The sequence below is a fragment of the Bradyrhizobium sp. SZCCHNS30572 genome (assembly GCF_032484415.1).
Taxonomy (GTDB): domain Bacteria; phylum Pseudomonadota; class Alphaproteobacteria; order Rhizobiales; family Xanthobacteraceae; genus Bradyrhizobium.
On record NZ_JAUESY010000009.1, the window covers coordinates 224,857 to 335,323 of the forward strand.

Sequence of the window (110,467 nt, forward strand, 5' to 3'; positions counted from 1 at the left end):
GCGAATCGAGGCGGCGGAGCATGCGGCGACCGCCCTCAGGACCAACCCGGCGTAGCGCAGGCTTGGCAGGCTCCCGAAAGTAAAGAGGCCGCCCGGAGCTCGGGGCGGCCTTTTCCGATCGGGTCATCTCGAGCGAAATCGAATCAGCCGCCAGGAGTCCAGGGCTGATAATCACCGGTGGCCTTTGGCCTGCGACCGCTGCCCAAGGTCGAGCCGGCCGGGCGATACGCCAGCGCAGTCCCCGTCAGGTTCGGCTCATGCGGCTTTTCCCACTCGCGCGGCTTGTAGCCCTCCTGAGTCGGCGGCACGTCGACCATATGATGCATCCAGCCATGCCATTCGGGCGGAATACGGCTGGCTTCGGCCAGGCCGTTATAGATCACCCAGCGCCGCTCGAAATGCAGCACCGGGTCGATCTTGCCGCCGGCAGTCCGATAATAGCGGTTGCCCTGTGCGTCCTGCCCCACGAGCTCGCCGAAGCGCCAGGTCCACAATTGCGTGCCGAAAGTCTGGCCGTTCCACCACGTGAAGAGCTTGAGAAAGAACTGTTTCATGGGCTTGGGGCCGGTTCTGTGAAGGTCCCGGTTCTGATGCCACCCCGCCCGCATCTTGTCCAGTGTTGCACCGCCTCCGCCCGCGACGATGTATCGGTTCGCGGCGGGGAACGACATCCGCGGCCTGCGGTTAGGTCACTTTCCCCCCTGATGGAGCGATAGCGATGACCAGACTGAAGAGATGGAGCACTGCGGCGGCAGTGGCGCTGATTCTGCCGCTGGCGGCAGCGACGACGAGCTTTGCCCAGGGTCCCGGCGGCGGCGGTCGTGGTCCGGGCGGCGGTGGTGGTGCCGCCGTCGGCGGGGGCGGTGGCGCGGCCATCGGTGGTGGCGGCGGCGGAGCGATCGGCGGCGGCGGACGCGGCGGCTTTGCGGCGGGCCCGGGTGGCGCCGGGATGAGCGGCGGCAGCTTCGCCGGACGCGCAGCCGTTGGCGGCGCAGCGCTGGCGGGTCGCGGTCCGGCGGCCGGCGCCAACGTCGCCGTCAACACGGGTGGCGGACGCGGCAACTGGAGCGGCGGCAATTGGAGTGGCGGCGGCTGGCAGGGCGGTCACCGTGGCGGCTGGCATCACCGCGGCGGCGGCTTCTGGCCGGGTGTCGGCGTTGGCGTCGGGATCGGATTGGGCAGCAGCTATGCCTACTACAACGATCCGTATTATTACGGGCCCGACTATTACTCCGACTACTCGTACTATGACGACTCCGCGCCTGTCGCCATCGTTGGAACCGAAGGCGTCGACCCGAGCTACTGCGCACGCAGGTACCGCTCGTATGATCCGGCTTCGGGAACCTATCTCGGTTATGATGGCTTTCGCCATCCATGTCCGTAAGAGTCTGACATAGTAGCTGCGACAACAGAGGGCGGCGAGCCTATGCTCGCCGCCTTTTTCGTGCCGTATTGTTGTTTGTTCTGTGTCTAATGCGCCACGTTGCAGGCCGATTTTCGCCCATATTCCAAAATGTGCCCCGCGACGTGCAGATGATCGTCCCGTTTCGGTCCAATATTGTTTGAGCTCGTGATTCTGCCCGTTTGGCCGCTTCGCAGGCTTGGTTGATATCAGTTGATGGACACATGGATTTTCGCGGAACTCGCGCAATGCAAACGCCGCGGGTGAGTGGCTTGGGCCTGCCGCCCGCGAACGCGCCAAGAACTTCGAACAAGGAGGCGCGCCTTGCCGACATATCTTCACTGCTTGGACGCAGCTGCATCGAAACTCGGATGCATGGGGCTGGCCGCGATGATCCCCGGCCCAGCTGGCGGACATGTCGATGATTGAGAAACGCAGATGACCTATCAGCGCCTCGCATTGGGGCTCGGTCTTGGAACGCTGCTGGCGATCGGCGCCGCGTCCACGGCGCTCGACATCAAGTCGCGCCACGACGCGGCCTGGGTGAATTCATCGCTCGACATCCTGCAGAAGACCTCCGATCTGCGTCTGCTGCTACGCGAAGCGGAAGCGACCTCTCGCGGCTACGCACTCGTCGGTGACGATCAGTTCAGGACGGAGTTTGCCGATGTCAGCACGAGAATTCCGGTCGCCATGGCCGAGCTGCGGCGCGCCGTGGCCGACAATCCCGAACCGCTGAAGCTTCTGACCGAGACCGAAGCCCTGATTGTCCGCAGGGTCGAGCTCGCTGCGGAGCTGATCCGGTTGCACGCCGCCTCGGATCGTGCGGGGCTCGAAGCCCTCAGAAGCCGCGCCGAAGGGCCGGCGACCATGAGCGAGATCACGGCCCATCTCGACCGTTTCGTTGCCGATCAGCGCAAGCTGCTGACGCAGCGTTCGATGACGTCGAAATCCACCGGATCGCTGCTGCTCACGATCGACCTGTGCGGTCTCGCGCTGCTGCTGATCATCGCCTTCTACCTCATCCGGCGGACCTATCTCCACGATCGTGCGCTGCGCGCGTCGCTGGTCCGCTCCGAAGCCGAGGCCAACTCGCTGGCGGAAAAGGCCGAGCAACAGCATCTCGACCTGATCGCCGCCCATGAGAAGCTGCGCCATTCCGCCGAGATCCTGCAGAACACGTTCAACAGCATGGCAGAGGGCGTGCTCGTCATCGATGCCACCGACACCGTGGTATTCTCGAACCCCGCGGTCGAACATCTGCTCGGCTACAGCCCGGAAAAGAATCTGGCCGACGTCCGCGCGCGCCTCCGCGTCTACGAAAGCGACGGCGTGACGCCTGTCGCAGCACACGACCTGCCGACGCCGCGAGCGTTGCGGGGCGAGAGCTTCGACCGCCGCGAGCTGATCGTCTACCGGCCCGACCGGGACGAGACGCTGCGGCTGATGATCTCCGGCCGCCCGCTGCGCGACGCCGCGGGCGGCATTACCGGCGCGGCGATGGTCTATCACGACATCACCACGGCGCACGAGACCGAGCGGCTGCTGCAGCAGGCGCAGAAGCTGGATGCGATCGGCAAGCTCACCGGCGGCGTCGCACACGACTTCAACAACATGCTGACGATCATTACCGGCACCATCGAAACGCTGGCCGACGAGGTGAAGGACCGCCCCGCCGCCGCGGCGACCGCGGCGCTGATCGGACAGGCGGCAGACCGCTGCACCGAGCTGATCCGGCATCTGCTCGCCTTCGCCCGCAAGCAGCCGCTGCATCCGCGCGACAGCGACGTCAACAGCACGATTCTCGACATCGCAAAGCTGCTGCGTCCGACCCTCGGCGAGCAGATCGAGATCAACTCGATCCTCGAAGAGGAGACGCTGATCACGCACATCGATTCGGCGCAGCTCGCCAACTCGCTGGTCAACATGGCGATCAACGCCCGCGACGCGATGCCCAATGGCGGCAAGCTGCTGCTGGAATCGCGCAGGGTGGAGCTCGATGAGGCCTATGCCTCAGCCAACGCCGGCGTGACGCCCGGCCCCTATGTCATGGTCGCCGTCAGCGACACGGGTACTGGCATGTTGCCGGAGGTCCGCGACCGCGCCTTCGAACCCTTCTTCACGACGAAGGAAGCCGGCAAGGGCTCCGGCCTCGGCCTCAGCATGGTCTACGGCTTCGTCAAGCAATCCGGCGGCCACATCAAGATCTACAGCGAGGAAGGACGGGGCACCACGATCCGGCTCTACATCCCTGTGCCCAAGGGACAGGCTGCGAGCCCTGCTCGGCCCGAGCCCCCGCCGCCGCGCGGCGAGGAGACGATCTTCATCGTCGAGGACGATCCACTGGTGCAGGACTTCGTCGTCTCACAGTTGCAGAGCCTCGGCTACAAGACCATCACCGCATCGACCGGGGTCGAGGCGCTGGCCAAGATCGACTCCGGCCAGAGCTTCGATCTCCTGTTCACCGACGTCATCATGCCCGGCGGCGTCAACGGCAAGGAGCTCGCCGAGGAGGCGCTGCGGCAGCGGCCCGGCACCAAGGTGCTGTACACGTCCGGCTATACCGACAATGCGATGGTCGAGCACGGTCGCCTCGACCAGGCTGCGCTGCTGCTCACCAAGCCCTATCGCAAGTCGGAGCTCGCCAAGATGGTGCGGCTGGCGCTGGCAGGCCCCGTGGATGACGCCTTGGCCGATGATGCCTTGGCCGAGAACGCCTTTTCCGAGGACGCGCAGACGCGCGCTCACTTCTCCTGACTTGACCATCGCGCAGATCGGAACTGCGATCGTCACGGAGCTGGGCGCCACAAATTCCAATGGAAACCTACCCCATGCAATTGGCAGGACGCGACGGCATCCCGCGCCATTGGAGGCCACCGATGATCCGCCGGCGGGTGGTGATCGGGCTCGGCCTTGGAACCCTGCTCGCGATCGGCGCCGCGTCGACGGGACTGGACATCAAGGCGCGCAACGATACCGCCCTGGTCGAGCACACGATGGAGGTGCTGGAGAAATCCTCCGAGCTCCGCGCCCTGCTGCGACAGTCAGAAGCCGCCTCGCGCGGCTTCGCATTGTCCGGAGCCGACCGGTTCATCGCAGAGTTTCAGGCGACGAGTGGACTTATTCCTGCAGCCTGGGCGGACCTGCGAGAGCTCGTCCGGGACAATTCCTCGCAGAGCGAGCGGCTGCGATCGATCTATGGCATCGTGCAGCGGCGCATTCAGCTTGCCGGCGAGCTGATCCGTCGCCACGCGGCGAACGATCGCGACGGCCCGGAGGCGCTGGCGGCGAGCGCGGCCGGTCCGGCGGCGATGACGACGATCAACCAGGCGCTCGACGCCTTTACCGATGAGGAGCGCCGGCTGCTGGCGGACCGCGCCACGATCTCGCGACGAACCGGATCCTGGCTGCTGGCGATCGACCTCGCCGGCGTCGGCCTGCTGCTCCTGATGTCGGCCTATCTCGTCCGGCGCGCTCATCTTTCCGACCGGGCGCTGCGCTCGTCCCTCACCCGGTCACGGGAGACCGCGACCTCGCTGGAAGCCCAGGCCGTGCAGCAGCGCAGCGATCTCGCCGCCGCCTATGACGAGCTGCGCCGCTTCTCCGCCATTCTCACGAACACCTTCAACAGCATGGCCGAGGGCGTCCTCGTCGTCGATCCCGAAGGCACGATCATGCTGTCGAACCAGGCGATGGGACGTTTCCTGGGAACGAATGTGGGCAAGACCTTCGCCGAGATGCAGGCTGCCAACCAGTTCTACGAGAGCGACGCCGTCACCCGCATCGTCGACGAGGAGCTCCCGATCGCGCGCGCCTTGTGCGGGCTGTCGTTCGACCGCCGCGAGGTCGTGGTCAAGCCGACCGACGGCCGGCCGCAGTTTCGCCTGATGGTCAGCGGGCGGCCGCTGCGCAATTCCGCAGGCGCGATCAGTGGCGCCGCGCTGGTGTATCACGACGTCACCGACGTGCACGAGACCGAGCGCCTGCTGCAGCAGGCGCAGAAGCTCGATGCCATCGGCAAGCTCACCGGCGGCGTCGCGCACGACTTCAACAACATGCTGACGATCATCACCGGGTCGATCGAGGTCCTGATCGACGCGGTGCAGGACCGGCCGGCGGCGGCCGAGTTCGCAGCCCTGATCGGCAGGGCCACCGATCGCTGCACCGAGCTGATCCGGCATCTGCTCGCCTTCGCCCGCAAGCAGCCGCTGCGTCCGCGCGACATCGACGTCAACGCCACGGTGGAGGACATCGCCAAGCTGCTGCGGCCGACCCTCGGCGAGCAGGTCGAGATCAGGACCGTTCTCGCCGACGAGGATCTCATCGCCCATGTCGATTCCGCGCAGCTCGCGAACGCGCTGGTCAACATGGCGATCAACGCGCGCGATGCGATGCCCGATGGCGGCAGGCTGCTGCTGGAGACGGCGAAGACCACGCTCGACGCGGCCCATGCAGCGGCCAATCTCGGCATCGTGCCCGGCTCCTACGTCATGGTCGCGGTCAGCGACACCGGCAGCGGCATGCCGCGGGAGGTGAAGGACCGCGCCTTCGAGCCGTTCTTCACCACCAAGGATGCCGGCAAGGGCTCCGGTCTCGGCCTCAGCATGGTCTATGGCTTCGTCAGGCAGTCCGGCGGCCACGTCAAGCTTCAGAGCGAGCAGAACCGCGGCACGACGATCCGGCTCTATCTGCCGGCGGCGCAGGCGACGCAGCAGATCGAGACGGAGCACGAGCAGGCGCTGCCGCATGGCCGCGAGACGATCCTGGTGGTCGAGGACGATCCGCTGGTGCGCGACTTCGTGCTCGCCCAGTTGCAGGGCCTCGGCTACACCACCCTCGTCGCCTCGCAGGCCTCGGAGGCGCTGGCCATCGCCGCGCGGAACCAGCCCTTCGACCTGCTGTTCACCGACGTCATCATGCCCGGCGGCATCAGCGGCCGGCAGCTCGCCGAAACCATCATGACCACGCGCCCCGCGCTCCCAGTGCTCTACACCTCCGGCTATACCGGCGATGAGATGGTCGAGAATCGGCAGCTCGTGCCGGACGCGCTGCTGCTGACCAAGCCCTATCGCCGCGCCGAGCTCGCGCAGATGGTGCGGCGGGCGCTGGACGGCAAGCCGGCGGCCGGCTGGCGCTAGCCGCGGGTCGCCATCGCCACCGCGGCCAGCGTGAAGGCCAGCGCGGCCACCTGCCCTGCCCCGAGCGGCTCGCGCAGCGCGATCGCGGAGGCCAGGACGCCGATCACCGGCACCGCCATGGTGCCGATCGCCGCCACCGACGCCGGCAGCCGCGACAGCGCCGCGAACCAGGCGACATAGGCGACGCAGAACTGGATCACGGTGGAATAGAACATCAGCGCCCAGTCGAGCTGATCCAGCTTCGTCCAGTCGGAATGCTCGACCGCGAAGCCCACGAGCACGATCGGCACGCAGCCGATGCCGATCTGCCAGGCCGCCGCCGACAGCGGCGGCAGCCTGATCGGGAGCTTCTTGGCCATGACCGTGCCGAGCGCGAAGCCGAACGCGCCACCGAGCACCATCAGGATGCCCGGCAGCTTGTCGCGGCTGGCGTTGAGCCCGTTGCTGCCCATGATCGAAGCCAGCCCGGCGAACGCCAGCACCAGCGCGAGCACGCGCAACAGCGTCGGCCGCTCGCCGAGGATCGGCCAGGCCAAGAGCGAGGCCCACACCGGCATGGTGTAGGCGATCAGCGCAGCCTCGCTCGCCGGCAGCCACAGCAGCGCCAGCCCCATCAGCACCATCCAGGCGGTGACGTTGAGCATCCCGGCCAGGATCAGCCGCGGCCAGACCTCCCGTGGCACGGCGAGGCTCTGGCTGCGGATGACGGCCAGCAGCGCCAACAACAGCGCGCCCACCACCCCGGTGGTGCCGCGCAGAGTGAGCGGCGGCAGCACGCCGACCAGATGCTTGGTGACCGGCCAGTTGAAGCCCCAGCCGAGCGAGGTGATGGCGAGGAACATCAGCCCGGCGGGCGTGATCCGCCCGCTGGCCACTGGCTTGTCTGTCATGGAATCACCGGCGCCGTCCGTGGGAGGATGAGCTTGCCGGCGTTTTCCCGGCCACACCAGGGATTGTGGGGCATGCCTGCCCCGCGAACGCTCCGTAGGCGCCCGTGAGTCCCGCCGATGCAAGCGAAACACGTCATTCGCACGCGAATAAATCTGCCCCTGTGAACAGCGGGACGAAGCCCTGTGGACAGCCTGCGGCACAAATTTTTTCGGTTTCGAATCCGCGAGGAGTCGCCGATAGTTACGGCCATCACGATACCGGCACACGCCCTGGTTATCCCGTACTTTCCCCCATATTTAGTGTTTGGTTTAGGAACCCGTACTAGTCCTTGACGGGCGGAGCGGAGTCGTCCTAGCTTCCGGCCCGGTTCGGCGCACAGTCATGTTTCGGGTCTGGCCGGCCGCTTCCCTCGAGAGGGTTCGAAGACGACCACGCCGCCGTCGCCACGGCAGCGGGCGTGGGTCGCCGTCTGCCCTGTAGACCATCGCTGCGCCGCCGCGCCCGAGCGGGGAACCCACTAGATGTGGGGCCTCCCCTGCAGGGACGACGGAGCAGAACGGCGGGAGTGACGCGTTGAGAACGGACGGTGCGGGCAGCGGACGGGCTGCACGCCCCGCGCAGGAAGACGGGGCGAGACGCCGGACAACGGCGCAAGGCCTTCGCCTTCGAGGCTGAACAGATGCGGACCGGGCAACCGGTTGAACTGCGGCGGCAGACGAATTTTCCGGCAGCGTCCGGGGACTTCCAGCCGTCGCCCTTGGATGCAATGATCCCGGCCGCCAAGCGCGGTCCGGCAAGAACTATTGGGGCTCGCGATGCGGATTGAACGGCGCAACACCACCGAAGGACAGTCGCCCTATGCAGGGATCGACTTCCGCCTGACCACGTCCGAGATCAAGAATCCGGATGGCTCCGTGGTGTTCCGGCTCGAGAATGTCGAGGTCCCCGAGTTCTGGTCGCAGGTCGCCTCCGACGTGCTGGCGCAGAAGTATTTCCGGAAAGCCGGCGTCGCCGCGCGCCTGAAGAAGGTCGAGGAAGAGAGCGTGCCGTCGTGGCTGTGGCGCTCGGTGCCGGACACCGAGGCGCTGGCCGCTCTCCCTGAGAACGAGCGCTACGGCAGCGAGCGCTCGGCCAAGCAGGTGTTCGACCGTCTCGCCGGCTGCTGGACCTATTGGGGCTGGAAGGGCAACTACTTCTCCTCGGAAGCGGACGCGCAGGCGTTCTATGACGAGCTCCGCGTCATGCTGGCCAAGCAGATGGTCGCGCCGAACTCGCCGCAATGGTTCAACACCGGTCTGCACTGGGCCTACGGCATCGACGGCCCCGGCCAGGGCCACTATTACGTCGACTACAAGACCGGCAAGCTGACCAAGTCGAAATCGTCCTACGAGCATCCGCAGCCGCACGCCTGCTTCATCCAGGGCGTCGAGGACGACCTCGTCAATGACGGCGGCATCATGGATTTGTGGGTGCGCGAGGCGCGCCTGTTCAAATACGGCTCCGGCACCGGCTCCAACTTCTCGCGGCTGCGCGGCGAAGGCGAGCGGCTGTCGGGCGGCGGCCGCTCGTCCGGCCTGATGAGCTTCCTCAAGATCGGCGACCGCGCCGCCGGCGCGATCAAGTCGGGCGGCACCACCCGCCGCGCCGCCAAGATGGTGGTGGTCGACGCCGACCATCCGGACATCGAGGCCTATATCGACTGGAAGGTGAAGGAGGAGCAGAAGGTTGCCGCGCTCGTCACCGGCTCCAAGATCAACCAGAAGCACCTCAAGGCCGTGATGAAGGCCTGCGTCAATTGCGAGGGCTCCGGCGACGACTGCTTCGATCCCGAGAAGAACCCGGCACTGCGCCGCGAGATCAAGCTCGCGCGCCGCGCGCTGGTGCCCGACAACTACATCAAGCGGGTCATCCAGTTCGCCAAGCAGGGCTACAAGGACATCGACTTCCCGATCTACGACACGGACTGGGACTCCGAGGCGTATCTGACCGTGTCCGGCCAGAACTCCAACAACTCGGTGTCGCTGAAGGACGACTTCCTCCGCGCGGTCGAGACCGACGGCGACTGGAGCCTGATCGGCCGCACCAACAAGAAGATCGTCAAGACGCTGAAGGCCAGGGACCTCTGGGAGAAGATCGGCCACGCCGCCTGGGCCTCGGCCGATCCCGGCCTGCACTTCAACACCACGATGAACGACTGGCACACCTGCAAGGCGTCCGGCGACATCCGCGCGTCCAATCCGTGCTCGGAATACATGTTCCTGGACGACACGGCGTGCAACCTGGCCTCGGCCAACCTGCTGACGTTCTACAACACCGAAACGAAGCACTTCGACGTCGGCGCCTACGAGCATCTCTGCCGGCTCTGGACGGTCGTGCTCGAGATCTCCGTGCTGATGGCGCAGTTCCCGTCGAAGGCGATCGCCGAGCTGTCCTACGAGTTCCGCACACTGGGCCTGGGCTATGCCAATATCGGCGGCCTCTTGATGACCATGGGCCTGTCCTACGACTCCAAGGAAGGCCGCGCGCTGTGCGGCGCGCTCTCGGCGATCATGACCGGCATCGCCTACAAGACCTCGGCCGAGATGGCCGGCGAGCTCGGGTCCTTCCCCGGCTACAAGAAGAACGCCGCGCACATGCTGCGCGTCATCCGCAACCATCGTCGCGCCGCGCGCGGCGAGGCGACCGGCTATGAGGCGCTCTCGGTCGCCCCGGTGCCGCTCGACCACGCCCACTGCCCGCAGGTCTCGCTGGTCAGCCACGCCATCCAGGCCTGGGACGACGCGCTCGCGCTCGGCGAGACCAACGGCTATCGCAACGCCCAGGTCACCGTGGTCGCCCCCACCGGCACCATCGGCCTGGTGATGGATTGCGACACCACCGGCATCGAGCCTGACTTCGCGCTGGTGAAGTTCAAGAAGCTGGCCGGCGGCGGCTACTTCAAGATCATCAACCGCGCCGTGCCCGCAGCCCTGCGCGTGCTCGGCTATCGCGAGAGCGAGATCGCCGAGATCGAGGCCTATGCGGTCGGTCACGGCTCGCTGTCGAACGCGCCCGGCGTCAACGCCACCACGTTGAAGGCCAAGGGCTTCACCGACGAGGCCATCGCCAAGGTCGAGAAGGCGCTGCCGACCGCGTTCGACATCAAGTTCGTGTTCAACAAGTGGACGCTCGGCGAGGACTTCATCGTCAAGCAGCTCGGCGTCACCACTGAGGCGATCGCCGCCCCCACCTTCGACCTGCTCACCGCGATCGGCTTCACCAAGCGCGAGATCGAGGCCGCCAACGTGCACATCTGCGGCGCGATGACGGTCGAGGGCGCCCCGCATCTGAAGGCGGAGCACTATTCGGTGTTCGACTGCGCCAACCCCTGCGGCAAGATCGGCAAGCGCTATCTCTCGGTCGAGAGCCACATCCGCATGATGGCGGCGGCGCAGCCGTTCATCTCGGGTGCGATCTCCAAGACCATCAACATGCCGAACGACGCCACGGTCGAGGACTGCAAGGCGGCGTATCTCTTGTCGTGGAAGCTCGCGCTGAAGGCCAACGCGCTGTACCGCGACGGCTCGAAGCTGTCGCAGCCGCTCAACTCGCAGCTCATCGCCGACGATGAGGACGAGGACGATGCGGTCGAGTCCTTCTACGACAAGCCGATGGCCGCGCGCGCCACGCAGGTCTCGGAGAAGATCGTCGAGAAGCTGGTCGAGCGCATCGTGGTGATGCGCGAGCGCGAGAAGATGCCGGATCGCCGCAAGGGCTACACCCAGAAGGCGGTCGTCGGCGGCCACAAGGTCTACCTGCGCACCGGCGAGTATGACGACGGCCGCCTCGGCGAGATCTTCATCGACATGCACAAGGAGGGCGCGGCACTTCGCTCCTTCATCAACAACTTCGCCATCGCGGTGTCGCTGGGCCTGCAATACGGCGTGCCGCTGGAGGAGTATGTCGACGCCTTCACCTTCACCCGCTTCGAGCCGGCAGGCCCCGTGCAGGGCAACGACTCGATCAAATATGCGACGTCGATCCTCGACTACGTGTTCCGCGAGCTCGCCGTCAGCTACATGTCGCGCTTCGACCTCGCCCATGTCGATCCGTCCGAGAGCAATTTCGACGCGCTCGGCCGCGGCGTCGACGAAGGCAAGCCGTCGGAGGACGGCCCGAGCCAGCAGGCCGCGAAATACGTCTCGCGCGGCCTGACCCGCTCGCGCACCGACAACCTCGTGGTGATGCGCGGCGGTACTCCGTCTCACGGAGTGTCGGCGCAAAAGTCGGACGGCCCCAAGATGGCATACTCTGCGCCACGCGACCTCATAGATGGCGCCATCGAAGGAGCTATTGCTCTTAAGCAAAGCGACCCCGAGCTGTCTCCAACAGAAAGACTCGAAGCGCTCCAGTGGAGCAAGTCGGGCACAGCTAACACCCATACCTCCTCCAAGGCGGAACGCCGTGCGGAAGCCAAAGCCAAAGGCTACGAGGGCGAAATGTGTTCGGAGTGCGGGAACTTCACTTTGGTCCGCAACGGCACGTGTATGAAGTGCGACACATGTGGCGGCACGACAGGATGCTCCTAATCGAGGCTTAAATGGCGCGCGACCACCGAGTTCGCATCAGAACGAGAGAAGACATCGCAAAAATTGCGATGGCTTGGTGGTTGCTCGCTACTCGACGGGGACACTTTTTCGACATCTGCTCATTTGTGCTCGGCCCGCTTACGAAGCTGCACACGTCGAAAGGGCGCCTTGATATCGAATTTTATGAAGCGGACTACGGGGATGATCCGGCCTATGTAAGCTTCAAGCCGCTCACTTTGCACGTCGATAAAAAGATTTGGGAGCAAGCATCGAAGGGTGACCCTTTTGCCCGGTATGTCATTGCCCACGAAGTCGGTCACATTCTTCTTCACGACGAATTTGCTGTCGCATTCTCTGACGAGGAAGCTGCGCGACTGAAATATGTTCAAAAGGAAGAGTCCGGTGAATGGCAAGCTCACACATTCGCCGAGCTTTTCTTGGTTCCAGATCATGTCGCACTGAAGCTTGCCGATGCCGATTTGATTGCAGGTCTGTGCGTAGTCAGCGACGATCTAGGTAAGCGCCGTCTGACGCAGGCTAAGAGCGAGAAGACGACGATTGCCCCTCAATATGAGGGGGATCCCTGCGGCGAATGCGGCAGCTTTTCACTTCTGCGGAATGGCCCCGCACGAATTTGCGATACATGCGGTAAGGCAAATCCACGATAGCTACTATTGATATCGCCACAGTAATTAGGACGCGAGAAGATGGAATCGAATTCAACACCATCCTCAGGCGTCATGCCCGAGCCCCTATGCTGGATTTGCAAGCAGAACAAGGCGGACTCAAGCGAACACAAGACAAAGCGAAGCGACCTCCTGTCCGTACTTGGAAAGCCATCGCAGAAACAACCTCTCTATTACCACGATCTTGAGAAGCAAAACCGGCCCGTCGGTAGCCTTGACGCAAAGATCCTGAAATCTCCGATACGCATCTGCGCCTACTGCAACAACACTCGTACCCAGCCACACGACTTCGCGTGGGAGGCAATGTCGGAAGTGCTGAGAACGCGACGGCTAATGGTAGGACGGTGGGTCCGTTGTAATCGGATCTTCGCGTATTTGACCAAACGAGAGATGATCAACGTTCATTTCTTTTTTCTAAAGCTCACTGGCTGCATGATAGCTGAGGCGATTGCGAATGGCCACGACGTTCCCATTCCCCTAGACCCATTCTCTACCGCGATCATGTCAGGACGGCCACATCCTGAGATCTATTTGCAATTCGGCAAGCATGATGACGGCATCGGTAGGTCAAATCTACATGTATGGACGGTTGATCCAGGCAAGAGCGTATTTGGTGGCTGGCTATATAAATTGGACAACGTCGCGGTAAGCGTCCTCTACGCTCAGACCGGCAGGTTTGAGCACCGACGCGACATTTGGCATCCGTATTCACGGACGAGTAGAAAGCGCTTTCTGATTGCTGATTTTATGTATAGCAAACAGGCAAGATCCAAGATGTCTTCGCTTGGTAAAGGCGAGCAGCAAAAATAGAACGAGTTAGCGAGCAAGCGTAGGGCGGAGTAGCGGAGCGTAATCCGCCGCTTGACCGGAGCGGTGCGTTACGCTTCGCTAACGCGCCCTACGCACCGAGCCCCTGGGCTCCACCTCCCTGCCCCTATGCACCTCCACATCTTCTCCGATCTCCACGCCGACATGGCCGACATCAAGCCGATCGAAGCGCTGCCCGGGGTCGATGTGGTCGTCGTCGCCGGCGATGTCAGTGAGGGGGCGGTGAACGGGTTTGCGCGGCTGCGCGAGATCGTGGCGGAGGACGTGCCGATCGTCATGGTGATGGGCAACCATGAGTTCTATCACCGCACCTACCCGGAGGAGCTGACGCTGGCGCGCGCCGAGGCGGCGCGGTTCGGGGTGCATCTGCTGGAAAACGAGGCGGTCGTGCTCGCGGGCGTCCGCTTTGCAGGCTGCACGCTGTGGACCGACTATGCGATCTTTGGCCCCGGCAGCGAGGCGGAGGCGATGGCCGTCTGCGGCGACTGGATGCACGACCATCGCTGCATCATCTGGCAGGACGAGCCGTGGCTGCGGTTCATGCCGCAGGAGGCGCTCGGGCTGCACCAGACATCGCGCACCTGGCTCACGGGCCTCTTGGAGACGCCGTTCGACGGCCCGACCGTCGTCGTCACCCACCACGCCCCCGGCTGGGGCTCGGTCGCCGAACGCTATCGCGACGACCTGACCACCGCTGCCTTCGCCTCCGACCTCTCCGGGCTGATCCAGGCGACGCAACCCGCGCTCTGGATCCACGGCCACATCCACACGCCCTCGGACTATCGCGTCGGCGCCACCCGCGTGATCTGCAACCCGCACGGCTATGGCCGCGAGAACCCGGCCTTCGATCCGGCGCTGGTGGTGGAGGTGTAGTCGCCTGCTCGGCGTGGCTGGGCAGGCTCTCTCCTCCGTCATTCCGGGGCGCGCGCAGCGCGAGCCCGGAATCCATAACCACGAAGGGGTGTGAGTTGCGAGATGCAGGCCGCGGCGATGTGTGCTCAGCCCCGCGGCCTGTGAGTATGGATTCCGGGCTCGCGCTGCGCGCGCCCCGGAATGACGTGGGGAGAGAACACGCACCCTTCTGCCGGCTCGGCCTCCGGCGCTACTTGAAGCACACCGACGTGTCGTTCGCGTCGAACGAATTGCCCGGCATCGGCCGCAGCGGGAGTTACAGTGACGCTGCACTTTACTCGATCTGTTTGCGCTCGAACGTCCTCACCCACTCCCGCTGATCTTCCGTATCCGGCACGCGCACGCCGCGTGCGGCGGCGATCCGGTCGAAGGCCTCAGCTCCATCAATGCCCAGCCGAATCATCACGCAGGCCGCGATGACGGCGGAGCGGCCGATGCCGGCGCGACAATGGATCAGGACCGTCTGGCCGTCCGTCAGCCGCGCGGCGAGGTCGTGTGCGAGCCGCAACGCTACGCTGCGGCTCTCAGGAAGACCACGGTCGGGGATCGGAAATGACACGAAGGCCATGCCGTGTGACTGGCACAGCGCGGCCTCGCGCTGAAGGCCGAGGTCATGAACCTCGGTCGGCTCCAACAGGCTGACGACGACAGCGACGCCCTCGCCCTTCCAGGCGCCGATGTCGTCCGCCAGCCAGTCTTCCGCCCGCGGCCGCGCCGCGATGGCGAGCCGGCCGGCGATGGGCAAGTCGATCCAGTGCAGGCGGGACATGGTGATGGTCCTGTCATGAATGAGCGTTCGTAACCCGGATGAGCGAGAGCGACATCCGGGATCGCGGCTGCCGAGACGGATGCACTCTCAGGCCGCCCGAACATCATACCGCGTCTGCTACTCGATCCCCAGGATTTCCCGGTGCAGCGGAACGATCGCCGACACGCCGCTGTTTACTACGAACCCAACAACGAAGGAGGTTCGTTCATGAAGATGGCAATCGTTTTGACGGCGGCTCTGTTCGCCGCTTCGCCCGTGTTCGCCGCAGAGACCGGCGCAAGTTCGCACGGCGCGTCGAAGAAGGCGCCCGGTCAGCAGATGCAGCGTAGCAAGACGTCGACGGCGCCCGGCGCTTCGGAGTACGCGCCCGGTCATCAGAGCAACACCGCCGCCGGCCCGGGGCATTCCGAGAGCGCTCCCGGCCAACGCATGACGACCACCGGCTCCAGCACGCATAGGAAGTAGTGGGCGCGCGAACGGGATACGATCCCGCTTCTCGGCCCCCCTTTCGCTTGAAGACACAGAAAAGCCGTAAGCCTCTCAGTTCATCTTCCAGACATCCGAGGGAGTCACATGCGCAAAGCGATCCTCATCTTGGCAACATCGATTTCAACCGCGCTGATCGTGCCCGCCAGCGCGTTGCCTCGCGCTCCCCTTCAGGTCGATCGCGGCGCATCTGATCTCATCGAGGTGAGAGGCGGTCATGGCCATGGTCATGGTCATGGCTGGGGCCGCGGAGGCGGTCACCGGGCCTTCGGCTGGAGTCGCGGCCGAAAGGTGGGTTGGCGCGGTCATCACTGTCCGCCGGGCCACTGGAAGAAGGGATGGTGCTGATCAGCCGGACCAGGAGCGTTAGCAAGCGTAGGGCGGATGAGCGGAGCGTAATCCGCCGCTCGACCAGATCGGCGCGTTACGCTTCGCTAACGCGCCCTACGCAGCGAGCCCTGGGCTCCACCTCCCTGCCCGCCATGAACCTCCACATCGTGGCGTGCCGATCGTCATGGTGATGGGCAACCATGAATTTGATCACCGCACCTTTCCCGAAGAGCTGAAGCTGGCGCGCGCCGAGGCGGCGCGGTTCGGCGTGCATCTCCTAGAAGACGAGGCGGTCGTGCTCGCGGGTGTGCGCTTTGCCGGCGCCACGCTGTGGACACAGCCACGCGCTTCCCGCGCGCTTTGGTTGACCTGCATCAACAGGGTCGAAGTGAATCCGCATCAAGCTGTCATCGTCAGAGAAGCGGAGGCAGTATCATGGCCGACTCGCAAGCATCTCTCGTCCCATCCCACGACGCGCCCGATCCGCACCGTCAAATCGATTCAGCCGCTTGGGCCGTATTCTTCATCTGGCTCGGCGTGGTCATGCTCGCAGGGCTTCCCTGGGGCTGGTTCCTGGTGGGCGTCGGCATCCTCATCCTGGGCGCACAGATGGTGCGGACGCAACGGAGCCTAAAGGTCGACAGGTTCGGCGTGGTCATCGGGGTCATCATTCTTGCGGCCGGCCTGTGGGATCTTCTTGCCTTGCCGTTGCCGCTCATGCCGATGATCCTGATCGTGCTGGGCGGATATCTGCTCTGGAAGACGCTCTCGACGACGGAATCCCCCTAAACGGCGCACGAAACATCAGCAGGCTCGGATGAGCGGGATAGCCCTTAGGGTACGGGCGGTTCGCAATGGTGGGCACGCGCCGCCTTGCGGCGGCGCTTTGCCCGCCCTGCGGCGCTACTTGAAACACACCGACTTGTCGTTCGGGTCGAACGAATTGCCCGGCATCGGCCGCAGCGGGGTCAGCTTGGGGTTGGCGGCCAGCAGCCGCTTCGCATAGGCGCCCAGCGCGGCGTTCATCGTGTTCAGGCGGTCCTGGGCGTCGGTGCGTTGCAGCGGCAGGGTGACCACGCCAGAGTTGTAGACCTCCGCCCGCGACCATTGCTGGCCCTGCACGATGCGGCCGACGAGGCGCGACTTCAAATCGGCGGCGCTGTCACCGGCCGCGCTCTTGGCCCCGACGACATCAGGCGGCAGCAGACTGGGGTTGACGATCCAGCCGCGCGGCTTGGCGACGGTGTTGCCGAACAGGATCAGCTCGTCGACGGTGTTGTTCAGCGCTACGTAGTCGCGCAGCGGCAGGCTGGCGTCGCCGGTGCCGGTCTCCTGGACGTGGCTCGCCAGATGCGGGCCGGTGGCGCAATAGGTGCCGAAGCTGAGCTTGATGCTGCCGGAGCTCATGGCCATGTAGCTGCCGACATCCGAGCCGCCCGGCGGCGACGGCGCGTCGTCGCCGCAGAAGGTGCCGTGCGACGAGGCATCCTGCAGGGAGTGCAGATAGAGCCCGATCCGGGCGATCTGCACCGGCACCGGCGGCTTCCTGGGGTCGTCGAACAGCACGCCGGTCGTCTTGCTCTTGTCGTCCAGCCAGGATTTGAGCTGGGTGTAGTCGACGACGCCGTTGCTGTTGTCGAGCACCTTCGGTCCCGAGGTGATGTTGAGGGCCGGCCCGATGGCGTAGTTCTCCAGCAGCGGCACGTTGCCGCTGATCGGCACGTTCGCCAGGCATTGCGGGCCGCTGAAGTTCGAGGAGCCGTTCGGCACCGTGTATCCGGCGGTGCACAGCAGGCCCGGGCCGTCGTCGGGCTTCATCGCCCATTGCCGGAGATCGTACAGCGTGCCCTGATAGACGCTGTCGATGGTGATGGGATAGCCGGGGGGCGGATAGTGGAACGGATACACCGCCTGCACGCCGCTGGCGCCGTGCACGTCGGTGCCCTGCCCATTCGGCGAGAAGTTCAGGAGATAATGATAGAGCGGCCCGTCGGTGGTGTTGTTGGTGCGCTGGAAGCCGTTGAACTTGGCGGTGATGTAGCTGGCGCCGGAATTGGTCGATGTCGCCTGCCCGCCGCACTGATCGATCGGCGCATATTGCGCGTAGTCGGAATTCTCGTTGTAGGCGGCGATCCAATACGCCACGTCGGCGCGATAGCCGAGCGCCTGGGCGATGAAATAGGTGGAGTCGGCGTGGACCATGCTGCGGCCGGGCGGGATGACGGCGAACTGCACCGCCTCGAGCAGGCAGCCCCGGTTGAGCGCCTCCGCCGGATTGCGGCACGCGCTGGCCGGCGCGAGACAATTCCTCAAGCCGTCCTTCACGCGCGGGATGCAGATGTCCTCCAGGAACGCCTGCGCGGGGTGCGGCGCGGTCAGGCCCCAGCCGAGAACGGACGATCCCACGACGACGGAGAGGGTCGACAATGCAAAGCCAATGCGCATGAAAAACTCCTTGGTGATTGAAATCCAGCCGGTCGGGACTGAACGATGGCCAAACGCCACGCCTCTCAAGCCACGCGAAACGCTGCGTGAGGCTTGCCTCGCGGATTCGGCGAGGATGATTTGTCCCCATCTCGATCAAAATATCAACCTATAGTTGTTATAACAAATGTATCGCTTTCGCAAAGATGGCGCGCTGCTTGGCCCGCCGGCGGCTCGCCGTTGACGCAGGTCTTTCAGACTCGCATCATCACGCCCTGATGTATCGCGATGTCACCGAGCCGCCGTCGGAGGTGCGCTATCGCTGCCCGTGCTGCCGCTTCCTCACTCTGGGTGAGCGCGGCGGGTTCGAGATCTGCCCGGTCTGCTATTGGGAGCACGACGGCCAGGACGACCACGATGCCGACCTCGTCCGTGGTGGTCCCAATGGAGCGCTGTCGCTGACCGAGGCACGCGCCAATTTCAAGACCCACGGCGCCTCGGAGGCGGCGCATCGTGCGTGCGTCCGTCTCCCCCGGCGGACGACGAGCGCTAGCTCGTCGCACGATGCGGGACCGTCATCGGCCCGACGGGAGACGCCGGATGTTGTCATCGCTGGATGCCACCACGCCAGCATAGCGATCGCAGGCGAGCACCAAGCGCCAGCGTCATGTCGCAGGGAACGAGCCGTTCAGCTCGCTCCGTCTCGTTTGCCATGAGCGTCGTTCTTCTCGCGCTGAGGAGAGATCTTCCAGTCGCGACCTGCCTTACGGTGGTCCCAATCGATGCCGGGTCCCATCCGATGCAGCGTGTGCTGCTTCTGACGTTCGCTGGTCGACTGCCCCTTCTCTCTTGCCGGCACGCCTGAACTCGCTTTGGTCTCCGCGGGATTGGGGGAAGGTTTTCCTTGCCCCTGAGCGAACAAGGGATTGAGGCTGACTGACGCCAGCAAGACGATCATGAAGGCAAAAGTACGCATGGAACGGCTCTCCCTTTGCATGTCACATCGACCATCCGGCCGCGACCTCGACAGGAGCACTCTGAAGGTCGCGGGCAGCTGCGGATTGATCTGGATCAGATATCCCGCGGGACCAGGCAATCGCGGCTCGCCGGAGCGGATTGACCAGCGATGGATGGAACATGCCTTTGCCTGAGCCGTTCCTGGCTGAAGTGCGGATCGCGGCTGTTTACAGAGCAGACAGATGACCAAGTTTGCGAAGGGCGACCACGTCTCCTGGAACTCGGAGGCCGGCCGCGTGACCGGACGCATCGTCGCGGTGCATGTGCGCGACTTCGACTACAAGGGCTATCGTCACCGCGCCAGCAAGGACTCTCCGCAATACGAGATCAAGAGCGACAAGAGCGAGCACATCGCCGCTCACAAGGAGAGCGCCTTGACCAGGGTGAGCGGCAATGAGGCTCGCGGTTCGCAGGGATGACCGAGCACTCACCCGCCAAGACCGCAATGACACGGGCGCGCGACGCGCTTCCCGTCTTCACCATCGGGCACTCCACGCGGACGATCGCCGAGTTCGTCACGCTGTTGCGGGCCGGCGAGGTTCAGCTCGTCGTCGATATCAGGCGCATCCCGCGCTCGCGGACCAACCCGCAGTACAATTCGGAGGTGCTGCCGGCCGAGCTCGCGCGCCATCAGATCGGCCATCTGCGCATTGCCGAGCTCGGCGGCCTGCGCAAGACGAGCGGCATTTCACCGGACACGAACGGCTTCTGGACCAACAAGAGCTTCCATCATTACGCTGACTACGCCCTGTCCGATGACTTCCGGCGCGGCTTCGATCGCCTGCTGACCGTGTCGGCCGCGCAACGCACGGCCATCATGTGCGCGGAGGCGGTGTGGTGGCGCTGTCATCGTCGCATCGTCGCCGACTACCTGATCGATGCCGGCCGCGCCGTGTATCATCTCATGGGCCACGACGAGGTTCGTGCGGCGACGTTATCTGAGGGTGCGGTGCGAGCCGGCGACAAATTGACCTATCCCGGCTCGAACAACGAATGACACGCAACTCGCGGCGCAGCCGACGCGCTCCGCAGGCTAGGTCTCCTCCTCCATCGTCACCGCGACGGCGCCGATGGCCGACAGCCGCACCTTGTCGCCTTCGACCTCGGCGACGAGACCCTTGTCGATGAAGTGATGATGCCCCTTGTGGCTGCCCTCGCCGCTGTCCTTCCTGGTCAGCTTGATGCGGTTGCCGTCGACGCGGTCGACGGTGCCGACATGCACGCCGTCGGCGCCGATGACTTCCATGTGTTCCCTGATGTCCTGCATGACGCGTCTCCTTCGTGGCTGATGATGGGTCTGAAACTGCCTCAACCGGCGGGGTGCCCGAACTGTTCCGTCCGCGTACCTAGCCGTCGGGCGGATCAGCGCAGCGTGATCCGCCCTTCCTCCGCAGGCGGCGGTTACGGCTGCGCCAAACCCCGCCCTACGGACTCTCGTCATTGCGAGGAGCCGAAGGCGACGAAGCAATCCAGGGCGGCATGAGAATTCTGGAGTGCTGCGGATCCTGCCACGGGCTGCGCCTCGGCGCGGACCCGTCGGCTCGCAATGACGCAAAAACCCGCCTGCGCCGACAAAGCTATTTCATCAGCGGCCTCAAGCTGATTTGGCCTGTCCAGTCCTTCGGTGAAAAATAAATCACTTTCGCTTTTTCAAAAATCATGATTGTCTACGCCCATCCCGGCCCGCCGAGAGGGGCGCATCGCGATCGTCACGAGACGTGGGCCGGAGATGCGGTGGCTGTGAGTGTGCCGCAGCGGGCTTGAGGCCCGCCGACGAACGGCACGCTTGCGGACGTGAAGACGCGTGGTCCTGGCGCCCCGAAGCTGGCGCCAAGTGCGGTGGTGATGATGATCGCGCCGTGCGACGGTGGCTAACAAGCCGGACACCGGGGAGATCGCGACATAAGCGTGAAAACCATCGCGCGGGGAATGCCGGGATGCCTCGGCTGAACCTGTGGTGACTGCCGCCTGCTTATCTTCTGCAGGCGGGCCATGGGTGCGGCCAGCGCCCGGCATTCCCCGCGCCCTCTCCCTTCAGAGGGCCAACGACCGGCAAGGCTCGGGCGCCATCTGCGTCGCGGGATCGCGCCCGCTTGGCGATGCTACGCCTTGCGCACGGTGCCGAGGAAGCCCTCCACCGCCACGCGGAAACGATCGGCATCCGTCGACATGCGGCGGACGGAGTCGACCATCGCCGCGCCCGCATTGCCGGTCTGGCGGTTGAGGGCTGCGACCGAGCCGATCGTGTCGGTCACGGCGCGGGTGCCCTGGGCGGCATGCTGGAAGTTGCGCGAGATCTCGGTGGTGGCGGCGCGCTGCTCTTCGACCGCCGCGGCGATCGCCGTCATCTTCTCGTCGATGCTGGAGATGTTGTGGCTGATGGCGCGGATCGCCTCGACCGACTCGCCGGTGGCGGCCTGGATCTCGGCGATCTGGCGGGTGATGTCGTCGGTGGCGGTCGCCGTCTGCGCCGCGAGGTTCTTGACCTCGCCGGCGACCACGGCGAAGCCGCGGCCGGCTTCGCCGGCGCGCGCCGCCTCGATGGTCGCGTTGAGCGCCAGCAGGTTGGTCTGCGCGGCGATCGCGGTGATCATCTTGACCACCTCGCCGATGCGGTTGGCGGCGCGGTCGAGCATCTCGACGGTGGCGTTGGTCTGCGCCGCCTTCTCCACCGCCTGGCGCGCATCGGCCGCGGAGGCCTGCACCTGGGCCGCGATCTCGGAGACCGACGCGGTCAGCTCCTCGGTGGCGGCGGCGATGGTCTCGAGATTGGTTGTCGCGGTCTCCGCGGCGCTGGCGACCGCGGCCGTCTGCTCGGTGGACTCATCGACCAGCTTGCGGACCTCGCCGGCGCTGGAATCGAGCTGGCCGGTCGAGTTGCCCATGCTGACGATGACCGCCTGCACGGTGTCGTCGAAGCTCTTGCAGGCGCTGTCGATCGCCTGCGAGCGCTCCAGCCGGCGGCCCTGGTCGAGCTCGCGCTCGCGCGACAGCTGCTCGGCGGTGGCGGCGCTCTCGCGCAGGCCCTCGAGGGCGGCAGCCATGGCGCCGAACTCGTCGGCATGAGCGAACTGCGGCACCGGCGTCTGGTAGTCGCGCTGGCCGATGCGCTGGATCGCCTGCATCAGGACGCCGACCGGGCGCATCAGGCGGACGCGCACCGCGCGCAGCGCCAGGCCGGCCACCACGAGCGCGGTGATGAAGGCGAGCGACTGGACGATCAGGCTGCTCAGCGCCGCGGTCTTGATCTCCTCGGCGCGCGCGATCGAGCCGTCGAGCGCGGTCATGCCGATGGCGATGATGCCGGCGAACGGGCCCTGGCAGAACGCGTTCCATTCCGGCGCCGGCATCGCCGGCTTGCCGCTGCCGTCAAACCCCTTGGCGAGCTGGTCCATGCGCTGATGCGCGGCCTCGACCTCGGCGCGCGAGGTCTTCACGGCCCCGGCGAGCCCGGTGCTGCCGCCCCCCGCCAAGAGGTCGTCGAGCCCGGACCAGCCGGCCGCGACGGTGCCGCGCCATTGCGCGATCGCGCCCTTCTGGGTGTCGTCGAGCGGCTTGGAGGCGTTGATGTTGGGACGCAGCGCCGAGCATTGCAGGCCATAGCGGTCGCGGACCTGCCAGGCCAGCCGCCGCGCCTGCACCATCTTGGCGATCGCCGGATCGGTCATCCAGGCGCGGTTCGAGACGGCGAGCGAGGCAGCGTTGGCGACGTCCAGCGTCTTGGTCATTGCCTGGTACCAGGCCTGCGTACGCGCCAGCACGCGTTCGGAGCGCGGCTTCGCGGCTTCATCGAACAGCAGCTTGAACTGCGGAACCGTGGCGTCCCAGCTCGATTTCAACCCGGCCATGAGGTCGTCGCGCTCGGGCATGTCGACGCCGGCGAGCGCGGCGACGATGCCGTCATAGCCCTTGGCCTCGATGCCCTGATATTCGGTGAGCTTGGCGCGCGGATCGTCCTCGCTCAGCAGCACGCTCTGGATGTCGCCGCGGTGGGCGCGCATGACCAGGACGTTCTGGAAGATCGCCTTGTCGGCCGCGGTCAATTGCTCGGTCGCGACGCTCTCGCGATAGCGGCCCGCGGCGCCGCTCATCAGGATCGCCGTGGACACCAGGATGCCCGCCGCCAGCACCGACAACAGCACCATCAGCAGAGTACTGACCGATTTCTTCATCACGCCCCGCCCCACACCAGAAAGTGGCAGGATGACGCGATTGCACAAATTCTTCCTTAACCATGGACCGGCACACCGGCGGCCGAGGTAATCAGTTGCCGAAATCCCCTGCCCCACACCAACAAAAAATGCGCAAGCCGCAACGCGGCAGCCGCTGGCGCGCGCTGCGGCGCGATGCGAAGCGAATCGCAGGGCGCGGTGCGCAGTGGCTGGGCCGGACGGTGGGCGCGGCGCCGCGATGGATCAAGATCGCCTGCGGCGCCTTGGTGCTGCTCGTGACCTTCGCGCTGGTCAATCTGGCCTATCACGTGCTGCGCAAGCCGACCGAGCTGTTCGTGGTGACGGGTCATTCGCTCGACAAGGAGCCGGAAGAGACTTGGCGCCAATATGGCGCGCTGTTCCGTGAGAGCTCGACACGATCGATCACGCCGGAGCTGCTCGCCGCCCTGGCGCAGACCGAGAGCTCGGGCAATCCGGTGGCGCGCACCTATTGGCGCTGGCGCTTCGCATGGAATCCGTTCGCGCTGTATCAGCCGGCGTCCAGCGCCGTCGGCTTGTTCCAGATGACCGACGGCGCCTTTGCCGACGCCGCACGGTTCTGCATCCGGGATCACGAGGTGGTCAGCGACGGCTGTGGGTCACCGAGCCTGTACGTCCGCGCATGGCCGGCGCATGCGGTGGCGCTCACGGTGATCTCGCTCGACCGCCAGGTCGCTGCCGTGCTCGCGCGGCAGCCTGGCGCCAAGCCGAGCGCGCAGCAGCGGCAGGATCTCGCGGCCGTCATTCATCTGTGCGGCGCCGGGCCGGCGGCCGGGTTCGCGCGCCGTGGCTTCAAGCCGGCGGATGGCGAGCGCTGCGGCGACCATTCGGTCGCCGGTTATCTCGGCCGCGTCAATGCGATGAAGAAGCAGTTTCAGAAGCTCTCGGCGGCGGAGCAGAGCTAGCGCATGGCGCCCGCTCGGCAACATCGCAGCCCGCCCGGTTCCGCGTTAAGCACGTCGGATTCACCGATGTGGGCAAAGCGCGCCCGTTAAGACATTGGCAACGAACTGCCGCGCATTTTCTCCGTCCCATTAGTACAGGAGTCACCATGTCAGAGATCGGCATTCCCGGCGCGCGCATCCGGTCCTTCATCGAGCGGATCGAGCACCTCGATGGCGAATTGGCGGAGCTGAACGAGCAGAAGAAGGAAGTGTTCGCCGAGGCCAAGGGCGAAGGCTTCGACGTCAAGATCCTGAAGGAGATCATCAAGCTCAGGAAGCAGGACCAGGACGAGCGCGACGAGCACGAGACGCTGCTCGACACCTATCTCCGGGCGATGGAAGCGGCCGAGACCGGGCCGGCCAGCAAAACCCCCGAGCGCAAGGCGGCGTGACGCTGCCGACCGACGATGGCGGCGCGCAGCCCATCTGCGCCGCGCGCTGCCCTCCCCGGGATTTTCCTTGCCCGGTTCCATCCGAGCCTCTAACGCTGCGCTACGCTTCTGCCCGCGCCCGAGGATGAGATGACCGACGCAATGACCTGCCCGCAATGCCGCTCCGAGCACGCCTATCAGGACGGCGCGCTATGGGTCTGTCCCGAATGCGGCCATGAATGGAGCGGCGACGCCGCCGTTGCGGCATCGGCCGGCGACGACGCCAGCATCCGCGACGCCAACGGCAACGTTCTGGCCGACGGTGACAGCGTCATCGTCATCAAGGACCTGAAAGTGAAGGGATCGTCGTCGGTGGTGAAGGGCGGCACCAAGGTGCGCAACATCCGCCTGCAGGAGGCGAGCGACGGCCACAACATCGCCTGCAAGATCGACGGCATCGGCCAGATGAACCTGAAGTCGGAGTTCGTGCGCAAGGCGTAGAGCCTAGTGCTCCCGGAACATTCGCGACGCCATGGCGTTCGGATCAACAACGGGAGGATGGCCATGCTGACGGACGACCAGATCGCGACGCTTTCGGATATCGGCCAGGCGATCGCCTTCTCGCCCGACCGGCAGGACGAACTCGATGGACTGATCCGCGAAGGTTATGTCGCCAAGGACGGCGACATCTACGAGCTGACGGCGAAGGGGCAGAAGATCCTGACCGATCGAGGTGCCGGATTGAACGAGGCCTGACGGACCGGAGGCTCGCAGCACCGGGCATCGGGGCGTCGGTATCAGCGCCACCGGAAAGTCTGCCATCCGGCCAAATATCATGCGGGGAATCGGCGGTTCGTCTGCAGACACCCTTGCGAATCGAACTCTGATTCACCCAATGAACGGCGATATTCCGCCCGAAGACCGAAAACAATGTCCGCGGGCGCCGCAGGACTGCGCAGGCGCTGCCTGTTATTTGACGCAACAGGTCCGGCTCAGGCCCGGCACTCAGGCCGAACAGCACAACACGGGCAAATCGCCAATTGATCGAGCAGCAAACGCAGGCCGGTTGCCGAACGCTGCGTGATCCAAGCAGTGAATCCGTCACGCTTCTGTGGTCATGAAGTGACACCCGTAGCAATCCGTTCCGTAGCAGCACGGCGTGGATTCATAACTTGGCATGAACTCTGCTTTCCAGATCCTGACCGGGTCCCACTCTTTGGAGGCAGAATCAACGTGCTCGTCACTCTCGTCGCAATGCTATGCAACGGCCAGCTCTGCATGGAGAAGGTCGTCACCAACAGCGAGATGTCCGGCATCACGATGACATCCTGCGCCGTCAGCGCGCAGATCGGAATCGCAGACTGGATGTCCAAGGGTCCCTATCACGAGTGGCATCTGCAGGGTTACAAGTGTGTCGCCGGCAAGTACGTGCCGAAGACCAACGCCTGATCCGCTTTTGCACGTCCGGCTGGCGCCCGGATATCCGGGGCCTGCCGGCCGGGCGGAAGAGCTCTGCACTGCTGTCGAATGTTCGACCCCAGCCGCGTCGCATTCGGGACATGCGCAGCAAAAAACGCTGCCGTTAGCGTGCAAACGCGCCCTGAATCGGCGAATTCGATGCGCAATGGCGCTGGCCCGCTTCGTGCAATGCCCCTCAGCGACAATGAGGGGATGACGTCATGCCGTTCTACAGCTTCCATTGCGCAGCCTGCGCAGAGGATGTCGAGTTGCTGATCGGGATTTCTGAAAGGCCAGTCTGTCCGACCTGCGGCAGTCGCAAGCTGACCCGCCTGCCCTCGCTGCCGGCGCCGCCAGCGCGCAGCCCCGGCCTGATCAAGGCGGCGCGCAGCCAGGCAGCACGCGAGGGGCACCTCAGCAACTACAGCCGCGCCGAACGGAAGAAGCGCTGACCCGGCCGCGGCCGCCGGCCCTCGGCCTCAGTCCGATGTGATCTGCACGTCGGGCACGTCATCCTCGGGATCGTCGATGTCGAGGCCGTCCTCCTCGTCCAGATCGATCCCGGAGAGGCAGATGTCACCGTCGTCGATCACAAGCTCGACTGGAGCCAACGTCCGGCCCTGACAGGGCCCGATGAAGCATTGTCCGGTATCGAGGTCGAACTGCGCACCATGCTCGCCACAAACGAGGAAATTGCCTTCCTCGTCCATGAACTCGGCCGGGTGCTTGTCGAGGCGGGCGCCCTGATGCGGGCAGGCATTCTCGAAGCCATAGAAATTGTTGCCCTTGCGCGTGACCAGGATCGGCCAAGGCTTGGCGCTGCCGTCGGGCTCGCGGCGCTGGAGAACGAAGCCCCGCGCCGCGCCATCGTCCACCTCATAGGTCGCGCAGATCGCAAACAGCGTGCTCATCATCCGCCTCTTCTCGCCTCGCCCGGCGTTCTTGGCGCATCCGCGACATCACAGGCGCGCTGAAGAGGGTCGCAGCAAGCAGCATGCCAGCCAGTGCCTGACAGGCAGATCGCGGGCCTCAGACCGCTCGCATGCCGAGGCGGCCGATCCCGGGAAATTTCAGCGCCGGCCGACGCAGATCGACGCCGAGAACTCCCCCGAAGAAGTTCAGCTCGACGCCCTCGATCCACCCGACGGTGACACCGAGATAGCCGCCGAGCGATACGAACAGACCGGTCCCGGAGGCCGTGCGCCCCCACCAGCCGTCAAAGGGGAAGTCCTTGCCGATTGCGGTTGGCGGCAGCACGGCGTTCAGCTCAGGAACCGCGTTCAGCGCCGCCTGCACGAAGGTGTTCGAATTCGGCCCCGGCCAGGCGTTGTAGTCGCCATAGGCGCGGAAGCGGTAGTTCTCGATCACGCTGCGGATCCTCGGGATCACCCGCTCGGCTTCATCGCCGTCGACGGCCAGCACTGTCTCCGGCAATGCACCGAACCAGCGACCATCGGGCGCGAAGCCATCGACCCGGATCGGCTCACCCCACGCGGTGTAGTCGTAGCGGGTGTAGCGCGGGCCGCCCTTCTCCTTCACGACGATCCAGGTGTGGACCGCGAAGATGCCACGCCAACGCACCGTGCGCGCAGCGAATACGCGCACCATCGCGTCGGCATGCTGCGCCGGCGATGGCAGCAGGCCCGCGCTCGAACGGTCCGCAGTCTGCCAGCTGCCGCGACGATCGCCGCGCAGATAGTTCGCGGCCGACAGCGAGATGGGCACGAAGATGAGCAGGAGGAAAGCGAGCACGGGCTTTTTCACGATGGGCGAGAACAATGGAGGCACCGAGGAGTGACAGCCATGTAGTCATCGCGCCCGCCCTCGCCAGCGCCGGCCGGCACGCCACCTTCACAATCCGGACACCAGGGCAGCGCTGATGACTCAGTGCCGACGGAAACCACCGTCCGGGCCGGAACGCCCGCCGCCGCCGCGAGGGCCACTGACGCCGACACGCGCAGCGCCCATGGCGGGGCCGCCCCCGATATGCGCCAAGCCGATTTGCGGCGAAGTCCCGATCATGCGCATGCCGCCCATCTGCGCGCGGGCGCTCTGCGGCGCACCGCTGCTTCGGCTCATCAATGGCTGCACCATGGGTGGCGTTGCAGCTCGAGCGGGAGCACCAGCCACGACCGGAGGTGCGCCGGGGCCGGCGGCAGTCGCAGGCGGCACACGACCTTGCATGCCCGAAGGCGGGCCGGATCGTTGGCCCGTGCCGGCGACCGCGCCCGCTCCGCCGCCAGGCTGGATCATCCCGCCGGGACCACGACCCGGCATCCCCGGGGTCATGCCAGGCTGAGGCGGATTTTGCGCCATGACCGGCGGATGGCGATGCCAGTAGCGGTTCCAGAACGCGTGCCGATGATACCAAGGCCGTCCGAAATAGAAGCTGCTCCAATAGGTGGTCAGCGTGAAGCCGACAGTCGGCACGTACTCGACATATTCGGGCAGGTAGACGTACTGCTCACGATACAGATAGGCGAGCGTCCGCGCCGCGACCCAGCCGCGTTCGCCTCCGAAGCTGACATCGCACCATGCGCCGCCTTGAATGCAGCCATGGATGGTGATCCTGGCGCCGACTGGAATGCGCTCGACGACGGGAAAACCGGGGCCGGGTCCTGCGCGCATGGTGGCCGCGGTGCGCACCAGGCCCGGCGCGGCCACCGCCAGCGAGGCGGGCGTGACAATCAACAGCGCAGCAACAAGACACGGTCTGAGTTTCACCACGGGCGCCCTCCTGTCTGTTTGCCCGAGCGAGCTCGGGCGCGAGACTCTCGCGCCCCGCATGCGCGGCTCAGGCATCCGGTCCACGGGGATGGTGGCAGACTATCGCGGCAACCTCACGGCGCTCCGTTGTCGGAGAGGAGTTGCGCTGCTCCACCGAGAGCACGGCGAAATGCCTCGTCGAACGTCACGCCACGGAATTGCCACCGATCCTGCTTGCCAGCGCGATCGAGGCGCCATTGCGTGACCCAGCCCAGTTCGGCATCGTCCCAGGTGAGATCGCCAAAGAGCATGACATCAGCGCCGGGAAACCACGACGCAACCGCCGCGGGCTGGACATCGTTCAACTTGGTCCGCTCAATGGCGGCCTTCGAGACCTCGGAGGCGCTTGGCAGAGCGATCTCGAGTCCACGCTTGACGGCCGCTGCGCGCAGCGCGTCGCGCTGCAGATCGGACCTCCGGTCGTCGGATGCAACGAAGAAAGTACGACCGCCCGACGTCATCGCCACGATCACGGCAATCGACGGGCGCGGCGCCGGCCACGGCTTGATGTTCAAGCTCGCAAGCAACTGATCGATCCGCGCGCGATCGAATGACACAGTCAAGTCATATGGACGGTCGCGCGTGCCCTGCTCGTCGTGCTTCGGCTTGCCCGACATCTGATCGTGATAATCGAAGCCGGTGACGAACTCCGCTGCCCGCGCCTCGAGTGGCGCGAGCCTTGCGTCGTTCCTGAGCTGAAATGCACCGGACACCTTGATCAGCACGTCTTCCAGACATGCTGCAAATGCCGCCCGGCGATTGTCCTCGCCCTGACCGGTCACGACCGTCTGCGCCTGGTACAGGTCGGTCGGAGCCGCATTCGCAATAGTGCAGGCCCCGACGACCATCATCGCCCAGAGCCCGAGACGCCATACGCCCCAACCGCGGAGAGCACCGCACTGCCTCATCGCGCCCTCGATCCGGCTATGTCGGCTATTTCTGCCGGTCGAGCTTGACGATCGTCGGTGTGGCGGCGTCGGACGTCGAGAACGTCACGCGATCGCCGGCGTGGATGTTCTCGATCATGGCATTGTCCTTGATCTTGAACTCCTGGGCCGCTCCGGCCGTGTTGGCACCGACGGTCCCGTTGGGAACGCGCTTGATCGCGATCGTGCCGTTGAGACGGTTGATCCCCGTGACCATGCCCGCCGTGTCTTGCTCCGCTGCCAGAGCGGGCCAAGTCCCCGCAAACAGGGCGACCGTCGCCAGAGTAATGCCAACTGCTCTCATCGCTGTTCTCCTGCCTTGCTTCTCGCGGCAAACAAAACACCACGAATTCTTTGGTTCCCGGAACCTTCAGCTTCGTCGCTGACGACTTTGGGCCGTCTAACGCGCCACAATCAATGCGCCGTGCAGCCCGTTTGTCGCCCCCAAGCACTACGCCTACATAAAACATGCTGATCGTCTCCGCCGCTGTGGACGACGCGCGCTCGACCGGGCGCAATCGCGAACCTTCTTCGACCGACACGGCTCGGCCACCCTCATGTAGTGATTTGCACGGATTTGTCATCAGACCAGCGCGTGATCAAAGTTTTCCTGCACTCGCAGTATCGACGCCCCGTAACGCCGAATTCATCAATGCGTCAGGATGCGCCTTGACAGCACAGGCAGCCGGGAGGACGATAACAGCGTCGTCCAATCTCGGTGGCCGTTCCTGACGACGCCGCGATGTCCGAACGACAACAAACCATCTGATTGCAGGGAGGTTCTATGACTCCACCTCCGTACCAGATCCGCTGAGTGCGACGGGACTCGCTTCGGACCATCGCATAGCGGCAAATCACGAACGGCACGCCGGGTCGCGGCTTAGTGGGCTGCATCAGCGAGGCATGGCCCCTTGCCCGCCCGGCGCTGTGCCGTCCATCTGGATCACTTCAGCGCGAGCTTTGTAGCTATCTGCGGCTCGAGGCCCGATACTCGGGTTGATACTGCCCAACGCGAACATTGGAACGTGTGATCAGTCGATCGCGTGCAGCGATCAGTTGACCAATGGCAGCCGAGATACCCGCTCGCGGCATCGCCGCATTCCCAATGTCCCCGACCAATATCCCCGAACGAAATCCTTCATCGCCTGATGCACGGCGGGTGCAGGCGTCACCCGCCGCCGAAGCAATCTGCCGCAGCTACTTGCTGTAGTCGTAGAAGCCCTTGCCGGTCTTGCGGCCGAGCTGGCCTGCGGCCACCATCTCCTTCAGCAACGGCGCCGGCCGATACTTCGGATCGTTGAAGCCGTTGTAGAACACCTCCATCACCGACAGCATCGTGTCGAGACCGATCAGATCGGCCAGCGCCAGCGGACCGATGGGGTGATTGCAGCCGAGCTTCATGCCCTCGTCGATGTCGGCCGCGGTCGCAATGCCTTCCGAATACGCGAAGATCGCCTCGTTGATCATCGGGCACAGGATGCGGTTTACGGCAAAGCCCGGGCTGTTCTTCGCGGTGATCGCGACCTTGCCGATCCGCTTGGCGAAATCGGCGGCGGCCGCATGGGTCGCATCCGAGGTCTGCAGGCCGCGGATCAGTTCGAGCAGCGCCATCATCGGCACCGGATTGAAGAAGTGCATGCCGATGAAGCGGTCGGGCCGGTCGGTGGCGGTGGCCAGCTTGGTGATCGAGATCGAGGAGGTGTTGGTCGCGATCAGCGCCTCGGGTTTCAGACCGGCACAGAGGTCCTTGAGGATCTTGAGCTTCAACTCCTCGTTCTCCGTGGCGGCCTCGATGACCAGGTCGCAGTTCGACAGCTTCGCCTTGTCGGCGGTGCCGGTGATGAGCGACAACGCCCTGTCCTTGTCGGCGGTCGTCATCTTCTCCTTCTTGACCAGGCGATCGAGGCTGGAGCCCACCGTCGCCAGCCCGCGCGCCACGGCCTGCTCCGAGACGTCGACCATGACGACCGGAACGCCCGCGGCGGCGCACACCTGCGCGATGCCGTTGCCCATGGTGCCTGCTCCGATGATGCCGACCGTCTGAATCATTGCCGCTTCCTCTCAGTCTCGTATCCGCGGGGACCGCCCCGTCCTGCGCAGTTGCTTAACAGGCTATCGGCCGGCCGGGTAGACCCAAGGCGGCGGGCTGAGAAGGGGCCGGCTGCCCCGCGGTTCGACGGCACCGGGAGCGAACGGTCGCCCCGGGGTCCAAACCAAGAGCCGGCAGACAACCGGCACGGCGCCCAGCCAGAGCCAGCCGCCCGCACCCGCGCCGACGGCGCCGCGCAACGACGCGGCCGGCGACAGCGCGCGCGGCACCGGTCCGCTGAACAGGACCGCTGACCGACACGCCGGCACGGGCGCCCGGGCGGCGGCGGCCGTCGCGTGACGTTGCGTGAGCGCCACGCCAAATCCGTCGGTGTCATCGGAACACCTGTTGAGGCCGACGGTTCTCCACGCTGCAACAGGTCCAATCGAGGAGACCGCCGTGGCGACCGCCGAAACCACCCGACCATCCCCGGAGCCAACGGCGCAGATCGCACGGCATCCGATCCATCCGATGCTGGTGCCGTTCCCTATCGTCTGCTTCATCGGAGCGTTCGTCACCGACATCGCCTATTGGCGGACCGCTGAAATCATGTGGGCGGATATCTCCGCCTGGCTGCTGCTGGTCGGACTGATCATGGGCGTGCTGGCCGGCATCGCCGGGCTCATCGACTTCCTTGGCAATCGGCTGATCCGGTCGCAGGCACCGGCCTGGCCGCACATGGCCGGCAACCTCATCGCCCTGGTGCTGGCCTTCTTCAACAACTTGGTCCATTCACGCGATGCCTGGACCTCGGTCGTGCCGACCGGCCTCATCCTGTCGCTCGTCACGGTGCTGATCCTGCCCGTCACCGGCTGGCTCGGTTGGTCGCTCGTGTATCGTCACAGGGTGGGAGTCGCACGATGACGCCGTCCGGCTCCTCCCGCCTCGCGCCTCTGCTCACAGCCCTCCTGCTCGGAATATCCGCGCTTGGTCTCACCGCGTGCAACGAAGGCGGCGATCCGAACGCCGAGATCGGCGCCAACGTCAAGCTGCCCGCATTGACGCAATACCTGTTGCCGCCGATGAACGTCGCCACGGTGGTCGGCTGGAAACAGGGCGAGACTCCCAAAGTCGCGCCGGGCCTGAAGATCGAGGCGCTCGCGACCGGCCTGCAGCATCCGCGCTCGCTCTACACGCTGCTGGACGGCGACGTCCTGGTGGTGGAATCGAAAGCGCCGCCCCCGCCGCCGGCGAAACGGCCGAAGGATCTCGTGATGGCCCTCGTCGAATCCTGGGCCACGTCGGGCGGCAACACCGGAGCGAGCAACCGCGTCACATTGTTGCACGACGCCAATGGCGATGGCATTCCCGAGCAGCAGAGCCTGTTCATCGACCATCTCAATTCGCCGTTCGGGATCGCTCTGGTCGGCAACGATCTCTACATCGCCAACACCGACGCCATCGTTCGATATCCCTACACGCCGGGCGAAACCCAGATGAAGGATGCGGGCACGACGCTTGCCGCGCTGCCGGGCGGCCCGATCGATCATCACTGGACCAAGAGCCTGGTGGCGAGCCCCGACGGCCGGTTGCTCTATGTGGGCGTCGGCTCCAACAGCAACATCACCGAGAACGGCATCGAGGCCGAGAAGAACCGTGCCGCCATTCTCGAGGTGGATCGCACCACGGGACGCTGGCGGGTATTCGCGAGCGGCCTGCGCAATCCGAACGGATTGAGCTTCGAGCCGCAGAGCGGCGCGCTGTGGACGGTCGTGAACGAGCGTGACGAGATCGGTCCGGACCTCGTGCCCGACTACATGACCTCGGTGAAGGACGGCGGCTTCTATGGCTGGCCATACAGCTATTACGGCCAGCATGTCGATCCCCGCGTGCAGCCGCAGCGGCCGGACCTGGTCGAAAAGGCCATCGTCCCGGACTACGCGCTCAGCTCGCATGTCGCGCCGCTCGGCATGACGTTCTACACCGCCAGCGCACTGCCGCAGGCCTATCGCGGCGGCGCGTTCGTCGGCGAGCACGGCAGCTGGAACCGCACGCCGTTGAACGGCTACAAGGTGGTCTACGTCCCCTTCGATGGCGGCAAGCCGAACGGCGAAGCCCAGGACGTCGTGACCGGCTTCCTCAATGATCGGAACGAGGCGCGCGGCCGGCCGGTCGGTCTCGCCGTGGACAAGACCGGCGCCCTGCTGATTGCCGACGATGTCGGCAATACGGTCTGGCGCGTCACGGCATCCGGCGGCTGACGGCCTTCAGCCGAATGACGCGAAGAATGGAGGACGATATGGGACTGGCTCAATACGCCATCGTTGCGGTCGGCGATCATTGGAGCGTGCTGCATGACGGCAACGCCCATGGCGACTACGCGACCAAAGAGGCTGCGTTCGAATCCGCTGCATCAGCTGCGACGCTGGCCATCAAGCAAGGCCACGAGGTGCATCTCAGCGTTCCGGGCAATGACCCCGATCGCTCGAACAACTAATCAGCACCACAACACTCATCGTGGGTTCCGACGGGACCTCCAGGGATAGTGAAGTGCACGCTAACGTGTGTTAGCGACAGCCCCTCGGCAGGGCAGCAGACTCATGTTCGGAGGATCAACAGGAGTTTCGCCATGAAGGTCACCCGGAACCGGCGCAAGCAGACAGTGTCGTTCCGCCAGCGGCTGCAGCAGGCTGCAGCCGCTGCCCGCGAGGCGGCAGCACGTCTTCCCGCAGGCCCCGAACGCGACATCATGCTGAAGAAGGCGATGCAGGCGGAGACGGCGGCGCATATCAACGAGCTGTTGAGCGCGCCGGTGCTGCACGCCGCGGAGCGCTAGACCACGCGCCGTATCGTCTGCTGCGGCTCTGAAAGGAACCCGAACGCCATCACGACGCTTTGCTCTCGAGGTCTTGTCTCGGCGAGAGGACGATGATGGCCCGGGTCGTGATAGGCACATCGGGATGGCACTACGAGTCCTGGCGCGGCGCGTTCTTTCCGCCGGGACTGCTGATCAGACATCGGCTGCCCTACTACGCCAGCCAGTTCGAGACCACCGAGCTGAATGGCGTGTTCTACAGGACACCGACGGAAGCTGCCGTCCGCGGCTGGCGCGATCAGACCGGGCCCGATTTCGTTTTCGCCTGGAAGGCCTCCAAGTTCATCACGCATTGGAAGCGCCTGTCTGCGCGCTCGGTCAACAGCATCGCGCTGATGGAGAGCCGGCTGTCGCTGCTCGGCGACAAGGCCGGCCCCGTGCTGTTCCAGCTGCCGCCGCAATTCGAAGCGAATCCAGAACGGCTCGAGTCGTTTCTGCCGCTGCTGCCGACGCACCGGCGCTACAGCTTCGAATTCCGTCACCCGAGCTGGTACACACCGGCCATCATGCGCCTGCTGAGGGACGCGAACATCTCGCTCTGCCTGTCGGACCATCACGACGCGCCGGCGCCGTGGAGGCGCACGGCCGATTTCGTCTATGTGCGCGGCCATGGTCCGGGCGGCCGCTACAAGGACAACTATCCGGACGCGACACTCGAGGCCTGGGCCAAGCGCATGCGCGCCTGGGCGTCGCGCGGCATCGACGTCTACGTCTATTTCGACAACGACCAGAAGAGCGCGGCACCCGCCGACGCTCTGCGGCTACGTCGGCTGCTCGCGGCGTCTTCTCACCGGGCAGGCCGCGCAGCGCGCGCCAGCTCGTCCGAACATCGTGCACATCTCTCGGTTTAGGTCTGCAACCAACGAGAGGAACGATCCGCGCGACGCACACTCATCACGCTCGGCTGCCTGGTGCTGGCGGGCCCTTCCCTCGCCCAATCCGTCGGCGAAAAGACCGGGGTGAATTCGGCGCTCGGCATTGCGCCGATCACCGAGGACTTCGTCAAGCAGGTCGCCATCAGCGACATGTTCGAACTGCAAATTGAACCAGTTCGGCGAGCAGAAGGGCAACGCGCAGGAGAAGAGCTTCGCCGCGCAGATCGTCAAGGATCACACCAAGACTTCGACCGGGCTGAAGAGCATGGTCGAGAGCGGCAAGGTCAAGGTCCAGCTGCCCGCCGTTCTCGACAGCGCGCATCAGAGCAAGCTCGACAAGCTGAAGGCAGCGAGCGGCAAGGACTTCAGCTCGGATTTCGACGACATGCAGGTCAGCGCCCACAAGAACGCGGTGTCGCTGTTCGAGCGTTATGCGAAGGGCGGCGACAATCCGGCGCTGAAGGAATGGGCCGGCAAAACCCTGCCGGCCCTGCAGCATCATCTCGAAATGGCGCAGAACCTCGACAAGGGCAAGCGAGCGAACGATATGAGCGCTGGTCCGAGCTGGCCCTCATGATGTTCGGATGCTGTGCCGTGCAGTCCCGTCGTCAGGCGGCGCGGACGGAGGATTGCCGAGTTGATCGATGCTCGACTCGATCCGTACGCGATCGACCTCGATCCGGCCTTGCGGCGCGGTCGACCATCGCGCGCACGTCGGTGAGCTTTGCCTTGGCAGCGCTCAGTCCGTCGAAGATGGCTTGGCTGTCGGAGAGCGTCTCAACGGCCGCTTTCGCTTTGGCGAAGGCGGCGTCGGCCTGCTGCCCGGCCTTGTCGACGGACTTGATCGCTTCGGTTCTGCTCGCGTAGGCGCGATAGTGAGATACCAGCACCTCGCCCCCCGAGAACACAGGCAAGCGCCGTGACCGAGAGCATCGATGCCGAAAAGAGCTGACCGACTCGCATTGATGCATTTCCAGTTGCTTGTTTTGATCAACCCAGAAGCCGGAACTAAGGGGGCCTTAACTACACAGGTTTCGCCGAGCGCCAGATCGTCGCGATCACGCATCGGGTCCCGTAATTTCACGGGCTTCGACGGTGATGCCGCATCAGATTTCATGAGAGTTCCACGACAGGGGCGCGAAGGACTGGTCGGACTCGCGCGATGTTGCCCAGCTCCGAGCATGCTGAGGGCAGGAGCATCGCCAAGATGCCGCAGCAGTCCCCCGGCCGCGGGCCGCACTTTGGTTCCGCGCGCAGGTGCAGAAAGATCAGCGGTCAACGCGGTATCATGCTAACATAAGTTATTGAAGTCGCACCGAATGGAACCCCAATAAACCAACTCGGGGGAACCACTCTTTGAGTCATCTGGTCCGCAAGCTCGAGAATTTCGTCCGCCTCTCTGCGGCCGACCGCCTGATGCTCAACCGCGCGGCGGCTCAACGGGTAAGGACCTTCGCGCCACGCACCGACATCGCGCGCGAAGGCGAGAAGCCCAAGGACGTGCATCTGATCCTGAACGGCTGGGCCTGCCGCTACAAGCAGCTCGAGGACGGCCGCCGCCAGATCGTCTCGTTCTTCCTGCCTGGCGATATCTGCGATCTCAACATCTTCATCCTGCGCGAGATGGACCATTCGATCGGCACCATCACGCCGGTGTCGATCGCCGACCTGCCGCGCGAGTTCTTCGACGAGATCAGCGCCGGCTATCCGCGCATTGCGACGGCGTTCTGGTGGGAGACGCTGGTCAACGCCGCAATCCAACGCGAATGGACCATGAATCTCGGGCAACGCACCGCGTCCGAACGCATGGCTCACCTGTTGTGCGAACTGTTCTTCCGGCTGCGGCTGGCGGGCCTGGCCGACGACAGCAGTTGCAGCTTCCCTCTCACCCAGGCAGATCTCGCCGAGGCGACAGGCCTGTCGAAGGTCCACGTCAACCGCACGCTGCAGGAACTGCGCGCCAGCAACCTGATCGTGCTCAAGGGCAAGATGCTGGTACTTCCGGACCTCGAGCGCCTGATGAGCGCCGGCCTGTTCAACGCGAATTACTTGCATTTGGACCGCGAAGGCCGTCAGCTCGACGCGAATGAGTGAGAGGTTCGGAGCGCTGGCGCTTGCGCTATGCTGACCGTGTCGGCACTCTGCCGGGGAAACGGCGATGGTCGAACAGCGCATGGTGGACGGACCCTTCGAGCAGGAGATCGTGCAGCGCCTCGGGCTGATGCCCAACCTGTTCAGGTCGGCGCCGTCGGCGCCTGAGGCGACCCGACAGCTCTGGCAGTTCGCCAAATGCGCCTATCTCGACACCCCGCTTCCGGCCCTTTTCAAGGAGCGGCTCGCCGTCCATCTGTCGCGCCTCAACCGCTCGCCTTATTGTCTGACCCGGCATTTCGGATTTCTGGTCGGATTGGGCAAGCCCGCGGGTGACTCGACGTCTCGCCCGGAGACGATCGATCGGGCGCGTCACCTGCTCGCGCGGCCGCTCGCGGATCCCGCGCGCGCCGCGGCGGCGCTCGACCGGCTTGAACTCGTCCAGCCCCCGCTCGACATCCCGGAGCCGGGCAGCGATGGTGAGGCGGACCTGTTCGAGGCCGCGTCGGTGCTGTTCATGCAGCGTGCTGATTCCGACCGCTCGCGGCGCGCAATCCGACATGCCTTCGGCAACACCAGGTTCGATCTGCTGGCGGCCTTCCTCGCCTATCTGCGCACAGCCCATTTCTGGGCCGATGTACACCTGCTTGCGATCGATTCGGACGTGCTTGCCCTCGCACAGACCGATCCCGAGCTTGCCGTCTGCCTCGGGTGCAGCGAGCTGCCGGAGGCAGGGCCGTCCGCACGGCAGCCGCATTCGAACGGCGGCGATGCCGGCGATCATCGGCTGCGCCGCCTCCTCGAGATCGATTCGGTCGGCGTGCTGTTCTTCGATCATGCAGCCGGCACCCTGATCGACGCCAACGAGGCCTTCTTGGCGATGACAGGCTATTCGCGCCAGGACATCGACAGCGGCGAGCTGACCTGGAAGAGCCTGACACCCCCGGAATGGATGCGCACCTCGAGCGACCAGATCGAGCTGCTGCGGCAGACCGGCCGGATCGGTCCCTATGAGAAGCAGTATTTTCGCAAGGACGGGGAACGCGCCTGGATGATGTTCGCCGGCCGTGACCTCGGCGACGGCACCCTGGTCGGGCTCGCGATGAACATCGACGACCGCAAGCGCACCGAGGCCGCGCTGCGCGACAGCGAGGCGCGCTTCCGCCAGTTCGGCGAAGCATCCTCCGACGTCGTGTGGATCCGCGATGCCGAGACCCTGCGCTGGGAATATCTCAGCCCCGCATTCGAGACGATCTATGGCGTCCCGCGCAGCGCTGTGCTCCGCGGCGACCATCTGGCATCGTGGACCGAGCTCATGCTGCCGGAGGACCGGCCCCGCGCCATCGAGAGCCTCGAGCGCGCCCGGCGTGGCCAGCGCGACAGCCTGGATGTCCGTATCGTCAGCCAGCCGGACGACGTCACGCGCTGGCTGCGCATCCGTAGTTTTCCCATGGTCGACGAGCTGGGACGGGTGCAGCGCATCGGCGGCATCACCCAAGACATCACGGCGCTGGTCTCGGCCTCGGAGCACCAGAAGCTGCTGCTCGCCGAGCTGCAGCACCGCGTCCGCAACATGCTCGCCGTGATCCGCTCGATCATCCGCCGCACGGGCGACTCGAGCGACAGTGTCGAGGATTTCGCCAGTCACCTCGAAGGCCGCATCACTGCGCTGTCGCGCATCCAGGCGGTCGTCACGCGCGATCCCCTCGCCGGTTTCGATCTGGCCGAACTGATCGCCGATGAGCTGCGCGCCGGTGCCGCGCGCGAGGACAGGCAATTCTCGCTGTCGGGCCCCCAGGTGCGACTGAAGCCGAAGGCGGCCGAGAGCATCGGGCTTGCCATGCACGAGCTCGCGACCAATGCGCTGAAATACGGCGCGCTCACAGTGCCGCGGGGCTTCATCAGGATCGAATGGCGGCTCGATGAGCGCGACGCGGCCGACTGGCTGGTCATCGACTGGACCGAGACCGGCATGTCCGGCCGTCCGCTGGGTGCGCAGCGCCAGGGTTTTGGAACCGTGCTGCTGGAACAGATGCTGCCGTACGAGGTCGGTGCCCGCGTTGTCCGGCGCTTCGAGCCGAGCGGCCTCTGCTGCGAGATCCGAGTGCCCACGGGCGACATTCTCAAGCGTTGACGGGCCGATCGACGCTTCATTTCGCGGCACCGGTCGGTAACAATGGCCAGGATCTCGCCGGCACGGCGAAACGCCGTCGGCATAGCCTTCGCGGTGCATTCGGGGTATGCTCCGCCTGCGGCCAGAGGTGGACGTCGCACGGGTCGCGCAACCGCCATGTCTTCGCCTTGGTTGGGGCGGATATGACCAAGTGTCGATGAGAATGGGAATCAGCAGAGCGTCGGCGCGACGGAACGATGATGGGACGTTCCCGAGTATGCGGCTCTGGCCAAGATGGATCACCGTGAACATGCAGATGCGTGGGCACGAGGGACAACCGGTATCCAGGTTCTGTGCTGATGCGGCCGGAGAGGCCGAGCGTTTCGTGGCGCAGTCGTCATCCGACGTTGGTGTCACGAAGCGTCAGTACGATGCAGCGTGAGTACGCGAAGCGTGGGTGCACGAGGCGTTGGTAGGACGACGCATCGGAACAGAGCCGAGCGCCGCCTGCGAGGCGGACGACAACGGAGGACGGAGCGTCAATGCTTGCAACGACGACCAAGGACGGCGATCAGCAGCCTCATGCCGTGATCGATCCCGAGATCGTGCTGGCGGCCCGCGCCGATCGCACTGCCGCCGAAGCGGACAGGCGCAGCTCGCAACGGCCACCGGACGTGCCCTCGCCGAAGATCGACCCTGACTACAGGACGCAGGCGACCAGCGACTTCGCAGTCACCGGAGAGCGCAGCACGTTCGCCACCTGGGCCGTGCGCACCATTCTGGCGGTGCTGTTCGCGGTCGGCAGCGCCGTCGCCGCAGCCGCCTGGCAGAGCTATGGAGACCAGGCCCAGGAGATGATCGCGCATTGGATGCCGCGGATCTCGCTGGCTTCGAACGCCGACAAGGATGCCGCGGCACAGCCAGCCGCGACCGCGCCCCAGCAGGCGGCCGCAGAAGCGCCGGCCGAGGTGCAGGAGCACGCAACGAGCGCGGTTGGCGCGACCTCGCAGGAGCAGGCGCAGTTGCTGCAATCGATGGCCCACGACCTCGCTGCCTTGAGCCAGCAGATCGGCGAGCTGAAGACGAGCCTCGCACAGCTGAAGGCCGGGCAGGAGCAGATGGTCCGCGACATGGCGCGGGTCGCCGAGGCCAAGTCCAGCGACAGGCCCGCCGAGCGGCCGAGCGAGCGGACCGCGGAAGCACGGTCGTTCGATCCGCGCGCCATCGAGCAGACGATCCGGCCGCGCCCGGCCGCGCGCCCTGCAACGGCGGCCGTGACCCCGGCACAGCCTGGTGCGGCAGCACCGCACCGGCCGCGCATGCCGCCGCCGGCCGCAACCAGCATGGCCCCTCCGCCGCCCGCCCCGATGCCGCTGCCGTCGGCGCCGGTCGATCCGGATCAGCCCGTGGTGCGCCCGCCAATGCCGGTGCGCTGAAGGATCCGCACAGGCGCCCGCGCTGGTCCGCGCCGATCGGCGCAGCGGTGATCGATGTCGTCGATCCACTTGTGGCGACGCGGCTTTCCGAGCTAAGGAACTGCGCCTGACAATGCGCATCCCCGAGGGGTTCATGAGCCTGACCGATCCGACCGTCCTGTCCGCCTCCGACCTCGCAGACCGCATCGCGATCCTGCGCGACAACATCCGCCAGATCACCGAGCAGGCCGCCTCGCAGTCGGGTGCCGCGGACGAGGAGCGCAACGCCGACCGCCTCGCGCAGCAGAGCGAGGAGCTCGACGTTCTGCTCAAGGAGCAGGAGCGGCGGCTGAACAAGTAGCCGGCGACCCCTTCGATCAATTCGCGCGTGCTGCACTGCGCTCGTTGTTGCCCGCGCTTCGCCCACAGGCTAGCCTCGCCGAAAACAAGCGGGAGGTAGCCAGAGAATGCGAAACGGTCTGCTTTACACGTCAACCCTTGCGGCATTGACCATTGCGGCATTGCTGGCGGCCCTGACACCGGGCAGCGCAGAGCCACGCCACATGTATACGACCATGGTGCTGGAGGCGTTCGCCACCAAGGTCGAATGTCCCGGCGTCGATGTCGTCTATCAGGACCTAGTCCAGAAGGCGCAGGACATGAAGATGCCTGACGGCACGACCGAGAAGGTGCGCAAGGCGATCGCCTACATGCACACCGGCGGCAAGATGGGCGAGAAGCAGGACGACGAGCTGATGGCGGAGGTCGCCGTCGCCACGCAGGCCATCGACATGGATCAGCGCCGCCTCGGCATGACGAACTGGTGCGAGGAGCAGAAGAAGACGCTGGCCGGCTTCATCCGTCCCAAGGGCTGACCCCGGAGCGGCCGCGAGGCTGGCGGAAAGACCGCGCGGCGCGTTGCCGGCAATGGCCGAATGACGCGCCGGTCGTCGACCAGCGCACCGCCATAGCGGGCACCGGCACAGCCCCGCGGCGGGCAGGAACCCGGATAGCCGCTGCCGCTTGGCCTTGAGCTGCTACGCAGCAGACATCCAGCCCGGAGCGAGCCATGCGCATCGAAACCGCCTTCCTGTTCGACCTCGACGGCACGCTGGTCGACAGCGTCTATCAGCACGTGCTCGCCTGGAAGACGGCGCTGGATGCCGAGAACATCGAGCTCTCGGTCTGGCGCATCCACCGCAAAATCGGCATGAGCGGCGGCCTGTTCACCAATCAGTTGCTGCGCGAGACAGGTTTTGCCATCGAGCCCGAGCGGATCGAGCGGCTGCGGAAAGCGCATGCGGCGGCCTATCAGAAGCTCGGAGGCCAGGTCCGGCCCCTGCCCGGCGCCCGCGAGCTGCTGGGTTTCCTGACCGATGCCGGCATCCCCTGGGCGATCGCGACCAGCGGCAGAATGGAAACGGCGGCCGTCAATCTCGCCGCGCTCGGCGTCGATCCCAAGACCAGCGCCGTCGTGACCCGCGACGAGGTCCGCTACGCCAAGCCTGATCCCGACCTGTTTCTCGCCGCCGCCGCCCGCCTCGACGCGCCGATCGAGCGCGCGGTCGTGATCGGCGACAGCATCTGGGACATGCTTGCCGCAACCCGCTGCCGGGCGCTCGGCGTCGGCCTGTTGAGCGGCGGCTATGGCTCGGAGGAATTGCGCCAGTCCGGCGCCATCCGCGTCTACGAGGACCCGGCCGACCTGCTCGACCACATCGACGAGGTCGGCGGCCGGCGTTGACTCCAGCCAGTCAACTCTGCGGGCCCGACAGCGAGATGTCGCGTTCGGCGCGGAACACGTTGGCATAGAGGTTGGCGATCCACTGGCGCCCCGTCGATGTCATGTTGAGATAGCGGATCTCGGTCTGGATGTGCGGGGCGACGCTGTTCCAATAAAACTGCGGATAACGATTGACGATGTCGGCCGGTGACTCATAGCCGAGCTGCCGGTTGATGCCGACCTCCTCGAACTCGTGATACAGCGCGTTGGCCTTGCGGATGTAGTTGGGGTCGCCGAGCTGTCCGATCAGGTCGGCGGCGCGCACGATCGACTGCTCTTCGTCGAACTGCTGGCCGGCGAGCGGCGGAAAGCGCGTGCCCTCGATGGCGCGGGCGATGCGGTCCTTGTCCAGCGGCGCCATGCCTTCGATGCGGTTGATCACGTACAGCTTCGAGCGGTCGACGTGATACGGCATCAGGCTGGCATCGGAGGAGCCGCGCGGCAGGCAGATCTTGCGGCCGCCGCGATCGACGACGAAGCCATTGACATCGTCTTCCCTGAACAAGCCGCGGACATAGCCGATGTCGTGAAGCAGGCAGGCCAGGATGACGTGGACGTAGTCGTCCGCCGTCATGTGGCTGTGCAGCGCACGGCCGCGCAGGATCTCGTGGCCGGCCAACGTCACCAGCAAGGTGTGCTCGACGTTGTGATACAGCGCATCGCTGTTGCCGATGCATTCCAGCGCAATGCGCGCAGCTGCCGGAAGCATCTCCGTCAACTGGGTATGAGACGATCCGAAACGGCGTCGCATATAGGAGCTGAGGAAACGCTCCAACGCCGCTGCCGCGAGCTCCGGTAAGGTCATCATCGCCGCTGCCCCGCCTCAGACAGCCTAAACACAACGTCAAAAGACATAACGCCCGAAAACACAATCACGATAACGCGGCTCGTGGCACGACTGAGACGTCACGATGATCCGGCTCGGGACGGCCAGCTTCGCACGGACACGCGCGAGATCGGCCTCCCGGGGGCGTCGAGCACCTTGGCCGACGAGCATAGCCCAGGTCGAGGATATCGGCCACACCCGGACGGGCACACACCGGAAAACTGCGGGCCGAGCGGCTGCACCTGAGCAGCTCAAATTCGATCGCCGCGGCCCGTTCACCTCACGTGACGAGAGAGGCGGAGCGCGACGTGCAGCGCGATCGCTAACGTCCCCGCACCGGCAGCGGCGGCCGCGGCGGTCGTGTCTCACCACGATGGGCCGGGCGCCGCGAAGGGGGACGGCGGGCCGGCGCGGCTGCCGGCGCATCGACCGACTGCAGATAGGTGCTCAAGGCCGACGCGGCGTCGTCGCTGCTGGTGTAGTGCTTCTGCAGGAACAGATAGAGCGTCAGGCGAAAGCGCCCCTTGGCGAGCCCACGTGCCGAGCGATGACAGGTGGCGCAGCTGTCCGCAAACAGCCGCGCACCGGATTTGCCGGCATCGAGATTTTCCGCCCGTGCAGCGCTGATGACAATCAGCAGCAGCACGGCCGATCCAACGAGCTTCAGCCGCGCTCCGGCGCGCGTGGACGCGCTCAGGCGACATCAGCCTGCGGGCTTTCCTCGGCCTGCGCACCCAGCGCATCGAGATCGACCAGCGCCGGATCGTCGGGCATCGGCTCGCTCTGCTGCTGTCCGCCGCCATGGACGTGCATCAGCGTCTGGACCCGGCGCGCGTTGAGATAGTCGACGTGCTGATGCGCCAGCGCCAGCGGCAGCAGGGCCTTGGGCAGCGCCGTCATGGTGAACGCGGCGACGCGCTTCACCTCCTCGCCCTCGCGCCAGGTCAGCGGGCTCAGCGTATAGATCATCTGACGGTCGGTCTCGGGCGCCGGCAGTTGCCGCGTCTCGGGCGGCGCCAGCAGGGCCACGTTGATGTTGCCGGCCCGCGTGCGGCTTGCGGCGGCGCGCAGCTCCCAGCAGATCAGCTCCGCGGCGGAGAGCACCTCGCGGCGGATGTCGTCGACATCGGACGCGAAACGGCTGGCCTCGCTCAGCGCCGCGCGGCCGCGCGTGACCGCATCGACGAGCGCCGCCGCACCGATTTCGAAGCGAGGAACCGCCTGCTCGATGGCGGTGGCGACGGCCTCGATGTCGTTGGCGGCGCGGTCGCGGTCGCGCTGCGCCACCGCGTCGGCGAAGGCGCGCTCCGCCAGGATGATCTGCTCGTCGCACTCGGCGACGGATGCGCGCAGCGCCTTGGCCTTCTGCTCGACGGCCTGCATCTTGGATTCGGCACGATCGAGCTGCCCGTTGCTGGCGCCGGCTTTGGCAAGCCGCTCCGCGACGACGCGCTTCTCGTCCAGCGCCGCCTCGGCCACGCGGAGACGGTCCGTCAGCCGCTGCCGCGCGGCCTGCTTGTCCTTCAGCGCACGCTCGAAGATCTCGACGGGGCTCAGCTCACGCTTGAAGAAGACCATGGCAATAATCCCTGGACGGCGGGCGCGCCGGCAACGTTGGTCAGCGGCGAATCCACTGCCGAATCATGTTGCCCGATTCTTGCGTGGAAAATGGGTCGGAAACCAGGATGAGATGCGGCACACGTTCCCCTTGACCGAACGTATCCACCGCCGCCGGATGCGGAGCAGAGTCGGTCGATCCGACGGACCGCGCGGCGATATTCGGTAAAATGGAATCCGATGTCAGCTCTGATGCGGACCGCGCATCATCCTCATGGCGTCCGCGATGTGGCGCCATTCGCGGGCCTCCTCGGCCTCGCCACTGGCTTCGCATTGCTGCGCCTTCTGCGCAGCCTGCGCGACGGCCGAGGCGCCGTGCATCTCGAGCATCTGCCGGGCGATCGCGTGGATCTGGACTTCAGACATCATGTCGAGCTCCTGTCGCCGGATCGAATGGTTCGCGACAACTTCCTCTGCGCCGATGCGTTCCGTGAGCTGGATCACTGCACGTCCGGTTCCACCGGCCCAGACTGCGCCCCGTAATTTACCTTACGTGATCAATCCGATTTCGCGCGCGCCGCCACGCTGTTACTTCTGACTGAGATTCGCCGGAGGGCGATTGAGGAGACGGACATGACGCAGGTCTTCTTCCACTGCTCCAATCCCGATGAGTTCCTCGTCGATCGGCGTGGAACCGCGGTCATCGATCTCGCCGAGGCCTGTGATCACGCCGAGCGCGTCATGCAGTCGCTGATCTCGTCCGAGAGCGAGGAGGATTGGCGCGACTGGGTGCTGCACATTTCCGACGATCTCGGCGAGGAAATCATCGCCATGCCATTCACGTCGGTGCTCGGCCCGATGCATTGAACGGAGCTGCGCACTGCGCCCTCCCCGGCGCTGAGACATTGTGTCCGCATTAGGGTTACCGGCTTCCTTACAAGTTCCGCTCCTCGCATTCTTCTCGCCACATTTGTCCGCCATTTCGGCGCTGTTGCGACGGAGGGGACATCTCATGACCAGACTGCTGACGGCCGCGGCCTTGGCGCTGACATTGACGGCATCGGCGGCGATGGCCGACGAGCACCGCGGCGGCGATGCCGCACTGGGCGCCTTGTCGGGCGCCGTCGTATTTGGACCGGTCGGGGCCGTTGCCGGCGCCGTCGTCGGCTATACCGCAGGTCCTTCGATCGCGCGCTCCTGGGGCTTCCGCCGCTCGCGTGCAGCCCGGTCGCAGCAGGTCCGGCGTCCGGTCAGGGACAGCCAGGCTGCGATGACCGAGTCTCAGCAGCAGCCGCAGGTCGCGCCGCGCAGCGCACCCCCGCCTGCACGGACCGTCGCTGTCGCTCCGCCGGCGCCGCGCGGCCCGGTCGCGCCGCCGGTACAGACACTCGAGTAGACACGCTGGTAAATCAGTAGCCGCGGGCGCGATCGACGACGTTCCGCAACGTCTCTCCGCGCAGCAACCGCCGCGCATTTTCCGCGACCTGCTGCGCGATCACCTCCCAGGAGGCGATCGCCGCCATGTGCGGCGTCACCAGCACGCCCGGCTCGCGCCACAGCGCATCGTCCGCGGGCAACGGCTCATGCGCGAAGACGTCGAGCACGGCGCCGCGCAGATGGCCGCTGCGGAGCAGCGCGACCATATCCTCCGTCACCAGGTGCTCGCCGCGGCTGCACAGGATCAGCGCGGCCCCCTTGGGCAGCCGGCCCAGGCGCCCGGCATCGAGCAGGCCCGCGGTCGAGGCCGTCAGCGGCAGCAAGCAGATCAGGATCTCCGTCTCGCCGAGGAAGGCGTCGAGCGCATCGGCGCCGCCATAGGTCCGCACACCGGCGAGCGCCTTGGGCGAGCGCGACCACGCGCTCACCGCGAAGCCCAGATCGACGAGACGGATCGCGGCCGCGGAGCCGAGCTCGCCGAGACCGAGAATGCCGACCCGGCGGTCCTTCGCGGCGCGCTGCTCGTAACGCCGCCACACGCCGTTGCGCGCATTGCTGACGACGCGATCGAAATCGCGGTGGAAATACAGCGTCCCCCACAGCACGAACTCGGTCATGGCCGCGGAGATATCGGGATCGACGATCCGGCACAGCGGCACATCCGGCACGGTCGGATCGGACAGGATGTTGTCGACGCCCGCTGCGATCGAATGGATCAGCTTCAGCTTCGGCATCGCCGCCAGCGCGCCGAGCTCCGGCTTCCAGCACACGGCAAGGTCGGCGTCGCGTGCCGCCGACTCCGGCCATGACGCGACGGTCACGCCCGGCAGCTCGCGCGCGAGCAGCGCCTGCATCGGATCCATCAGTCCGGGACGGCTGAGGAGCGCGACCGTGATCATGCCGGCCGCAGTCCGCACCATTGCGCGACGAACATCGCGATCGACAGCGTGGTCTTGCGCACGCTGTCGAGATCGACACGCTCGTCGAACGCGTGCGGACCGATGCCATAGGGCCCGTAGCACAGCGCCGGGATGCCATAGTCGACCTGATAGTAGCGGGTGTCGTTGACCGCCGTAGAGAGCCGCACGTCGAGCGGCTTCTCGAATACCCGTGCATGTACCTCGGCCAGCGCCGCCTCGGCGGCGCTGCCGGGCTCGCACACCGCAGGATCGGCCTGGAAGCCGCTCCACACCAGCTCGACCGGATTCTCCGACAGGAAGCTGTCTGCGGCCTGTGCCTTCGCGAGACACTGCTCGATGCCGGCCATGGCCTGCGCCGGCGTCTCGCCCGGCAGCACGCCCAGCCGGCAATCGAGATCGCACCACGCCGGCGTCGAGCTCGCCCAATCGCCGCCCTTGATGATGCCGACGTTGAACTTGATCGGGTCCTTCACCGACGCGAACCATGCGTTCGACTTGGCGCGTACGTTGATCTCTTGGGTGTGCTCCTGGAAGGCGCGGATCAGGTGCATCGCCGAGAGGATCGCATTGGTGCCGGTCTCGGCATAGGCAACGTGTACCGGCGTGCCGCGGACGCGCAGCCGGAACCAGATCGCGCCGACCTGCGCGCGGGTCAGCGTGTGGCCGGTCGGCTCCGGGATCAGGCAGGCATCCGCCGTGTAGCCGCGCATCAAGGTCGAGAGCGCACCGTTGCCGGTGCTCTCCTCCTCGGTCACGGTCTCCAGGTGAATGCGTCCGTCCGGCACGAAGCCGGCGGCCTTGATCGCGTCGAGCGCGAAGATCATCGCGGAGACGCCGGCCTTCATGTCCTGCGCGCCGCGGCCGATCATCCAGCCGTCGCGCACGATCCCCTCATAGGGCGGATCGTTCCAGAGATCGGTCGGCCCTTCCGGCACGACGTCGATGTGGCCCTGCAGGATCAGGCTGCGGCCCTTGCCCGCACCGTCGAGCGTCGCCACCACCTGCTGCGAGCCGTCGAGCGCGATGCTGTCCATCGGCGCCGCCTTGGGATGGCGCATCAGGTCGACGTCCTCGAGGCTGAAGCGGTCGACCTGATAGCCGCGGGCCGCGAACTCGCGAGCCAGCCAGTCCTGCACCGGCGCCTCCTCGCCACGCAGGCTGCGGAACTGCACGAGCTGCTGCAGGAAGGCGACCTGCCTGGCGAAGTTGGCATCGACAGCGGCGGCGAGCCGCTCCATCACGTCATTCGGCACAGCCGCCGCAGCGTCAGTCACGTTTCAAACCTCCAGCCTTCCCGTTCATCTCGGCCGCGCGTCAGGCGGCCAGGCACTTCTCCAGGATCGCGAGCCCTTCGTCCACGATCTCGTCCGAGGCGGTCAGCGGCACCAGGATGCGAATGGTGCTCGCGGTGACACCGCAGGACAACAGGATCAGGCCATTCTCGTGCGCCACGCGGGTCACGCGCTTGGTCATTTCGGAATCCGGCTCGTCGCTGCCGCGCTGCTTCAGGATATCGAAAGCAACCATCGCGCCAGGACCGCGCGGCCCGGAAACCGGAACCAGGTTGTTGGCGCGCGAGAAGCGCTCGATCGCCGCGCGCAGCCGCTCGCCGATCGCATTGGCGCGGTCGAGCAGCTTCTCCTGCTCGAACACGTCGAGCACGGCGAGCGCCGCCGCGCAGGCCAGCGGATTGCCGCCATAGGTGCCGCCGAGGCCGCCCGGCTCCGCGGCGTCCATGATCGCGGCACGTCCGATCACGCCGGACAGCGGCATGCCGCCGGCGAGACTCTTGGCGACGCAGATCAGGTCCGGCTGCACATCGTAGTGCTCCATTGCGAACATCTTGCCGGTGCGGCCGAAGCCGGTCTGCACCTCATCTGCGATCAGCACGATGCCATTGCTGTCGCAGATCCGGCGCAGGCCGCGCATCAGCTCCGGCGGCGCCTGGTGGAAACCGCCCTCGCCCTGCACCGGCTCGATGATGATGGCCGCGACCTGCGAGGCGTCGATGTCGGCCTTGAAGATGAAGTTGATGTAGGACAGCGTGTCCTCGACCGTCACGCTGCTGCCGGCGATCGGGAACGGCGCATGCCAGACGCCTGGCAGCGGCGGCCCGAAATGCTTCTTGTACGGCATCACCTTGCCGGTCATCGCATTGGCGAGCGCGGTGCGGCCGTGGAACGCGCCGGTGAAGGCGATGATGCCGCTGCGCCCCGTGGCCGCGCGCGCGATCTTGATGGCGTTCTCGGTCGCCTCCGCGCCGGTCGTCAGCAGGATCGACTTGGCCGGCCCCGAAATCGGCGCCAGCGCGTTGAGCCGCTCGCTCAGCCGCACATACGGCTCGTATTGCAGCACCTGGAAGCAGGTGTGGGTGAAGCGGTCGAGCTGCGCCCGGATCGCGGCAACGACATGCGGATGGCAGTGGCCGGTGTTAAGCACCGCGATGCCGCCGGCAAAGTCGACATAGCGCTTACCCTCGACGTCCCACACCTCGCTGTTGAGGGCGCGGTCAGCAAACAACGGCGTCGCATAGCTCACGCCCCGGACGACGGCCTCGTGTCGTCGCGCCAGCAGGTCTTCGTTCGCAGCCGAATTCGCAACCATGGCTCAACTCCTCGTGGGAAAATCGAGCCGCAGGCTACGCCGAGAGCCGTCGCGATCAATCAGCTTGTTCCCGACGACAGGTGCCTGCAATGCACCGGACCCAGCGGGACGAGCGCGCAGCTACGCGGCGAGCACATTCTTCAGCCAAGCCCGCAGCGCGACGATCGCGGGCTCGTCCCAGCGCTCCCGAAGCGCGACGAGCTGATAGGCTCCCATGTGGAGTGCCGAGGGGATCACCTCGACCAGCGCACCGCTGCGCAGATCATCGGCGACCAACACCTCGTTGGCGAGCGCGACGCCCTGGCCGAAGCGGGCCGCTTCGATGGCGAGATGCGCGTGCCACAGCCGCTGACCGCGCAACGTGACCGGCTCCCGATACCCCGCCAGCTCGAACCATTGCTCCCATTGCGCGGTGGATTCCTCGTGGATCAGCGAGGCCCTGGCGAGGCCCGGGAGTGTCGCGATCGCCGGAAACCTTGCCAGATAGGCCGGGCTTGCGACCGGGAATACGCGTGGGCGCACCAGCTCCTCAGCGACCAGGCCGCCGCTCCGGTCGACCGCTTCGGCATAGACGATCTCCGCATCCGCTTCGCCGCGCTGCAAATCGGGGTGCGCCAGCGTCGGCTGCAGATTGATGTCCCAGTTGCGCGGCGGGCCGCTCAGCTCGGGCAGCCGCGCCAGCAGGCGGCGATTGGCGAGGCCCGGAATGCACCAGATGTTCAGGGTCGGACGCGCCACGGGCCGCACCGAGATTGTCGCGCGGGCGATGATGTCGAAGGCCTGGCTGACCTCGGCATGAAACTGACGTCCGGCCTCGGTCAGCGCGAGGCCCCGCCCCTCCGCCCGCACCAGCGCCACGCCCAGACTGCGCTGCAGATTTTGCAGATGGCGCGAGACCACGGTGTGGCTGACCGCGAGCTCGTCGCCGGCGGCGCGCACGCTGCCCTTGCGGCCGACGGCCTCGAAGGCACGCAGCGCGATCAGGGAGGGCAATCGGGGTCTCGTCATGCTCGCACAGTTCTCAGCCTGCGCGATCTCCCTCCCGCCCTGAAGCGGAACCGCCGCGATCCGTGATCGCGCGGCTGATGTCGGAGCGCCGGCTGCCATGGCGGCGTCCGTTGTCCGCACAAGGCGTTCCGGGCGGAGCGCCGCATCGCGGTCACGAGGGCGCTTGCGCGCGTCATGCCGCTCTTAGCGTCAGCATTGGCGCAACGCCAGCCCAGAGAAAGCCACGCGCGCGGCCGGGACCTCCGCGGACGTCTTAACGAGGCAGGCCACGTCGCAAACGATCCTTAAGCCTCCCGCCACAGCAGGCGCCATTTGCCTAAAAGTTTCCACAATTCGACTTTGAATCGAGAGTGCTTCGAGCAGGAGAACCCCCAAGATGCGGATCAGCCAAATGATCTACGTCGGTTCGCTGGCAGCCCTCGTCGCGACGGCCGCCCCCGCACTGGCGAAAAGCTCCCAGACGCCCAAGCCGGATGATCAGACCACGTCGTCCCTGCCGTGCCGCGCCTACCAGCAGGCCCCCGACGGAACCTGGATGGAGCGGCCATGTCAGGGCCAGGGCGCAAGCGCCCCGGCGCGTCAGCGCGCGGTCACCAACGGGACCGGCAGCGCCGAACAACGTTAGCGGATCTGGTTCGCGGACGTGGCGCAAGAGCCGGAGCGCTTGCGCTCCGGCCTGCACTGATGCCCGCGCTCAGTAAGGTGGCGCCCGGCGCGCCCGCTGCTCCCTGCCCGCCTCGACCCACCACAAGAGATCGTCGGCAAAACGCGGAAACGCGCGTTCCAGCGACTGGCCGGAATCGCCGGTCGGCCTGCCGTCGGCGGACAGCGCCTGACCGATCGGGCCGACGGCAAGCGTGCTCGACACCACCACCATGCCCATCTCCGACAACGTGCCGTGCCACGCCGTGGCGGCCCGGGCCCCGGAGAGCCGGCCGGCGGAATAGCTCGCGATCGCCGCCGGACGCCAGAACCATTCCTCGAGAAAGTGGTCGGTGAGGTTCTTCAGTCCCGGCTGCATGCCCCAGTTATATTCGCCAGTGACGAACACGAAGCCGTCGGCGGCACGGATCTTGGCCGCAAGCTCGGCCATGGCCGCTGGCGCCTGGCCGGGCGGATATTCCTTGTACATGCGGTCGAGCATCGGCAGGCCGACCGCCTTGGCGTCGATCAGCTCGACGTCCTGGTCCTTGGCGCGCAACCCGTCCACGACGAATTGCGCGAGCCGGATGCCCATCCGGTCGGAGCGATAGGAGCCGTAGAGGACGAGGATGCGGAAGCTCATGGCGGGTCAACTCCTGGCCGGACGATCCGCGCCAGACTACCACGCCGTCATGTCATGGAGGTCATTATGGTCACGCCGCAGATCGATGGACCGGCGGCGCGTGGTTGCAGAAACGAGACGAGGCAGGCTCAGCGCGTCACCGTGGCCGAAGCGGAGCGCTCGGATGGCCGGCCGAACACGCTGCGGCAGCCGTCGCTGAGGCTGGCGCGCTGCTTCATCATGCAGGCAATGATGCGGTCGCGATCGGGAATCTCCGACGAGCACAGCCGGAACACGTCGCCCGTGCACAGCCGCCGCTGGTCGTCCTCCGTGAAGGCATGGCCCGCGCGCGGGCTGGCGACCATCGCCAGCGCAAGCCCTGCCATCGCCACATTCCAATTCCGCATCCTGAACAGATGAGTTCGCATCGCCGTCCCCAATTCGCCCGCTGTTTGTCCGGTTCACCCGCTGCTTTCGCTGATGTCGCGAAGCAGTTGCCGCCGCAGAATCAAATGATGACACGTCGCGGCGCGCCTTCAACAAGCGCTCTCGTTCCTGCACCACAATTTTGCGGCCTGTTGCATCTTCGACTCCTTTTGCGCTGTCGGAACCCGTGAGACGCCGCCAAATTGTCATTAGGCGAACGCAATCCGGCCCAGCCGCGCTCACACTCTCACGGCGTAGTGGCGGCGTCCTGATGGTGCTTCGGACCATCACGTGTCCCGAGTTCAGGTGTGGGAGTCAGGTTCATGGCGTACACGATGGTGGCTGAGCGGGAGCAGCAGACAATCCGCAAGCAGCGCGAAAGCGCCCTCATCGTTCTCGCCAACGCACAGGTGATGGAGGCGGAAGGCTGGCAGGTCGTCATCACCGACGAGGACGGCAACAGCATGCCGCTCGCCGAGTTCGAAGCTGGCATCTCGCAGAAGTTTTCGTCCTGGTACAAGGCCAAGCAGCGGCCGGTGGTGCCCACCACCATTCCCGCCCCCAACCTGTTCGCGACGCCGGCCAATGACGACGCCGGGCCGGAGGCCGTCGTGGCGGCCGAACTCGCCGCCGAGCAGGTCGAGACGGCCGAGGTCCAGGAGGCACCTGTCCAGGAGATCGCCGAGGACGATTTCGAAACGGCCGAGACCGCCAACGCTGCGACGGCCGAGAAGGCCGAGCGCGAGGAGATCGCGCTCGACGCCGCCGAGATGGCCGACTGACGCTGCGGCCGCGCCGCAGCATCAGCGAGAGTCACTCGCCGCCTTCGTAGAACAGCTCCAGCGGCAGCCCGGCCTGGGCCTCGCCGATCCATTCCCGTGCAATGATGTTGGACGGCCCAGCGCGTGCACCGCGGCATGCAGGCGAAGACCATCCCCGGTCGTTTCGCGTGGCGCGGATCGAGCGTGCTTCGGCCTGTCGTCGCTTCCTCGCGCGATCAGCGTGCGCCGGGCGACTAACAAACATGTTCGCCCCGCGGCTCTCGGTCGAACAACGATCATCGGAACGAAGCGACCATCTGCCCGTCGGGCAAATCAAGGCGCATTTCCATCTCGCGGCGTCACCTCCAGGGCCTGAATCGGCAGCAACGGCGGTGCGCGCGGAAACGATTTTCCGCAGGCCCATCAAGCTGATTTGGCCTGTCCAGTCCCGCCGCCAAAAATATTCTGCTTTTCCTAAATCTAATTCAGTGCTTTTGTCGCGCCATCTCCCGCTCGCAGGAGGGGCGGTTCGCGGTCGTCACGGACGTGGAGCGGGAGGAGCGGTGGACGCGATGGCAGCGCAGCGCATCTTTGCGCCGACGAACGCTGACGTCGCGTACGGTCAAGTCGCGTGGTCCTGGCATCCCGACGCTGATGCCCCCACGGTGGCGCGCCCAAAGCGCGTTGTCGTGCACGGTGACCAGAACGCCCGGCGCACCGGGGAGCGCGCGAAGCAGCCGTTAAGATCATCGCGCGGGGAATGCCGGTTGCCCGGCTGAACCTGTGGTGACTGCCGCCTGCTTTTTTTCTGCAGGCGGGCCATGGGTTGCGGCCAGCATCCCGGCATTCCCCGCGCCCTCTGCTGTGCGGAGGGCAAGACGGATGGATCACTCGGGCGCATCAGCGCGGCGAGAACGCGAGGGCGTGCGTGAATGGGACTTCGCAGGACGGTGCTTCAAATCGCTCGGTGTCATTCCGGGGCGCGCGGAGCGCGAGCCTGGAATCCATACGCCGCAGCAGAACTGATGGAGCACGCTGGAGCGACACACCTGGCCGACACGCCCGCTCGTGGTTATGGATGCCGGGCTCGCGCATGCGCGCGCCCCGGCATGACGATGTTGAGAGACCGTGGCGCCACCCACCGCCGTCATGCCCCGCCCCCGGGTCTCGCCTTCGGCGAGCCCGAGGACAGGCTCCGGCGGGACATCCACTACGCCGCGGCCTCTCGATCAATCACGACTGCGGCGGCGTACTGGGTCGCCCGGTCCCGTCTTCGCCCGATGGGCTTCGACGCGGCAACGAGCGCCAGGGCGCGCCGCAGCTTTAGCGGACGCGGCAAGCCGGGCGATGACACCGAATGTAAAGCAGGCATCAACACGAGCCAGAGGCCGCGGGTGCCCTGGGGGATGATCCAGTCTCACAACAGCTTCGCGCTCACGAACAGCGTGCGCACGGCGTTGGTGGCCTGCACTGTCATGATGGCGTTGTCGGCCGCGGCCTGCAGGGCGGCCATGGCCTGGTCGTGCAGCGACTTGAACTCCATCCACTCGACGGCGTTGAGGCTGGTGAGGAACTGATGGGCCTGCCCGACCGTCGAAATCACGACCGGCTTGCCGTTCACCTTGATGTTGAAGGTAGTACGCAGACGCGTTTCCGAGTTTGCGGGATCAATCATGGGGACCTTCCGGAAGATGCGACGGGCGTCACCGCCGAGGTCGCGCCGAGGCCCAGCAACAAAACGTCACTCGGTCTTTTGCGCGGTCCGCGTCGGGGTGCCAGCCTCGAGCCCGACGACGACAACGAGTCGGTTGAACTCGCCGTCATCATACGCCTTCAGGAAGCGATCGTAATTCTTGATCGAGACGCAGCCGTTCGAATCACCCTCCGGACCCAGCATATAGGGGTGGGTCAGCAATCCGCTCCGGCCGAGCGTCGATCCTTCCACCACGTTCATGCGCAGGGCGCGAACGCCATGAAACGGTTTTTCGCGCGGCTTCAGGTCATAGGTGGCGGGCGGGGTCGCGCCAACCATGCGCTGATTGACGTGCTCGGGGTCGTCGCGCAGGCTGCCCATGCCGGAATGGGCCTCGAGCCCGATGCCGGACGGCAGATACACCATCTTGGCCTTGATGTCGTACACGGCGGTCTTGTCATAGCCGAGCGCACCGAGATCGATCCCGGATCGGACGATGCCGCTATCCGGACCGAGCGAGGCGAACTTGGTCGGGCTCGGCAACAGGTCGGACAGCTTCTGCAGGATGGAGCGATCGTCGACGCGTCCGACCGCTTCAGGCGCACTGGCCGAAACCAGGCTGGTCGGCAGGTTGGCGACGGACGGGCGCGGGCGCGGCAGCGGCACGCCCGGTGCAGGCATCGTGACGGTATTTCCCTCCGTCAACATCGGCCGCCAATCGCTGTTGCTGGGGTCGCGTGCGCCCGGATCACGCGCTTCCATGCCCTTCACCAGCGCGGCCCGGGCATCGAGCAATTGGCGGTCGATCGCGCCGCGAAGGGCGAAACGGTCGAGCGCGCGAACCGCGTCTTTTTCCGAATAGGCCGTGGCCGAGGCGGAGGCCGGCGCGAAACGTGTTTCGAAGGTCATGGACGGCGCGGCGGCGGCCGGAATCGCCGCGCTCGCAAGCGACGTCTCATCGCTGTTGGCTCCGACCCATGCGGCCGCGCCCGCTGCGACCGCAAGTGCTGCAAGCACGAGTGCGATCGCTTCGGAGCGCCCGAAGCGGCCTTGCGACAACAGAACGTCTACGCTTGCTTCACTGGAAGCCATCACGTCCCCGATATACCCCCCTTTTCGGACCACCCGGGAAAGGTGACCGACCCCAAGGGGTACGATTCGACCCGTCATGACATAGGATGGCAAGAGTGCGGCATAATCTAGACAAACGCCAGCCCGGAGTGATCCGGCGTGAGCCGACGCCCAAGCCTCGCACGGGCTGCGCCGCGGCCGTCCCAGAAAGCCGATTATATCGATGAATCAGCCGGTTGGAGGAATGTATGAACGCCGAATGGGATGATCTCGGCCGATTTGCCGACGCACAGGATTCGATTTATTCGCGCGTGACCGCCGAACTTGCGGCCGGTGCCAAGCAAAGCCACTGGATGTGGTTCATCTTTCCCCAGGTCGAGGGGCTCGGCAGGTCCGCCATGGCGCAGCGCTACGCGATCCGCTCCCGCGCCGAGGCCGAGGCCTATCTGGCGCATCCCCTGCTCGGCCCGCGGCTCGTCGAATGCACCCGACTGGTGCTCGCGGTGCAGGGCAAGTCGCTGCGCGACATTCTGGGTGTTCCGGACGATGCCAAATTCCGCTCATGCATGACGCTGTTCGATTCGATCAGCCCGAACGGGATCTTCGCGCAGGCGCTCGATCGCTATTGCGACGGTGCGCGCGACCCGGCGACGCTCGCGTTTCTGCAGCACAGCACCGCATGAGCACACGGTTACCGCAGATGCGCATCTCGGCCTCATAGGGCTGACACGGTAATGAACCAACTCTGCCCTGCGGCCGGATTTCGGGTGCCAAGCCCGAAAAGGAAACTTGATCGCGCCAAGATTTGCGGGTCCCATCCGCCGCGTTGTTTGTCCCAAGGAGACACACTCATGAAGAAGTTTTTCCTGATTGCCGCGCTCGCGACCTTCGCCGCCGGATCTGCCTTCGCCCAAGACAGCTGTGAGACCAAGGCCGTGGGCAAGGACGGCAAGGCGCTGGCCGGCGCCGCCAAGACCTCGTTCATGAAGAAGTGCATGGCCGAGACCTGCGAAACCAAGGCGGTCGGCTCCGACGGCAAGAAGCTCGCCGGCGCGGCCAAGACCAGCTTCATGAAGAAGTGCGAGGCCGGCGGCTGACGCGCTGGCGGCTGACGACACTGGCGCCCCGCCATGATGCTTGGCGGGGCAAGGCCATGCCAGCGGGCTCCATCAGCGCGAAGCGTATCGGCAAGCGACGACGCGGGCGGCGAGCGCCTCGATGTCGAACGGCTTGGTCAGCAGGGCGCAGCACGCCGCCATAGAGCTCGACCCAGCCCTCGGCCGGCACCATCTCGCGGACTTTCTTCCCGATCACGTTCGGGATGCCCGCATGCAGGGCGTAGGCCGGATTGGCTTCAACGTGGACGTAATCGCTCAGCGGGCCCTGCGGACCGTCGAAGAACTCGATGGGCGAGATGGTGGAGAGCTGAGGAGGGCCGGCACACGGTTGAACCGAGGGAAACCCGCAGGACACCACTGCATGTCGCCCGCCCTGGCGGGCCCATGCGAGATCAACATGCTCACCGCATCCGCCCTGCTCTGGACCCGTGTCGCCGCCGGCATCTTCGGCTTTCTCGCCCTCAATTCCGGCTACGGACTCTGGCTTCAGCGCAAGAAGACCAGCGGCGGCCGCGCCTGGCCGGTCGTCGAGGGGGAGATCGTGGCCTCGGCGGTGTCTGTCGCAGCGACGCATCGGTCGGCAGATGACACCGATGCCAAGCCTGACATCCGCTACCGCTACGAGGTGTCGGGCAAGAGCTACGAAGGTCGCCGCATCCGTTTCGGCAGCCCGAGCCGCGTCACGCGCCTGCAAGCCGACGAGCTCACCGGCAAATATCCGCAAGGCGCGAAGGTCCGCGTTTTTTACGATCCGAAACGCCCCTCGCAATCGGTGCTCGAGCCTACCAATGCCAGCGGCACGGCGGCGCTTGTGGCGCTGTTCGTCGTGCTGTCGGCCGTGACCGCCGTTTTGGTGGCGCATTCGCTCGCCGGCAAGGTGCTCACGACCGAGGCTGGCGTGCCGCTGTTCGCCTTCCTGATGCCGTTCGCCCTGTTCGGCTTCGGAGCCGTCGCACTCGCCTCCTACTGGAAGCTGCGGCAGGAGCGCCTGGCGAGCCGCTCCTGGCCGACTACGCCGGGACGCATCACGCGCTCCGGCGTGACGATGGAGATCACACGACGTGAGGACGATCGCGGACGAGAAACGGAAGAGGAGCGCTTCCGGGTCACGATCGAATACAGCTACACGGTGGATGGTCGCTCTTTCCACAGCACGCATTGGAACTGGGGCTGGACCGCGCTGCATTCCGACAGGTCGAGCGCTGAAGCCGTCGCCGCCAAATACCCGGTCAACACCGACGTCACCGTCTACTACGATCCGCGACAACCCGAGACGGCCGTGCTCGATCCCACAAACAAGAGCGGCGTCGCGGCGCCGCTCTGGGTCGGAATCTTCCTGATCGCGATCGGCGCGCTGTTCCTGTTCGTCTTCACCCACGTCCAGATGAGCTAGCCGGGGATGATGCGAACAAAGCGCAAGCAAAGCACGAACGACGAGTATGGCCGCGTCGTCAGCTGCGCAGGCCCGGCGCTTCGTGGCCGCTGCGGGCGACATACTCGGTATAGCCGCCGCCATACTGATGGAGACCGTCAGGGGTCAGCTCGAGCACGCGGTTGGAGAGCGCGGCGAGGAAATGACGGTCGTGCGAGACGAACAGCATGGTGCCCTCGAAGCTCGACAGGGCCGCGATCAGCATCTCCTTGGTCGCCATGTCCAGATGGTTGGTCGGCTCGTCCAGCACCAGGAAGTTCGGCGGATCGTAGAGCATCTTCGCCATCACCAGCCGCGCCTTCTCGCCCCCCGACAGCACCCGGCATCTTTTCTCGACGTCGTCGCCGGAGAAGCCGAAGCAGCCCGCCAGGGCCCGCAACGAGCCTTGACCGGCTTGCGGGAACGAATGCTCGAGCGACTCGAACACGGTCTCATCGCCGTCCAGCAGGTCCATCGCATGCTGCGCGAAGTAGCCCATCTTGACGCTGCCGCCGATCGTCACCGAACCGTCATCGGGCTCCGCGCTACCGGCGACGAGCTTCAACAGGGTCGACTTGCCAGCGCCATTGACCCCCATCACGCACCAGCGCTCGCGGCGCCGGATCATGAAGTCCAGCCCGTCGTAGATGCGGCGGCTGCCGTAGCTCTTGGACACGTTCTTCAGCGCTACCACATCCTCGCCCGAGCGCGGCGCCGGCAGAAAGTCGAACGCGACGGTCTGGCGCCGCTTCGGCGGCTCGACCCGCTCGATCTTGTCGAGCTTCTTGACCCGGCTCTGCACCTGCGCCGCGTGCGAGGCCCGCGCCTTGAAACGCTCGATGAACTTGATCTCCTTGGCGAGCATCGCCTGCTGGCGCTCATATTGCGCCTGCTGCTGCTTCTCGTTCAACGCCCGCTGCTGCTCATAGAAATCGTAGTCGCCGGAATAGGTCGTGAGCTGGCCGGCGTCGATCTCGATCACCTTGTTGATGATGCGGTTGATGAATTCGCGGTCGTGCGAGGTCATCAGCAGCGCGCCCTCATAGCCCTTGAGGAAATGCTCCAGCCAGATCAGGCTCTCGAGATCGAGATGGTTGGACGGCTCGTCGAGCAGCATCACGTCGGGACGCATCAGGAGGATGCGCGCCAGCGCGACGCGCATCTTCCAGCCGCCGGACAACAGGCCGACGTCCTTGTCCATCATCTCCTCGGAGAAGCCGAGGCCGGCCAGCGCCTCGCGGGCGCGGCTGTCGAGCGCGTAGCCGTCGAGCTCCTCGAACCGCGCCAGCACCTCGCCATAGCGCGCGATGATGTCGTCCATCTCGTCGGCGCGGTCCGGATCGGCCATGGCGGCCTCGAGCTCCTTGAGCTCGGCGGCGACCGACGACACCGGCCCGGCGCCGTCCATCACCTCCGCCACCGCGCTGCGGCCGGACATCTCACCGACATCCTGGTTGAAATAACCGATCGAGACGCCGCGATCGATCGAGACCTGCCCCTCGTCGGGCTGCTCGCGGCCTGAGATCATCCGGAACAGCGTCGTCTTGCCGGCCCCGTTGGGGCCGACCAAGCCGATCTTTTCGCCGCGCTGGAGCGCGGCGGAGGCTTCGATGAAGAGAATCTGGTGGCCGACTTGCTTGCTGACGTTATCGAGGCGGATCATGAGGGCTCAGGCGGTGGACAGGTTGCCGCCGCTCTTAGTCGATGCGCGGCGCCGGTGGAAGGCGCAATTTGGGCGCCCTCCCCGCACCGTCCGCCCCGCGCCGGTCAGCGGCCTGGAGGCCGAAAATCCTGGTTGCCGAACGGTTTGTCGGTCGGGATGCGGATCGCGACGTAGCCCCGATCCATGGTCGCGTGGCAGGCGTTGCATCCCGACGTCAGCTCGGTCACGGCGGAAGCGAAACGCTTGCCATCCTTGGCGGCGATGGCGTCCGAGATCGACTGGATCGGCTGGCCGAGCGTGGTGACATTGTTCACCGGCAGGCCCGAATAGAAGACCGCGGCGTCAGTCAGGCTCTGCCTCAACTGGGCGAGCTCATAGGACGCGAGATCCCAATTCTTGGACTGTCCCGCGAACCAGAGCTTCGCGTGTCTGACCTGAATCAGATTCATGATGTCGCCGAGCCGCGGCAGATATTGTTCTGCACTGGACTGCGACTGCCCTGCAGCCAGGGAGATGGCCGAACAGGCGATCAGAACGCCTGAAACCCACTTGCGATAGCTCATTCCATGCCCCGCTTCCAAACGAACCGCTACGGAAAGACATACCGCTGCGATCGAAACCGGACTTGCGATTGATCAAGGCCATGGCCGCCTCCGATCGTTCGAGCCCGCCAAACGAATGATCCGCCGAAGCGGCTGCTCCGGCGGATCATCATATCAGCCCCCGGCCCCGGGGTATTGTGGTCGGCGTCTTAGGCTGCGGCTTTCGCGCCGGTCGGAACCATCGCGATCGTCTTCAGGACCTGAGACGCGATCTGGTAGGGGTCGCCCTGGGAGTTCGGACGGCGGTCCTCCAGATAGCCCTTATAGGCGTTGTTCACGAAGGAATGCGGCACGCGAATCGAGGCGCCGCGGTCGGCCACACCCCAGCTGAAGGTGTCGATCGAGGCGGTCTCGTGCTTGCCGGTCAGGCGCATGTGGTTGTCCGGACCGTACACCGCGATGTGGTCGGCGCGAGCTTCCTTGAAGGCGTCCATCAGCTTCTCGAAATACTCCTTGCCGCCGACTTCGCGCATGTACTTGGTCGAGAAGTTGCAGTGCATGCCCGAGCCGTTCCAGTCGGTGTCGCCGAGCGGCTTGCAGTGGAACTCGATGTCGATGCCGTACTTTTCGGTCAGGCGCAGCATCAGGTAGCGGGCCATCCACATCTGGTCAGCAGCCGTGCGCGAGCCCTTGCCGAACACCTGGAATTCCCACTGGCCCTTCGCCACCTCGGCGTTGATGCCTTCGTGGTTGATGCCGGCCGCGAGGCAGAGGTCGAGATGCTCTTCGACGATCTTGCGGGCGACGTCGCCGACGTTCTTGAAGCCGACGCCCGTGTAGTACGGGCCCTGCGGCGCCGGATAGCCGTATTCCGGGAAGCCGAGCGGACGGCCGTCCTTGTAGAAGAAGTACTCCTGCTCGAAGCCGAACCACGCGTCTGGATCGTCCAGGATGGTGGCGCGGGCGTTCGACGGATGCGGGGTCTTGCCGTCCGGCATCATCACTTCGCACATCACCAGCACACCGTTGGTGCGGGCGGCGTCGGGATACACGGCGACCGGCTTCAACACGCAGTCGGAGCTATGGCCTTCGGCCTGCATCGTCGACGAGCCGTCGAAGCCCCAAAGAGGCAGCTGTTCCAGGGTCGGAAAAGAGGAAAATTCCTTGATCTGTGTCTTGCCGCGCAAATTCGGCACCGGCTTGTAGCCGTCGAGCCAGATGTACTCGAGCTTGTATTTCGTCATTGAGCCTCTCTGTCTTATCGAAAGGTGGGAGCCCAGCAATCGAAGGCTCCCCGCTTACCCGGCCACGATCGGCCAGCGCACTCTTAAGCATGGAATGTGCCAAGTCCCGCGACGTCCCGTCGCATGGACGAAGACCGATCGGGGCCGAGCTGCCGGCCGGTTTTGCACGTCAGGGGTGCGGCAAAGCAGCGCGACCGGGATTGCACGGAGCGCATGGCGGAGCGGAGAGCTTGTCGAAAACCCGCTTGATTCCTTGGCATTTGCGGCGACGCGCAAGAGAGGCCGAACAAGCCGTCAGCAGTTCCGGGACATTTTCGAAAAGAGTTGGAGCTCTGTCCGCAACCTTTGGTCCAGCCCAAGTGTTGGTCAGATGAACATTGCTGCTGGGGGAGCACATGCATAAATGCCTGCAAAACGCGCAACATGTGATTTCGTTTTGATCATGTTGCATTCCCTCCGGGCAGCACTGATATCGACGCTGGTAACCACAACGGAACGAGTCGGGCGCAACCTGATGTGTGGCCGACGGAAGGAGAATGAGGAATGGGCACCAATGTGGACGAGGGATCCGCAACGATCTACCAATTTCCGCGCGGAGGGCGAGCGGGTCTTGCACCTCGCCAGTCCGGATCGTCGCCTGAGCGGCCGATCGCGCCGTCGATCCAGCCGACGATCTACAGCGCGAGCTGGTATCATGACGAGGCGATCCAGGAAGCCAAGCCGGTGTGGGACCGCTGATGTCAGACTGTACCGTGACGCCAGCACGCCTTTGCTGAAGGGTCGGACCGACAAGGTTCCGGCCCTTTTTTCTTGCGCCGCTGTCTGCATGTCTCTCGCTGCTGCTGACGGCCGCCCGCGGGCTCGACGTGCCGGGGTCAAACAGGCCGCCGTCGTGACCCGTCTCATGGTCTTCCCTATCCTGTCGAAGGCTACGCATACGCGTCGCGTCGATGAAACGGCGTTTCACATCGAAGCCCGCATCCCCTAGAATGGGTTGATGTCTGCCCATCCGCTCCGCCATCTCGGCCTTCACGGTGCCAGCAATTTCAGAGATCTCGGCGGATATCCCAGCAGGGACGGCCGGCACGTGCGATGGCGGCAGCTGTTTCGGTCGAACCATCTCGGACAGCTGACCGAGCCCGACGTCGCGGTCCTGCGGGAGCTTGGCGTTCGGACGGCGTTCGATTTCCGCGGTCGCAACGAGCGCGCTGCCGGTCTCTGCACCATCGCCGAGATCACCGTGCATTCCGTGCCGATCGAGCCGAGCGTGGTGCCGGCGCTGCGGGCTCTGGCGACACGAGGACAGCTCACAACCGACCATGCCTTGGAGCTGATGCGCGAGTCCTACCGCAACTACGTCCGCAGCTACACGCCGCGCTTCCGCGCGCTATTCCAGCATGTTCTCAATGAGGACGCCCCGTTGGTGATCCATTGCACGGCCGGCAAGGATCGCACCGGTGTGGCCTGCGCGCTGGTCTTGCACGCGCTCGAGGTTCCGGATGACGCCATCTTGGAAGATTACCTGCTCACGAACCAGCTCTATCGTCGCGAGACTGCAGCTCACCCGGATCTTCCCGCTGATGTCGTCCAGACGATCGGGACAGTCCAGGCCTCGTTCCTGGCAGCTGCGTTCGACGCCATGCGTGATGATTTCGGCGACGTCGACACCTACCTGCGCGACGGTCTCGGCATCGACGGCGCGGCACGGAAGACGCTACAGGAGCGCTATCTCACGCTGTGAGCCTGGGCGGCCCGAATACGCTTGAGCGATCAGGCCGCTTCGATATCGGCTGTCTCGGCGGCTTCCATCGCGTCGAGATCGGCAATCACCTCCTCGAATGCGGAAATCGCCTGTTGAACCGCCGCGATCTGCATCAATTCCCAGCCGGTCACCGGACCTGCACGGTTCTGCAAGGCGACCACCAGATCCCGCCGCTGCTCCTTCAGCTGTACCAGCGGCAAACCATGGTCCGGCAGATGTCTCATCATGTCAAAGCTCCAACGCCCCTCAAGCGGCATAGCGACAGGCTAGCGGGCCGCGCTGGCAATCCACTTACGAAAGTCCGGCTAATTTTATCGATCAGGCCAGCGCGACCGGCGCCGTCATGATGGCGCTGGCCAAAACGTCGCTGATCTTCGCGGTGGCGGCTTCGCTCACATGCAAGCGGTCGCCGTGCCCGTCGTCGAGCGCCGACAACGGAATCTGGCCGGCCTCATGCCAGCTCTTCATCAGATTCCAGCGCCTGAAGACATTGACGTCGGCCGCAGACGTGACCTTCTCGATGCGACGCTGAATGTCCTCGGCACGCGCCAGCCTGCTGGGCACCGTCACGATGGCAGCCGTATATTGCAGGTCCATCACGATGGCATCGATGGCCAGCCCCGCCAGCCATCGAAGGCCGACGCGCAGCGCCGCCTCGACGTCATCGGGACTGTAGACCTCGGGCCTGTAGGCGGCGTTGGTGCCGACCTGCCAGATGACGAGCGAGGGCTGCTCCGCAATCACGTCGCATTCGAAACGCGAGAGCTCCTCCGGGGATTCCTGTCCGCCCACACCCCGATTGAGGACGTCGATCAGGCAGCCGAAATTGGTCTTGCGCAGCGACTGCTCGATCCGGGCCGGAAAAGCGACAATTCCGTTGGTGCCGGCGGTGGAAGATGAGCCAAGCGCCACGATCCGGGTCTTGCGCTGCGCATCCAGACTCTGCCTGAACCGTCTGATCGGACGAGGAAAACCGGTGGAAACGTCGGGAAATTCGAGAGAGCCTGTCGCGGTCATGGTCACCTCTGACGAACCACGCTTTCTGATTGCAATTGCATGCCCCGGCCGCCCGGCCATTGCAACTCATCGGCAGGGCCATAGTATAACAAGCGGCGCTGTGGGGCGCGTCAACGGAGACCAGGGACGGAATGAACGGAGCAGTGATTGTCATTACGGGTGCGCAAGGGGCGCTCGGACGCAGCGTGGCCGATCTCGCGCTCGCACGGGGCGCGCATGTGGCCGGGATCGATCATGCCCAGGCCGAAATCCCGGCGAGTGACGACCGCATCGAGCTCGGAGGCGTCGATCTCTCCGACCCCGAGCAGGCAAAGGTCGCGATCGACTCCGTCGCCGCCCACTTCGGCACTCTGGATGCGCTGATCAACATCGCCGGCGCGTTCGCGTTCGAGACGACTGCCGACGGCGACGATTCCGTCTGGGAGACGATGCATGCGCGAAACCTGATGACCGCGCTGCACGCATCGCGCGCGGCGATTCCGCATCTCGTCCGCTCCAGCACGGGCCGCATCGTCAACATCGGCGCCATGGGCGCGCTCCAGGCCAGTGCCGGCATGGGCCCGTATGCGGCGTCCAAGTCGGGAGTGCATCGCCTGACGGAAGCACTCGCGGCCGAATGGAAGGGCAAGATCACCGTCAACGCCGTCCTGCCGTCGACGATCGATACGCCGGCCAACCGCGCCAGCATGCCCAAGGCCGATTTCGACAAATGGGTGACGCCGCAGGAACTCGCGGAGGTTATTCTGTTTCTAGCCAGCGACGCCGCGAGCGGCGTGACCGGCGCGCTGCTACCGGTTGTCGGCCGGGTGTAGCGAAGCCAGCCGTTCACTCCGACTTGGCGCTGACATCACCGGACTCGGCGGGCTAGACTCGTGCGCGCTCTGAGTCGCACACATCGGACGGCCCCTTGGAAACCGCGCTCTACCTTCCCGTCAAACGCTTCCTCGAAAACCTCGGCTTCTCGGTCAAAGGGGAAATCGGCGGTTGCGACGTGGTGGCGCTCAAGGGCGACGACCCGCCGGTGGTCGTCGTCTGCGAGCTGAAGCAGGTCTTCAACCTGGAACTGCTGCTGCAGGCAGTCGATCGGGCCGGTGCCTGTGACGAGGTGTGGGTTGCGGCGAACCTGTCGGCACGCGGCAAGGGCCGCGAAAGCGACTCCCGCTACCGCAATCTGTGCCGCCGGCTCGGCTTCGGCATGCTGGCCGTGACCTCAGCCGGAGACATCGAAGTGCTGGTGCAGCCGCCCACTACGGCGCCGCGCAAGAACCCCAAGAAACGTTCGCGTCTCGTGATCGAGCATCAGCGGCGCAAGGGCGACCCCGTCGCTGGCGGCTCGACCCGTGCTCCCATCATGACGGCCTATCGGCAGCAGGCGCTGGCCTGCGCCTCGGCGCTGTCGGGCGGGCCGAAACGCGTCCGCGACCTCCGAACGGACATTCCGGATGCGCCGAAGATCTTGCAGCGTAACGTCTATGGTTGGTTCGACCGCGCCGAGCGCGGCGTCTACGTCCTCACGAAAGCCGGGCTGGCGGCCTTGCGCCGCTGGCCCCAGGATATCCACATGACGCAGGCAGCGTTGCCCAATCGCGACATGGTGAACGCATAGCTGGGCTGCCCCGCGGAATATATATTGCAATGCAACAATCCTGCTTCTAGGTATCCCGGACGATTCACGAGGCCCCCATGAGCGAAGATTGGAACACCAAGTACGGTCCGCGTCGCGTCAGGCGTGATCCCCCGACACTGGAAGAAGCGATCTTCGCTGCGTCAGGCATCACCGACGATGTGCAGGCTCAGGCCGAGATCGCGTCGGCGCTGATGGGTCTGCCGCTCGAGCAGGTGCTTCCCGAGGTGAAGAAGGCAGTCCGCGTTGCCGCGCGCACCAACACGCGCGTCATCACGGCCGACCAGGGCACGCAGCAGCGTGCCGTCGTGGTCGAACGCCGCACCGTGCGCCGCTTCAATTTCGACAAGCGCACCGGCACCTGAACGCCGCCCTCCGGGGCGCATCGGTAATGCAGTCAAACGAAAAGGCGCGGCAGCGGTGATCGCTGTCGCGCCTTTGTCGTCGCAGCAAACGGCTCGGCTCAGGCGGCGCGCTTGTCGCCGTACATCCGGGTCACGAGCTTCCAGCAGGCCCGGTTGAGGGTGAAGAACGCGCGCGCTGCCGCGATCGGCGCATCGATCACGAGCTTCGCCAGCTCATCCTGGGGCTGCTCGGTCAGATCGATCGTGCCGGTCGATTCGCCATGACGGAACGCCAGATGCGCGCCGAATTTGGCCGCCAGCGCCCGCATCGCATGGTTCTGCGATCCCGTCGTGACGCGGAGCTTGCGATAGCCCTTCCAGCGCGCCTCCGAGATCACGCGCTGGAACAGCAGGCTGCCGACCCCGCGGCGACGCACGCAAGCCTCCACGCTGAACGCAATCTCCGGAAGCCCGTCCTCGGACTGCTCCGGCGGATGCAACTCGGCGGCGCCGCGCACCATGCCATTTTCCATGTAGGCGACGACGATTGTGCCATCGGCCGCACAGCGGGCCGCATAGCGTTCGATGAAACTGTCATCGAGGAAGCCGTTGAATCGATCGTGCCGGCTTTCCGCATCGAGCCGCAACAGATGATCGCGCAGCAACGGCAGTTCTTCGTGCTGGCTGAGGGTCCGCACATAGCCGAAGCCCGGCCGGGGACGAAAAGTATCTACCTGTGACACTGCCTGAGACTCCTCTCGAGAGCCCTCGCACACAGACGTCTTTCCCTAGACAGGAGCTATATTGTGCATCGCAACATTCATTGCAAGCCCCGCGCTCTACGGAGAGAACATGCGGCCATGCAAGGATCGCGTGAGTTAACGATTCGTTTGTGTACGAATCATCACAGCACGAGCTGAGTCTGGGTCACGAGTGCGACCAGCCTGCCGTCGTCGGTCTCGATCCGGGTTTGCCACACCTGGGTGCGGCGGCCGCGATGCACGGGCGTGGCGGTTGCCGTCACCACCGTCCCCTCCTTGGCGCCGCCGATGAAGTTGGTCTTGCTCTCGATCGTCGTGGTGCCCTTGGCGTCCTGCGGCAGGTTGATCACGGTTGCGGCCGCGCCGACCGAATCCGCCAGCGCCATGACGGCGCCGCCATGGATGGTGTGATGCAGAGTGCAGAGATCCGGCCGCACCTGCATTTGCGCCACGACGCGATCGGCGCTGGCCTCGGTGAAGGTCACACCCTTCAATTCCGCGAACGGCATCTTCATCGCATTGATCTTGTCGAGTGGCGTCATGCCTTCCCTCCCCCGTTGATCGGACGACCCGTCTTCGCGGGTCAGCGCCGCATCTGGATGCGCCGGGCTTCGAACCCGAAGCAATGACCTGAGAGGTCATTGCTTCGGTCCGATCGTGCCGCCGCTCAGACCTTCTCGATCCCGCACCACTCCGCGATGAACAGCGCCATGGTCTTGGTCACCTGGCGCAGCGAGTCGAGCTCGACATATTCGTTGAAGCCGTGCATGGCGGCGCCGGTCGCGCCGAAGCAGAGGCTGGGGATGTTGTAGTTGAGCCCGTAGAAGCGGGTATCCGTGAGCGCCGTGAAGACGAGATCCTGGACCTCGCCGCCGTAGACGGCGGTGAAGGCCTTGCCGAACGCCGCCTCCGGCTCGGCCGAATTGGTCAACTCGTAGCCTTCGGACAGGAAGCCCGACCACTCGACGACCGGCGGATTGTTGGAGAGAAAACGATGATCACGTGAGGCCGCGGCGACGCAGGCGAGGATCTCGTTCTGGCAGTCCTTGACCGACCAGCCCGGCAGGATGGCGATGCGGCAATCGACGTCGCACCAGGCCGGCACGCTCGAGGCCCAGTCGCCGCCTTTGATGATGCCCGGATTGAAGTTGATCGGATGCGTGAGCGTCCTGAAATGACGATCGCTCTTGGCGCGCTCGTTCCAGTCCGCCTCGAGCTTCTCCAGCGCATGGATCAGATGATAGCTCGCCTGGATCGCATTGGCGCCGACGCCGGCCTCGAACACATGCGCCGGGAAGCCGCGCACCTTCAGGCGGAACCAGATCACGCCCACCTGAGAACGCACCATCTTGCCGCTGGTCGGCTCCGGGATGAAGCAGGCATCCGCGCGGTAGCCGCGCTGCAGGGTCGACAGCGCGCCGACGCCGGTGCTCTCCTCCTCGATGACGGATTGGATGTGAATGCGCGCCGTCGGCTTGAAGCCGGCAGCCTTGATGGCATCGAGCGCATAGAGCGCGCCGATGGTACCGGACTTCATGTCGCAGGCGCCGCGGCCATACATCCGACCGTCGCGGATCACCGGCGAGAACGGCGGCGTCTCCCACATGTCGAGCGGACCGGCCGGCACCACGTCGCAATGGCCCTGCAGGATCAGCGATCGCCCGGCCGACGTCGCCGGCCGGTAGGTTCCGACCACGCTGCGTGCTCTCGAGAAGTCGTGCTCGATCGGGCCGTAGCCGCGCATCTCCTTGAGATCGTCGAGATCGATGTGCCAGTCGTCGACCTCGTAGCCGCGCGCGCGCAGGAGATCGCTGAACATGTCCTGGCACGGCCCTTCGGCGCCGCGGGTCGAGGGGATGGCGACGAAGTCGCTCGTGGTCGCAAGCTGCCGGTCGAAGTCGGCATCGACGGCGTCGACGATGCGCTGCGTAATGTCCTGGGTGATCATGCCTGTCGAGGTTCCAATTGCCGATGACTGCAGCAAATCACAATCTCATGCAGAGTTGCACCGGATTCGCCGCTGCTTTCAGAATCGCAAGGCCGCCCGTACATTCGCGCATACGAAAATGGCCGCAACATACTTTGGAATTTAACATGTCGGATCACCGCAATATCCTTTATTTCCTCCTCGGCATTCTCAGCGCGGCGATCATCGTGCTCGGCTACAATTTCTATCAGGCCAAGAAGCAGCCGGAGGGTGTCCAGATCAATATCGGGCCAAACGGACTGAAGATCGAAGGAAAGTGATGCGTTCTCAAATCTCCTCGTTCGCGAATGTCGCAGCGCGCCCTCTCGGCGTCCTCGGTGTCCTGCTTTTGGTTGCCGCACCCGCGCAGGCGCAATATGTCGGGCGCGAGCAGGACATCACCGATCTCCGGCTCGGCCAGCGGGTGCTGGTCGATGACGGCACCTGCCCCGCCGGCCAGGTGAAGGAGGTCTCCGGCTCCAAGATGGCTGAAACCGGTATTGTCCGCACCACGAAATGCGTGCCGCGCTTCGGGCCGAAGAAGAAGTAGCTGACCTCGTTCGATGCGGCTCTCGCCGCCGACCTCCGGCGCGTGACCTTCCGCACAGTCCCACAGCCGCGCATCGACGATGCTCCTGCCCGTGGACAAGCGGGGACGCAGCATGTCGATGTCAGCGGTGCAGGATCACGGCTTCTTCGAAGCGGCCGACCGGCCGCAGCCGGTCAAGGCCGATTTCAGCCGTTACGCCCTGCTCGGCTATCTGTCGATCGCGCTGGTGTTCGGCGGCTTCGGCGTGTGGGCGGCCTATGCGCCGCTCGATCGCGCGGCGATCGCACCGGGCACCGTGTCCGTCTCCGGCGATCACAAGGTGGTTCAGCACCGTGAGGGCGGAATCATCAGGGAGATCCTGGCCAAGGAAACTCACGCCGTGCATCGCGGCGACCTGCTGTTTCGGCTGCAGCCGACCGAGGCCCAGGCCAACACCGACCTCCTTCGCAAGCAGATGGACGCGTCGCTGGCCGAGGAGGCGCGCCTGCTCGCCGAGCGCGGAAATGCGCGGATGATCACGTTTCCCGACACGTTGCTCAACCGCCAGAACGTGCCGGAGGCGGCGCTTGCCATCGCCGACCAGCAGCGGCTGTTCGTCGAGCGCCGCAATGGCCTGATCAGCCAGATCAACATCCTCAACTCGCAGATCGCCCAGCAGCAGCAGGAGTTCGCCGGCCGTGACCGCCAGCGCGCCGCGCTCTCCGCGCAGCTCGCGAGCTTCGAGACGCAGATGAACAATGTGCGCCCGGCGGTCGCCGCAGGCTATTATCCGCGCAACAAGTTCCTCGAGCTGGAACGCGAGCGCGCCCGCGTCGAAGGCGATCTCGGCCAGGCGCAGGCCGACGTCGCGCGGCTGACGCAGACGGCCGCGCAGACGCGCCTGCAGATCGATCAGACGCTGCAGAAATATCTGACCGAAGTCGGCCAGCAACTCGACGGCACCCGGGCCAAGCTGTCGGACCTGCGCGAGAAGCTGGTCATCGCCGAGGACGTGCTGCGCCGGGTCGACATCCGCGCCGAGCGCGACGGCATCGTCATGAACATGAAAGTCCACACCGTCGGCGCCGTCGTGAAGCCCGGTGATACGCTCGCCGAGATCGTTCCGGTCGGCGAAGGCGTCGACGTGATGGCGCACGTCTCGCCGCGCGACATCGAGAGCGTCGCCATCGGCCAGAGGGCCGAGGTGCGCTTCTCCAATTTCTCCTCGCGCACGACGCCGACGATCTTCGGCAAGGTCTCGAGCGTCTCGGCGGACGCGATGTCGGACGAGGCGACCAAGCAGAGCTACTATTCGGCGCGCGTCGTGATCGACTATTCGACCATCCCGCCCGAGATCGCCGAGAAGATCCTGCCGGGCATGCAGGCCGACGTCATCATCTCCACGGGAGAGCGCACCGTGCTCGAATATCTGGTCGGCCCGCTGCTCAACACGCTCGCCAAGACGTTCCGTGAGAAATGAGCCGAGACACCTATGCCGACGGCACCGGTGGCGCGCCCGCGACGACAGCAAGATCGCGGGCACGCCGCACGCCGACGGCGTCCAGCTCGCTGCCCTGTTCCGGATCGGCAAGCCTCTCACGTATCGCTCCATCCAGATCAGCAAGGCCGCCTGCTGCCGCCACGCCACCGGACATCGCGAGCTGCCAACCTCTGGTGTCGGCCAATTCAGCTAGAAGCGCCGGCCACTCCGTCCCGAGCCCGAGCACAGCCACCTGCGACGTGCGTCCAAGGGTCAGTTGCCCGACAACGATGTCGCCAAGGTGAGCACCAATCGCCAGCTCGACGGGCCGACCGATCTCCGCGGCGATCTTTTCGTTGACGCGGTCCATGACCACGTCCATGGCGCCGATCGCCTGCAGCGCATCGCGGCAGCCTTGTTCTGCTCCCTGCTCCTCGCCGAAGACGGCGAGCACGCCATTGCCGAGGAAACGATCGATGCGCCCGGAATGGGCTTCGATCGCCCTGCCAATGGCGCCAAAGATCTCGTTCATCATGAACCCGAGGTCGGATGGCAGCCGGTCGCGCGCAATGGCCGCAAGCGGACGGACGCGGACGTGGACCAGGCATACCGCACGGCGCTCGGCGGTAAGGTGGTCGACGAGGGGCGCCCTCTCCGCTTGATCGCCGCCGAGGAGACGCGTGATCGTCAGCGGCGCCGCCGGACGGATCTGGCAGGCCAGGCGCACATTCGCCGGTGCCGCCAAGTCGGCGAGCATGACGCGCTCCGCGTGGCCGGGCGGTGCCAGCGTCTCCGCACCTTCATCAACGCGGACGCGACAAAGACCGCAGCGGGCACGGCCGCCGCAGTCGGATCGCTGCGAAAGATCGTTGCTGCCGATGATCTCCAGCAGCGTCGGACCGACCGCGGCCCGCACCGTCGCACCACCCGTGAAAGCAATGGCGATCTTCGGCGCCGCGAGGGACGCGACGTGACGGAACACGATGATCGTCACGCCTGCAACGAGCAGCGCGACGACCGCGATCTGCGCCGAAACCTGCAGCAGGGCGATCCACTTTCCGTCGAGTTCGCTCGGCCAATGGGTGACCTGGCGCATCTGCTCGGCCATACCGGGATTGCCGAGCAACGTGGCGACGGCGCGTCCGGACACCACGAACCCCATCAGCGCCGCCATCGGCACCGCGACGGCGAGAACAACCAGCAGCGGCTGGACGAGGCGGTACCAGCTCCGGAATTTCAGCCAATGATGCAGGCCGACGCAGCCGTGGATCCAGACCAGCAGCAGCAGCGCGGTCTGAATCCAGGCCGCCTTGGGCCACAGCAACGCCAGCGCATAGAGGTAGCCATCCTGAACGCCGAACAGCGCATGAGCCATGTGGGTCTCGATGACATGCGGCAGCAACAGCAGCGGGATCGCAAATCCGGTGGCGATCTGAACAAACTCCCACGAGGACAGCCGCCACGTGCCGCGCTGAACCGTCTTGGCGAACGCCAGCACGACATGCGCGAGCAATGCCGCCGACAGCACGATCATTCCCGGCCACGATCGGGTGACGACCAGTCGCCATTCCTGCACCTCGTCCATCGCCTCGAGGCTGAACAGACCCACCGCATGGTTGAGAAAATGCGTCGCGGCGAACGCAAACAGGACGAGGCCGGACATGAGCCGGATGTTCTGGGACGTTACGGCAGGCATGAGCTCACTGTGATTCAGGCAAGCTGCGAAATCTGAGCACGGCTGAACCATCCGGTAGCGGCTGCCACCGGCCAACTCAAGCGCCGGCAGATCAGCCTCGAGCTATGTGAGGTCAGTCACGGTCGACGACGGGTGCCCCAGGCGAAGCTCCCAGCACCATCGCAAGGGGATCCGACATGACGAGCACCACCCGAAGCCCGCTGGGAACCGCGCTCCGCGCCTGCTTTCCCGCGCTCACCGCGACCTTCGTGCTCAGCCTCTTCATCAATGCGAGCATGCTCGCCTCGCCGCTCTATTCCATGCAGGTCTACGACCGCGTCCTCACCAGCCGCAATCTCGGCACGCTGGTCATGCTGACGCTCATCGTGGGTGTCTTCCTGGTGTTGTATGGCGTCCTCGAATTCGCCCGTTCCGGCGTTTTGGCCCGGGCCGGCGTGCAGTTCGAAGGCACGCTGCGCCACCCGCTGTTCGAGACGATGATGAAGGCGGAGCTGTCGCCGCGGCATCGCTTCGGCCAGCAGATCATCCGTGACGCCGAGACCATCCGCGACTGCATCTCCAGCGGCACCGCCGCCATCGCCTGCGATCTGCCGTGGACGCCGGTGTTCGTCGCGCTGTGCTTTCTGCAGCATGCCTATCTCGGCATCCTCTCGCTGCTCGGCGCGATCGTGCTGTTCTCGCTGGCGCTGCTCACCGAATTCTACACGCGCGCCAGCGTCGAGCGCACCAACGCGCTGGCCAACGAGGCCTCGCGCTTCGTCGCGGCGGCGCTGCGCAATGGCGAGGTCGTGCGCGGCCTCGGCATGGGCGACATTGTCATGGACCGCTGGAGCTGCCGGCAGTCGGCGATGGTCGATGCCCACAGCACCCTCGTCGAGCGGGGCGCGGCGATGCATTCCGTCACCAAGTTCGCGCGCATGGCGGTGCAGACCTCGCTGCTGTGCATCGGCGCCTGGCTCGCGATCGAGCAGCAGATCTCGCCCGGCGCGATGATGGCGACGTCGATCATCATGGGCCGCGCGCTGGCCCCGGTCGAGCAGGTCGTCGGGCAGTGGAAGCGCATCATCGCATTCCGCTCGGCCTACCGCAGGCTGGAGGAGCTGTTCCAGGCCTTGCCGGTCACGGCTGCACCGACGGCGCTGCCGACGCCGCGCGGCGACATCGACGTCGAGAACGCGGTGGTGTGGCCGCCGGCGGCCGGCCGCCCCTCGGTCAAGGGCGTCAGCTTTTCGCTCAGGGCCGGCGAGAGTCTCGCGATCGTCGGCGCCTCCGCCAGCGGCAAGTCGAGCATGGCGCGCGCCATGGCCGGCGTCTGGCCGCTGCGCGAAGGCGTGATCCGCATCGACGGCGCCGCCTACAGCCAATGGGACCCAAACCGGCTCGGCAAGCATATCGGCTACCTACCGCAGGACATCGAACTGTTCTCGGGCACCGTCGCCGACAACATCGCCCGGCTTGCGAAGGTCGACGAGGCCGCCGTTGTCGCTGCCGCCAAGGCCGCCGGCGCGCATGAGGTGATCCTGCGCCTGCCCAACGGCTACGACACGCCGATTGGTGAAGGCGGCGTGGCATTGTCCGGCGGCATGCGACAGCGCGTCGGCCTCGCCCGCGCGCTCTACGGCAATCCGCGGCTCCTGATCCTCGACGAGCCGAACTCGAACCTCGACGAGGACGGCGAGCGGGCGCTGGCGCAGGCCATGGCCCAGGCGAAGGCCGCCGGCCGAACCGTGATCGTCGTCACGCACCGCCCGCAGCTTCTGGCGCATGTTGACCGCATCATGGTGATGGCCTTCGGCAAGACGCTGGCATTCGGCCCGCGCGACGAGGTGATCGCCAAGATGCGCGGCCAGCGTGTCGTCGTCGCCCACGACCGGGCGACGGCCAGCGCGGCGGCCTGAACGAACCCAGTGCAGATCTCACACCGCAAGGAGCCGGCCATGATCAAGTTCACATCTTCTACGAGGACCCTGCAGCTGGCCTTCGCGACCGCCGTCCTATTGCCGATCTCGGCTTCGGCGGAGACGCCGATGACCGCGCGGCAGATGCTGGCCCACGCGCAAACTCAAGCCCTCAATGTCCCCAGCGATATCAGGAAGCCCGAGCTGGACCGCAGCGAAAAGATCACCAGCGAGGCCGCCTCCGCAGGCAATGCAGCCATCGCCGCCCCGCTTCCGGTGATCGAACCGCCGGCGCCGATCTCGCCGCCAGCCCCGGCGCTCACCGCACTGGCTGCGCCCGTCCCGGCGCCTGAGGCAGCTTCGTCGCAGACGCGTACCAACTCGCTCACGGCCGCCGCCCCCGTTGCTGAAGCTGCCAAGACGTCGAATCCAATGCTCGCGACACCGCCCGTGGCCGCCACCACCGAAACACGCCCGATGGCACCGGCCGCGACGCCGCCCGTCACGGCCGCAGCTTCACCGGCCCTCGTCCCCGCGACCGCTCCCGTTGCCGCGCCGCCCCAGTCCGGCCTGCCGGCCGCGGCGGCCACCCAGACCACGGGGACGCAACCGGCCGCCTCGTCGTCCGCCGAAAAGCCCGCTCCTGCGGGACATCAGCCAACCCGTGCAAGCGCGGCAGCGGCCCGCCCTGCGCCCAAGCCTACTGCGAGATCGTCGAGACACAGCGACGAGGATGCCATCAGTACCCGGATCTCGCGCATCATGCGCCGGCCGGACGTGCAGTCATTGATGTCGCAATATGGCCTGGATTGACGACGAGCACCGCGGACGATGGATGCTGATCGACATCGGTTCAGACAGCCGATCAGTTGGCCGGATCGAACATGCACTGCAGCGCGGGCTTCGCGATCTTGGTGAACGTGGGCCCGATCTCCGCTCGCTTCGGTGCGGGCACCCAATCGATCTCGATGGTCGGCACGCCGGTCTCACTGATCCCGCGCAGCAGCGCCTCACGCAAGTCGGCATCCTCCACCATCGCGGCCGCATGGTCATGCAGGCAGGAGCAGACAGCTTCAGGACGCGTCCACCGGTCGAGCATATGAGGCGCACATTGCCGTACGAACTCGCCGCGCAGATCTGGCAATCGGGTCGTCGTCCGCGCCTCGACGAAGGACCAGAAGAGGCACGGCAGCACGGCAAGCGCCGCAGCATCCAGTCGAAAACGCATGGTGGACCGCTGGTGTTTGTTTTTCGTCATGTCATCCACGCAGGCCGCGACGACACGATTCGCATGCCGCCCGCGCTTTCATACCCGCTTCACGTTTCAAGCGGCCTGCGGCACGGGCACAAAATGGTTTCATGGGCCCGCCGCTCCGTTTCATCGCAACCCACCCGACGACACAAAATACAATCAAAACGAGAGTGATCTAAAGCGCCACCTGCTTTGGCCGAGCCAGCGCGATCCGGGGCGACCGTCAATCTGTCGATGGAGAGCTTCTTAACGACCTGGCGTTAACCGTGGCCGGCAGGGAGAACCTCCCAGATCGCTACGGCGACCCAGCAGCGCGGCGCGTTTGGGGGCCGACGTTGCTCCGCAGGGTCACCATGGGCAGGCGCTTGCACACACCCAAACCGAAGGTATCTCGCCGCGGCTCGCCGGCTACGCCGATGGCGCAGCAGCGAACCGAGGGCTATGCCGGCTCGACGCCACAGAGCCTGGTCCGGCTGATCGGCTGCCACGATCCTGCCAAGCACAAATTGCCCAGCGAGGCTTTCGGCAGCCGATCGTCCCTTGGCAGGTCCCTTATTGAATGAAATCACCGCACTTCTGGACTGCGCCGTCATCGGATTTGCCCCAAGGCATGATCGGGACGGAGGAGGTCGAGTTCTTCGGTGAGCCCTCGATCAGCCTGTCCGAGTAAACCATGTAGACCAGCACGTTGCGCTTGGCATCGCAGCCACGAACGATCTGCATCTTCTTGAAGAACAGCGACCGCCGCTGCCGGAACATGTCGTCGGCCTGTTCGAGCTTGCGCTTGAACCTGATCGGGCCGATCTGCCGGCATGCGAGCGAGATGTCGGAGACCTCCTCGGCCAGGCCCAGCCAACCGACATAGCCGCCCTTCTGCGGCACCGTGAAGTGGCAGGCAACGCCCTCGACCTCTGGATCATCAACGCCATAGGTCGCGAGCTTGTCATTCGGGCTGAGCAATTTGAACACGGTCGACCGACGGAAGATCAGATCCGGCTCGTCCGCGGCGTATGCTGAGATCACAGGCGAGGACAATCCGATAAGCAGCAGGCAAGCGAGGGTTTTCAGCCACAGATCAAACCGTTTGGTGGCTCTGAAGGACATGTCGGTCTCCGTTATACCGCCGATGCTCGGCATACCGCCCATGTAGGGACACAAATGCCTGCAAGGAAGGCGCTCCAGCCCGTGACCTTCCACTACCCGTTTAACGGGATGTGAGGCTTTTCTGCTACGATTGGAACGAAATCACGCAGGGCAGAAGCCCCAAGCTGGTGAACGCAGACTCCGTCTGCGACACTAAAGACCAGATGGTTCTTGAGGATTTGCCGGAATGCTCTGCGTTCGTGCAGCCGCCAGGGGGCGGTTCTATTGTGCAGCAATCGTTTCAGTTCCGCTTGCCATAGCAGCGACCTCACAGGCTGACGCAGCGTCATATTACTACTGGAACGACGCTCAGCCCGTCACCATTGCTCCGACCATACGCCCGGCCATGCCGCGCAAGCCCAAGGCGCGCCACCTCGACAAGCTGACAAAGACCGAGAAGGAGGCTGCCAAGCCGCAAGGACCGGTCACGATCGCGGTGTCGATCAACAAGCAGCAGCTCAAGGTCTACGACGCAAACGGTCTGTTCGCGGAAGCACCGGTCTCGACCGGCATGAAGGGACATTCCACGCCGTTGGGCGTGTTCAGCGTCATTCAGAAGCAGAAATTCCATCGCTCCAACATCTATAGCGGCGCCCCGATGCCGTTCATGCAGCGCATCACCTGGTCGGGCGTCGCGCTCCATGCGGGCGTGCTGCCCGGCTACCCAGCCTCGCATGGCTGCATCCGCATGCCGGCAAGCTTTGCAACCCGCTTCTATGGCTGGACGCGCATGGGATCCCGGGTCCTGGTCACGCCGAGCGAAGTGGCTCCTGCGAGTTTCTCGCATCCGATGCTCGCTGCCCTGAAGGCACCGCAGCCGAGCGCATCGGTGCAACCCGACGCGACTGCGCCGGCAGCGATCAAGTCGGACAAGGGCGCCGCCGTCACCACCGCGATCACAGTCGCGACGACGGATCTGCGCGCCACGATCGGTCATGCCGAGAGCCCGCGCTCCGGCGAAGGATCGCCCGCCGCGTCGCGCCAGGTGCGGACCGCCGATGCCAGCAACGCCAACGGACTCCCTCCGATGGTCTCGGACGCTTCCCCAAGCGCCGAGCCATCGCGCTCGCTCCCGATGGAGGTTCAAAGCGATACTGTCGATCTGAAGCCCAGTGTCGCCGAGATCAAGATTGAGCCCGCGACCGCCGACGCAGAGGCCAAGTCTGCCCCCGGCGACGTCGCTCCGGCGAGCGAGCCCACGAATGCTGTGCAGGTGGCCACTCCGGCTGTCGAGAAGCCGGCTGAGGCATCGGTGAATGCCGAAGCCACCGGCTCGACCGAACTCAGGTCGGCTGATCCCAAGTCGGTAGAGTCCAAGCCTGCCGACGCTCCGATCGCGGAGCCGCCTGCGTCGCCGCCCACACCGGCGGCAGAGGCACCGGCGAAGCCGGTCGATCCCAACGATCTCGCCAAGGATCAGTCGCGTGTTGCCGCACCGGACAAGCCGATTGCGCCCAAGCCCGAATTGAAGCGCAACAGCCAGATCGCGATCTTCATCAGCCGCAAGGATTCGAAGCTGTACGTGCGGCAGAACTTCGCTCCGGTGTTCAACACCCCGGTCACCATCGCACCGGGCGACAAGCCGCTCGGCACCCACGTGTTCACCGCGACGGCTGACAAGGCCGATCCGGCGACGATGCGCTGGTCCGTCGTCTCGCTGCCCTCCTCGGCGCGGAGCACCGCGGCGAACGATGGCACTGCCAGGGCGGTCCGGCGGGGTAAGAAGTCCGCGGGCGCCGATGCCGAGCCGAAACAGGTCGTTCAGCTGAGCAGCGCGGCCGAGGCGCTCGATCGCATCACCATTCCCGCCGACGTCATGGCGTGGCTCGGCGAAGCCCTGTCGACCGGAAGTTCGCTGATCGTGTCCGATCAGGGCATCAATCAGGGCGAAACCGGCGAGGGTACGGAGTTCATCCTTTCGCTGCGCTGACGACCGACGACGTCCCTCTTTCCGCCCCACGGCAGGGGTATCCCCGTGCCGGAACGCAGTCTGATCCAGCGCAACGTGGCGGCCGTTGAAGCAGCGGCCGGTCGAGCGCGGGCACATTCATGCTGACGGGGCTGGCTCTGCTCAGGGAGATTCACATGATCGATCGCAGGATGGTTGTTCTCGGCATTGGCGCCTCGTTGTCGGGTGCGACGCTCACGTCGCAGGCTGCTCGTGCCGACAATGCAGCGAGCAAGATGACCGCCTATCGCTTCTCCTTCCCGGCGCTGGCCGGTGAGCCGATTCGGCTCGCCGATTTCGCGGGCAAACCGGTGCTGGTCGTCAACACGGCCTCCCAGTGTGGCTACACCCCGCAATACACCGGGCTCCAGAAGCTGTGGAGCGAGTTCCATGAGCGCGGGCTGACGATCATCGCCGTGCCGTCCAACGACTTCAACCAGGAGCCTGGGATCGCCGGCGACATCGCCGAGCAGGCCAACAAAGACTATGGCGTGACCTTCCCCATGACAGCAAAAGCGGTGGTCACCGGTTCCAACGCCCACCCATTCTACCGCTGGGCCGCCGAGGCGCGGCCCAAGGAGACGCCGCGCTGGAACTTTCACAAATATCTGATCGGTCGTGACGGCTACATCGCCGACGTGTTCGCCTCCTCGGTTGAGCCGACGGATACGCGGGTCAAGACCGCAGTTGCCCGGTTGCTGGCGAACGGCTGAGCAACACTCGGCAGGAATGCGGCGGAAGCTGGCAACTTCCCCGTGTTTTTGCCTTGTTTCCTTTTGGCGCCACTCCGGCTGCTGGGCTAGTATCCCGGCCGGATGACGGAGCGACTCTCGACGCTGGCGCTCCCGTTGCAACAACCCCGAGGAAACACGATGCGGATTGCAGCAGGATTGGTGTTCGCAAGCTCTTTGGCGGCTTCGCTGTTGACGTCTGGCGCGGCCTGGTCCCAGGCGCAGCGCACGGCGGCGGCGCCGACCCCGGCCGCTGCTGCTCCCGCACCGGCCCCTGTTCCCGCCGTCGCCGCCCAGACGCAGCCGCCGCGCGCGCCCTGCATGAACCCCGATGCGCTCGGCGTCGGCCGCACCGTCGAGATCGATACGACCGGAGGTCCGGGATTCGGCTTCGAGCACTTCAAGGACCTCGACTTCCTGAAGGATCACGAGGTCGTGCTGACCTTCGATGACGGTCCGTGGCCGGAGAACACGCCCAGCGTGCTCAAGGCGCTTGCCGACCAGTGCACCACCGGCATCTTCTTCATCATCGGCAAGCATGCGACCTATTATCCGGAGATCCTGAAGCAGGTCTACAATGCCGGCCATACAGTTGGCACGCACACCTGGTCGCATGCGACGCTGACCAACAAGAAGCTGACCGAGGATCAGCGCAAGGAAGAGATCGAACTCGGCATCAGCGCCGTGAAGTGGGCGCTCGGCGGCAATTCCCCGGCGCCGTTCTTCCGCTTCCCGGCATTGCAGCATCCGCCGGAGATCGTGACCTATCTCGGCACCCGCAACATCGGCATCTTCTCCTGCGATCTCGACTCGTTCGACTTCAAGGCGCGCAATGCCCAGGCGGTGATCGACGTCACCTTCAAGAAGCTCGACAAGCTCGGCAAGGGCATCATCCTGATGCACGACTTCCACAAGCATACCGCCGAGGCCCTGCCCGAGATGCTGCGCCGCCTGAAGGCCGGCGGCTACAAGGTGGTCGCGATGCGCGCCAAGGCGCCGGTGCAGTCGCTGCCGCAATATGACGAGCAGCTCGCCAAGGTCGCGAAGCTTCCGACGGTGAGCCAAAGGCCGGTGTCGAGCGTTGTGACGACAGTGTCCGAATGAGACGGGATTCCTTTCGTCAGTGACCAAGCTTCGTATCGAAGGTTACGTGATCGTGTCGGCCGACGGGATGTTGGCCGACGCGAGCAATGCGATGCCGCCCGCCCTGAAATTTCCCGGCGACGCCGCATTCTTTTCCCAGGCTCTCGATGGCGCCGATCTGATCGTCCACGGCCGCAACTCCTATGAGGACCAGCCGAACTCGCCGAAGCGCCGGCGCATCGTCGTGACCGGGAAGGTGGCGGGACTGGCGCCGGATCCGGAAAAGCCGCTCTCCACCCTTTGGAATCCGGCGGGGACCTCCTTCGAAGCCGCCTGTGAAGCCGCGGGCGTCAGCTCTGGCACGGTGGCGGTGATCGGCGGTCCCGTCGTGTTCGAGATGTTCATGGACCGCTACGACACCTTCTTCCTGTCAATGGCCCCCCACGTCTCCCTGCCCGGCGGCGCACCGTGCTTTCCCGGCGTCGGTCCCGACCGTTCGCCGCAGCAGGTGCTGACGGCCCACGGCTACACGCCCGCCAATCAGCTGATGCTCGATCCTGCCCACGACGTCAGCGTGACCGCCTGGAAACGCACCGCTTAGAGCTCCCTCTAGATGTCTCCATACGCGCTCTGCTCGGGCGCTTTCGGACCCTTGCCATAGCCGAAGATCATGAACAGCGCGCCGATGATCGACAGGTTCTTCAGCGCGTCGATCAGGGTCTTGGCGTTGTCGGGCGGGGCCTGGTTCCAGAAGTCATGGAAGTAGAAGATGGTCGCGCCGACGAACACGATCATCAGAGCCGCGAAGAAACGTCCGAGAAGGTTGAGCGCGATCATCACGCCGGCGAGCACCTCGAACGCGCCGGCCGCGATCGCCAGGATCTGCGGCATCGGCATCTTGGCAGCGGCCTCGAGCTGCGCCGCATAGGGCGCGAGCATCGTGGGAATCGTGACCTTGGCGGCGATGAGATCGGCGGTGGCGGGAATGCCGAACAGCTTGGTCGCGCCCGTGTAGATGAAGATCACGGCGAACAGAACGCGCCCGAATGTAATGAAACCCGGCATTCTCGCCCTCACGGATCAACTTCAAACGTTGTGTCGCCGGCCCACCGGGCCGGATATGTGACGTCGCGAACGCTTTTCAACAATAAAGGCGGGCGGAATACGACCGAAACCGGACGAATTCCGCCACACTTCGATCACGCCAGCAGCGTCACGCGAACAGCGTCGGCTGCGCCCTCCCCGCCCGTTCCTGGGCTTCGACCGCGGCCACCGCTGTCATGTTGAGAATGCCGCGCGCCGTCACCGACGGCGTCAGGATATGCGCCGGCCGCGCCGGACCGATCAGGATCGGCCCCACCGGGACCGCATCCGCCAGCACCTTGATCATCTGATAGGCGACGTTGGCGGCGTCGAGATTCGGCATGATCAGGACGTTGGCCGAGCCTTCGAGATCCGAATGCGGCAAAATCGCCTTGCGCGCGGTCGCCGACAGCGCGGTGTCGCCCTGCATCTCGCCGTCGGCCTCGAGGTCGGGACGATGCTGCTTCAGCAATGCCGTCGCCTGCCGCATCTTGCGCGACGAATCCGTGTCGTAGCCGCCGAAATCCGAGTGCGAGACGAAGGCGATCTTCGGCTTGATGTTGAAACGCGTGACGTGGTTGGCCGCCAGCGAGGCCATCTCTGCGAGTTCCTCGGCCGTGGGATCCGGCCGCACCTGGGTGTCGCCGATGAAATAGGCGCCCTTGCTGGTGATGGTGAGCGCCAGCGCCGCGTAGTCGCTGACCCCCGGCATGAAGCCGATGATCTCACGGACGTGGCGCAGATGGCTCATATAGCGTCCCTCGACGCCGCAGATCATCGCATCCGCCTCGCCCCTGACGACAGCGAGCGCCGCAATCACGGTGGCATTCGTACGCACCACCGTGCGCGCCGCATCCGGCGTCACGCCGCGCCGTCCCGCGACCTCGATATAGCTCTGCACATAGGAGCGGTAGCGCGGATCGTCCTCGGGGTTGATCAGGTCGAAATCACGCCCGGCCTTGATCGACAGGCCGAAGCGCTTGATGCGGGCCTCGACCACGGAAGGACGGCCGACCAGGATCGGCCTCGCCAGCTTCTCCTCCAGTACTACCTGGGTGGCGCGCAACACGCGCTCGTCCTCGCCCTCGGCATAGATCACGCGGACCGGCTGCGTCTTTGCCTTGGCGAACACCGGCTTCATCACCAGGCCGGAGCGGAACGCGAAACGCTCCAGCAGCGCAGTGTACTCGTCGAAATTGGTGATCGGCCGCGTGGCGACGCCGGACTCCATCGCCGCCCTCGCCACCGCCGGCGCAATGCGCAGGATCAGGCGCGGATCGAATGGCGAGGGGATCAACGAGCCCGGACCAAAGCCCTGGGTCTCGCCGGTATCGAAGCCGCGGGACACCGCGTCCGACGGCGGGTCCTGGGCGAGCTGCGCGATCGCATCGACCGCGGCCTGCTTCATCGCCTCGTTGATCGCGGTGGCGCCGACGTCGAGCGCGCCGCGGAAGATGAACGGGAAGCAGAGCACGTTGTTGACTTGGTTCGGGAAGTCCGAACGCCCCGTGCAGATCATCGCGTCCGGCCGTGCCGCGCGCGCCTCCTCCGGCATGATCTCGGGGTTGGGATTGGCGAGCGCCATGATCAGCGGCTTCTCGGCCATCTGCTTGAGCAGCTCCGGCTTCAGCACGCCGCCGGCGGACAGCCCGAGGAAGATGTCCGCGCCGCCGATCACCTCGGCCAGGGTCCGCTTGTCGGTCTTCTGCGCATAGACCGCCTTCCAGGGATCCATCAGCGTGTTGCGGCCCTCATGGACGACACCGTCGATGTCGCAGACCCAGATGTTCTTGCGCTGCGCGCCCATCGACACCAGCAGGTTGAGGCAGGCGATGGCAGCGGCGCCCGCGCCGGAGGTCACGATCTTGACCTCGGAGAGCTGCTTGCCCGCCAGGGACAGCGCATTCTTGATCGCAGCGCCGACGATGATCGCGGTGCCGTGCTGGTCGTCATGGAAGACCGGGATCTTCATGCGCTCCTTGAGCCGCGCCTCGATCTCGAAGCATTCCGGTCCCTTGATGTCCTCGAGGTTGATGCCGCCGAAGGTCGGCTCCAGCGCCGCGACCGTCTCGACCACCCGGTCGATCGTGTCGGCCGCAATCTCGATGTCGAACACGTCGATCCCGGCGAATTTCTTGAACAGGACCGCCTTGCCCTCCATCACCGGCTTGGAGGCCAGCGGGCCAATATTGCCGAGCCCGAGCACGGCGGTCCCGTTGGAGACGACGGCCACCAGGTTGGCCCGCGCGGTCAGTGAGGCGGCCTCGGCCGGGTTGCCGGCGATCTCGGTGCACGCAGCGGCAACGCCGGGAGAATAGGCCAGCGCCAGGTCGCGCTGGTTGGCGAGCGGCTTGGTGGCCTGGATCTCCAGCTTGCCGGGCCGCGGCAGGCGGTGATAGGCCAGGGCTGCGGAACGAAGATCTTCAGAATAGGACGACGACATACGTGCTCCAGCGTTTCCGACCCGGATTTTTGGTCTCTTGAGTCTCGGTCAGACGTCGGTTTTTCCGGCCGGTGGAAGCGCATGTGATGCACGTTGGGCGGCTTTCATGCAACATCCGAAACCATGCTCGCCGGCATCCCGGGCCAGCGATTCTCCAGTTCGCAGAAGCACATCCCTACTCCATCGATTTCATTGAGACCATCACCACTTGCTGCCTAAGCCTTGGGCGGAGCACATCAAATGACCCGTATCCTGATTGGAATTGTCACGGCGGTCGCGCTGGCCGTCGCCGGCTTCGTCGGCGTGCCCTGGTACGCCCAGGGCCGCGCCGAGCGCGAGGTCGAGGCAAGCTTTGCCCAGATCCGACAGAGCGGCGCCACGGCAACCCATGGCAAGATCGCGTTCGACCTGTGGAGCCGCAAGTTGACAATCGCCGATGTCAAGCTCGAGTCGGCCACGCAGCCGCCGGCCAGCGTCACGTTCGGCACCATCACCGCGACCGGGCTGAGCCAGCATGATTCCGAGCATGTCACGGCCGCCAGCATCGAGATCAGCGACATCGCCATGGCCGGCCAGATCCCCGGCCCCTCGCCGCTCCGCCTGAACTACAAGCTGCCGCAACTGGTGGTGAAGGATTACGCCGGCCCCGCGCGGCTCGCCGCGATCCCGGCCGGTGCGGGTGCACTCGAGACCTCCCGCACCCTCGCCCAACAGCTCGCCACCATCAACGCCACCTCGGCCACGGTGCCGCGGGTCACCGGCACGATGGAAGGCGGCGCTTCGGTCGGGCCGACCGAGTTCGGCTATTCCGGGCTGGTGGTGGACGACATCAAGGGCGGCCGCATCGGTAACTACAAGATCCAGGAGGTCACTTTCAGCACGGCGGCGCAACCGCCGAACGGCAAGGTCGAGACGGTGCGGGGCCGCATGCTCGACATCGTGACCAAGGACATCGACGTCAACGCCATCGTCGCCCTGCTCGCGCCCGAGTCCGCCCACGACGATCGTGTCGTGCGCCTGAGCGGCGTCGCCGGGGCAGGTCTCTACGAGATCACGTCCGATCTCGGCATGCGCATCCACATCGACAGCCTGACGATGGACGAGTTCGGCGTGCGGCCGTCGCGCATCCAGCTTCCGGCGCTGGTCGCCGCCCTGACGCCGACCTCGCCGCGAACGAGCGCCATGACGCCCGACCTCATCGACAAGGTCGCCAGCATCTATGATGGCGTCCTGTTCAAGAACGTCGAGGTCAAAGGCCTGGCGGTCGAGACGCCCGACGGCCCGGTCAAGGTCGCGCTGACGCGGTTCGACCTCGACGACGGCAAGGGCGACGTCGCGTTCGAGGGCTTCGACGGACGGACCCCGAACGGCCCCGTCAAGCTCGGCCGCTTCGCGGTCAAGCGCTTCGACATGGGCGGTATGCTGCGCCAGACCGCCAAATTCGCCGTGCCCGGCGCCAAGCCCGGTGCGGCCGAAGCCATGGCGCTGTTCAAGCTGATCGGCGGCATCGAGCTGAAGGGGCTGACGACCTCCTACAAGGCGAGCACCAAGCCGGTGCAGATCGACAATTTCAGCCTCGACTGGGGCCAGTTCGTCGGTCCCATCCCGACCCAGGCGCACCTGGTGGCCAAGATGGCCGGTCCGCTGGATGCGTCCAATCCGGCGCTGCTGCCGCTCCTCATCGCCGGCATCGACACCGCCGCATTCGACGCCGATCTCGGCCTCGGCTGGACCGAGAGCTCGGGCGCGTTCGCGCTCCAGCCCTTCAAGCTCGAGGTCAGCAACCTCATCGCGGCCTCCGCCAGCGTCTCGCTGTCGCAGGTGCCGCGCGACGTCTTCACCATCGATCTGCAGCAGGCGACAACCGCAGCCGCACAGATCGAGGCTTCCGGGCTGGAATTGACCCTGCGCGATCTCGGCGCGGTCGACCTGCTCGTCGCCAACTACGCGCGCGGTCATGCGATCGCGCGGGATGCCGCGCGCAAGGCGCTGGTCGACAGCATCAAGGCGATCGGCGCCCAGGTCGCGGCCGACAACATCGATGTCGCCGGTGCGGTCGATGCAATCAGCCGCTTCATCGAGAAGCCACGCCAGACCCTTACGCTGAAGCTCTCGCCGCGCGCCAAGGTCCCGGCCCTGCAGCTCGCCCAGCTCATCGCGATCGACCCGCCGAGCGCGCTGGCGCAATTCAAGATCGAGGCGCAGACCGCGCCGTGATGTCTTTCCTGATCTAGGGAGAGAGAGAGGAGTCCGCACTCCTCTCCTCCGTCATTCCGGGGCGCGCACAGCGCGAGCCCGGAATCCATACTCCCGACAATGATTCGCGAAGGAGTCGACGGAGCAGGCATCTCGATCCTTCTCGCACGGTCGTGGTTATGGATTCCGGGCTCGCGCTGTGCGCGCCCCGGAATGACTCGCGGAGGGAGCGTGCTCGTAACCGCCGATGCTGCGCAATGGGACTCGCGCTACGCCATCCATGAACACGGCAAGTCCCGTTCACCCCAAGACGCGCGTCCTCAAGCCCGCGGCGCGATCGCCCGAGTTCGTCCGGTCGTTCGGCCCTCTCATCCGAAGAGGGCGCAGGGAATGCCGGGTGCTGGCCGCAACCCATGGCCCGCCTGCGAAAAAAATGCAGGCGGCAGGTACCACAGGTTCAGCCGATCATCCGGCATTCCCCGCGCGGTGGGCTTTTCGGCTGCTTCGCGCTCTCCTCGGGGACCGGCTTGTTTGCCCCCGTCATCCGCGCAATGCCGCAAGGCATCTTCCGCGAACTTGACACCAGCATCGGGGTGTCAGGACCACGCGACTTGACCGTCTGCACCGTGCCGTTCGTCGACGCGCACTATCAGCACGTTGCGAACACGGTGCAGCCACCGCCTCCCCGCCTCACGCCTCGTGACGACCGCGAACCGTCCCTCTTCATCGAGGCGGGATGGCCGGAAATGTGAAGGTGATTTGCCCGACGATGCAAGGGGGAAAGCTGCGGCAAACTAACACGACGGGCAATTAGCGCATGGCGGAGTTGCCGGGATTGCCTGTCGGGCAGAGTGCAACGTAGCTACTGCGATCATGTGAGAACCGTGAGAGATGTCGACGCGTATCGCAAGATGTAGGGCTTATGGGCCGGCCTCCCCGCCGGATGCCGTGATCCAAAGAACGCAACATAACAATCGTAGCCGCCGATCTCTTCCTCCAGCCAACAGTGCACGACGACGCCATATTCCGGGACACCATCCTCAACACCATCATAACGGACCGCCGTTCCCGGCAACAGATATCTGTCAGGAGTAGATTGATTGCTGGACATGCGAACTTGTTCTTCCTCAATGCAGTCGTCCGGGCGAACCCGGCCGGGCTTGCACCAAACGGGCTCCATACTCACGGGATTTGTTTGGAGGGCGCGCACTCGTCGCTCAAACCTTTCCTCACAAACCCGCTGAGGTGATGGGTCCTGGGTCGGCACCGCGCTGTCGCGCGGCACGGCTTGCACAGCACGACAGCGGAGGCAGGCCCCTACAGCCGTCTCTCGAAACACGCCGCCTCCTGTCTGAGTCCGCTTTGCCACGTCCGAAGGATTGCCCTACACATCTCCCCTCACCCAACAAAGAAATCCGATGCCCGACGTCCCGACCTTCCTTCTATTCCTCTCCGCCGCCCTCGTCATCGCGCTCACGCCCGGCCCCGGTATCTTCTACATCGTGGCGCGCACGTTGGCCGGCGGGCGAAGCGAGGGACTGGCGTCCAGCGTGGGGCTTGGGCTCGGCGGCCTGGTTCACGTCGTCGCCGGTGCGGTCGGCCTGTCGGCGCTGGTGATGGCGAGCGCGGAGGCGTTCACGGTGCTGAAGATCGCGGGCGCGTTCTATCTGATCTGGCTCGGCATGAAGACGTGGCGGGAGGCCCGGGTCGCCCAGCCGGCCGAGGTGACGACGAGAGGCAGCCGGCGCGCGTTTCGCGAGGGCATCATCGTCGAGGCGCTCAATCCGAAGACGGCGGCGTTCTTCCTCGCCTTCATCCCGCAATTCGTCGATCCCGCCGGCGACGTCGCCGCGCAGTTCGTCGTGCTTGGGCTGATCTCGGTGACGCTCAACACCAGCGTCGACCTGGTCGTGACGTTCTGGGCCGCCAAGGCGCGGCATCGTCTCGCCCGGCGGCCAAGCCTCGTGACGCGGATGCGGCAGGCGTCTGGCGCCGTCATGTGCAGCCTTGGCGGCGCGCTGTTGTTGGCGCGGCGCACGAGCTGACGACCAGACTGGCGCCAAGTCGTCACGTTCATACGCACATTTGCGCGGCGTGCCGGCAGCGCCATGCCGGCGCACACGAGCCGATGCTGCTTTGCGACCACCCCCGCTGAGCTAGTCGCGATAGCGGCAGAGCTCGTCGCCGTTCTCGTATTCGTAGCAGATCTTGACGCGCCGGTAGGGCCGATCCCCCTCGGAGCTGCGCGCGCGACGATCCATGTCGTCATCATCGCGCTGCATTCGCGCGTTTCGGCCCGTGGTGCGATGATCCATGTCCTGGTCCATCATGCGGCCCATGCGGTGCTGGCGCATCCGATCCATGTCCATGCGATCCATGCCCATGCGGTCGTCATCGCGCTGTTGTGTCGTCCAGTCGCGGTTCACCCGCGTGTCTTCGGCCCTCTGGCGCTCGCGTTCACGGGCCTGGTCCGACTGCTGGGGCGTGCGTTCCGGCTGCACGGGAACGGCCTGGGTCTGGCTGGTTCCCGGCGTGCTGTCGGCCTGCTGGGCCCACGCGCCTGCGGAGAGGAGACAAGAGGATAGTAACACGACGGTCGCTGCTGCTGGAACGCGCATGGTTCATCCTCCAAGGGAATGCTGTCTAACCGCGCGGGTCAGCGTTGGTTCAAACGACATCGCCTGTTTTGGTGCTGCGCCGCACAGATGACAGCCGGACGCAGAAGCGAGCTGGGCCGGGGCGGCCGCGGGCCGCTCTCTGGCGTCAGCCCGAGATCAGGTCGTGGTCGATTCCACGCCGGCGCCAATATCGCGCACGGAGCCGCGGTGCGATCTGCCACGAGACAATGGCTGACAGCACCACGCTCAGGGCAATCATGACCGGCATTGCGAGCATCGCGTGATTGCTGAGCGGCGTGAGAAGAATCGTCAGAACTCCCGCACCGAACAGCACGGCCTGAACCATCATGAAGACCATCGCCGAAATCTGTGTTCTCATGGACATTGCGGTCGCTCACGGTTGTTGCGCCTGCAAGTCAATGAAGCATCCGTCGAACAGTTCCGGCATGATCTCGAGGTCGGATCCGTGTCGCCCGGCCGCCCGCAAGCCGGCCGGGGGACGTTGTTTGCACTGCGGCGTTGACGGGGGGACGACAAGTTCGGCTGCGTCCCCCCGCCCGTCATTCCAGCTCGATCGCCTGGTAGGTGCCGGTCTCGTCGAGTGCGGTGCCCCAGATCTTGTGCGAGGCCTGGTGCTCAGCGCGTCCGAACGACAGCTTGCTGCCAAGGCCGAGGTCGATGCTCTGCATCGACTCCAGCGTGTCGACCAGCCGCTCGGTCTCAAGCGGCGTCGTCTGCTTCAGGGCCTGGATCAGGATGCTTGCCGAGATGAAGCCTTCGAGCGAGGTGTAATCCGGCGCTTCGCCGGGGAAGTACTTTTCCAGCGCGGTCTTGTAGTCGAGCACCAGGCTCGAATAGCCGGCGACCGAGGGAACGCCCTGCGTGACGATGACGCCGTTGGTGTATCTCGAGCCGAGCAGCTTCAGCTCGGCCGCGAGCGACGACGATCCGACCGCCGAGATGTTGGCATAGATCAGCCCTGGAACCGCCTCGTGGGTCTTCTCGATGAATTTCGCCGCCGCGCGGTCGGTCGCGATCATGATCACGGCCTTGATCGGCGGCTTGGTCTGCGCCTTCAGCTTGCCGACGGCCTCGTCGACGTCGAGCGTACCGCGCGGGAAACCATAGCGGATGACCGGATCGGTGATGCCGTTCGCGCGGAACGCCTTGGCGACACCGTTGGCGCCGTCGTCGCCATAGGCGTCGTTCTGCGCGAATACGGCGATCTGCTTCGCCGGAATGCGCTTGACCTTCATCAGATAGCGCACGATCGCGGCGGTCTCTTCGGCGTAGCTCGCACGATAGTTGAAGACGTAGCGGTCGGGCGGATCGCGGCGGACGACGGCGGAGCCGCTGTAGGGCGCAAAGAACAGCGCCCGGCGCTCCAGCGCGTAGGGAATCGCCACCGCGTTGTTGGCAGTGCCCATGTTGCCGATGTAGCCGAACACCTGGTCCTTCTCGTACAGCTGCGTCATCGCACCGAGCGTCCGCGTCGGATCATAGCCATCGTCGGCAGCGATCAGCCGCAGCTTGCGGCCGTTGATGCCACCGGCATCGTTGGCGCGGGCGAACGCGGTCTCGATGCCGAGTTTCATCTGGCGCGCGGACTCCTTGCGGACTCCGGAGAACGGGATGACGGTGCCGAACCGGATCTCGGTGTCGCTGACGCCGTGCGGAAGCGGAGGCGGCAGGTTGGCCGTGGGCTGCGTCGACGCGGCCGCGGTCGACGGCGCCAGCGCGAAGGACAGCGAGGGCGCCGCCGACTGCTGCTGGCTGAGTGACCGCTCAAGCTCTGCCAACTGGCGCTCTGCGGTCTGACAGTTCACCTGCGAGGACGTGACCCGGCCGCGACCCTCGGCGATATAGCTGTTGAAGGTGCGGATGAGCCCATCGCGCTCGCCGCCATTCGAAGAGCCCTGGCGGATCACTTCGCTGAATTGATCGATGATGGTCTGGACGCGCCCCTGGGCGATCTCACGGCACGTCGCGGCCTGGCCGACGACCGGTCCGACGCGGGCGGCGAGATCACGAACGACATCGGGGGAAATGGGGACAGCAGAGGCGGCAGGGACGAAGAGGCAAGTTCCGAGCAGGAGCGCACACCAGCGAACGGTCATTTTGAACTATCCGTCTTCTTGTGATTGGTTGGCTATGTTCACTACATGAGTCAGACAGGCTTCCTATTAAGGACAGGTTGCATGACACCGCAACCGCCATTCGACTGATCGGTGCCGCCTGGAACTCATAGCGGCCCACACCGCTCGATCGCGTTACGCGCCGCGTCGCGCAAGGTGCCGAACTAACAAGCGGCACGAACGATTAGTTCTCAGAATCAACGGTTTGCCGTAGGGGCACGATGACCGCTCTGGCCGGCCGCTCGACCACGTCAGCGCGATGCTCCCGATCGTCCGGCGCTGCCTGGACGCGACCGGAGACCCGGATGAAGTTGTTCGCAGTCTTAACCAGCATTAACGCGAGAACATCAAATGCAGAGCGACGCCTTTAAGGCCGGGTCATCTTGCGCCGCAGTCTCGAGTCACCGGCGACGACATGCCGCAGCTCAGCATCCGATAACGACGAGGTGAGACTGAATTGACGGGAGAAGCGTCCTGACCCGCCGGCCCATCGCTGGCTCGCTGCCGATTTTGGCGATAGCAGCAGATCGCAGCTCATAACAGTGGGAAGAGGTTCGTGATACCATGGAAGAATACGACGATGGAGTTCGGTGCGATCGCCAAGCTCTTCCACTGGACCGGCGCCGCGGCCTTCATCGCGGCCTATGCCGTCGTGTACTATGTCATCTGGTTCATGGACGACACTTCCCCGGACGCCTTGCCCGTGCTCAACGTCCATTGGGTGCTGGGCATGATCGTCGGCCTGTCCGTCCTGCCTCGCCTGCTGTGGCGGCTCGTCAACGTTCAGCCCGATCAGCCGCATGCATCAGATGCCGAGGCGTGGCTCGCGCACGCCGCGCATTGGGGATTGTACGTGCTGCTGATCCTGATGCCGCTGACCGGCTATATCGGCACCGATGCCGCCACCGACTTCGGAGCGTTCGCGCTGCCGAACTTCCGTGAGACGGCGCTGTTCGGCTGGATCGAGACGCGCTGGGGGATCACCTGGGAGGCGTTCGAGCCGCCGGTCGACGCAATCCACCATGTCGTCGGCAAATGGATCGCGTGGATCGTGGTGGCCCTGCACGTCGCGGCCGCGCTGTTTCATCACGTCGTCCGCCGCGACGGCGTCCTGACACGGATGCTGCCGGGCCGTTCGGCCGCGTGAACGATGCGCGACCCGTGACGACCGCTCTGCGATCCCCACACGATCGTCATTGCGAGGAGCCGCAGGCGACGAAGCAATCCAGAGACCTCGTGCCACCCTGGATTGCTTCGCTGCGCTCGCAATGACGAAGATTCGTGCATCACCCGCAGTCTGCCGAACTACTTGTTCGGCAGATTCGTCCTGATGTGCAGCTCGCGCAGCTGCTTCGTGCTGGCCTCCGACGGCGCGCCCATCAGCAGGTCCATGGCCTGCTGGTTCATCGGGAACAGCGAGATCTCGCGCAGGTTCGTGGTGCCACAGAGCAGCATCACGATGCGGTCGACGCCGGCGGCCATGCCGCCATGCGGCGGGGCGCCGTACTGGAAGGCGCGGTACATGCCGCCGAAGCGGTCGACCACCTCCTGCTCGCCGTAACCTGCGATCTCGAACGCCTTCACCATCGCCGCCGGCTTGTGGTTGCGGATGCCGCCGGAGGCGATCTCGTAGCCGTTGCAGGTGATGTCGTACTGGAACGCCTTGATGGTCAGCGGGTCCTGCGTCTGCAGCGCCTCCAGGCCGCCCTGCGGCATGGAGAACGGGTTGTGCGAGAAGTCGACCTTCTTGTCGTCCTCGTTGTACTCGTACATCGGGAAGTCGACGATCCAGGCCAGCTTGAACTGATCCTTGTCGGACAGGTTCAGCTCATCGGCGACCTTGTTGCGGGCGAGGCCTGCGAACTTCCAGAACTTGTCGGGATCGCCGGCGACGAAGAAGGCCGCGTCGCCCTCCTTGGTGCCGAGCTGGCTGCGGATCGCAGCCGTGCGCTCCGGACCGATGTTGTTCGCCAGGGGACCTGCGCCCTCGCCGCCCTCGCGCCACATGATGTAGCCGAGGCCGGGCTGGCCCTCACCCTGCGCCCACGAGTTCATGCGGTCGCAGAACGCGCGGCTGCCGCCGGATGGCGCCGGGATCGCCCAGACCTGGTTCTTGGGGTCCTCGAGCATGCGCGCGAACACCTTGAAGCCGGAGCCGCGGAAGTGCTCGGAGACGTCGGCCATCTCGATCGGGTTGCGCAGGTCGGGCTTGTCGGAGCCGTATTTGCGGATCGCCTCGGCGAACGGGATGCGCGGCCAGCCCTTGGTCACCGGCTTGCCCTTGGCGAAATCCTCGAACACGCCGGTGATGACCGGCTCCATCGCCGCGAACACATCCTCCTGCTCGACGAAGCTCATCTCGACGTCGAGCTGGTAGAACTCGCCGGGCAGGCGGTCGGCGCGCGGGTCCTCGTCGCGGAAGCACGGCGCGATCTGGAAGTAGCGGTCGAAGCCCGACATCATCAGCAGCTGCTTGTACTGCTGCGGCGCCTGCGGCAGCGCGTAGAACTTGCCGGGATGGATGCGCGACGGCACCAGGAAGTCGCGCGCGCCCTCCGGCGACGACGCGGTCAGGATCGGCGTCTGGAATTCGAAGAAGCCCTGCTCCTTCATGCGCCGGCGCATCGAATCGATGATCGCGCCGCGCGTCATGATGTTCTGGTGCAGCTTCTCGCGACGCAGGTCGAGGAAGCGGTATTTCAGCCGGATGTCCTCAGGATATTCCTGCTCGCCGAACACCGGCAGCGGCAGCTCGTCCGCGGGGCCGAGCACCTCGATCTCGGAGACGTACAGCTCGATCTTGCCGGTCGGCAGATCGTCGTTGTCGGTGCTCTTGTTGTCGGCGCCGGCCGGGCGGCGGCGCACCTTGCCCTCCATGCGCACGACCCATTCCGAGCGCAGCTTCTCGGCCAGGCTGAACGCCGGCGAGTCCGGATCGACGACGCATTGGGTGATGCCGTAATGGTCGCGCAGGTCGACGAACAGCACGCCGCCATGGTCGCGGATGCGATGGCACCAGCCGGACAGCCGGACCGTCTCTCCGATGTTGCTCTCGCGGAGCGCGCCGCAGGTGTGGGTCCGGTAGCGATGCATGGTCGTCCTGAATGGTCGTCGTGAGGAGAAGGAATCGGCGCAGCCCTTAAAGGCGCGCTCCGAATGCGCGCAGGGTTTAGCCGAGCCGCCCCGGCGCGGCAACCGCAGGAACGGGCCTTTTCGGCTTCGCGCCGGAAAAGGCCGCCCGCCCTGGGCCTCACTGCAACGTCGGCGCCGATGCCGAATTGAGCTGGCGCTGAAACGCTCATCCGACGGCCGTTTGGGCTCGAAAAACGGCCGCCCCGCGCCTATCTTGGAGCCATGACCGTGCATTTCCCCTTCCAGAACTCCTACGCCACGCTGCCGGACAATTTCTTTGCCCGGGTGGCGCCGACCCCCGTCGCAGCGCCTCGTCTGATCAAGCTGAACCGGCCTCTCGCCGCGGAGCTGGGGCTGAACCCGGCCGAGCTGGAGACGCCGGAGGGCGCCGAGATCCTGGCCGGCAAGACCGTGCCCGAGGGCGCCGAGCCGATCGCGATGGCCTATGCCGGCCACCAGTTCGGGCATTTCGTGCCGCAGCTCGGCGACGGCCGGGCGGTCCTGCTCGGCGAGGTCGTCGACCGCAACGGCGTCCGCCGCGACATCCAGCTGAAGGGCTCCGGCCCGACGCCATTTTCGCGCCGCGGCGATGGCCGCGCGGCGCTGGGGCCGGTCTTGCGCGAATACATCGTCAGCGAGGCGATGGCGGCCCTGGGCATTCCGACGACGCGCTCGCTGGCTGCGGTCGTGACCGGCGAGCAGGTCTATCGCGGCACCGCCCTGCCCGGCGCGGTTCTGACCCGTGTCGCCACCAGCCACATCCGGGTCGGCACGTTCCAGTATTTCGCCGCGCGCCAGGACACTGACGCCGTGCGCCGGCTCGCCGACCACGTCATCCACCGGCACTATCCGGATCTCGCCGGTACCGAGCGCCCCTACCACGCCCTGCTGGTTGCCGTGATCGCCCGCCAGGCCAAGCTGATCGCCGAGTGGCTGCTGGTCGGCTTCATCCATGGCGTCATGAACACCGACAATACCTCGGTGTCCGGCGAAACCATCGACTACGGCCCCTGCGCCTTCATGGACACCTACGATCCCAAGCAGGTGTTCTCCTCGATCGACGAGTTCGGCCGCTACGCCTTCGCGAACCAGCCGCGCATCGCGATGTGGAACCTGACCCGGCTTGCCGAGTGCCTGTTGCCGCTATTCGGCGACGACAAGGACCAGGCGATCAAGGAGGCCGAGGCTGCGCTCGACGGCTTCGCCACCCAGTTTACGGACGCGCACCAGGCGGGCCTGCGCCGCAAGCTCGGCCTGGCCACGCAGCGCGAGGGCGACCAGCCGCTGGCGCAGGCATTGTTCGACGCGATGGCGGCGGCCCGAGCCGATTTCACGCTGACGTTCCGCCGTCTCAGCGACGCCGCCGGCAGCGGCGATCTCAGCGAGGTCCGCGTCCTGTTCGAGGATCCCACCGGCTTCGACGAGTGGGCCCAGCGCTGGCGCCAGCGCCTGGCGGAGGAACCGCAGACGGCGGCGGAGCGGAGCGCGGCCATGCGCAAGGTCAATCCCGCCTTCATCCCGCGCAACCACCGCATCGAGGCGGTGATCACGGCAGCGGTCGAGAACGACGACTACGCGCCGTTCGAGGAGCTGCATGCGGTGCTGGCCCGGCCCTATGACGACCAGCCGGACCGGGCTGATTATGCCGATCCGCCGCAGCCGGAGGAGCAGGTGTTGCAGACCTTCTGCGGCACCTGACACGCGGTCTTAACCTCGCGTCCACCATCGCCCTGACAGCGCCCGGGCCCTTAAGAAACGATCAACGCAGCCCCGACAAGTTGAACCAACAAGTCGGGGAGGTCTGAGACGTGGACGCGCTGGTGTTCGAATTCATGGGTCTGGCGATGATCGCCTTGTGCCTGATCGTGCTCGCGGTGCCCTCGGCGCGCCGGCCTGCGGGCCGCGTCCGGCATCGCTGACCGGCGCCGGACGCGCCCTATCATCAACCATAGAGCGATCAGCTCACGTCGCGGTGCTTGCGTTCGGGGCGGATTGGGCCGACAAGCGGACACGAATTCGTCCCGTACCCCTTGCCGACACCCTTGACTTGTCAGCGTTTTCGGACGACGGCGTAAGAGCCTCGTCATGGATCGTTCATGGACTTGATCACCACCACCGCGGACCTCGCAGCCGCCTGCGCCCGCCTCGCCCGCCACCCGGTCGTCACCGTCGATACCGAGTTCCTGCGGGAAACCACCTACTATCCCCTGCTCTGCGTCGTGCAGATGGCGAGCCCGGACGAGGCCGTGGTGATCGATGCTCTGGCCGAGGGCATCGATCTCAAAGCCTTCTTCGAGCTGATGGCGAACGAGAAGGTCCTCAAGGTCTTTCATGCCGCCCGCCAGGACATCGAGATCATCTGGCACCGCGCCGGCATCGTGCCGCATCCGATCTTCGACACCCAGGTCGCCGCGATGGTGCTGGGGTATGGCGACAGCATCGCCTATGACCAACTGGTCGAACGCATCACCGGCCATCGCCCCGACAAGACCCACCGCTTCACCGACTGGTCGCGCCGGCCGCTGACCAAGGAGCAGGCGCACTACGCCGAGGCCGACGTCACCCATCTGCGCGACGTGTTCGCCGCGCTCGATGCCGATCTGAAGAAGCGCGGGCGCAGCGACTGGGTCAGCGAGGAGATGGAGATCCTGACCTCGCCGAAGACGTACGACTTCCACCCCGAGCGCGCCTGGGAGCGGCTGAAGACCCGCGTCCGCAAGCCGAAGGAATTGGCCGTGTTGATCGAGGTCGCGGCCTGGCGCGAGCAGGAGGCGCAGAGCCGCGACGTGCCGCGCAGCCGCGTGATGAAGGACGACGCGGTCGGCGACATCGCCACCCATGCCCCGACAACGATCGAGAAGCTCGGCAATCTGCGCTCGCTGCCCAAGGGCTTCGAGCGCTCCAAATGGGGCTCCGACATCGTTGCCGCCGTGCAGCGCGGTCTGGCGCGCGATCTCGCCGCTTTGCCCAAGCTGGAAAAGCCGCGCAACAACTCCAACGGCGCTGCGATCGTCGAGCTGCTCAAGGTCCTGCTGCGCATGACCTCGGAACGCCACGCCGTGGCGAGCAAGGTCATCGCCACCGTCGACGATCTCGAGCAGATCGCCGCCGATGACAATGCCGACGTTGCTGCGCTGCAGGGCTGGCGCCGCGAGCTGTTCGGCGAGGCCGCGCTCGCGCTGAAGCACGGCAAGCTCGCCCTCGCCATCGAGAAGGGCCGCGTCGTCCGGGTCGACCGGGCCTGATCGGCGTCGCAGCGGCTCTGGCCGGCTGCGTCTTCCCGAGTCTGCCAAGTTGATTGCAGCAGGCGTCACGGGTGGTCATGATGCCGCCCATCATTCGGCGCTGGTCTGCCCCCTCAACTCCGCCTCGATTGTCTGGGACACCTCAACCAGAGCCATCGAAAGGATGTAGGCGCTGGTCGGCAGATTGAGCTGGCGCGCCTTTGCGATGGCTGCCCGGAGGCTGCTCGCCAGCTCTTTGAGCTCTTCCTCTCGGGTCATGTCGTGGTCTCGGTCCTGGAGCTGCCGCGTGAGCAAAGACGATTGCGAACCGCCGGAACAGAGGCTGCTGCGGCTGCTCAGCGAGAATCCGGTCGACCTGCACGTCGTCGAGGCCCTTCGCCTCGTCGTCGCGTTCAACAAGATCAGCGATCCGGCCGATCGCCGTATGATTATCGATCTGGCCGAACGACTCGCCTCAGGATGATACCGCCAATAGCCGCCGCGGTCACACCGCTAGACGGCCGCCGGCGCCGATAAGCTCGGCACTGTCGAGGACGCCGGCAAAATTGCCGATCACCTTGGTTACAACCAGCTTGTACAACGCGGCGTCGCCGGCGCAGGCCTGCCGGCAGGCGACGGCGTCTCCGATCACCTGATAGCGGTGACTACGGTGAAAGCCGTCCACCACCGTCGAGAGGATCGTCTCGTCCAGCGAGAAGCCGAGCAGCACGCAGCGCATGCTGCGCATGTTCGCCATGTACTCGGCGAACCGGGCCGAGCTATAGGCCGAGGGCAGTGGATGCTCGAACGCGAGCTCCCCCGGGGTTGGCTTGAAGTCCGGAAGCCAGTTCGTCAGGTTGGAGGCCGGGTTGAACCAGGCTGCCTGTGCGATGCGCTTGAGATGGACGACCGGCCACAGGTTGTCGCGCCAGAGCGCGATCAACTGCCGGCACAGCGCCATGACGACGTCGCCATCGGCGATCAGATGCCTGCGTCCCTCGGCGAGATATTCGCACTGCAGATCGGCGCAGACGAGAACAGGCGGATCCGCCTCGGTGGCACCGAACAGATCTCGGCCCGTCATCACGGTCTCGCTGCGGCGAAGTCGTGCAAGGGCGACGATGCCGGCCGGCCGGCCGAGAGATCGAGCACACCCGGCCGATCCCAGTCGCCTTCCGGACGAATGATCATGTAGGGATCGCTGTCGAGCGTGATCGCATCGTCGCACGGCTCGAGGTCCAGCACCATCTCCGTGTAGGAGAAGTCGGAGAATGTGAGCTTGCGATTATGGCCGAGCGGCTTGGCGCCGAAATGCGCCCAGAAATCGACGAGACGATCCTGCGCGTGGCCATAAGCCTTCTTGAAGCCCTTTCGCCTGCAATAGTCGAGCGCCTCGCGAACCAGCTTGAACGACAGCCGCGAACGCCGGTACTGATGGCGCACCGCCAGCCGCTCGACCTTGGCGAAGTCGCCGAAGAAGCGCACGCGTACGCATCCCGCCGGCTCCTTGCCGACGAAACCGAGGAAGTGGGCTGCAACCAGATCGTTGCCGTCGAACTCCTCCTCCATGGGACAATCCTGCTCGGTCAGGTAGACCGCCGAGCGGATCGCGGTAACGAGCATGAGGTCATTCGGATCGCGCGCGATGCGCACCGTGATCGCGCGGGGATTTGTCTTTGCCGCCATGGCCGAACTAATGCTGTGCATCCGCGATGCTCCCTTGTTCGAAACCCTTCATCGACTGGATCGAAGGCGCGATCATCTCCGGCATCCGGTTCCACGGCCGCTGATACCACCAGAGATCGGGCTGAAAGCTCGGCACCGGCGTGAAGCCGAGCGCGCCGAGAAACGCGCGCCCTTCCGGACTCGATGGTTGCGCATAGTAATCGGCGGCGCGAAATCTCGCGCCTTGCAGCGCCTGCGCGACATTGCCGAGACCGATCGCTCCTCGCCCTTGCGCGACGAGCGCCCAGACATAGATGGCGGCTACGTCTTCGTCCGGCCGCGCCAGAAATCTGCGCGGCGGATCATTCAAATTGAACTCATCCAGGAGCAACGCATCGAGGCCTGAGCAGTTGAGATAGAGGAAGGCGATGCCGCCGAGCAGGTTCCTGCCGCGGTAGAGCGCGAAGATCGATTCCGGATCGTGCCGCAAGAACTCCGCAAGCTCGTGTTCTGAGGCACGAACGCCCGGTATTTCCCGGCGTGCGAGCGCCGTGAGCTCGCCGAGCCGATCGAGCGTGACCGCCTGAGCCGCGACCCGATCCGTCCGCGGCAGCGCGTCGAGCTGATGTCGCAGCGTGAATTCTGTGCTTCCGCGGTGAGGGTTCTGCATCTATGTTTCCAGCTTGGCTTTGATGACGTCATCATACTTGTCGGAGCTGGAGTGTATGCGGCAACATTTGCATCGGGGTGCTGCATCCACGCAGCGCAGGAAGTCTGACGAAACGCTTAACCCCTCATGGGAGGATTTGAGAGCATTTCTGCTCTGTACGCGTCACCGCAGCTTCCGAAACGCGGCGGATGTTCTCGGACTGACCGGCACAACCCTGATGCGCAAGATCGACCGGCTCGAGGACGAGCTCGGATGCAAGCTCTTCATCCGTGATCAATCCGGCCTGTCGCTCAGCGACGAGGGACGATCGTTGCTGTTCGACGTCGAGCAGATGGAGCGGCTGAGCTTCAACATCTTCCGGCGCGCTTCGCTGTCGACCGACACTCAGGGGTCGGTGCGCGTCGCCGTGACCGAAGGCCCCGGCAACTTCTGGATCCTGCCGCGACTGATCGATTTCCAGAAGACCTATCGCAGGATCACCGTCGATCTGAGCTGCGCGATGCAGCAGGCCGACGTGTCGCGGCTGGAGGCTGACATCTCGATCCAGTTCGAACGGCCGACCAACCCTGACGTGATCGTTGCAAAGCTCGGCCGTCTGCACATCTACGGCTTCGTGTCGGAAGCCTATCGCGACGCGCATGGACTGCCGACATCACTGGCGGAGCTCAAGGATCACCGCATCATCAAGCAGCACGGCGTGCAGCTCGACGAGACCGGCTATGCGCGCATCCTCGGCTTGGAGTCCCTCGAAGGCATCGTCGGCATCTCAACCAATTCGAGCGTTGCCGTGCTTTACGCGGTCGAGCGCGGCGCCGGTATCGGCTTTCTGCCGACCTCGGCGGTCGCGCTCGGGGCGCCGCTCGTTCCTGTGGATCTCGGCATCAACTACCACATGGATCTGTGGCTGACCTATCACAAGGAGTTTCGCAACTCCGACCGGCACAAGGTCGTCATCGACTGGTTGAAGCGCATCTTCGATCCGAAGGTCCATGCCTGCTTCCGGGACGAGTTCATCCATCCGCTGAATCTCGTGCCTCTGATGGCGCCCGCGCGGGATGTCGTCGGCTTCAACGGCTACGTCGCGCCGAAACCCGTATGAGGAGCTACCATTTGAACTCGACGCCGAGCGTGCCCTGGTGCGATTGCAGCACCGAGCGAAGCTTCGCATCGTAGTTGAGATAGAGGCGTGCCGTTCGATTCAGGGATAGCGACACTGCCGCGCCGGCGTCGGCGCCGTAGCGGCCCTCGCCAAGGCCCTGCAGCGTGATGCTCTGCGGACCGAGGCTGACGGTCACCGCGCCGAGATTCTGGCTGAAATTGTCGACCAGCTTGCCATAGGCCGAGACGTCGAGGATCTTGCCGTCGACAATGAAGTAGCGGCCGAACTCGGCGCCGACGAGAACGCGGGCGCGCTCCAGCGAGGTACCGCTGACCGACAGCGGATCGAGCCCGCCCGCTTCCTGGAATGCCGCCGTCGTGGCGCGCGTGTATTCGAACGCAAGCTTCGGAACGATCCGGCTCTCACCGATGCTCCAGTAGTAGTCAAGCTCGCTCAGCACGCCCGTGATGTGGGCGCCGTAGACCGACGTCGCCGTACCGAGGCTGGTGTCGCGCCGCGCACTGATCCCGCCGAAGCCATGGACGACCGCGATCGCCCAGGTCCAGGGTCCCTGGTCGACCGAGGCGTTGAACCCGAACTGTGTGAGATCGAGCGTCGCCGCTTGCAGCGCCAGCGGCACATCGACCCAGGTCCGGCTCTGGTCGACGGATAGTCCGACATTCACACCCGGCACGAGACGCATGCCGATACCGGCGACGCCGCCCCAAGTCGTCCTCTTGTCGCCGACGAAGTCGCCTTGCGCATTGCTGCGGACGGTTACGCCATACATCTCGCCCCAGGTCCGGAACCGAGGCTGTTCCGAAGCCTCCGGCGCGCCGCCGCCGCCGGGATTGCTCCGCTGCAGCCGGGTGGCGCCCTGCGTCGCCTGGGTACCGAGCCGTTCGAGGAAGCTCGCGCCGAGATCGAGCACGGTTCGGTCGGCCGAGCGTTCGGAACTGATCGCGCCCGGTGCAGGACTGGGCAGCGGGCTCGGCGTTGGTGTCGGGCTTGCGGCGATGCTCGGCAGGCTGGCCTGCGCGGCGCACGGCGAAGAAGCGGCGACCAAACCGAGCCCGCCGATGAGCAGCATCGCCCCGGATGCACCGCTGCGCATTCGCCAATCCAGCCTGGCCTGAGACGCCCCGCGCATCGATGCCCCGTTCGCCGCCCGCTCAAATTCGCTTCAATATTGCAGCGATGTTCTGCCCGCAGTTCCCGATCGCGGTCAATGAGGATTGCCATGTCGCGGCTGCCCTGCAAGGATTTGTGGTTCCAGCGCCACAAGCCACGCAGTTGCAGCAGCAGCCGGCGACGCGACGCCGCGACGCGTTCTCATCAGTCCGCCAACCTTGATATCGGCGGAAAATCGTGTTGCAATCTCCCGTACAATCGGATTGGCCGTTCGACTGTGCGTTTCGCGACTTCGGAAATTGAGCAGATCCCGGGAAGCCCGTTTGTGGCGTGGCACGCGCGAGCGTGGCCGCGTCTTTTTTTCGTCTAGACGAAGGAGACAGCGATGCCGACCTACAAGGGCAGCGTGAAGTGGTTCAACCCGACCAAGGGATATGGCTTCATCAAACCGGCTGGCGGAGACAAGGACGTGTTCGTCCACATCTCGGCCGTGGAGCGTGCTGGACTGACCACGCTCAACGAGAACCAGACGATCGAATATGATCTGGTGGAGAGCCGCGGCAAGACGTCGGCAGAGAACCTGAAGCTCTCGTGAGCATCGTCCCGGCGGAGGGCGCCACAGCGCGGGTTCGTAAACCAACTCACGAGCTCCGCGTCACGCTCGCTCGCCGCGGATGATCAGACTTCGTCAGCCTTGATGTACCCCGGCCCCGCCGGGGATTTTTTTCGTCCGGCGACAGCTACCGGACGACGGGCCAGATCAGCGCGTGATCGCCCTGCTCCACGGACGACGTCCGGCAGAGATCGCCTTCGAGCCGCACGAGGCCCTTGGCCAGCAGCTTCAGCGCCTCGGGATAGATGCGATGCTCGACGCCGAGAATGCGCGTCGACAGGGTGTCCGGCGTATCGTCGTCCCTGACCACGACCGCGCCCTGCATCACGATCGGACCAGCATCCGTCTCCGGAATGACGAAATGCACGGTGGCGCCTGACAGCTTGACGCCGGCACGCAGCGCCTGGCCGTGCGGATCAAGGCCGGGGAACGATGGCAGCAGCGACGGATGAATGTTCAGCATCCTGCCATACCAGCGCTGCACGAACTCCGCCGTGAACAGGCGCATGAATCCGGCCAGGCAGATGATCTCGATGCCGCGTGCATCGAGCGCCTGCTGCAGTCTGGCTTCGAACCCTGCGCGGTCCTTGCCGAACGGCTTGCTCTCGATGATTTCGATCGCGACGCCGCTTTCCTGCGCTTTCTGCAGTCCGGCCGCATCGGCTCGGTTGGAGATCACGATGGCGACCTCGGCCGGAAAATCCGGCTGCGCCGCCGCGTGGATCAGCGCGGCCATGTTCGACCCACGGCCCGAGATCAGGATGGCGACGCGGCGCTTCATCGGCTCACTCGTCTCACAGAGCCAGATCGAGGGCGCCGGTGTAGATCACCCGCTCGTCGCCTGTCGCAGCAACGACCTCGCCGAGCCGTGCGACGTGCTCGCCATTCGCGGTGAACACCTCGATGACGGCATCGACGGCCTCGGCCTTGACGATCGCGATCATGCCGATCCCGCAATTGAAGGTGCGCAAGAGCTCGCGCTCTGCAATGCCACCCTGCTCCGCCAGCCATTTGAAGACCGGCAGCACCGGCAGGCCCGTCAGGTCAATCGAGACGCCGAGATGCTTCGGCAGCACGCGCGGAATGTTGTCGGTGAAGCCGCCGCCCGTGATGTGTGCGAGCCCCTTCACCGCACCGGTCTCGCGGATGGCGCGAAGGCACGACTTCACATAGAGCCGGGTCGGCGTCAGCAGCGCCGCGCCGAGAGTCAGGACCGGCGCGAACGGTGCCGGCGCATCGAAGCCGAGGCCGGACTGGGCGACGATCTTGCGCACCAGCGAATAGCCGTTGGAGTGGACGCCGGAGGATGCGAGCCCCAGCACCACGTCACCGGCCGCGATGTCGGGAGACGGCAGCAGCGTCCCACGTTCCGCCGCGCCGACCGCGAAACCGGCAAGATCGTAGTCGCCGTCCTTGTAGAGGCCCGGCATTTCCGCGGTCTCACCGCCGATCAGCGCGCAGCCGGATTCCCGGCAGCCTTCGGCAACACCGGCGACGATCGACGCCGTCGCCTCCGGGTCGAGCTTGCCGCACGCAAAGTAGTCGAGGAAGAACAGCGGCTCGGCGCCCTGCACGACGAGATCGTTGACCGACATGGCGACCAGGTCGATGCCGATGCCGCCATGCAGCCCGGTCTCGATCGCGATCTTCACCTTGGTGCCGACGCCGTCGGTTGCCGCGACCAGCACCGGATCCTTGAATCCGGCGGCCTTGAGGTCGAACAGGCCGCCAAAGCCGCCGATCTCGGCATCCGCGCCGGCGCGGGCGGTTGCGCGCACCATGGGCTTGATCAGATCGACCAGACGGTTTCCGGCATCGATATCGACGCCCGAATCTGCATAAGTGAGCCCGTTCTTGCGCTCGGTCATGGTAAAAACCCCTAATCTGGCCGCTGGTTACGTCGGAATCCGGCCGCGCGCAATGGCTCGCAAGGGGCTCGTCCCCATACTATCTAGGAACGGACCGGTTCGCCCTGTTTCGGAATCGGATTGTCTTTTGATCGAGTCGTCGTCGGGACCCGCTGCGTGACCATTCCCCACAGTATCCCCAATCTGATCACGCTGGGTCGAATCCTGCTGGTTCCGATCGTCGTCTGGGCCATTGCGGCCGGCCAGATGGAGATCGCATTTCTGGTCTTCGTGGTCGCGGGGGTGAGCGACGCCGTGGACGGCTTCCTGGCCAAGCGCTTCAACCTGCGGTCCGAGTTGGGAGCGCTGCTCGATCCTCTCGCCGACAAGGCGCTGCTGGTCTCGATCTTCGTCACGCTTGGCATCTGGGGCGCGATCCCGCGCTGGATCGTGATCCTGGTGGTCTCGCGCGACATCATGATCGTCTCGGCGGTGATCGTGTCCTGGCTGTTCGACCGGCCGGTCGCGATGAAGCCATTGATGGTGTCCAAGCTGAACACGGTCGCCCAGGTGGGATTCGCGGCGCTCGTGCTGGCCTCGCTCAGCTTCGGCTTCGAGCCCCAGCCCTACGATGTGGTGCTGATGGTGCTGGTCACCGTCTTTACCCTCGTGTCGGTCGGGCTGTATCTCGTCGACTGGGTGCGCCACATGAGCACCATCGAGGTCCGGTGATCCTCCGCGGAGGGCCGTCCCGACCTCACGCACCACACGATACGGAGCAATTCGATCTTGGCTGGCCATATCCCCCCTCGTCAGCTGGCCTTCGCGCTGCCGCATGCGGAGAGCCTGACGCGGGACAATTTCTTCGAAGGTCCAGGCAACGCGGCCGGGCTCGCCCTGGTCGACGCCTGGCCGGAATGGCCGGCGCGGACCATGTTCCTGGTCGGCCCCGACGGCTCTGGCAAGAGCCACCTCGCCGCCATCTGGGCCGAGCGGGCTGGCGCCCGATCGCTGTCCGCGCATGCCCTCGAGGCGAGCGTGGTCCCTGGGGCGCTCGCCACCGGCGCGCTGGTGCTGGAGGATCTGACGGCAACCGATCTCGACGAGCGAGCGCTGTTTCACCTGCTGAACCTCGCCCGCCAGGACGAGGCCTTCGTGCTGATCACGGCGCGCGAGGCCCCGGCGGCCCTGCCCATCGCCCTGGCCGATCTGAGGTCGCGGCTGCGCGCCGTCCCGGTCGTCACGCTGCTACCGCCCGACGACCAGCTGTTCCGCGCCTTGATCGTCAAGCTGGCCGCGGACCGGCAACTGGCGATCGACGAGACCGTGGTCAGCTATCTCGCAAGCCACATCGAACGGTCCTACGCGGCCGCCCGCCAGACCGTCGCACTGCTGGACGACGAGTCCCTGCGGCTCGGACGGCCGGTCACCCGGGCGCTGGCGGCGGAGCTGCTCCGCCCGCTGTGACCCGCGGCCATCTTGACGGCGGACGGGCACGGAACCCCAATGGTGCCGGCAACGTCATCCCCTGGTTACCCAGATTGGGCTACGGTCGACCGTTCGCGACTGGTTCGCGACTGGATGGATATGGATCGAATTCCGATGGATACCGAGCAAGTTACTGAAATCTCAGAGAAAGAACCGGTCGCCGCGCCGTCCATCGAGATTGCCTCGAGCCCCGAGCGATTCATCAATCGGGAATTGTCCTGGCTTCACTTCAACCGCCGCGTTCTGGAGGAATCGGTCAATCCGCGGCATCCCGCCCTCGAGCGGGTGCGCTTCCTGTCGATTTCCGCCAACAACCTTGATGAATTCTTCATGGTCCGCGTCGCCGGCATCCGCGCCCAGGTCCGCGAGGGCATCGCCGAGCGCAGCCCCGACGGGCTGACGCCGACCGAGCAGCTGAAACTGATCAACGAGACGGTGTCGCAGCTCGCGATCGACCAGCAGGCGATCTGGCGCGACCTGCGCAAGTTTCTCGGCGAACTCGGCATCGTGCTCGTCGACGGTCAGGACGTCACCAAGAGCGAGCGCGCCTGGATCGAGGACCACTTCCTCGCCAACATCTTCCCGCTGCTGACGCCACTCGCGATCGATCCGGCGCATCCGTTCCCGTTCATCCCGAGCCTCGGCTTCACGGTGGCGCTGCAATTGATCCGCTCCGCCGACGGGCGCCCGATGAACGCCCTGATCCGCATGCCCGGCAAGATCGACCGCTTCATCCGCTTCCCCGGCTCCAAGGATGGCGTGATCCGCCTGATCACCCTGGAACAGGCGACCGGCCTGTTCATCGGCCGGCTGTTTCCGGGCTACACCGTGAAGGGCCAGGGCGCCTTCCGGATCATCCGCGACAGCGAGATCGAGATCGAGGAAGAGGCCGAAGACCTGGTGCGGCTGTTCGAAACCGCGCTGAAGCGGCGCCGTCGCGGCTCGGTGATCCGGCTCGAGATCGAGGCCAACATGCCGGAGGAGCTGCGCCGCTTCGTGCAGAATGCGCTCTCGACCACCGATGACGAGGTGTTCCTGGTCGACGGCGTGCTGGCGATGAACGAGCTGTCGCAACTGACGCGCGTCGACCGGCCCGACCTCGAATTCGCGCCCTATGTGCCGCGCCATCCCGAGCGTGTCCGCGACCATGGCGGCGACATCTTCGCCGCCATCCGGCAGAAGGACCTGATCGTCCATCACCCCTACGAGTCGTTCGACGTCGTCGTGCAGTTCCTGCAGCAGGCGGCGCGCGACCCGGACGTCGTCGCGATCAAGCAGACGCTGTACCGCACCTCCAACAACTCCCCGATCGTGCGCACGCTGGTGGAAGCTGCCGAAGCCGGCAAGTCGGTGACAGCGCTGGTCGAGCTCAAGGCGCGTTTCGACGAGGAGGCCAACATCCGCTGGGCCCGCGATCTGGAGCGCGCCGGCGTGCAGGTCGTCTACGGCTTCCTGGAGCTGAAGACGCATGCCAAGCTGTCGATGGTCGTGCGCCGCGAGGGCGGCAGCCTCACGACCTATGTCCACACCGGCACCGGCAACTATCATCCGGTGACGGCGCGCATCTACACCGACCTGTCCTATTTCACATCGGACCCGGTGATCGGCCGCGACGTCACGCGGGTGTTCAACTACATCACCGGCTATGCCGAGCCGATCGACATCGAGAAGATGGCGGTGTCGCCGCTCACGCTTCGCAAGCGCATGATCGAGCACATCCACGGCGAGACCAGCTTCGCCCGCCAGGGCAAGCCGGCCGTGATCTGGATGAAGATGAACTCGCTGGTCGATCCAGACATCATCGACGCGCTGTATGAGGCCTCGCAGGCCGGCGTCTCGATCGAGCTGATCGTGCGCGGCATCTGCTGCCTGCGTCCCGGCCTCCCCGGACTGTCGGAGAACATTCGCGTCAAATCGGTGATCGGCCGCTTCCTCGAGCATGGCCGCATCTACTGCTTTGGTATGGGTCAGGGCCTGCCGAGCGCCAAGGCCGCCGTCTACATCTCCTCGGCCGACATGATGCCGCGCAATCTCGACCGCCGCGTCGAGGTGCTGTGCCCGCTTCAGAACCCCACCGTCCATCAGCAGGTCCTGGAACAGATCATGGTCGCGAACCTGAAGGATACCGAGCAGAGCTGGCAATTGTTGCCGGACGGGTCGTCAACGCGTATGAAGGCCGCGAAGGGCGAGGAGCCGTTCAACCTGCACAATTACTTCATGACGAATCCGAGTCTGTCCGGCCGTGGAAAGTCGCTCAAGGAATCATCGCCGCGCCGGCTCACGCGCCGGAATGAACGCCCTCCTTCATAGGGGCTGTCTGCAAGGGGGCCTTCTGCAACGGGACATGCCGTGGTGAAGCGGCCCGGCACGAGGTCCGCCAGCGTCGGTGTCATCGACATCGGCTCGAATTCGGTCCGTCTCGTCGTCTACCAGGCGATGGAACGCAGCCTCGTGACCGTGTTCAACGAGAAGGCGCTGTGCGGGCTCGGTCGCGAGGTCCAGACCACCGGCCTGCTCGCGGCCGATGCCGTCGACAAGGCGCTGACCGCGCTGAAGCGCTTCCGCGCGTTGTGCAAGGTGCAGCGGGTGGGGCAAGTGCATGCCATCGCGACCGCCGCCTGCCGCGATGCTTCGAACGGCGCTGATTTCATCGCCAAGGCCGAGAAGATCTGCGGCGTCCCGATCCAGATCCTCACCGGCCCCGAAGAGGCGCGCTATTCGGCGCTCGGTGTCATTTCCGGCATTCACAAGCCCGACGGCATCGTCGGTGATCTCGGCGGCGGCTCACTTGAGCTGATCGATGTGCGCGGGCACCAGGTCCGCAGCGGCGTTACCCTGCCGCTCGGCAGCCTGGCGCTGCAGGATCTCGCCGAGAAATCGCTGAAGAAGGCGCAGCGGATCGCGAGCGAGGCGCTGACCGACCTGCCGCAACTGCTGGCCGGCCAGAACCGCACCTTCTATGCGGTCGGCGGCACCTGGCGCGCGCTGGCGCGCATCCACATCATCCAGAGCGGCTATCCGCTCGGGGTGATGCAC

General features: G+C 65.5%; 114 protein-coding genes and 1 pseudogene (2 of these 115 running past the window's edge). 65 read left to right on the forward strand and 50 right to left on the reverse strand.

Features of this window, described 5'->3' with window-relative positions:
• Positions 1 to 55 carry the end of a DJ-1/PfpI family protein gene (locus QX048_RS26095; protein WP_315826850.1) on the forward strand. Its footprint begins 644 nt before the window's first position, so only the last 55 of its 699 coding nucleotides appear in the window; the start codon falls outside the window, past its left edge; it ends in the stop codon at positions 53 to 55.
• An 88-nt stretch (positions 56 to 143) separates the two neighbouring features.
• On the opposite strand, the gene QX048_RS26100 is transcribed toward QX048_RS26095, so the two are convergent.
• Positions 144 to 554, reverse strand: a complete 411-nt coding sequence (locus QX048_RS26100; protein WP_315712239.1) for an NADH:ubiquinone oxidoreductase subunit NDUFA12 — start codon at positions 552 to 554, stop codon at positions 144 to 146.
• Positions 555 to 718: 164 nt separating this feature from the next.
• Between QX048_RS26100 and QX048_RS26105 the strand changes: the two genes are divergently transcribed.
• The 3 genes from QX048_RS26105 to QX048_RS26115 all read left to right on the forward strand — a co-directional run bounded on the left by QX048_RS26105 (position 719) and on the right by QX048_RS26115 (position 6,540).
• Positions 719 to 1,384, forward strand: a complete 666-nt coding sequence (locus tag QX048_RS26105; RefSeq protein ID WP_315826849.1) for a BA14K family protein — start codon at positions 719 to 721, stop codon at positions 1,382 to 1,384.
• 456 nt (positions 1,385 to 1,840) lie between these two features.
• Positions 1,841 to 4,159 (forward strand): CHASE3 domain-containing protein, encoded by a 2,319-nt coding sequence (locus QX048_RS26110; RefSeq protein WP_315826848.1) that lies wholly within the window; start codon positions 1,841 to 1,843, stop codon positions 4,157 to 4,159.
• A 122-nt stretch (positions 4,160 to 4,281) separates the two neighbouring features.
• Entirely contained in the window at positions 4,282 to 6,540 is a 2,259-nt protein-coding gene (locus QX048_RS26115; RefSeq protein WP_315826847.1) for a CHASE3 domain-containing protein, read from the forward strand.
• On the opposite strand, the gene QX048_RS26120 is transcribed toward QX048_RS26115, so the two are convergent.
• Positions 6,537 to 7,430 (reverse strand): DMT family transporter, encoded by an 894-nt coding sequence (locus QX048_RS26120; RefSeq protein WP_315826846.1) that lies wholly within the window; start codon positions 7,428 to 7,430, stop codon positions 6,537 to 6,539. The genes QX048_RS26115 and QX048_RS26120 overlap by 4 nt on opposite strands.
• A gap of 816 nt (positions 7,431 to 8,246) precedes the next feature.
• Between QX048_RS26120 and QX048_RS26125 the strand changes: the two genes are divergently transcribed.
• From QX048_RS26125 to QX048_RS26140, 4 genes are all read left to right on the forward strand, one after another.
• The gene (locus QX048_RS26125) at positions 8,247 to 11,999 is read left to right on the forward strand and encodes a vitamin B12-dependent ribonucleotide reductase (RefSeq protein ID WP_315826845.1); all 3,753 of its coding nucleotides are present in this window, start codon (positions 8,247 to 8,249) and stop codon (positions 11,997 to 11,999) included.
• A gap of 11 nt (positions 12,000 to 12,010) precedes the next feature.
• Complete coding sequence (locus QX048_RS26130; protein WP_315826844.1) at positions 12,011 to 12,667, forward strand: ImmA/IrrE family metallo-endopeptidase; 657 nt, start codon at positions 12,011 to 12,013, stop codon at positions 12,665 to 12,667.
• Between the two features lie 408 nt (positions 12,668 to 13,075).
• A complete protein-coding gene (locus tag QX048_RS26135; RefSeq protein ID WP_315826843.1) occupies positions 13,076 to 13,495 on the forward strand; it encodes a hypothetical protein in 420 nt (139 codons plus the stop codon).
• 126 nt (positions 13,496 to 13,621) lie between these two features.
• Entirely contained in the window at positions 13,622 to 14,386 is a 765-nt protein-coding gene (locus QX048_RS26140; protein ID WP_315826842.1) for a metallophosphoesterase, read from the forward strand.
• A gap of 313 nt (positions 14,387 to 14,699) precedes the next feature.
• On the opposite strand, the gene QX048_RS26145 is transcribed toward QX048_RS26140, so the two are convergent.
• Positions 14,700 to 15,194 carry a protein-tyrosine phosphatase family protein gene (locus QX048_RS26145; RefSeq protein ID WP_315826841.1) on the reverse strand — a complete coding sequence of 165 codons (495 nt, stop codon included), beginning with the start codon at positions 15,192 to 15,194 and terminating at the stop codon, positions 14,700 to 14,702.
• Positions 15,195 to 15,335: 141 nt separating this feature from the next.
• Here QX048_RS26145 and QX048_RS26150 point away from each other — a divergent pair, with 141 nt between their 5' ends.
• Together QX048_RS26150 and QX048_RS26155 are read left to right on the forward strand one after the other, a co-directional pair.
• Entirely contained in the window at positions 15,336 to 15,659 is a 324-nt protein-coding gene (locus QX048_RS26150; protein ID WP_315826840.1) for a hypothetical protein, read from the forward strand.
• 786 nt (positions 15,660 to 16,445) lie between these two features.
• On the forward strand, positions 16,446 to 16,799 hold the full coding sequence (locus QX048_RS26155) for a hypothetical protein (protein ID WP_315826839.1): 354 nt from the start codon (positions 16,446 to 16,448) through the stop codon (positions 16,797 to 16,799).
• Between the two features lie 114 nt (positions 16,800 to 16,913).
• On the opposite strand, the gene QX048_RS26160 is transcribed toward QX048_RS26155, so the two are convergent.
• Positions 16,914 to 18,455, reverse strand: a complete 1,542-nt coding sequence (locus tag QX048_RS26160; RefSeq protein ID WP_315826838.1) for a hypothetical protein — start codon at positions 18,453 to 18,455, stop codon at positions 16,914 to 16,916.
• Positions 18,456 to 18,712: 257 nt separating this feature from the next.
• On the opposite strand from QX048_RS26160, the gene QX048_RS35290 reads away from it, so the two are divergent.
• Positions 18,713 to 19,150, forward strand: a complete 438-nt coding sequence (locus QX048_RS35290; RefSeq protein WP_410052150.1) for a CPCC family cysteine-rich protein — start codon at positions 18,713 to 18,715, stop codon at positions 19,148 to 19,150.
• Here QX048_RS35290 and QX048_RS26165 read toward each other — a convergent pair.
• Positions 19,123 to 19,410 (reverse strand): hypothetical protein, encoded by a 288-nt coding sequence (locus tag QX048_RS26165; RefSeq protein ID WP_315826837.1) that lies wholly within the window; start codon positions 19,408 to 19,410, stop codon positions 19,123 to 19,125. The two genes, QX048_RS35290 and QX048_RS26165, sit on opposite strands and share 28 nt — an antisense overlap.
• A 223-nt stretch (positions 19,411 to 19,633) precedes the next feature.
• On the opposite strand from QX048_RS26165, the gene QX048_RS26170 reads away from it, so the two are divergent.
• Both QX048_RS26170 and QX048_RS26175 read left to right on the forward strand, forming a co-directional pair.
• Entirely contained in the window at positions 19,634 to 19,870 is a 237-nt protein-coding gene (locus QX048_RS26170) for a DUF2945 domain-containing protein (RefSeq protein WP_315826836.1), read from the forward strand.
• Positions 19,867 to 20,448, forward strand: a complete 582-nt coding sequence (locus QX048_RS26175) for a DUF488 domain-containing protein (RefSeq protein WP_315826835.1) — start codon at positions 19,867 to 19,869, stop codon at positions 20,446 to 20,448. The genes QX048_RS26170 and QX048_RS26175 overlap by 4 nt, the downstream gene beginning before the upstream one ends.
• A 36-nt stretch (positions 20,449 to 20,484) precedes the next feature.
• Here QX048_RS26175 and QX048_RS26180 read toward each other — a convergent pair whose 3' ends face one another.
• Both QX048_RS26180 and QX048_RS26185 read right to left on the reverse strand, forming a co-directional pair.
• Positions 20,485 to 20,718, reverse strand: coding sequence for a DUF2171 domain-containing protein (locus tag QX048_RS26180; RefSeq protein ID WP_315751727.1), 234 nt, complete (start codon positions 20,716 to 20,718; stop codon positions 20,485 to 20,487).
• 835 nt (positions 20,719 to 21,553) lie between these two features.
• Entirely contained in the window at positions 21,554 to 23,623 is a 2,070-nt protein-coding gene (locus QX048_RS26185) for a methyl-accepting chemotaxis protein (RefSeq protein WP_315751728.1), read from the reverse strand.
• A 128-nt stretch (positions 23,624 to 23,751) separates the two neighbouring features.
• Between QX048_RS26185 and QX048_RS26190 the strand changes: the two genes are divergently transcribed.
• From QX048_RS26190 to QX048_RS26215, 6 genes are all read left to right on the forward strand, one after another.
• Positions 23,752 to 24,567 carry a transglycosylase SLT domain-containing protein gene (locus tag QX048_RS26190; protein WP_409999243.1) on the forward strand — a complete coding sequence of 272 codons (816 nt, stop codon included), beginning with the start codon at positions 23,752 to 23,754 and terminating at the stop codon, positions 24,565 to 24,567.
• Between the two features lie 146 nt (positions 24,568 to 24,713).
• Positions 24,714 to 24,998, forward strand: coding sequence for a DUF2312 domain-containing protein (locus QX048_RS26195; RefSeq protein ID WP_315712263.1), 285 nt, complete (start codon positions 24,714 to 24,716; stop codon positions 24,996 to 24,998).
• 129 nt (positions 24,999 to 25,127) lie between these two features.
• Positions 25,128 to 25,478 (forward strand): zinc ribbon domain-containing protein YjdM, encoded by a 351-nt coding sequence (locus QX048_RS26200; protein ID WP_315751729.1) that lies wholly within the window; start codon positions 25,128 to 25,130, stop codon positions 25,476 to 25,478.
• A 63-nt stretch (positions 25,479 to 25,541) separates the two neighbouring features.
• A complete protein-coding gene (locus tag QX048_RS26205) occupies positions 25,542 to 25,733 on the forward strand; it encodes a hypothetical protein (protein ID WP_315712266.1) in 192 nt (63 codons plus the stop codon).
• A gap of 477 nt (positions 25,734 to 26,210) precedes the next feature.
• On the forward strand, positions 26,211 to 26,426 hold the full coding sequence (locus QX048_RS26210) for a hypothetical protein (protein ID WP_315712268.1): 216 nt from the start codon (positions 26,211 to 26,213) through the stop codon (positions 26,424 to 26,426).
• Between the two features lie 230 nt (positions 26,427 to 26,656).
• The gene (locus tag QX048_RS26215; protein WP_315712270.1) at positions 26,657 to 26,887 is read left to right on the forward strand and encodes a zinc ribbon domain-containing protein; all 231 of its coding nucleotides are present in this window, start codon (positions 26,657 to 26,659) and stop codon (positions 26,885 to 26,887) included.
• A 27-nt stretch (positions 26,888 to 26,914) separates the two neighbouring features.
• Here QX048_RS26215 and QX048_RS26220 read toward each other — a convergent pair whose 3' ends face one another.
• From QX048_RS26220 to QX048_RS26245, 6 genes are all read right to left on the reverse strand, one after another.
• Entirely contained in the window at positions 26,915 to 27,349 is a 435-nt protein-coding gene (locus QX048_RS26220; protein ID WP_315826834.1) for a Rieske (2Fe-2S) protein, read from the reverse strand.
• A gap of 115 nt (positions 27,350 to 27,464) precedes the next feature.
• The gene (locus tag QX048_RS26225) at positions 27,465 to 28,187 is read right to left on the reverse strand and encodes a DUF3750 domain-containing protein (protein ID WP_315751730.1); all 723 of its coding nucleotides are present in this window, start codon (positions 28,185 to 28,187) and stop codon (positions 27,465 to 27,467) included.
• 132 nt (positions 28,188 to 28,319) lie between these two features.
• Positions 28,320 to 29,162: an SH3 domain-containing protein gene (locus tag QX048_RS26230; RefSeq protein ID WP_315826833.1), complete on the reverse strand. Its 843-nt coding sequence runs from the start codon at positions 29,160 to 29,162 to the stop codon at positions 28,320 to 28,322.
• 113 nt (positions 29,163 to 29,275) lie between these two features.
• Positions 29,276 to 30,109: a DUF2066 domain-containing protein gene (locus tag QX048_RS26235; RefSeq protein ID WP_315813922.1), complete on the reverse strand. Its 834-nt coding sequence runs from the start codon at positions 30,107 to 30,109 to the stop codon at positions 29,276 to 29,278.
• 25 nt (positions 30,110 to 30,134) lie between these two features.
• On the reverse strand, positions 30,135 to 30,431 hold the full coding sequence (locus tag QX048_RS26240; protein ID WP_315712278.1) for a copper-binding protein: 297 nt from the start codon (positions 30,429 to 30,431) through the stop codon (positions 30,135 to 30,137).
• Between the two features lie 893 nt (positions 30,432 to 31,324).
• Positions 31,325 to 32,176 carry a 3-hydroxybutyryl-CoA dehydrogenase gene (locus QX048_RS26245; protein ID WP_315826832.1) on the reverse strand — a complete coding sequence of 284 codons (852 nt, stop codon included), beginning with the start codon at positions 32,174 to 32,176 and terminating at the stop codon, positions 31,325 to 31,327.
• Positions 32,177 to 32,615: 439 nt separating this feature from the next.
• Between QX048_RS26245 and QX048_RS26250 the strand changes: the two genes are divergently transcribed.
• From QX048_RS26250 to QX048_RS26275, 6 genes and pseudogenes are all read left to right on the forward strand, one after another.
• Complete coding sequence (locus QX048_RS26250; RefSeq protein WP_315751734.1) at positions 32,616 to 33,080, forward strand: DUF2231 domain-containing protein; 465 nt, start codon at positions 32,616 to 32,618, stop codon at positions 33,078 to 33,080.
• Entirely contained in the window at positions 33,077 to 34,417 is a 1,341-nt protein-coding gene (locus QX048_RS26255) for a sorbosone dehydrogenase family protein (RefSeq protein ID WP_315826831.1), read from the forward strand. The genes QX048_RS26250 and QX048_RS26255 overlap by 4 nt, the downstream gene beginning before the upstream one ends.
• 38 nt (positions 34,418 to 34,455) lie before the next feature.
• Positions 34,456 to 34,653, forward strand: a complete 198-nt coding sequence (locus QX048_RS26260; protein ID WP_315712282.1) for a hypothetical protein — start codon at positions 34,456 to 34,458, stop codon at positions 34,651 to 34,653.
• A gap of 132 nt (positions 34,654 to 34,785) precedes the next feature.
• The gene (locus QX048_RS26265) at positions 34,786 to 34,992 is read left to right on the forward strand and encodes a hypothetical protein (protein ID WP_315712284.1); all 207 of its coding nucleotides are present in this window, start codon (positions 34,786 to 34,788) and stop codon (positions 34,990 to 34,992) included.
• A gap of 95 nt (positions 34,993 to 35,087) precedes the next feature.
• On the forward strand, positions 35,088 to 35,882 hold the full coding sequence (locus QX048_RS26270; RefSeq protein ID WP_315826941.1) for a DUF72 domain-containing protein: 795 nt from the start codon (positions 35,088 to 35,090) through the stop codon (positions 35,880 to 35,882).
• A gap of 42 nt (positions 35,883 to 35,924) precedes the next feature.
• A pseudogene (locus QX048_RS26275) lies at positions 35,925 to 36,483 on the forward strand (DUF4142 domain-containing protein).
• Positions 36,484 to 36,514: 31 nt separating this feature from the next.
• On the opposite strand, the gene QX048_RS26280 reads toward QX048_RS26275, so the two are convergent.
• Positions 36,515 to 36,820 carry a hypothetical protein gene (locus tag QX048_RS26280; RefSeq protein WP_315826830.1) on the reverse strand — a complete coding sequence of 102 codons (306 nt, stop codon included), beginning with the start codon at positions 36,818 to 36,820 and terminating at the stop codon, positions 36,515 to 36,517.
• Positions 36,821 to 37,262: 442 nt separating this feature from the next.
• On the opposite strand from QX048_RS26280, the gene QX048_RS26285 reads away from it, so the two are divergent.
• The 6 genes from QX048_RS26285 (at position 37,263) to QX048_RS26310 (ending at position 43,269) form a co-directional block, all read left to right on the forward strand.
• Complete coding sequence (locus tag QX048_RS26285; protein WP_315712288.1) at positions 37,263 to 38,000, forward strand: Crp/Fnr family transcriptional regulator; 738 nt, start codon at positions 37,263 to 37,265, stop codon at positions 37,998 to 38,000.
• Positions 38,001 to 38,064: 64 nt separating this feature from the next.
• On the forward strand, positions 38,065 to 40,131 hold the full coding sequence (locus QX048_RS26290; protein ID WP_315712289.1) for a PAS domain S-box protein: 2,067 nt from the start codon (positions 38,065 to 38,067) through the stop codon (positions 40,129 to 40,131).
• Positions 40,132 to 40,652: 521 nt separating this feature from the next.
• Entirely contained in the window at positions 40,653 to 41,546 is an 894-nt protein-coding gene (locus QX048_RS26295; protein ID WP_315751739.1) for a hypothetical protein, read from the forward strand.
• 133 nt (positions 41,547 to 41,679) lie between these two features.
• Positions 41,680 to 41,886 (forward strand): hypothetical protein, encoded by a 207-nt coding sequence (locus QX048_RS26300; RefSeq protein ID WP_315712292.1) that lies wholly within the window; start codon positions 41,680 to 41,682, stop codon positions 41,884 to 41,886.
• A 106-nt stretch (positions 41,887 to 41,992) separates the two neighbouring features.
• Positions 41,993 to 42,400 carry a hypothetical protein gene (locus tag QX048_RS26305; RefSeq protein WP_315826828.1) on the forward strand — a complete coding sequence of 136 codons (408 nt, stop codon included), beginning with the start codon at positions 41,993 to 41,995 and terminating at the stop codon, positions 42,398 to 42,400.
• Positions 42,401 to 42,594: 194 nt separating this feature from the next.
• Positions 42,595 to 43,269: an HAD family hydrolase gene (locus tag QX048_RS26310; RefSeq protein WP_315712294.1), complete on the forward strand. Its 675-nt coding sequence runs from the start codon at positions 42,595 to 42,597 to the stop codon at positions 43,267 to 43,269.
• A gap of 10 nt (positions 43,270 to 43,279) precedes the next feature.
• On the opposite strand, the gene QX048_RS26315 is transcribed toward QX048_RS26310, so the two are convergent.
• The 4 genes from QX048_RS26315 to QX048_RS26330 form a co-directional block, all read right to left on the reverse strand.
• Entirely contained in the window at positions 43,280 to 44,116 is an 837-nt protein-coding gene (locus QX048_RS26315) for an HD domain-containing protein (protein ID WP_315712295.1), read from the reverse strand.
• Positions 44,117 to 44,456: 340 nt separating this feature from the next.
• Complete coding sequence (locus tag QX048_RS26320; protein WP_316200761.1) at positions 44,457 to 44,780, reverse strand: cytochrome C; 324 nt, start codon at positions 44,778 to 44,780, stop codon at positions 44,457 to 44,459.
• A 47-nt stretch (positions 44,781 to 44,827) separates the two neighbouring features.
• The gene (locus tag QX048_RS26325) at positions 44,828 to 45,712 is read right to left on the reverse strand and encodes a hypothetical protein (protein ID WP_315712299.1); all 885 of its coding nucleotides are present in this window, start codon (positions 45,710 to 45,712) and stop codon (positions 44,828 to 44,830) included.
• A 222-nt stretch (positions 45,713 to 45,934) separates the two neighbouring features.
• The gene (locus QX048_RS26330; protein ID WP_315712640.1) at positions 45,935 to 46,117 is read right to left on the reverse strand and encodes a hypothetical protein; all 183 of its coding nucleotides are present in this window, start codon (positions 46,115 to 46,117) and stop codon (positions 45,935 to 45,937) included.
• 207 nt (positions 46,118 to 46,324) lie between these two features.
• Between QX048_RS26330 and QX048_RS26335 the strand changes: the two genes are divergently transcribed.
• Both QX048_RS26335 and QX048_RS26340 read left to right on the forward strand, forming a co-directional pair.
• Positions 46,325 to 46,558, forward strand: coding sequence for a DUF6894 family protein (locus tag QX048_RS26335; protein WP_315712301.1), 234 nt, complete (start codon positions 46,325 to 46,327; stop codon positions 46,556 to 46,558).
• Between the two features lie 145 nt (positions 46,559 to 46,703).
• Positions 46,704 to 47,087, forward strand: coding sequence for a hypothetical protein (locus tag QX048_RS26340; protein ID WP_315826826.1), 384 nt, complete (start codon positions 46,704 to 46,706; stop codon positions 47,085 to 47,087).
• Between the two features lie 13 nt (positions 47,088 to 47,100).
• Here QX048_RS26340 and QX048_RS26345 read toward each other — a convergent pair whose 3' ends face one another.
• From QX048_RS26345 to QX048_RS26360, 4 genes are all read right to left on the reverse strand, one after another.
• Positions 47,101 to 48,027, reverse strand: a complete 927-nt coding sequence (locus QX048_RS26345; RefSeq protein ID WP_315826940.1) for a glyoxylate/hydroxypyruvate reductase A — start codon at positions 48,025 to 48,027, stop codon at positions 47,101 to 47,103.
• Complete coding sequence (locus tag QX048_RS26350; protein WP_315826825.1) at positions 48,024 to 49,322, reverse strand: ArgE/DapE family deacylase; 1,299 nt, start codon at positions 49,320 to 49,322, stop codon at positions 48,024 to 48,026. Before QX048_RS26350 ends, QX048_RS26345 begins: the two co-directional genes overlap by 4 nt.
• Before the next feature lie 40 nt (positions 49,323 to 49,362).
• Complete coding sequence (gene gabT / locus QX048_RS26355; protein ID WP_315826824.1) at positions 49,363 to 50,652, reverse strand: 4-aminobutyrate--2-oxoglutarate transaminase; 1,290 nt, start codon at positions 50,650 to 50,652, stop codon at positions 49,363 to 49,365.
• Between the two features lie 120 nt (positions 50,653 to 50,772).
• On the reverse strand, positions 50,773 to 51,660 hold the full coding sequence (locus QX048_RS26360; RefSeq protein ID WP_315712307.1) for a LysR substrate-binding domain-containing protein: 888 nt from the start codon (positions 51,658 to 51,660) through the stop codon (positions 50,773 to 50,775).
• 376 nt (positions 51,661 to 52,036) lie between these two features.
• On the opposite strand from QX048_RS26360, the gene QX048_RS26365 reads away from it, so the two are divergent.
• The gene (locus QX048_RS26365; RefSeq protein ID WP_315712308.1) at positions 52,037 to 52,285 is read left to right on the forward strand and encodes a hypothetical protein; all 249 of its coding nucleotides are present in this window, start codon (positions 52,037 to 52,039) and stop codon (positions 52,283 to 52,285) included.
• Positions 52,286 to 52,354: 69 nt separating this feature from the next.
• Here QX048_RS26365 and QX048_RS26370 read toward each other — a convergent pair whose 3' ends face one another.
• Together QX048_RS26370 and QX048_RS26375 are read right to left on the reverse strand one after the other, a co-directional pair.
• Entirely contained in the window at positions 52,355 to 52,945 is a 591-nt protein-coding gene (locus tag QX048_RS26370; RefSeq protein WP_315826823.1) for an NAD(P)H-dependent oxidoreductase, read from the reverse strand.
• Between the two features lie 128 nt (positions 52,946 to 53,073).
• Positions 53,074 to 53,310 (reverse strand): hypothetical protein, encoded by a 237-nt coding sequence (locus QX048_RS26375; protein ID WP_315712310.1) that lies wholly within the window; start codon positions 53,308 to 53,310, stop codon positions 53,074 to 53,076.
• A 363-nt stretch (positions 53,311 to 53,673) separates the two neighbouring features.
• Between QX048_RS26375 and QX048_RS26380 the strand changes: the two genes are divergently transcribed.
• On the forward strand, positions 53,674 to 54,132 hold the full coding sequence (locus QX048_RS26380) for a hypothetical protein (protein WP_315826822.1): 459 nt from the start codon (positions 53,674 to 53,676) through the stop codon (positions 54,130 to 54,132).
• A 1,396-nt stretch (positions 54,133 to 55,528) separates the two neighbouring features.
• Here QX048_RS26380 and QX048_RS26385 read toward each other — a convergent pair.
• The gene (locus QX048_RS26385; protein WP_315712312.1) at positions 55,529 to 55,786 is read right to left on the reverse strand and encodes a hypothetical protein; all 258 of its coding nucleotides are present in this window, start codon (positions 55,784 to 55,786) and stop codon (positions 55,529 to 55,531) included.
• Between the two features lie 66 nt (positions 55,787 to 55,852).
• Entirely contained in the window at positions 55,853 to 56,896 is a 1,044-nt protein-coding gene (locus tag QX048_RS26390) for a DUF2778 domain-containing protein (RefSeq protein ID WP_315712643.1), read from the reverse strand.
• Positions 56,897 to 57,123: 227 nt separating this feature from the next.
• On the opposite strand from QX048_RS26390, the gene QX048_RS26395 reads away from it, so the two are divergent.
• From QX048_RS26395 to QX048_RS26405, 3 genes are all read left to right on the forward strand, one after another.
• Positions 57,124 to 57,558 carry a DUF1810 domain-containing protein gene (locus tag QX048_RS26395; RefSeq protein ID WP_315751747.1) on the forward strand — a complete coding sequence of 145 codons (435 nt, stop codon included), beginning with the start codon at positions 57,124 to 57,126 and terminating at the stop codon, positions 57,556 to 57,558.
• 168 nt (positions 57,559 to 57,726) lie between these two features.
• The gene (locus QX048_RS26400; RefSeq protein WP_315712314.1) at positions 57,727 to 57,972 is read left to right on the forward strand and encodes a hypothetical protein; all 246 of its coding nucleotides are present in this window, start codon (positions 57,727 to 57,729) and stop codon (positions 57,970 to 57,972) included.
• A 418-nt stretch (positions 57,973 to 58,390) separates the two neighbouring features.
• Positions 58,391 to 59,386, forward strand: coding sequence for a DUF3592 domain-containing protein (locus QX048_RS26405; protein WP_315826821.1), 996 nt, complete (start codon positions 58,391 to 58,393; stop codon positions 59,384 to 59,386).
• Positions 59,387 to 59,444: 58 nt separating this feature from the next.
• Here QX048_RS26405 and QX048_RS26410 read toward each other — a convergent pair whose 3' ends face one another.
• The 3 genes from QX048_RS26410 to QX048_RS26420 form a co-directional block, all read right to left on the reverse strand.
• Positions 59,445 to 61,067 carry an ABC-F family ATP-binding cassette domain-containing protein gene (locus tag QX048_RS26410; protein WP_315826820.1) on the reverse strand — a complete coding sequence of 541 codons (1,623 nt, stop codon included), beginning with the start codon at positions 61,065 to 61,067 and terminating at the stop codon, positions 59,445 to 59,447.
• Between the two features lie 104 nt (positions 61,068 to 61,171).
• Positions 61,172 to 61,630, reverse strand: coding sequence for a hypothetical protein (locus QX048_RS26415; protein WP_315751751.1), 459 nt, complete (start codon positions 61,628 to 61,630; stop codon positions 61,172 to 61,174).
• Between the two features lie 188 nt (positions 61,631 to 61,818).
• Positions 61,819 to 62,853, reverse strand: a complete 1,035-nt coding sequence (locus QX048_RS26420; RefSeq protein ID WP_315712320.1) for a glutamine synthetase beta-grasp domain-containing protein — start codon at positions 62,851 to 62,853, stop codon at positions 61,819 to 61,821.
• 543 nt (positions 62,854 to 63,396) lie between these two features.
• Here QX048_RS26420 and QX048_RS26425 point away from each other — a divergent pair.
• Positions 63,397 to 63,591 (forward strand): DUF2735 domain-containing protein, encoded by a 195-nt coding sequence (locus QX048_RS26425; RefSeq protein ID WP_315826819.1) that lies wholly within the window; start codon positions 63,397 to 63,399, stop codon positions 63,589 to 63,591.
• 259 nt (positions 63,592 to 63,850) lie between these two features.
• The gene (locus QX048_RS26430) at positions 63,851 to 64,594 is read left to right on the forward strand and encodes a tyrosine-protein phosphatase (RefSeq protein WP_315749999.1); all 744 of its coding nucleotides are present in this window, start codon (positions 63,851 to 63,853) and stop codon (positions 64,592 to 64,594) included.
• A gap of 29 nt (positions 64,595 to 64,623) precedes the next feature.
• On the opposite strand, the gene QX048_RS26435 is transcribed toward QX048_RS26430, so the two are convergent.
• Positions 64,624 to 64,842, reverse strand: coding sequence for a hypothetical protein (locus QX048_RS26435; RefSeq protein ID WP_012044361.1), 219 nt, complete (start codon positions 64,840 to 64,842; stop codon positions 64,624 to 64,626).
• Between the two features lie 91 nt (positions 64,843 to 64,933).
• Positions 64,934 to 65,632 (reverse strand): SGNH/GDSL hydrolase family protein, encoded by a 699-nt coding sequence (locus QX048_RS26440; RefSeq protein ID WP_315826818.1) that lies wholly within the window; start codon positions 65,630 to 65,632, stop codon positions 64,934 to 64,936.
• Positions 65,633 to 65,763: 131 nt separating this feature from the next.
• Between QX048_RS26440 and QX048_RS26445 the strand changes: the two genes are divergently transcribed.
• From QX048_RS26445 to QX048_RS26455, 3 genes are all read left to right on the forward strand, one after another.
• Positions 65,764 to 66,444: an SDR family oxidoreductase gene (locus QX048_RS26445; RefSeq protein ID WP_315749997.1), complete on the forward strand. Its 681-nt coding sequence runs from the start codon at positions 65,764 to 65,766 to the stop codon at positions 66,442 to 66,444.
• A 95-nt stretch (positions 66,445 to 66,539) separates the two neighbouring features.
• On the forward strand, positions 66,540 to 67,238 hold the full coding sequence (locus QX048_RS26450) for a DUF2161 domain-containing phosphodiesterase (protein ID WP_315826817.1): 699 nt from the start codon (positions 66,540 to 66,542) through the stop codon (positions 67,236 to 67,238).
• A 77-nt stretch (positions 67,239 to 67,315) separates the two neighbouring features.
• Positions 67,316 to 67,621: a hypothetical protein gene (locus QX048_RS26455; protein ID WP_172109527.1), complete on the forward strand. Its 306-nt coding sequence runs from the start codon at positions 67,316 to 67,318 to the stop codon at positions 67,619 to 67,621.
• Between the two features lie 98 nt (positions 67,622 to 67,719).
• On the opposite strand, the gene QX048_RS26460 is transcribed toward QX048_RS26455, so the two are convergent.
• The 3 genes from QX048_RS26460 to QX048_RS26470 all read right to left on the reverse strand — a co-directional run bounded on the left by QX048_RS26460 (position 67,720) and on the right by QX048_RS26470 (position 70,309).
• A complete protein-coding gene (locus QX048_RS26460; RefSeq protein ID WP_409977870.1) occupies positions 67,720 to 68,376 on the reverse strand; it encodes an N-acetyltransferase family protein in 657 nt (218 codons plus the stop codon).
• Between the two features lie 128 nt (positions 68,377 to 68,504).
• Positions 68,505 to 68,903 (reverse strand): PaaI family thioesterase, encoded by a 399-nt coding sequence (locus QX048_RS26465; protein ID WP_315712326.1) that lies wholly within the window; start codon positions 68,901 to 68,903, stop codon positions 68,505 to 68,507.
• Between the two features lie 125 nt (positions 68,904 to 69,028).
• Positions 69,029 to 70,309, reverse strand: a complete 1,281-nt coding sequence (locus QX048_RS26470) for an ArgE/DapE family deacylase (RefSeq protein ID WP_315712327.1) — start codon at positions 70,307 to 70,309, stop codon at positions 69,029 to 69,031.
• Between the two features lie 146 nt (positions 70,310 to 70,455).
• On the opposite strand from QX048_RS26470, the gene QX048_RS26475 reads away from it, so the two are divergent.
• From QX048_RS26475 to QX048_RS26485, 3 genes are all read left to right on the forward strand, one after another.
• On the forward strand, positions 70,456 to 70,608 hold the full coding sequence (locus QX048_RS26475) for a hypothetical protein (protein ID WP_315712328.1): 153 nt from the start codon (positions 70,456 to 70,458) through the stop codon (positions 70,606 to 70,608).
• On the forward strand, positions 70,608 to 70,877 hold the full coding sequence (locus QX048_RS26480; RefSeq protein ID WP_315712330.1) for a DUF6719 family protein: 270 nt from the start codon (positions 70,608 to 70,610) through the stop codon (positions 70,875 to 70,877). Before QX048_RS26475 ends, QX048_RS26480 begins: the two co-directional genes overlap by 1 nt.
• Positions 70,878 to 70,989: 112 nt before the next feature.
• Positions 70,990 to 72,336: an HlyD family type I secretion periplasmic adaptor subunit gene (locus QX048_RS26485; protein ID WP_315712331.1), complete on the forward strand. Its 1,347-nt coding sequence runs from the start codon at positions 70,990 to 70,992 to the stop codon at positions 72,334 to 72,336.
• Between the two features lie 10 nt (positions 72,337 to 72,346).
• Here QX048_RS26485 and QX048_RS26490 read toward each other — a convergent pair whose 3' ends face one another.
• The gene (locus QX048_RS26490) at positions 72,347 to 74,107 is read right to left on the reverse strand and encodes a 2Fe-2S iron-sulfur cluster-binding protein (RefSeq protein WP_315826816.1); all 1,761 of its coding nucleotides are present in this window, start codon (positions 74,105 to 74,107) and stop codon (positions 72,347 to 72,349) included.
• A 101-nt stretch (positions 74,108 to 74,208) separates the two neighbouring features.
• On the opposite strand from QX048_RS26490, the gene QX048_RS26495 reads away from it, so the two are divergent.
• Both QX048_RS26495 and QX048_RS26500 read left to right on the forward strand, forming a co-directional pair.
• Positions 74,209 to 75,930: a type I secretion system permease/ATPase gene (locus tag QX048_RS26495; protein WP_315712333.1), complete on the forward strand. Its 1,722-nt coding sequence runs from the start codon at positions 74,209 to 74,211 to the stop codon at positions 75,928 to 75,930.
• 39 nt (positions 75,931 to 75,969) lie between these two features.
• Positions 75,970 to 76,743, forward strand: coding sequence for a hypothetical protein (locus QX048_RS26500; protein WP_315749989.1), 774 nt, complete (start codon positions 75,970 to 75,972; stop codon positions 76,741 to 76,743).
• A 52-nt stretch (positions 76,744 to 76,795) separates the two neighbouring features.
• On the opposite strand, the gene QX048_RS26505 is transcribed toward QX048_RS26500, so the two are convergent.
• Both QX048_RS26505 and QX048_RS26510 read right to left on the reverse strand, forming a co-directional pair.
• On the reverse strand, positions 76,796 to 77,158 hold the full coding sequence (locus QX048_RS26505) for a hypothetical protein (RefSeq protein WP_315712645.1): 363 nt from the start codon (positions 77,156 to 77,158) through the stop codon (positions 76,796 to 76,798).
• Between the two features lie 576 nt (positions 77,159 to 77,734).
• Positions 77,735 to 78,286 (reverse strand): CreA family protein, encoded by a 552-nt coding sequence (locus QX048_RS26510; RefSeq protein WP_315826939.1) that lies wholly within the window; start codon positions 78,284 to 78,286, stop codon positions 77,735 to 77,737.
• Between the two features lie 226 nt (positions 78,287 to 78,512).
• Between QX048_RS26510 and QX048_RS26515 the strand changes: the two genes are divergently transcribed.
• The 4 genes from QX048_RS26515 (at position 78,513) to QX048_RS26530 (ending at position 82,688) form a co-directional block, all read left to right on the forward strand.
• The gene (locus QX048_RS26515; protein WP_315826815.1) at positions 78,513 to 80,255 is read left to right on the forward strand and encodes a L,D-transpeptidase; all 1,743 of its coding nucleotides are present in this window, start codon (positions 78,513 to 78,515) and stop codon (positions 80,253 to 80,255) included.
• 155 nt (positions 80,256 to 80,410) lie between these two features.
• Positions 80,411 to 80,986, forward strand: coding sequence for a glutathione peroxidase (locus QX048_RS26520; RefSeq protein ID WP_315712337.1), 576 nt, complete (start codon positions 80,411 to 80,413; stop codon positions 80,984 to 80,986).
• A 159-nt stretch (positions 80,987 to 81,145) separates the two neighbouring features.
• Positions 81,146 to 82,108, forward strand: coding sequence for a polysaccharide deacetylase family protein (locus QX048_RS26525; protein WP_315712338.1), 963 nt, complete (start codon positions 81,146 to 81,148; stop codon positions 82,106 to 82,108).
• Between the two features lie 19 nt (positions 82,109 to 82,127).
• Positions 82,128 to 82,688: a dihydrofolate reductase gene (locus QX048_RS26530; protein ID WP_315826814.1), complete on the forward strand. Its 561-nt coding sequence runs from the start codon at positions 82,128 to 82,130 to the stop codon at positions 82,686 to 82,688.
• An 8-nt stretch (positions 82,689 to 82,696) separates the two neighbouring features.
• Here the strand turns inward: QX048_RS26530 and QX048_RS26535 are convergent, their stop codons facing one another.
• Complete coding sequence (locus QX048_RS26535) at positions 82,697 to 83,152, reverse strand: DoxX family protein (RefSeq protein WP_315712340.1); 456 nt, start codon at positions 83,150 to 83,152, stop codon at positions 82,697 to 82,699.
• Between the two features lie 148 nt (positions 83,153 to 83,300).
• Positions 83,301 to 85,613 carry an NADP-dependent malic enzyme gene (locus QX048_RS26540; RefSeq protein WP_315749983.1) on the reverse strand — a complete coding sequence of 771 codons (2,313 nt, stop codon included), beginning with the start codon at positions 85,611 to 85,613 and terminating at the stop codon, positions 83,301 to 83,303.
• A 240-nt stretch (positions 85,614 to 85,853) separates the two neighbouring features.
• Between QX048_RS26540 and QX048_RS26545 the strand changes: the two genes are divergently transcribed.
• The 3 genes from QX048_RS26545 (at position 85,854) to QX048_RS26555 (ending at position 89,854) form a co-directional block, all read left to right on the forward strand.
• Positions 85,854 to 87,830, forward strand: a complete 1,977-nt coding sequence (locus tag QX048_RS26545) for a hypothetical protein (RefSeq protein WP_315826813.1) — start codon at positions 85,854 to 85,856, stop codon at positions 87,828 to 87,830.
• 392 nt (positions 87,831 to 88,222) lie between these two features.
• Entirely contained in the window at positions 88,223 to 88,561 is a 339-nt protein-coding gene (locus tag QX048_RS26550) for a hypothetical protein (protein WP_315826812.1), read from the forward strand.
• Between the two features lie 666 nt (positions 88,562 to 89,227).
• On the forward strand, positions 89,228 to 89,854 hold the full coding sequence (locus QX048_RS26555; protein WP_315826811.1) for a LysE family translocator: 627 nt from the start codon (positions 89,228 to 89,230) through the stop codon (positions 89,852 to 89,854).
• A gap of 111 nt (positions 89,855 to 89,965) precedes the next feature.
• Here the strand turns inward: QX048_RS26555 and QX048_RS26560 are convergent, their stop codons facing one another.
• The 3 genes from QX048_RS26560 to QX048_RS26570 form a co-directional block, all read right to left on the reverse strand.
• Entirely contained in the window at positions 89,966 to 90,427 is a 462-nt protein-coding gene (locus QX048_RS26560) for a hypothetical protein (RefSeq protein WP_315826810.1), read from the reverse strand.
• Positions 90,428 to 90,572: 145 nt separating this feature from the next.
• A complete protein-coding gene (locus QX048_RS26565) occupies positions 90,573 to 90,812 on the reverse strand; it encodes a hypothetical protein (RefSeq protein WP_315826809.1) in 240 nt (79 codons plus the stop codon).
• 175 nt (positions 90,813 to 90,987) lie between these two features.
• Positions 90,988 to 92,544, reverse strand: a complete 1,557-nt coding sequence (locus tag QX048_RS26570) for an ABC transporter substrate-binding protein (RefSeq protein ID WP_315826808.1) — start codon at positions 92,542 to 92,544, stop codon at positions 90,988 to 90,990.
• A gap of 574 nt (positions 92,545 to 93,118) precedes the next feature.
• On the opposite strand from QX048_RS26570, the gene QX048_RS26575 reads away from it, so the two are divergent.
• A complete protein-coding gene (locus QX048_RS26575) occupies positions 93,119 to 93,709 on the forward strand; it encodes a cytochrome b (RefSeq protein ID WP_315826807.1) in 591 nt (196 codons plus the stop codon).
• A gap of 158 nt (positions 93,710 to 93,867) precedes the next feature.
• On the opposite strand, the gene aspS is transcribed toward QX048_RS26575, so the two are convergent.
• Positions 93,868 to 95,655: an aspartate--tRNA ligase gene (gene aspS, locus QX048_RS26580; protein ID WP_315826806.1), complete on the reverse strand. Its 1,788-nt coding sequence runs from the start codon at positions 95,653 to 95,655 to the stop codon at positions 93,868 to 93,870.
• 261 nt (positions 95,656 to 95,916) lie between these two features.
• Here aspS and QX048_RS26585 point away from each other — a divergent pair, with 261 nt between their 5' ends.
• Together QX048_RS26585 and rnd are read left to right on the forward strand one after the other, a co-directional pair.
• Entirely contained in the window at positions 95,917 to 97,392 is a 1,476-nt protein-coding gene (locus tag QX048_RS26585; protein ID WP_315826805.1) for a protein adenylyltransferase SelO, read from the forward strand.
• Between the two features lie 398 nt (positions 97,393 to 97,790).
• Positions 97,791 to 98,939, forward strand: a complete 1,149-nt coding sequence (gene rnd, locus QX048_RS26590; protein WP_315749976.1) for a ribonuclease D — start codon at positions 97,791 to 97,793, stop codon at positions 98,937 to 98,939.
• 90 nt (positions 98,940 to 99,029) lie between these two features.
• Here rnd and QX048_RS26595 read toward each other — a convergent pair whose 3' ends face one another.
• Positions 99,030 to 99,197 (reverse strand): hypothetical protein, encoded by a 168-nt coding sequence (locus tag QX048_RS26595; protein WP_315712357.1) that lies wholly within the window; start codon positions 99,195 to 99,197, stop codon positions 99,030 to 99,032.
• A 28-nt stretch (positions 99,198 to 99,225) separates the two neighbouring features.
• Between QX048_RS26595 and QX048_RS26600 the strand changes: the two genes are divergently transcribed.
• The gene (locus QX048_RS26600; protein ID WP_315712358.1) at positions 99,226 to 99,402 is read left to right on the forward strand and encodes a hypothetical protein; all 177 of its coding nucleotides are present in this window, start codon (positions 99,226 to 99,228) and stop codon (positions 99,400 to 99,402) included.
• Positions 99,403 to 99,423: 21 nt separating this feature from the next.
• On the opposite strand, the gene QX048_RS26605 is transcribed toward QX048_RS26600, so the two are convergent.
• Genes QX048_RS26605 through QX048_RS26615 form a run of 3 tightly spaced genes read right to left on the reverse strand, consistent with a single transcriptional unit; the run spans position 99,424 to position 101,253 of the window.
• Positions 99,424 to 100,002 (reverse strand): isochorismatase family protein, encoded by a 579-nt coding sequence (locus QX048_RS26605; RefSeq protein ID WP_315712360.1) that lies wholly within the window; start codon positions 100,000 to 100,002, stop codon positions 99,424 to 99,426.
• Positions 100,002 to 100,625: a GNAT family N-acetyltransferase gene (locus QX048_RS26610; RefSeq protein ID WP_315712361.1), complete on the reverse strand. Its 624-nt coding sequence runs from the start codon at positions 100,623 to 100,625 to the stop codon at positions 100,002 to 100,004. The genes QX048_RS26605 and QX048_RS26610 overlap by 1 nt, the downstream gene beginning before the upstream one ends.
• Complete coding sequence (locus QX048_RS26615; protein ID WP_316191216.1) at positions 100,612 to 101,253, reverse strand: hypothetical protein; 642 nt, start codon at positions 101,251 to 101,253, stop codon at positions 100,612 to 100,614. The genes QX048_RS26610 and QX048_RS26615 overlap by 14 nt, the downstream gene beginning before the upstream one ends.
• Positions 101,254 to 101,308: 55 nt before the next feature.
• On the opposite strand from QX048_RS26615, the gene QX048_RS26620 reads away from it, so the two are divergent.
• Positions 101,309 to 102,352, forward strand: a complete 1,044-nt coding sequence (locus QX048_RS26620) for a LysR family transcriptional regulator (protein ID WP_316191215.1) — start codon at positions 101,309 to 101,311, stop codon at positions 102,350 to 102,352.
• 4 nt (positions 102,353 to 102,356) lie between these two features.
• Here the strand turns inward: QX048_RS26620 and QX048_RS26625 are convergent, their stop codons facing one another.
• Positions 102,357 to 103,502 carry an autotransporter outer membrane beta-barrel domain-containing protein gene (locus QX048_RS26625; RefSeq protein ID WP_410052182.1) on the reverse strand — a complete coding sequence of 382 codons (1,146 nt, stop codon included), beginning with the start codon at positions 103,500 to 103,502 and terminating at the stop codon, positions 102,357 to 102,359.
• A 366-nt stretch (positions 103,503 to 103,868) separates the two neighbouring features.
• Here QX048_RS26625 and QX048_RS26630 point away from each other — a divergent pair, with 366 nt between their 5' ends.
• Positions 103,869 to 104,078: a cold-shock protein gene (locus tag QX048_RS26630; protein WP_315712366.1), complete on the forward strand. Its 210-nt coding sequence runs from the start codon at positions 103,869 to 103,871 to the stop codon at positions 104,076 to 104,078.
• A gap of 145 nt (positions 104,079 to 104,223) precedes the next feature.
• Here the strand turns inward: QX048_RS26630 and purN are convergent, their stop codons facing one another.
• Complete coding sequence (purN, locus tag QX048_RS26635; protein ID WP_316173815.1) at positions 104,224 to 104,877, reverse strand: phosphoribosylglycinamide formyltransferase; 654 nt, start codon at positions 104,875 to 104,877, stop codon at positions 104,224 to 104,226.
• 13 nt (positions 104,878 to 104,890) lie between these two features.
• The gene (gene purM, locus QX048_RS26640; protein ID WP_315712369.1) at positions 104,891 to 105,964 is read right to left on the reverse strand and encodes a phosphoribosylformylglycinamidine cyclo-ligase; all 1,074 of its coding nucleotides are present in this window, start codon (positions 105,962 to 105,964) and stop codon (positions 104,891 to 104,893) included.
• A 156-nt stretch (positions 105,965 to 106,120) separates the two neighbouring features.
• On the opposite strand from purM, the gene QX048_RS26645 reads away from it, so the two are divergent.
• The 4 genes from QX048_RS26645 to ppx all read left to right on the forward strand — a co-directional run.
• Positions 106,121 to 106,675, forward strand: a complete 555-nt coding sequence (locus tag QX048_RS26645; RefSeq protein WP_315712371.1) for a CDP-alcohol phosphatidyltransferase family protein — start codon at positions 106,121 to 106,123, stop codon at positions 106,673 to 106,675.
• 57 nt (positions 106,676 to 106,732) lie between these two features.
• The gene (locus QX048_RS26650; RefSeq protein WP_316164711.1) at positions 106,733 to 107,410 is read left to right on the forward strand and encodes a DnaA ATPase domain-containing protein; all 678 of its coding nucleotides are present in this window, start codon (positions 106,733 to 106,735) and stop codon (positions 107,408 to 107,410) included.
• Positions 107,411 to 107,545: 135 nt separating this feature from the next.
• Positions 107,546 to 109,741: an RNA degradosome polyphosphate kinase gene (locus tag QX048_RS26655; RefSeq protein ID WP_316170417.1), complete on the forward strand. Its 2,196-nt coding sequence runs from the start codon at positions 107,546 to 107,548 to the stop codon at positions 109,739 to 109,741.
• Between the two features lie 42 nt (positions 109,742 to 109,783).
• Positions 109,784 to 110,467: the beginning of an exopolyphosphatase gene (gene ppx, locus QX048_RS26660; protein WP_315826938.1), read on the forward strand. It continues 816 nt past the right edge of the window; 684 of the gene's 1,500 nt are visible here — the first part of the coding sequence; it begins with the start codon at positions 109,784 to 109,786; the stop codon falls past the right edge of the window.

What these genes read in the sequence shown, in the direction of transcription:
- QX048_RS26195 (WP_315712263.1), top strand. Translation starts at nt 24,714, where the DNA reads ATGTCAGAGATCGGCATTCCCGGCGCGCGCATCCGGTCCTTCATCGAG.
- QX048_RS26265 (WP_315712284.1), top strand. Translation starts at nt 34,786, where the DNA reads ATGAAGGTCACCCGGAACCGGCGCAAGCAGACAGTGTCGTTCCGCCAG.
- QX048_RS26330 (WP_315712640.1), bottom strand. Translation starts at nt 46,117, where the DNA reads ATGTCTGAAGTCCAGATCCACGCGATCGCCCGGCAGATGCTCGAGATG.
- QX048_RS26585 (WP_315826805.1), top strand. Translation starts at nt 95,917, where the DNA reads ATGACCGTGCATTTCCCCTTCCAGAACTCCTACGCCACGCTGCCGGAC.
- gabT (WP_315826824.1), bottom strand. Translation starts at nt 50,652, where the DNA reads ATGGTTGCGAATTCGGCTGCGAACGAAGACCTGCTGGCGCGACGACAC.
- QX048_RS26260 (WP_315712282.1), top strand. Translation starts at nt 34,456, where the DNA reads ATGGGACTGGCTCAATACGCCATCGTTGCGGTCGGCGATCATTGGAGC.
- QX048_RS26620 (WP_316191215.1), top strand. Translation starts at nt 101,309, where the DNA reads ATGCGGCAACATTTGCATCGGGGTGCTGCATCCACGCAGCGCAGGAAG.
- QX048_RS26625 (WP_410052182.1), bottom strand. Translation starts at nt 103,502, where the DNA reads ATGCGCGGGGCGTCTCAGGCCAGGCTGGATTGGCGAATGCGCAGCGGT.
- QX048_RS26365 (WP_315712308.1), top strand. Translation starts at nt 52,037, where the DNA reads ATGCGGATCAGCCAAATGATCTACGTCGGTTCGCTGGCAGCCCTCGTC.
- QX048_RS26485 (WP_315712331.1), top strand. Translation starts at nt 70,990, where the DNA reads ATGTCGATGTCAGCGGTGCAGGATCACGGCTTCTTCGAAGCGGCCGAC.
- QX048_RS26545 (WP_315826813.1), top strand. Translation starts at nt 85,854, where the DNA reads ATGACCCGTATCCTGATTGGAATTGTCACGGCGGTCGCGCTGGCCGTC.
- QX048_RS26445 (WP_315749997.1), top strand. Translation starts at nt 65,764, where the DNA reads ATGAACGGAGCAGTGATTGTCATTACGGGTGCGCAAGGGGCGCTCGGA.
- QX048_RS26540 (WP_315749983.1), bottom strand. Translation starts at nt 85,613, where the DNA reads ATGTCGTCGTCCTATTCTGAAGATCTTCGTTCCGCAGCCCTGGCCTAT.
- QX048_RS26495 (WP_315712333.1), top strand. Translation starts at nt 74,209, where the DNA reads ATGACGAGCACCACCCGAAGCCCGCTGGGAACCGCGCTCCGCGCCTGC.
- QX048_RS26380 (WP_315826822.1), top strand. Translation starts at nt 53,674, where the DNA reads ATGGCGTACACGATGGTGGCTGAGCGGGAGCAGCAGACAATCCGCAAG.
- QX048_RS26395 (WP_315751747.1), top strand. Translation starts at nt 57,124, where the DNA reads ATGAACGCCGAATGGGATGATCTCGGCCGATTTGCCGACGCACAGGAT.
- QX048_RS26400 (WP_315712314.1), top strand. Translation starts at nt 57,727, where the DNA reads ATGAAGAAGTTTTTCCTGATTGCCGCGCTCGCGACCTTCGCCGCCGGA.
- QX048_RS26200 (WP_315751729.1), top strand. Translation starts at nt 25,128, where the DNA reads ATGACCGACGCAATGACCTGCCCGCAATGCCGCTCCGAGCACGCCTAT.
- QX048_RS26140 (WP_315826842.1), top strand. Translation starts at nt 13,622, where the DNA reads ATGCACCTCCACATCTTCTCCGATCTCCACGCCGACATGGCCGACATC.
- QX048_RS26560 (WP_315826810.1), bottom strand. Translation starts at nt 90,427, where the DNA reads ATGCGCGTTCCAGCAGCAGCGACCGTCGTGTTACTATCCTCTTGTCTC.
- QX048_RS26470 (WP_315712327.1), bottom strand. Translation starts at nt 70,309, where the DNA reads ATGATCACCCAGGACATTACGCAGCGCATCGTCGACGCCGTCGATGCC.
- QX048_RS26235 (WP_315813922.1), bottom strand. Translation starts at nt 30,109, where the DNA reads ATGAGGCAGTGCGGTGCTCTCCGCGGTTGGGGCGTATGGCGTCTCGGG.
- QX048_RS26615 (WP_316191216.1), bottom strand. Translation starts at nt 101,253, where the DNA reads ATGCAGAACCCTCACCGCGGAAGCACAGAATTCACGCTGCGACATCAG.
- QX048_RS26465 (WP_315712326.1), bottom strand. Translation starts at nt 68,903, where the DNA reads ATGACGCCACTCGACAAGATCAATGCGATGAAGATGCCGTTCGCGGAA.
- QX048_RS26300 (WP_315712292.1), top strand. Translation starts at nt 41,680, where the DNA reads ATGAGCCTGACCGATCCGACCGTCCTGTCCGCCTCCGACCTCGCAGAC.
- QX048_RS26135 (WP_315826843.1), top strand. Translation starts at nt 13,076, where the DNA reads ATGATCAACGTTCATTTCTTTTTTCTAAAGCTCACTGGCTGCATGATA.
- QX048_RS26170 (WP_315826836.1), top strand. Translation starts at nt 19,634, where the DNA reads ATGACCAAGTTTGCGAAGGGCGACCACGTCTCCTGGAACTCGGAGGCC.
- QX048_RS26440 (WP_315826818.1), bottom strand. Translation starts at nt 65,632, where the DNA reads ATGACCGCGACAGGCTCTCTCGAATTTCCCGACGTTTCCACCGGTTTT.
- QX048_RS26115 (WP_315826847.1), top strand. Translation starts at nt 4,282, where the DNA reads ATGATCCGCCGGCGGGTGGTGATCGGGCTCGGCCTTGGAACCCTGCTC.
- purM (WP_315712369.1), bottom strand. Translation starts at nt 105,964, where the DNA reads ATGACCGAGCGCAAGAACGGGCTCACTTATGCAGATTCGGGCGTCGAT.
- QX048_RS26535 (WP_315712340.1), bottom strand. Translation starts at nt 83,152, where the DNA reads ATGCCGGGTTTCATTACATTCGGGCGCGTTCTGTTCGCCGTGATCTTC.
- aspS (WP_315826806.1), bottom strand. Translation starts at nt 95,655, where the DNA reads ATGCATCGCTACCGGACCCACACCTGCGGCGCGCTCCGCGAGAGCAAC.
- QX048_RS26370 (WP_315826823.1), bottom strand. Translation starts at nt 52,945, where the DNA reads ATGAGCTTCCGCATCCTCGTCCTCTACGGCTCCTATCGCTCCGACCGG.
- QX048_RS26345 (WP_315826940.1), bottom strand. Translation starts at nt 48,027, where the DNA reads ATGATCACGGTCGCGCTCCTCAGCCGTCCCGGACTGATGGATCCGATG.
- QX048_RS26245 (WP_315826832.1), bottom strand. Translation starts at nt 32,176, where the DNA reads ATGATTCAGACGGTCGGCATCATCGGAGCAGGCACCATGGGCAACGGC.
- QX048_RS26435 (WP_012044361.1), bottom strand. Translation starts at nt 64,842, where the DNA reads ATGATGAGACATCTGCCGGACCATGGTTTGCCGCTGGTACAGCTGAAG.
- QX048_RS26570 (WP_315826808.1), bottom strand. Translation starts at nt 92,544, where the DNA reads ATGACCGTTCGCTGGTGTGCGCTCCTGCTCGGAACTTGCCTCTTCGTC.
- QX048_RS26480 (WP_315712330.1), top strand. Translation starts at nt 70,608, where the DNA reads ATGCGTTCTCAAATCTCCTCGTTCGCGAATGTCGCAGCGCGCCCTCTC.
- QX048_RS26510 (WP_315826939.1), bottom strand. Translation starts at nt 78,286, where the DNA reads ATGTCCTTCAGAGCCACCAAACGGTTTGATCTGTGGCTGAAAACCCTC.
- QX048_RS26385 (WP_315712312.1), bottom strand. Translation starts at nt 55,786, where the DNA reads ATGATTGATCCCGCAAACTCGGAAACGCGTCTGCGTACTACCTTCAAC.
- QX048_RS26555 (WP_315826811.1), top strand. Translation starts at nt 89,228, where the DNA reads ATGCCCGACGTCCCGACCTTCCTTCTATTCCTCTCCGCCGCCCTCGTC.
- QX048_RS26310 (WP_315712294.1), top strand. Translation starts at nt 42,595, where the DNA reads ATGCGCATCGAAACCGCCTTCCTGTTCGACCTCGACGGCACGCTGGTC.
- QX048_RS26130 (WP_315826844.1), top strand. Translation starts at nt 12,011, where the DNA reads ATGGCGCGCGACCACCGAGTTCGCATCAGAACGAGAGAAGACATCGCA.
- QX048_RS35290 (WP_410052150.1), top strand. Translation starts at nt 18,713, where the DNA reads ATGTATCGCGATGTCACCGAGCCGCCGTCGGAGGTGCGCTATCGCTGC.
- QX048_RS26520 (WP_315712337.1), top strand. Translation starts at nt 80,411, where the DNA reads ATGATCGATCGCAGGATGGTTGTTCTCGGCATTGGCGCCTCGTTGTCG.
- QX048_RS26270 (WP_315826941.1), top strand. Translation starts at nt 35,088, where the DNA reads ATGGCCCGGGTCGTGATAGGCACATCGGGATGGCACTACGAGTCCTGG.
- QX048_RS26505 (WP_315712645.1), bottom strand. Translation starts at nt 77,158, where the DNA reads ATGCGTTTTCGACTGGATGCTGCGGCGCTTGCCGTGCTGCCGTGCCTC.
- QX048_RS26240 (WP_315712278.1), bottom strand. Translation starts at nt 30,431, where the DNA reads ATGAGAGCAGTTGGCATTACTCTGGCGACGGTCGCCCTGTTTGCGGGG.
- QX048_RS26525 (WP_315712338.1), top strand. Translation starts at nt 81,146, where the DNA reads ATGCGGATTGCAGCAGGATTGGTGTTCGCAAGCTCTTTGGCGGCTTCG.
- QX048_RS26215 (WP_315712270.1), top strand. Translation starts at nt 26,657, where the DNA reads ATGCCGTTCTACAGCTTCCATTGCGCAGCCTGCGCAGAGGATGTCGAG.
- QX048_RS26110 (WP_315826848.1), top strand. Translation starts at nt 1,841, where the DNA reads ATGACCTATCAGCGCCTCGCATTGGGGCTCGGTCTTGGAACGCTGCTG.
- QX048_RS26565 (WP_315826809.1), bottom strand. Translation starts at nt 90,812, where the DNA reads ATGTCCATGAGAACACAGATTTCGGCGATGGTCTTCATGATGGTTCAG.
- QX048_RS26220 (WP_315826834.1), bottom strand. Translation starts at nt 27,349, where the DNA reads ATGATGAGCACGCTGTTTGCGATCTGCGCGACCTATGAGGTGGACGAT.
- QX048_RS26105 (WP_315826849.1), top strand. Translation starts at nt 719, where the DNA reads ATGACCAGACTGAAGAGATGGAGCACTGCGGCGGCAGTGGCGCTGATT.
- QX048_RS26165 (WP_315826837.1), bottom strand. Translation starts at nt 19,410, where the DNA reads ATGCGTACTTTTGCCTTCATGATCGTCTTGCTGGCGTCAGTCAGCCTC.
- QX048_RS26405 (WP_315826821.1), top strand. Translation starts at nt 58,391, where the DNA reads ATGCTCACCGCATCCGCCCTGCTCTGGACCCGTGTCGCCGCCGGCATC.
- QX048_RS26595 (WP_315712357.1), bottom strand. Translation starts at nt 99,197, where the DNA reads ATGACCCGAGAGGAAGAGCTCAAAGAGCTGGCGAGCAGCCTCCGGGCA.
- QX048_RS26375 (WP_315712310.1), bottom strand. Translation starts at nt 53,310, where the DNA reads ATGGCAGGGCTTGCGCTGGCGATGGTCGCCAGCCCGCGCGCGGGCCAT.
- QX048_RS26255 (WP_315826831.1), top strand. Translation starts at nt 33,077, where the DNA reads ATGACGCCGTCCGGCTCCTCCCGCCTCGCGCCTCTGCTCACAGCCCTC.
- QX048_RS26325 (WP_315712299.1), bottom strand. Translation starts at nt 45,712, where the DNA reads ATGGTCTTCTTCAAGCGTGAGCTGAGCCCCGTCGAGATCTTCGAGCGT.
- QX048_RS26205 (WP_315712266.1), top strand. Translation starts at nt 25,542, where the DNA reads ATGCTGACGGACGACCAGATCGCGACGCTTTCGGATATCGGCCAGGCG.
- QX048_RS26290 (WP_315712289.1), top strand. Translation starts at nt 38,065, where the DNA reads ATGGTCGAACAGCGCATGGTGGACGGACCCTTCGAGCAGGAGATCGTG.
- QX048_RS26550 (WP_315826812.1), top strand. Translation starts at nt 88,223, where the DNA reads ATGGCCCGCCTGCGAAAAAAATGCAGGCGGCAGGTACCACAGGTTCAG.
- QX048_RS26305 (WP_315826828.1), top strand. Translation starts at nt 41,993, where the DNA reads ATGCGAAACGGTCTGCTTTACACGTCAACCCTTGCGGCATTGACCATT.
- QX048_RS26500 (WP_315749989.1), top strand. Translation starts at nt 75,970, where the DNA reads ATGATCAAGTTCACATCTTCTACGAGGACCCTGCAGCTGGCCTTCGCG.
- QX048_RS26475 (WP_315712328.1), top strand. Translation starts at nt 70,456, where the DNA reads ATGTCGGATCACCGCAATATCCTTTATTTCCTCCTCGGCATTCTCAGC.
- QX048_RS26125 (WP_315826845.1), top strand. Translation starts at nt 8,247, where the DNA reads ATGCGGATTGAACGGCGCAACACCACCGAAGGACAGTCGCCCTATGCA.
- QX048_RS26120 (WP_315826846.1), bottom strand. Translation starts at nt 7,430, where the DNA reads ATGACAGACAAGCCAGTGGCCAGCGGGCGGATCACGCCCGCCGGGCTG.
- QX048_RS26190 (WP_409999243.1), top strand. Translation starts at nt 23,752, where the DNA reads ATGCGCAAGCCGCAACGCGGCAGCCGCTGGCGCGCGCTGCGGCGCGAT.
- QX048_RS26430 (WP_315749999.1), top strand. Translation starts at nt 63,851, where the DNA reads ATGTCTGCCCATCCGCTCCGCCATCTCGGCCTTCACGGTGCCAGCAAT.
- QX048_RS26605 (WP_315712360.1), bottom strand. Translation starts at nt 100,002, where the DNA reads ATGACGGGCCGAGATCTGTTCGGTGCCACCGAGGCGGATCCGCCTGTT.
- QX048_RS26630 (WP_315712366.1), top strand. Translation starts at nt 103,869, where the DNA reads ATGCCGACCTACAAGGGCAGCGTGAAGTGGTTCAACCCGACCAAGGGA.
- purN (WP_316173815.1), bottom strand. Translation starts at nt 104,877, where the DNA reads ATGAAGCGCCGCGTCGCCATCCTGATCTCGGGCCGTGGGTCGAACATG.
- QX048_RS26295 (WP_315751739.1), top strand. Translation starts at nt 40,653, where the DNA reads ATGCTTGCAACGACGACCAAGGACGGCGATCAGCAGCCTCATGCCGTG.
- QX048_RS26180 (WP_315751727.1), bottom strand. Translation starts at nt 20,718, where the DNA reads ATGCAGGACATCAGGGAACACATGGAAGTCATCGGCGCCGACGGCGTG.
- QX048_RS26420 (WP_315712320.1), bottom strand. Translation starts at nt 62,853, where the DNA reads ATGACGAAATACAAGCTCGAGTACATCTGGCTCGACGGCTACAAGCCG.
- QX048_RS26515 (WP_315826815.1), top strand. Translation starts at nt 78,513, where the DNA reads ATGCTCTGCGTTCGTGCAGCCGCCAGGGGGCGGTTCTATTGTGCAGCA.
- QX048_RS26390 (WP_315712643.1), bottom strand. Translation starts at nt 56,896, where the DNA reads ATGGCTTCCAGTGAAGCAAGCGTAGACGTTCTGTTGTCGCAAGGCCGC.
- QX048_RS26410 (WP_315826820.1), bottom strand. Translation starts at nt 61,067, where the DNA reads ATGATCCGCCTCGATAACGTCAGCAAGCAAGTCGGCCACCAGATTCTC.
- QX048_RS26455 (WP_172109527.1), top strand. Translation starts at nt 67,316, where the DNA reads ATGAGCGAAGATTGGAACACCAAGTACGGTCCGCGTCGCGTCAGGCGT.
- QX048_RS26315 (WP_315712295.1), bottom strand. Translation starts at nt 44,116, where the DNA reads ATGATGACCTTACCGGAGCTCGCGGCAGCGGCGTTGGAGCGTTTCCTC.
- QX048_RS26415 (WP_315751751.1), bottom strand. Translation starts at nt 61,630, where the DNA reads ATGAGCTATCGCAAGTGGGTTTCAGGCGTTCTGATCGCCTGTTCGGCC.
- QX048_RS26175 (WP_315826835.1), top strand. Translation starts at nt 19,867, where the DNA reads ATGACCGAGCACTCACCCGCCAAGACCGCAATGACACGGGCGCGCGAC.
- QX048_RS26160 (WP_315826838.1), bottom strand. Translation starts at nt 18,455, where the DNA reads ATGCGCATTGGCTTTGCATTGTCGACCCTCTCCGTCGTCGTGGGATCG.
- QX048_RS26155 (WP_315826839.1), top strand. Translation starts at nt 16,446, where the DNA reads ATGGCCGACTCGCAAGCATCTCTCGTCCCATCCCACGACGCGCCCGAT.
- QX048_RS26655 (WP_316170417.1), top strand. Translation starts at nt 107,546, where the DNA reads ATGGATACCGAGCAAGTTACTGAAATCTCAGAGAAAGAACCGGTCGCC.
- QX048_RS26360 (WP_315712307.1), bottom strand. Translation starts at nt 51,660, where the DNA reads ATGACGAGACCCCGATTGCCCTCCCTGATCGCGCTGCGTGCCTTCGAG.
- QX048_RS26145 (WP_315826841.1), bottom strand. Translation starts at nt 15,194, where the DNA reads ATGTCCCGCCTGCACTGGATCGACTTGCCCATCGCCGGCCGGCTCGCC.
- QX048_RS26610 (WP_315712361.1), bottom strand. Translation starts at nt 100,625, where the DNA reads ATGCACAGCATTAGTTCGGCCATGGCGGCAAAGACAAATCCCCGCGCG.
- QX048_RS26340 (WP_315826826.1), top strand. Translation starts at nt 46,704, where the DNA reads ATGACCAGACTGCTGACGGCCGCGGCCTTGGCGCTGACATTGACGGCA.
- QX048_RS26185 (WP_315751728.1), bottom strand. Translation starts at nt 23,623, where the DNA reads ATGAAGAAATCGGTCAGTACTCTGCTGATGGTGCTGTTGTCGGTGCTG.
- QX048_RS26335 (WP_315712301.1), top strand. Translation starts at nt 46,325, where the DNA reads ATGACGCAGGTCTTCTTCCACTGCTCCAATCCCGATGAGTTCCTCGTC.
- QX048_RS26425 (WP_315826819.1), top strand. Translation starts at nt 63,397, where the DNA reads ATGGGCACCAATGTGGACGAGGGATCCGCAACGATCTACCAATTTCCG.
- rnd (WP_315749976.1), top strand. Translation starts at nt 97,791, where the DNA reads ATGGACTTGATCACCACCACCGCGGACCTCGCAGCCGCCTGCGCCCGC.
- QX048_RS26100 (WP_315712239.1), bottom strand. Translation starts at nt 554, where the DNA reads ATGAAACAGTTCTTTCTCAAGCTCTTCACGTGGTGGAACGGCCAGACT.